Below are 115,343 nucleotides of genomic sequence, written 5' to 3'. Positions count from 1 at the left end.
GACGTTGATAAGATAGACGCCGAACTTGCCCGACATCATCAGGTTGCCCGCCAGAATAAAGAACGGGATCGCCAGCATCGGAAAGCTTTGCGTCGGGGTATAGAGCCGCTGCGCGATCACCGCCAAGGGTTTGCCATCAAACCACAGCGCGGCAGCGACGCCACCAATCATGGCATGGGCCACGGGTACGGACAGGGCCAGCAGGGCAAAGAAAATCCAGATCATCGGAGCGGCCATGGTGTATCCTCAGCTTAGGCTTGAATGTTCAGGGTCGCTCTTTTCCGGAGCGATATACGCGACGCGCACCACACCGAGGGCGGCAATCACCGCCATGCTGGCGAAGGCGTAGACAAGGCTTGAATAGCCCCAAATCTGTTTGATCCCGAGCGTCGACAAGGTCTGGAATTTGGACGCTTTCAGGATCGGCTGGCTGGAGACCAGAACGTTGACCGAGATCACCACGATGATGACATTGACGGTGATCAACAGGGCGCGCTGCCATGTGGGGTTCAACACATCGGGCAGCAAAAGTATCGCAATGTTGCGGGCCCGCGCGGAGGCAATGACGATGCCGCCTGCCACCAGCCATGGCAATGTCATTGCGTGAATTTCATAGGCCCAGGCAATGCCCGCCCCCGTCGCATAGCGCAGGATGACATTGACCAGAAGCGTGACGAAGGTCAGCGAAAGCATCGCGAAGGCGATGATCTTCCCGCTCCACTCCAACGCCGAAATCACCCCCGTTGCGGCTGTCAGGAAGGGGCGCGAACGCCCCTTCTTGCTTTCCACATCGGGCTGCATCCGAGCCCCCGACGACATCAGAGACCCGCCGCAGTCCGGAGCGCGGCAACGAGCTGGGGGTATTTTTCGGCGTATTTATCATAAACCGATGCCGTTGCTGCCTGATACGCGGCCTTGTCTGCCTCGGCAAAGATAGCGCCTTCGGCTTCCATCACAGGGCGCAGATCCTCATCGCTGGACAGGACCAGATCACGCTGGATCTTGCCGGCTTCGGCCGTGGCTTCAAGCGCACAGTTCTGCGTGGCTTCGTCCAGACCGGACCACCAGCCCAGACCTGCCACCACGGGGGTGGATTCGTACTTGTGACCGGTCAAGGTGACGTAGGGTGTGATCTCGTGCAGCTTGGCGGAATAGATGTTCACCAGCGGGTTTTCCTGCCCGTCAAAGACACCCGACTGAAGCGCTGTCGGCAGTTCGGACCATGCCAGCGGTGCAGGCGATGCGCCAAGCGCTTCGAAAATATCAACGGTCATCTGGTCTGGTGGGGTGCGGATTTTCATCCCCGACAGGTCAGCCGGTGCTGCGACGTTTTTCGAGGTATGCGTGACGTTGCGAATGCCGTTGTCCCAGAAGCCAAGGATCTTGAGGCCGGCATTTTGGGCGCGCGCGTCAATCATGTCACCGACTTCGCCATCCAGAATGCCCCAAGCGGTCGGCAGATCCTTGAACAGGAAGGGCAGACCCAGCAGGCCGATTTCCGGCACGATCTGGCTCATTGCGCCCTGGCTGTTGGCGGAGATCTGGATGACGCCTGCCGTGGCAGAGGTCAGCATTTCCACGTCGTTGCCCATGGTCGCGGATGGCGCATGGTTCACTGTGTGCGCGCCGCCCGAACAGGTGGCGAAGAGTTCGGCCCATTTTTCGGCGGCGACATAGCGCGGGTTGCCGGGGTTGGCACCGTGCGCGAAAATCACTTCATCCGCATGCGCAGAACCGGCAAAGGCAGTAGTTGCGGCCAGAATGGCCAAGACGTTGATCTTCATAGTGGTTTCCTCCCTTTTTGAAGATAGTCGGTAAGCCCCCTTTGTGCGTAGGGGTCTTGGGTAATTCAGTGAATGAGCGAGCCCCCGTTCACGTCCACTTCGGTGCCGGTGCAATAGGCCGACAGGTCCGAGGCAAGGAACAAGGCGCAGCCAGCAACGTCAGAAGCTTCGCCCGCGCGCCCCATCGGAATGCCGTCGAGCACTGCCTTTTGCATTTCCGGTGTCAGTTTTCCAGCGGTGATATCCGTGGCGATAAAGCCTGGGCAAATCGCATTCGACCGCACGTTGTCGGGGGCCAGTTCGCGGGCCATCGCCTTGGTCAGGCCCAGAACACCGGCCTTGGCAGCCGAATAATGCGGGCCGCCAAAGATGCCGCCGCCACGCTGCGCCGACACCGACGACAGGTTGACGATCGACCCGGCTTTCTGCGCGCGCATGGCCGGAATGACGGCCTGGCTCATGTAAAGTGTGCCGCGCAGGCTCACGTCGGTCACGGCATCGTAATTGTCCGGCCCGATCTCCATCAGCTTGAGCGGCTGGGTGATCCCTGCGTTATTCACCAGAATGTCGATGCGCCCGAACTGCTCAAGCGTCGCCTTGGCGGCTGCATCGCAGGCGGCTTTGTCAACGACATTGCCCGCCAACCCGATGTGGCCTGCGCCGGGCAGGTCCTTGGCGGCGGCACTGGCCTGATCCGCATCAAGGTCCATGATGACAATCGTGGCACCATGTTCGGCAAACAGCTTGGCTGTCGCCTTGCCCAGACCACGCGGGCTTGCCGCCCCAGTAATGATCGCGATTTTTCCGTCAAGAAGGCCCATAGCCTCTTCTCCTCCCGTTAAAATATTCGGCTCAAAGCCAGCTCTTGATCCGCTCGGCGACCTTGTCGACCGAAAGACCGTACATTTCGTGCAACGTCGGCAGTGCGCCGGCTTCCAGAAATTCATCCGGCAGCCCGATCATGCGGAACTGCGGCGCGATCCCTGCGGTCAGCAAGGTGGTGGCGACCGCTTCGCCCAGCCCACCGTTGACCGTGTGGTTTTCTGCCGTAACAACCAGCCTGCCCTGCTTTGCGGCCTCGGCGCGGATCGTCTCAATGTCCAGCGGCTTGATCGTGGGCACGTGCAACACGCCGACATCGACATTGTCATCCGCCAGTTTCACGGCGGCATCCAGCGCCCGCATCGTCATAATCCCCGTGGAAATCACCAGCACATCGCGGCCCTCGCGGATCATCTGCGCCTTGCCCAGTTCGAATTTGTAATCCGGTTTGTGCTTGCGCAGCACCGATGGCACCTTGCCGCGCAACAGGCGCGCATAGACAGGGCCATCATGGGCCACCATCGCCGGAACCATGCCCGCGACATCGGCGGCATCGCACGGGTCAATCAGCACCATGTTCGGCAGACCCCGGAAAATCGCGAGGTCTTCGGTAGCCTGATGGCTTGGCCCATAGCCCGTCGTCAGGCCCGGCAGCGCGCAGGCAATCTTGACCGGCAGGTTTTCTTCGGCAATCGCCATCGCGATGAAATCATAGGCCCGACGCGAGGCAAACACGGCGTAGGTTGTCGCGAACGGAATAAACCCTTCACGCGCCAGCCCCGACGCGGCAGAGAACAGCAACTGTTCAGCCATGCCCATCTGGTAGAACCGCTCCGGCATCTCGTTGGCAAAGATATGAAGGTCGGTGTATTTCGACAGATCGGCAGACAGGCCGACGATCCGCTTGTCCTTTTTGGCAAGTTCGACCAGCGCGTGACCGAAAGGCGCGTTGACGGTGTCATAGCCTTCGGCTGCCAGCGACGCGATCATCGCCGAGGTTGCGACCTTGGTTTGCGCCACGCGGCGCGGCTCGTATTTGCGGGCCATCGAAGCAAGGGTCATTGTGGCTTTCCTTCTTCCAGCTTGGCGAGCGCTTTTGACCATTCATCGGCTTCGACGCGAACAAAGTGGGTGATCTCGCGGGCCTCGAGGAAATCGACGCCCTTGCACATGGTCGTGTTACAAATGATGACGCGCGGTCTGGCGTCAGTCAGGTCGCGCGCTGCGTCAAAGGCGGCAACCAAGGCGTCCAGGTCATTGCCGTCCACTTCTTGGGCGAACCAGCCGAAGGCTTCCCATTTCGGCGCTTCGGCACCAACTGCCAGCGCATCACGCGTCGGGCCGTCGGCTTGCTGGTTGTTGAAGTCGACGATGCAGATCAGGTTATCCAGCTTCCACTGAACCGCAGACATCACCGCTTCCCAGGTGGAGCCTTCGCCCAACTCGCCATCGGACATCAGGTTATAGACGAAGGCCGGATTTTTCTTGCGTTTCAGCCCCATCGCCATGCCGACAGCGATGCCCAGACCGTGGCCCAGCGATCCGCCGGTGATTTCCATGCCGGGGGTATAGGACGCCATGCCAGACATCGGCATCCGGGAATCGTCCATGCCGTAGGTCTCAAGCTCTTCTTCCGGCAGGATGCCCGCCTCCATCAACACGGCATAAAGCGCGATGGCATAGTGGCCGATCGACAGCAAAAAGCGGTCGCGCCCTTCCCATTTGGGGTCTTCGGGCTGAAAATCCATGGCGTGAAAATAGGACGTGGCAAGCACATCCGCGACGCCAAGCGCCTGCCCGATGTACCCCTGCCCCTGAACCTCGCCCATCAGAAGCGCTTTGCGGCGGATGTTCCACGCACGCATCTCCAAGGACATGTTCGAGAAAGCGCCAGGTGGCGTTTCGGCTGTCATTTGCTCCTCCCGAGTTGACGACTTGGCACAACGCTATCAAGCGAGAGTGGCGGCGTATTGTATGAAAACTGAAAGACCTTGTTAGTAATTCTTAACAACTTTCCCTGCGGTCATCGGCTACTACTCGGGCGATTCCGCAGGGGCGCGACCGCGTCCGGAACGGAAAACTGAGGGAGGAACTTTATGTCACAGATGATCTTTGCCGACAGCCTGTCGCGCCTTGGAACAGAATCAGCCTTTACGGTATTGGCGCGGGCACAAGCGCTGGCAGCGCAGGGCCGCGACATCATTAACCTTGGCATCGGCCAGCCGGATTTCCAGACCCCCGACCACATCGTCGAGGCCGGAATAAAGGCGCTGCGAGATGGCCATCACGGCTATACGCCCGCAAACGGTATCCCCGCGCTGCGCGAAGCGGTCGCCGCCGATCTGCACAAACGGCACAATGTCGAGGTGAACCCCGACAACGTGGTCGTCGTGCCGGGCGGCAAGCCCACGATGTTCTTTGCCGTGCTGATGTTCGGCCAGCCCGGCGTCGAGATCATGTACCCCAACCCCGGTTTCCCGATTTACGAAAGCGTGATCCGCTATTCCGGTGCCACGCCGGTGCCGATCGCACTTGAGGAAAGCAACGGCTTTGCCTTTTCAGCCGAAGCCGTTCTGGCCCAGATCACGCCGCGCACACGGCTGATCATCATCAACAGCCCCGCAAACCCGACCGGCGGCGTGACACCGCGCGCCGAGATCGACAAATTCGTCGCCGGGCTGGCCGATCACCCCCATGTCGCCGTGCTGTCCGACGAAATCTACAGCCAGATGTTGTACGAGGGCCGCGAGCATGTTTCGCTGCTGCAATATCCCGAAATCCGCGACCGCCTGATCGTGCTGGATGGCTGGTCCAAGACCTATGCCATGACGGGCTGGCGTCTGGGTTTCGCGGTTTGGCCGGACGACGCCGTCGGCCCCGCGACCAAGCTGGCGATCAACGACCATTCCTGCGTGAATGCCGCCACCCAATACGCGGGCATCGCGGCGCTGACCGGCCCGCAGGATGCGGTTGCCGACATGATGGTGGCCTTTGACGCGCGCCGCAGGCTGATCGTCGAAGAACTCAACAGCCTGCCCGGTGTGCGCTGCTCCGACCCCGGCGGCGCGTTCTATGCGTTTCCCAACATCGAAGGCACCGGCATGACCGCCCGCGAGGCGCAGGACCGGTTCCTGGATGTGGCAGGTGTCGCGACCGTCGCAGGAACGTCCTTTGGCAGCTACGGCGAAGGCTATCTGCGGTTCTCCTACGCCAATTCGACCGAAAATATCAGCGAGGCGATCCGTCGCATCCGCGAGATTTTATAAGGGGGCCCGCGCGATGACCGATATTCAATCGATGGCCAACGCCATCCGTTTCACTGCCCTTGATTCCATCCTGAACGCAGGCGAAGGCCATCAGGGCGTGCCGTTGGGCATGGCCGAAATCGCCGCAACGCTTTATGCCCGCCACCTCAAGGTCGATCCGAAAGACCCGCTTTGGCCCGATCGCGACCGGGTGGTGCTGTCGAACGGGCACGGGTCGATGCTGCTATATTCCCTGCTGCATCTGGCAGGCTACGCGCATGTCTCCACCGACGCGCTCAAGTCTTTCCGCAAGCTGGGATCGGTCTGCGCGGGGCACCCCGAAATCGAGCAAGAGGCCGGCATCGAACTGACAACCGGGCTGCTGGGTCAGGGGATCGCCTGTTCTGTCGGGATGGCCGTGGCCGAAGCACGTCTGGCCGCGCAATTCGGGGCCGGGCTTGTGGATCATCGCACTTGGGCCTTTGTCGGCGACGGCTGCCTTCAGGAAGGCGTCGGTCACGAAGCGATATCACTGGCCGGTCACCTGCAACTGGGCAAGCTGACGTTCCTTTGGGATGACAACCACATCACCGATGACGGCACGACAGACCTGTCGATCAGCGAGGACGTACCGGCACGGTTCCGCGCCGCCAACTGGCATGTGCAAGACGTCGACGGCCACGACATCGAAGCAATCTCAGCCGCGATAGATGCCGCCAAGGCCGATCCGCGACCGTCCCTGATCGCCTGTCGCACCGTGATTGCCCGCGGCATTCCGCGCCTGCAAGGCCAGCGCGGCGGGCACAGCGCACCCTTGACCTCGGCGGATTCCGACGAGGCGCGGGCCTTGCTGAACTGGGACCATGCACCGTTTGATCTGCCCGAAAACGTCCGCCAAGATTGGGCCGCCTGTATGGAACGCGGCACGCAGGCACATGCTGCGTGGCAATCCCGGATCGACGGCCATGCATCGGCGGCGGTCTTTCACCAGTGGACCAGCGGCACCTTGCCAAACGACTGGGCTGCCACGATGCAAGGGATCACCGCAGATCAGGCGTCGGTGCGTACCCCGCGCCCGACGATCCAGTCGTCTGGTGAAATCTGCGATGCACTGGTCCAGACACTGCCTGACACCCTTGTCCTGTGCGCCGATCTTGAGGCACCGACCAATCACAAACGCAGCCGGACGGCCTTTGACGCATCCGACCGTTCAGGCAGCTATGTCCATTGCGGCGTGCGCGAACATCTGATGGGGTCCATGTGTGACGGGATCGCCGCCCACCGTGGCTTGCGGCCCGTGAATGTCACCTACCTTGCCTTTGCCGATTACGAGCGTCCCGCGATGCGCATGGCGGCGGTCATGGGGCTTCCCGCGCTATTCGTGTTCAGCCACGACAGCATCGGCGTGGGCAGCAACGGGCCGACCCACCAGCCGGTCGAAATCCTCGCCAGTTTCCGCGCCATGCCGAACATGAAAGTGTTCCGCCCCGCCGACGCCGTCGAAACAGCCGAAGCTTGGGCGCTCGCGATGGAAGCGACCGACGGCCCAAGCCTGTTCGCATTGTCGAGGCAGCCTGCGGATCAGGTGCGTGACACCTGCCCCGACAACCTGACCGCACGCGGGGCATATGTCCTGCACGAAGCGGATGGCGCGCGCGACATCACCTTGATGGCAAGCGGCACCGAAGTCGGCCTTGCCGTGGCGGCACGGCAGGCGCTTGTGGAGATGGGCATTCAAGCCGCCGTGGTGTCCATGCCCTGCTGGGAACTTTTCGATGCGCAGGATGCAGAGTATAGGGCCCGCGTCATCGGAACCGCCCCGCGCATCGGCATCGAAGCCGCCATGAAATTCGGCTGGGAACGCTGGCTGCAAGAAGGCGACCACTTCATTGGCATGAACGGGTTCGGGGCATCGGATCAGTCCGCCAAACTGTACGAGCATTTTGGCATTACGGTCGCTGCAATCGTCCAATCGGCCCGCAGCATGACGCAGAAACCAGCTTTGACCTGAAAAGCACAGTCCTTCCCGCCGTGAAAAAAAGTTGTGTATCAGAGCGGCTTGGGCTGTTTGCGCGGTCTCGACCCATGGCTTTGCCATGTACCCTTTGGGCTGGCCGAGAGGTTGGGATGAAGGGCCCGGACCCTGATTGTATAAAGACCGGGGTTTCGCCGTTCATCGAAATCACCGTCAATCGCAGGATATTCCCCTTGATCAACAGTCTACCACTTGGCGTCGCATTAAAAATAATTTAAGGGCGAGCTTCCGGTCGCAGCCTACCCGGATAACAAAACAAGGGTTATAAAATGAAGACTATCGTCATCTGCTCCGGCGGGCTCGATTCTGTTTCACTTGCGCATATGGTCGCGCAGGAACAACAACTGACCCGCCTTGTGTCATTCGATTACGGCCAGCGCCACCGCAAGGAGCTGGACTATGCAGCCCTATGTGCGCAGCGATTGGATGTCCCTCACGATATTATCGACCTGCGCGGCATTGGTGCGGCCCTGACGGGTTCTGCGCTCACCGATGATATCGACGTCCCCGACGGGCATTACGCCGAGGAAAGCATGCGCATCACCGTCGTGCCGAACCGCAATGCAATCATGCTGGCCGTGGCCTTTGGTGTGGCCGCAGCAAACGACGACCAGGCCGTTGCCACAGCGGTGCATGGCGGGGATCATTTCATCTATCCCGACTGCCGCCCCGCCTTTACCAAAGCGTTCGAAACCATGCAAAAAGCCGCATTGGATGGCTATGCCGATGTTTCGCTATATACGCCTTTCGTGGATCGCACGAAGGCCGATATCGTCATCGCAGGCGCGCGCCACAACACGCCCTTTGCCGAAACCTGGTCCTGCTACAAAGGCGGCGAAACCCATTGCGGCCGTTGCGGCACCTGCGTTGAGCGCCGCGAAGCGTTTCATCTGGCCAATATCGCCGATCCCACCACATATGCAGACCCCGATTTCTGGGTCGCGGCAATCGCGAAAAAGGACCGTGGCTGATGTACCGGATTACAAAAGAATTCCACTTTTCAGCCTCGCACCAACTGTCGCACCTGCCCGACGATCACCAATGCGCGCGGCTGCACGGCCACAACTATGTCGTCGTCGTTGAATTGGCGTCTGCGACATTGAACGCCGACGGGTTTGTGCGCGACTATGGGGAGCTGAAACCGCTCAAGACCTATATCGATGACACGTTCGACCACCGCCATCTTAATGATGTCATGAGCGAGGTCTCGACCGGGGAAAACATGGCGCGGCATTTTTATGAATGGTGCGCGGCACGGTGGCCCGAAACCAGCGCAGTCAAGGTCAGCGAGACTCCCAAGACATGGGCAGAATACCGACCATGAGCCAGTTGCGCATCGCTGAGATATTCGGCCCCACGATCCAGGGCGAAGGGGCGCTGATCGGAGAACCTACCGTTTTTGTGCGCACAGGGGGATGCGATTACCGCTGTGCATGGTGCGACAGCCTGCATGCGGTCGACACGGCCTTTCGTCACACATGGGCTGCGATGCCCACGGATGCGGTCTGGGCCGAAGTGTTGCGCCTGTCCAAAGGGCACCCGCTGACCGTGTCCTTGTCCGGCGGCAACCCCGCGATCCAGGATTTCACGCAACTCATCGCGCTTGGCCACGCGCACGGCTACCGCTTTGCCTGCGAAACCCAAGGGTCGATTGCAAAACCTTGGTTTGGCGACCTCGACACGCTGGTGCTAAGCCCGAAACCGCCATCAAGCGGCGAAACCGTTGATTGGGCCGCCTTTGATGCCTGCCTGCTTGCGGCCAAGGGGGCGGGTAACATCGTGATGAAGATCGTGATCTTCGACGATGCCGATTATGCCTGGGCACGGGCGGCGGCTGATAAATACCCTGATGTGCCGCTCTACCTTCAACCCGGCAATCTTGAGGTCGATCCAGATGTCGCGGTCGACCCGCAGCTTTTGGCAGATAAACTGCTGTGGCTGGTCGATAAAACCATCAATGACAGCTGGTTTGCACCGCGGGTCTTGCCGCAATTGCACGTCCTGCTTTGGGGAAACAAGCGCGGGGTCTGACCCGTTCAAGGAGACGATTATGGAAACGATTTACAGTGACTTGAAACAACTGGGTGGCCAGACCGATTTGCCGTCCTCCCCCCAAGACGCGGTGCTGGAGCGCGTGTCGAACCCGCAGGCCGACGTCGCCTATTGCGTGCGTTTCACCGCCCCTGAATTCACATCGCTTTGCCCGATGACAGGTCAGCCTGATTTCGCACATCTGGTGATTGATTATGTGCCGGGCGAATTTCTGGTCGAATCCAAATCGCTCAAGCTGTTCCTTGGGTCATTCCGCAATCACGGCGCATTTCATGAGGATTGTACCGTCTCGATTGCGCGGCGTCTGGTCGATTTTCTGAACCCGCAATGGCTGCGGATCGGCGGCTACTGGTATCCGCGCGGGGGTATCCCGATTGATGTTTTCTGGCAGACAGGGGCCATGCCGGAAGGTGTGTGGATTCCCGATCAGGGCGTGCCACCCTACCGCGGCAGAGGATAACGGCCAAGGACGTGAAGCCCCCTTTACGCTGCTTGCACCCTGCGCGGATGCGGCTTTTGATATCGAAAGCACCGTAAAAGACAGCGCGCGCCACACGGGGCGCGCGCTGCAATCTTAGTCTTTGATCGACCCTTCGGCATCGCCGCGCTGCATGCCCGATTTGACCTTGCGGGCAAAGAACAGCGGCAGGATGAAACCGATAATCGCCACGACCCAAAGGCCGATGGCCAGCGGGCTGTCGATCAGGGTCCACCAGTTGCCATTGTCGATGGTGATGGCGCGGCGCAGGTTGTTCTCCATTGCGTTGCCAAGCAGCGTGCCAAGAATGATCGGCACCAGCGGCACATCAAACTTGCGCAACACCCAGCCCAACAGGCCAAACCCGATCATCACCAAAAGGTCGAAGGATGATCCCGAGATCCCGTAGATCCCCACAAAGGAAACCATCGCGACGATAGGCATCAACACACGCGGCGGCACCAGCAGCAGACGGGTAAAGATACCGACCATCGGGATGTTCAGCGCCAGAAGCATGAAGTTCGCGATGAACAGCGCGGCAATCAGCCCCCAAACCACATCGGGATTGTTGGCAAACAACAAAGGCCCCGGTGTGATGTTGAGCGACAAAAGCACCGCAAGCAGCACAGCCGTTGTGCCCGATCCCGGCACACCAAGCGCCAGCATCGGCACCAGCGCACCGCCTGCGGCTGCGTTATTGCCAGCCTCAGGCGCGGCAACACCGCGCGGGTCGCCGGTGCCGAAAGTGCCATCTTTGTCGACCATCCGTTTTTCCAGAGAATACGACAGGAACGACCCCAGCGAAGCCCCCGCACCCGGCAGAACACCCGCAATAAAGCCCACGAACGAGGAGCGCAGCATGGTAGGTGTGCAGGCCTTGAGCATCGACAGTGGCGGGGTCAGACGACCGATAACGATTGTCTTGCCCTTGGCACTTGCCTCGCCGTGGCGGTTTTCCAGAAAGATAAACACCTCTGACAGGGCAAAAAGACCGACAATAGCCACCAGAAAATCAAGCCCGTCATAAAGATGGACCTCGCCAAAGGTAAAGCGCGGCACGCCGGTTTGTGTGTCCACGCCGATCATGGCAAACCCCAGCCCCAAAGCCGCGGCAAAGGCTGATTTCGCTTGGTTGGTCGAAGATACACCACCCAGAGTCATAAAGGCCAAGGCGAAGAGCGCGAAATATTCCGCAGGACCGAAAAGCAAAGCGATTTTGACCAGCTGCGGGGCCAGCAGGATCAGCCCCCATGTTGCAAAAAATGCGCCAACGAAGGACGAGATACCCGAAAGTGACAGTGCTTCGCCCGCCATGCCTTTTTTCGCCATCGGATAACCGTCAAGGCAGGTCATCATCGCTGGTTCATCACCCGGAATGTTAAGCAGGATCGACGAAATCCGCCCGCCATACATCGCGCCGTAATAGACGGATGTGAGCAAGATCAACGAAGGTGTCGCCGCCAGACCCAATGTGAAGGCCAGCGGAATGAGGATTGCCACGCCGTTTGAAGGGCCAAGACCGGGCAGCGCGCCCATGATTGTCCCTAGAAAACAGCCCAGCAGGGCAAGGCCGATGTTCTGCCAGGTCAGCGCGATGGCAAAGCCATCCGCGAGGCTTGATAACGTTTCCATAATGTTGACCCCCTAAAAGCCAAGCGGGCCGCGGGCAAGCGACAGCCCCAGCACCAGATGAAACACCACATAGATCCCGACGGAAGTCCCGACGCCTGTCAGGCAGGCCCCCAGAATGGTCGAGCCAAGACGCCATGACAGGTAAGCGGCGGCAAATGCGGTGGCGATGACAAAGCCTGCGACAGGCAACAACTGTGCATAAAGGATCATCACCACCGCAGCGGCGAGAATCTCTATCAGTTGTCCCAGCGGGGGCCAGATGGGTTCGGGGTCGGGGCGCAGCGCAATCACGGCGCTTGAAAGCCCTAGAATAGCGGCAATGATATAGGGGAAGGCCTTGGGGCCAACAGCGTCTGACAGAAAGCTCTCTTGGATCAGGCTGGCCGCGATGGCAAAACCGATGGCAAGAAGCACGCCGAACACGCCGAAAATTCGATCACTCATGGCGATCTCCTTTTTTGGGGGCGAAAATTGGGGGAAAGGACGGGGCGCAGATAGACCGCGCCCCGCAGGGTAACTTTGATTACTGGATAATACCGATCTCGCGAGAGATGCTTTCGATCTGCGCTACGGAATTTGCAACAAACTCCTGGAAGGCAGCGCCTTGCAGATCAAGCGGGGCCATGCCGTTGGTGGCCATCACTTCTTTCCACGCGTCGCTGGCGTAAAGTGCGCCGATCTTTTCGACCCAGCCTTCATAGGCTTCGTCCGACATGCCGCCCGGTGCATAGAACCCGCGCCAGTTTGCGCCAATCGCATCAACGCCTTGTTCACGCGCTGTCGGGAAATCGGCAAATTCGCCGTCCAGACGCTCGGGCGCGAGCACGGCGATCACGCGGATGTCGCCGCTTTCCACGAAACCTTTTGCTTCGGAAACATCACCGGTAAACGCCTGTACGGAGCCCGCCAAAAGCTGGGTCACAGCCTCGCCGCCGCCATCAAAGGCGATGTATTTCACCGAACGCACATCTTCGATGCCATAGGCATTGGCCGCGATCAGAACCTTGAGGTGATCCCAGCCACCAACCGCAGAACCGCCCGCAATCGAGATCGACGTGGGGTCGTTCTTCATCGCGTCAAGCAGACCTGTGAGGTCGGCGATCTCGCTGTTTGCGGCGACCGCGATCACGCCGTAATCGGCACCGATAGAGGCCAGCCAGCGCACTTCGTTCATGTTGTTGCCGGGATAGGCACCCTGCGCCAGACGGGTCGATGTCGCCGCCGAAGCGGCCACGATCAGGTCATTGTCATCATTGCGCTTGTTAACGACTTCGGCAAAAGCCACGCCGCCACCGCCACCAGCAAGGTTCACGACCTGCATGGTTTTTTCGATCAAACCCTGGTCCTGCATGGATTTACCAACCTGACGGCAGGTGAAATCCCAACCGCCGCCGGGGTTGGCCGGCGCGATGCATTCGGGGTTTTCGGGGCTGAAGCCTTCGGCAGTTGCCGTCAGGGCGGATGCGCTGAACAGCAGGGCAACCAGAGTAAGGCGGGTTGATTTGAACATTTGTGTTTCCTCCACAGTATTTGTTGCGCGCACGCGGGCGCGGTCACATGTCGCGCCGCCAATCCATCTGCGATTTACAGAATCCTCCCGGCGGGCTAAGCAAAGGAGGTACCCAACAAACCTGTCACGAACCTGTCACTTGGCGGCAATCGACAATTCAGATGCTTGATCGGAGGCAAACCAGCTGTGCGAATTCTGATCGTCGAAGATGCCACAGATATGGCAGAAGCCATTGTCACACGCCTGGCGCGTTCGGGTATGGCCTGTGATCTGGCCGGAAACATCGCCGAGGCCGACGCGCATCTGGCTGTCCAGCGCTATGATGCGTTGGTGCTGGATATCAATCTGCCGGACGGGCTGGGCACGGATCTGCTGTGCACCCTGCGCAACCGTGGCGACCGGACGCCGGTGCTGATGCTTACCGCACGCTTTTCAGTCGATGACCGGGTCAGCGCCCTTGATCTGGGGGCCGACGACTATCTTGTGAAACCCTTTGACCACCGCGAGCTTGAGGCGCGGTTGCGCGCCCTTTTGCGCCGCGAGACCGATCAGAAAAGCGATGTGCAAAAGGTCGCAGATCTGTCATTTTACCCCGCCACGCTCAGCGCCGAGCATTCCGGCAACCGCCTTGAACTGACGCGCCGCGAGGCCGCCCTTTTGGGGGTTCTCCTGCGGCACGTGCGGCAAACCATCAGCAAGGAACGCCTTTACGAGGGTATCTATTCTTTTGATGAGGTCGATGTCGGGCTGAACGCGATCGAGCTTTATATCGGGCGGTTGCGCCGCAAGATTGCAGGCTCGGGTGCCGTGATCGAGACGCAGCGCGGCATGGGGTACCGGATTATTGAAAGTGACTGAAAGCGGGGCACGTGTGGCGGTGCCGTTTCGCACATCGCTGATGTCGCGGGTCATGCTGGGGGTCTTGGCCCTGCTGGCGGCGGGCGGGGTGATCGTGGCCATCGCCGCGCTGGCCTATGGCAAACAGGCGGCACGGCAATCCTATGACCGTTTGCTGGTCGGTGCCGCCCAGGACATCGCGGAATCCACCAAAATCGTGAACGGCGCACCCGTGGTGGATTTACCGGTATCAGCGTTTTCGCTGCTGTCGCTGGCCTTGGACGACCGGATTTCCTATGCGGTGCGCGAAGCGGACGGAACATTGCTGACCGGCTATGACACGGCACCGATAGCCAGCAAAAGCGGTGATCAGGTTCTGTTCGATGCCATGCTGCACAGTGATGCCGCGCGGTTTGCCACTGTCGCGCGCCGCTTCGCCGAGCGCGACTACTCCGGCACTGTGTATTTCACCGTGGGTCACACGCTTAGGGCGCGCAACGCAATGGCGATAGAATTGACAAGAACCGCGCTTATGGGCGTGGGGATCGCGGGGGTGATCCTGATGATCTGTGCGTTTTTCGTGATCCGTTCAACCATGCGCCCGTTGGAGCATATGGCCTCCGAACTGCTTAAGCGCGACCCGTACGACCTCACGCCCATGCCGATCAAGGGCCCCGCCGAGGTGACGGTCGCGATTGCAGCGATGAACCAGTTCATGCGCCGCCTTGACCGCCAGGTTGGCGCGATGCGCAACCTGATCTCGGATGCCGCCCACCAGCTGCGCACCCCCGTCGCGGCAATTCGCGCCCATGCGGAATTGGTGGCAGACCACGGTGCCTTGGCAGAGCAGCAACAGGGGCTGGAACGGCTGCTGAAACGCACGCGGTCCCTGGGCAGTCTGCTTGATCAGATGCTGTCGCGGGCAATGGTGATCCACCGCACCGATAACTCCCCACCCGAACCTGTCGATTTGCGCGATATTGCCCTGCATGTGGTCGAGCTGGAGGATCACATGGTCCTGTCGCCCCATGCGATTGTCGAACTGTGTATCGACGGGGATGAAGTGATGGTCTTTGCCGATGAAATCTCGCTGCGCGAAGCCGTAAAGAACATGCTGACCAATGCGCTGAAACACGGCACATCCCCGATCCGCGTCGGGGTGACGGGCAAGGGCAAAACTGCTGAAATCTGGGTTGCCGATGCGGGGCCTGGCCCATCGCCTGAAATGTTGGCGCAGATCGGTGCGCGGTTTGAACGTTTCGCGGCCTCAAAGGGCACCAGCGCGGGCTTGGGCCTTTCAATCGTGAGCTCGGTCGCCGAAGCCTTTCACGGCAGCATGCATATCGGGCAACATGAGGGCGGGTTCAGGGTGACGATGGCCTTTCCAGCGATGGGAGGCAAGGATGCGCAATAGTTTGCTTTGGGCCGCCTTGCAGGTCGTGCTGCTTTTGCCGACCGCCCTTGCCTCGCAAGAGGAAATAGAGCGCATAACCGCGCCGGGCTCGCAGGTGGACATCACGCTTGTTCTGCGTTCCACCACCGATCTGGACGTCTTGCGCCCCATCATCGAAGCGTTTGTCCTGCAAAACCCCGATATTGCGGTGACTTACGAGCAATGGGGGTCGAACGCGCTGTTCGAGAACAGTCTGGCGGCCTGCGCAGGCAAAGTGCCCTCGGCCAGTGCGGTGTTTTCGTCGGGCGTGCATCAGATGATTGATCTGGTGAACCGGGCCTGCGCCAGCGCGTACCGTTCTGAACAAACCACCGCCCTGCCCGCCGCGCGGCGTTGGCGGGACGAGCTTTGGGGGATCACCAAAGAGCCCGCGGTCATGATCTATAACACCGATCTGGTTCCCGCCAAGGACGTGCCAAAATCGCGGTTTGCACTGCTGGACCTGATGCGCCGTCCGACGTCGATGTACCGCGGGAAAATCGCCACCTATAACATCGAGGCTTCGGGCCTTGGCTATCTTTTCGCCTTTATGGACAGCCTCGAAGCATCGACCTTCGGCGCACTTCTGGAGGGGTTTGCACGTACTGACGCAGTTGCGACCTGCTGCTCGTGGGAAATTATCAATCGGGTTTCCAGGGGCGATTACCTGATCGCCTATAACGTTTTGGGGTCCTACGTAGACAGTGCGACCTTTGACAATATCGGCGTCATCCACCCGCAGGATTACACGTTGTTTCTATCTCGGGCCTACATGATCCCGAAGGACGGGCCGGAAAAGCAAGCCGCGGCGCGGTTGCTCGATTTCATGCTGTCGACGCGCGGGCAAAACCTTTTGAAGGCGCGCAACCTGTTTTATGCGGAAACCGACGGTGCCACGCTGCCCGAAAGCGCCGAGCGCGGCATTTCGATCGAGCCGACCTTGTTGGTCGCGGGCGACAAACATCGCCGCAAACAATTCATCGACCTGTGGCGTTCGGCCTTTGCCAAGCGTGACAAAGCGCGCTGAGCAAGAGTTAAGCCTGCGGTTTTGAAGCCGTGCTTTGGGTCTCGCCGTTTGGCCAGAAAGACGACAGTGGATGTGGCGATTTTCGGGATCAGGTTTGACCGTCCAGAGTAACGCAATGCACCATGCCACCCAAGGCCAGCCTGCGCCCGACAGGGGGGATGGCGTGCACTTTCAGAATGCGCAAAAAGGGTCCGTTCGAGGCGGAGTCAGAAACGACGCCCCGCGCGCGGCTTGCCCCTGCGCCCGATGCTGTTGATTTAAGTCAAGTTATCATTTCCCCGGAAAAGATAAGCTCCCCATATGGGAGTGTTTTCATGAAATGGCCGATCATACGCAAAGACGATGCAACGCGCGCCGCCGCGAACCTGACCCAAACGGTGCGCGCAGAGTTCGGCTGGGACGACGCGCGCAAGCTGTTGGACGGGCTGCCGGGCGGCGGGTTGAACATTGCGCACGAGGCGGTTGACCGCCATGTCGCTGCCGGCCATGGCGATCAGATCGCGATCCGCTGGCTCGGCAAGGACGGCGACCGGCGCGACATCACCTATGCAGCGCTGGCCGCAGATGCGGCACGTTTCGCAAACGTGCTGGCCGAGCATGGGTTGCAGCCCGGTGCCCGTGTCTTTGCCCTGATGGGGCGGGTGCCCGAGCTTTATGCGGCGGCCCTTGGCACGTTGAAGGCGGGCATGACATTCACCCCGCTGTTTGCTGCATTCGGCCCCGAACCGATCAGGTCGCGGATGGAGATCGGCGAGGGCAATGTTCTGGTCACCACGGATGCGCTCTATCGCAAGAAAGTCGCCCCTTGGCGCGACGAGCTTGCTTCGTTGAAACTGGTGCTGACTCTGGGCGATGGCGCTGTGGCCGACACCTGTGTGGCCTTGCGCCCCGCGATGGCGCGTGCCGCCGACAGTTTTGACACCGTTAGAACCACGGCGGAGGATATGGCGCTGATCCACTTCACCTCTGGCACAACGGGCAAGCCCAAAGGCGCGGTTCATGTGCATGGCGCGGTTGTGGCCCATGCAGCGACGGGGCGCTTTGCGCTCGACCTCAAACCGGGTGATATCTACTGGTGCACCGCCGATCCCGGCTGGGTCACGGGCACGTCCTATGGCATCATCGCGCCCTTGGTGAACCGGGTGACGATGATCGTCAACGAGGCCGAATTCGATCTGGAACGCTGGTACGCCATCTTGCAGGACGAAGGCGTGCAGGTCTGGTACACCGCGCCCACCGCGATCCGCATGTTGATGCGGGCGGGCAAGGACGCCGCAAAGAACTATGATTTCAGCAAGTTAAGATTTATCGCCAGCGTTGGTGAACCGTTGAACCCCGAAGGGGTGGTCTGGGGCCAAGACGTGTTCGGCACGCCGTTCCATGACAATTGGTGGCAGACCGAAACCGGTGGCATCATGATCGCCAATACCGCCGACATGGACATCTATCCCGGCTCGATGGGCAAACCCCTGCCCGGCATCGAGGCCGGGATTGTCAGTGTTCAAGATGGTACCGTGCGAGAATGCAAACCGGGCGAAATTGGCGAATTGGCGCTGCGCCCCGGCTGGCCGTCGATGATGCGCGCCTATCTCAACGAACAGGCGCGCTTTGACAAATGCTTTGTCGGGGGGTGGTATCTGTCGGGTGACCTCGCCCTGCAGGACAAGGACGGGTATTTCTGGTTTGTCGGCCGCGCCGATGACCTGATCAAATCGTCGGGCCATCTGATCGGCCCGTTCGAGGTCGAAAGCGCGCTGATCGAGCATGAAGCAATCGCCGAGGCCGCCATCATCGGCATCCCCGACGACACCGCCGGCGAGGTCGTGAAAGCCTATGTCGCGCTGAACCCCGGTTTCGAGCCGTCCGAGACGCTTGAGCGGGAAATCCGGGGCTTTGCGCGCAAACGGCTTGGCGCTGCCGTGGCACCCCGCGAAATCGTCTTTCGCAAAGAGCTTCCCAAGACCCGATCGGGCAAGATCATGCGCCGTCTTCTCAAGGCGCGCGAACTTGGCCTGCCGGAAGGCGACATTTCCACATTGGAGGCGGATGAAAAATGAAAAGCGCGACAAAACCACATCTTAGTCGGGACCATGTCCAAGACCTGCTGCGCGGCATGATCCGTATCCGCCGCTTTGAGGAAAAATGCGCCGAGCTGTACACCCATGAGAAAATTCGCGGCTTTCTGCATCTTTATGATGGCGAGGAAGCGGTGGCGATGGGGGTGATCCCGGTGCTGGGGGCCAGTGACCGTATCGTTGCCACCTATCGCGAGCACGGGCATGCCTTGGCACGCGGCATCGCAATGGGGCCGATCCTGGCCGAGATGTACGGCAAGGCGAACGGCTGTTCGGGCGGGCGTGGCGGGTCGATGCATCTGTTCGACGCGGCTGCCAACTTCTATGGCGGGAATGCAATCGTCGGCGGCGGCATGCCGCTGGCTGCCGGTCTTGGTCTGGCGGACCGGATGATGGGCGAAAAGAACGTCACCGCCTGTTTCTTTGGCGAAGGTGCTGTGGCCGAGGGCGAGTTTCACGAGGCGATGAACCTGTCGGAGCTTTGGGATTTGCCGGTGCTTTGGGTCTGCGAGAACAACGGCTATGCGATGGGATCGGCCTTGGCGCGCACGCAAGCGCAGACCGACATTCACGCCAAGGCCGCTGCCTATGGCATTGAGAGCGAAGCGGTCGATGGCATGGATGTCGTCGCCGTCGAGGCTGCGGCCCGCCGCGCGGTGGCAAGTATACGCGAAACCGGTCGCCCGTTTCTGCTGGAGGCGCGCACCTACCGCTTTCGCCCGCATTCCATGTTCGACGCGCAGCTGTATCGCGACAAGGCCGAGGTAGCGGAGTGGCGGGAAAAGGGGCCGATCGTCCGGTTCCAGAACTGGTTGCTTGAAAACAACCTGATCCACGAGGCGGATATCGCGGAAATGACCGCCGAGATTGACGCCGAGATTGCCGAGGCGGTGGCATTCGCTGAGGCCGGCGCGTGGGAGCCGGTCGAGACCCTGACCAAACATGTCATGGCCGAGACCCAGCCGACACCGCCCGCCACACCGGCCCCTGCGGGCGACATGGTCGAGACGACCTACCGCGAGGCTATCAAACAGGCGATACGTCAGGCGATGACTGACGATGATCGCGTGTTCCTGATGGGCGAGGATGTTGGTGCCTATGGTGGCTGTTACGCCGTCTCGAAAGGGTTGATGGCTGAATTCGGCGCGGACCGCATTCGCGACACGCCGCTGTCTGAATCGGGTTTTACCGGCGCGGGGATCGGTGCGGCGGCGGCGGGCATGCGACCGATCGTTGAACTGATGACCGTGAATTTCTCGATGCTGGCGCTGGATCAGATCCTGAACACCGCCGCCACGATCCGGCACATGTCGGGGGGCCAGTTCGGCTGCCCCATCGTGATCCGCATGGCGACCGGCGCGGGCAAACAACTGGCCGCACAGCACTCCCATTCGCTGGAAGGCTGGTATGCGCATATTCCGGGGCTGAAGGTGCTGGCACCCGCAACGCTGGAAGATGCACGCGGCATGCTGCTGACAGCCCTCGCTGATCCAGACCCCGTTCTGATCTTTGAAAACGTCATGCTGTACAACAGGACGGGCCATATTCCTGTGACGGCCGGTGCTGTCGATATTGACAAGGCCGCGATCCGCAGGCCCGGCAAGGATGTATCGTTGATTACCTATGGCGGGTCGCTTTTCAAGACGCTTGAGGCCGCAGAGCAACTGGCCAAAGAAGGCATCGACGCAGAGGTGATAGACCTGCGCAGCTTGCGCCCGCTTGACGAGGAAACCATCCTTGCCTCGGTCGCGCGCACCCGCCGCGCAGTGGTGGTGGATGAAGGGTGGCGCACAGGCTCGCTTGCCGCCGAGGTATCGGCCCGGATCACCGAAGGGGCCTTTTGGCGGCTTGATGCCCCGGTGGGGCGGGTGTGTTCGGCCGAAGTGCCAATTCCCTATGCCGCACATCTGGAACAAGCCGCGATACCGCAGGTTGCCGGTATCGTTGCCGCCGCGCGTGCGGCGATGGGCAAAGAGTGACCCGATGAGCATTTTTACCATGCCCTCGCTTGGTGCCGACATGGAAGCGGGCACCTTGGTCGAATGGATGATCAAAGCTGGCGATACCGTCCATCGGGGCGATGTGGTCGCGGTGGTCGAAACCCAGAAAGGCGCAATCGAAATCGAGTGTTTCGAGGAGGGGATTGTAGAAACGCTTGATGCAGAAATCGGTGCTACGCTGGATGTCGGTGCCCCCTTGGCAACGTTGCGCACGCCTGCAAAAGGCAGTGCAAGCGCGGCACGGCCCGCCGCTGACCCCAAGAAACACGCAAAGCGGGAAGCTGAAACTCCAGCCCCGCCAACCGAAGCGCCGCCGCCGACCTCTGCTCCGATGGGTGCGACGCCCTCCGAGGTGACCACTGGCGAAATCCCGGCCGCTTCTCCCGCCGCGCGGGTCCGTGCTGCCGAGCGCGGGATCGACCTTGGGGCGCTTGTCGGCACCGGACCCAATCGTGCCATTGTATTGGCCGATGTAGAGGCCGCAGAACCTGCTGCGGTCAAGGCAGCCCCCGTTAGCAGCAGCGCCAAGCCGGGGCTCGATATGGCCGCGATGCGCACGGCCATTGCCAACGCCATGGCACGATCAAAACGCGAAATCCCGCATTATTACCTGACCCAGACCATCGACCTGCAAGCCGCCAGTGACTGGCTTACCGCCACCAATGCAACGCGCCCGCCCGATGCCCGTCTTTTGATGGGGGCGCTTTTCGTCAAGGCCGTGTCTATTGCCGCCGCGCAAGTGCCGCAGATGAACGGCCATTACGACGCCGACGGCTTTCACCCCGCCAAAGCCGTTCACGCTGGCGTGGCGGTGGCGCTGCGCCAGGGCGGGCTTGTGGCACCTGCCTTGCATGATGCCGAAACCCTGCCGCTTGATGATCTGATGACCCGGATGCGGGATCTGGTCGCGCGGGTGCGCAGCGGGCGGCTTCGGTCTTCGGAAATGACCGATGGCACCATCACCATCTCGGCTATGGGCGATACCGGTGCCGATGCGATGGCCGCTGTCATCTATCCGCCGCAAGTCGCCATTGTCGGCTTTGGCGCACCGGTGGCCCGGCCATGGATTGTGGGCGACGCCATCGTGCCGCGCATGACTGTTACCGTGACGCTGTCTGCCGACCACCGTGTCAGCGACGGACGTCGCGGTGCCAAATTTCTGGCCGCCATCAACACGGCACTGCAAACCCCGGAGACCCTATGACCGACGCTGACATTCGCAAAGCAATCCTTGAGGAACTGACCCAGATCGCGCCGGACATCGCCCCAAGCGACGTTGGCGACGGGGATCACCTGCAAGACGATCTGGAACTCGACTCGATGGATTTTCTAAATTTGGTTTCGGCGCTTCATAAACGGCTTGGCGTTGATATTCCTGAAACCGACTATCCGAAAATCGCCACTCTGGCGCTTGCGGTCGCCTATCTGAAAACGCGGATCGGCTGACGCCTTTTCATGCGGGAAACGATCCAACCCGAACGCCGGGAATTGATGAAACACCTCGCTTTGCAGCATTTTGTTGGATGAAGCATCGGTCAGCGGACAAACGGGCCTGATGCGGCGATACCGCAGTTCGAGAATTATCAAGCATGCTTTCGCAACCCGCTAAACTTGGATGCCTACGTCGGCACTCACCTTCTTCGACGAAGATTAACCGACCTAATGTCCTCCTAGAGTGAAGAATACCGGGAAACGATCACCTTCTTCGGTGAGCAGAAAGACCAAACCATCTTTCCGCAAGAAAGTGTCGCAGCGGTGCCGTTCACTTTGGGAGAAGTCGATACAGACCCTACCATCTTCCCTGATATGAAATGCGCCGAAACGAGTGATCGATTTTGTCTCGTCAGTAAAGCTGTAGGACCCATTTTCGCTGTAGTTTGACCGTCCGAGGCCCGGAAACGTTAGCGGTCCTGCTGATGTGAGTTCCTTTACATCGTTATAGCCCAATACTTGCCCGTGCTTTTCCGGGAAAATGTCTTGGGCTGCACTGTTTGTCGCCAATAGCCCCAGATTCATCGTCAACAGAAAGCCGAACAACAAGGACATAAATCTTCTTAACTTAAGCAATGTGTAACTCCTTCGGTTGGATGGTAAATGCAAACTGCGGGTCGTGTGGAACGCCCATCCCTTGCTTCACAAATAGCTAGTTTTTCAGGTCAGCCATTCAAACGTCTTTATGTCTAGGCCAAACGGATGCTGGTCGGTCACGGGTCCTGAACGGAGAGTGCTGGTCTAGGCGCGCAGATGCAGAGAGCCTGCACCCTGCCGTTCATGATGACCGAGAAATGTTCCAACCGAATATGCGTCAAGACTGCATTGGCAACACCTTTACATCCTTTCAAGCTCGGACTTCAGCAGGCTTTCGATTTTCTCGATCGGATGATTTGTCAGGGTCTTTGGTATTTCGGCGATCACCTTCTTCACGGCATTTGGGTTGATTTCCACCCGTAGATCACCAAGCGCCTTCGGCGGTGCCACGATCACGATCTCGTCAAAAGCGCCATCATGCGCGGCACGGTCAAGAATTTCTGCGATCTCTTTTACATAGTTGTCTTCGGACAACTGGTGCCAGTCGGTATCCTGCAATGCAGCGCGGCGCATTCCGGGAACAGAGTTTGCGCGACCAGCGCGGTCACTGCCTTGAGCAATGCTGGGCGGATTTTCCGTCTCCTGATGCCAGACCACGCGCAAATCATAGTTTTTCGTATCACCGTCGTTGCGTAGAAAAAGGGCTTTTTGGCCATCCGCAACCAATACCCAACTCCCCGTTTTCAAAAGAACCATCTTCAACTCCAATTAATGACCTCTTTTTTAACCGTAAGAGACCTGGCTGCCCTGGGGCTTGAGCTAAATCAACACGGACGAAATAATCAGTTGCCTGCATCCAAATGTTGATTGAAGACGAGCTTCTCTTGGATCTTAAAATGTCTGGATTGTTACCTGAAAAACTGGTTTCGATAACGCGTCACGAACGAGTGCCTATTTTCTCCACCTCGGAGTATCTATGCGTTGTGTTCAACAATGGGTGGTCACTCACGACACAAGCGAGGCATCGAAGCTCACCATCCAAGCCTCAGCAGTCCCTTCGCGCGACAGCGGTTCATATATATCACGCCCAAGGCCAAAGAGAGGCCATTCGAAATGGTTTGATATGGCTCAATAAGATGGGCTACCCTCATGGCATGGTTTGCCGACGGGTTTCGAGCACCTGCTGAAGATCAACGCCTTTGGGGACATCAAGCATGTGTTTTTCTGCGACCGCCAGCTTCACAACAGCGGCTTTATTACTACCAGTGGCCGCATATACCATCAGCACGGCCTTGAAGACGGACCGGCGGTATCTGGGGTTCGCAATTTTCCCTCTCTTTTTTGGTATCCAACAAATTTTGGAAGGCAGTCTTTGGATCGAGATCGGGCAATCGGATTCTGCGCACTCACATATATATGCCTTGGGGTTCTTGTTTTTTGCCTACCTCGTCTGGCCGTTCTTGGTCCCTTTTGCAGCCTTTCTTATTGAACCGCGCAGAAATCGAAAAACGGCTTTTTTGGCGCTGAGTGCCTTGGGGCTGCTTCTGGGGATATCTCTTTTCGTGCCTTTGCTGTTCAACCCAGAGTGGGTGCCGCTTAGGGTCGTAAAGTACTCTATTGACTACAACTCGAGACTGATCTGGGAAGGCATCGCGCCGTACAGCGTCATGCGGATCACCTACGCCAGTATCGTTTGCCTGCCTCTGCTCGCTTCGTCTGAAAAACAAATCCGGTTTTTTGGGGTGATTATTGCCCTTTCCGTCATCGTTGGCTTCGCCTTCGCTGACTATGCATTCACTTCGATCTGGTGTTTCATGGCTGCAATCTCATCGATCTGGATTCTGTTCATGATGAGAACTCTCAGCAGGCGCTAGCAGGGTGTGAGACAATTCTGATCATGGTCTTACTTGATCGCTGCCACCTTGCCCCTTGATCTGTAACGCAAGTCTAATGGCACGGAAGCATATGCCGCGATTGTCTGGTCCGGAGCCCTGTGTGAGTTCTTTTCGCCTGCGCAGCAAATACCCGGTTTCCGCCCTTGATGTCGATCGACACGAACGGCCCGAAGCGGACCTTGGTGGCTCCAGCAGCAAACGGCAGTTCAGAGCCCAATCTGCATAGGCTTCACGGCTCGGGATCGGTCATCCTCGCCACAAGGGCGGCGATAAGATCCTTCTCCGAATGTTTCAACGGGTCTTTGATTCCGTCCGCGAGCCCAAACATCAGAGCAAGTCCCAAGACCGCAGCATGGATTGATGCTGCATGCTGGCGAGCGCGTAGCGGATCTCCTTCAAGGCGGTCCGCCAGCGCGCCATACATTCGGTTCGTCGTGGCATGCACCCGATCAAGTGCTTCCGTTTCCAGCGGGCCCTGCATACCGGCCTTCAAGGTCTGCGGTGCCAGATACATCATTCGGAACCGATCCAAATCGCCCAAATGGAACGCCGCCACGGCCTCGACAAAGGCCGAGATGGCAGCGTTTGGCGTGGTTTTTCCGGCAACGGCGGCCGCCGCGACGTCCGCCTCCGCTGCCAACCAAGGGCCAAGCATTGCAGCAAGAAGCTCTTGTTTGGACGGATACCAATAAAGCACGGCCTGTTTTGACACCCCCAGAGCGCGCGCGATCGCGTCAAAAGTGACTGCCCCGAACCCATCCGAGGCCAAAAGGGCCTGAGCGGCTTTGAGGATCTTCTCGTCCGATTTCATCCAGAATACCTGAAAATGTTGACTGCTTACCAATGGTAGGATATAGACTTACCATTGGTAAGTAAATGGACATTAACTAAAAGGGCATACGGTGTGGACCGGACGGCTCGAGGGGAAATTCAACGATGCAGACAATCAACTTTGAGAACCCGATCTTTGTAACCTACGCCATTGCGTCGGCCTTGTTGGTCCTAAAGGTGATGGGGCAAGGATGGATGACCGTCTACCGGATGCTTCGGAGCAACTCAGGCCTTGCCAGCCCGGAAGACCTAAAAGCCGGCCCGATCAATAGAAACCCGGACCCCTCCCAGCTTGAGGTCAATGACTATGTTGATCGCTCACGCCGTATGCATCGGAATGACCTCGAAAACATCCCGGCATTCTGGATCGCCGGATTGCTCTTCGTGCTGGCCAATCCCCCGCTCATCCTTGCGCAATTTCTGATTTACGGGTTCGTCGCGGCCCGCGCGGCACATTTCGTCGCTTATTCGACACGGCAGACCCACGAAGTCCGGGCTACCTTCTATACCATCGGTTCTCTGGTCGTCATCTACATGGCCCTGCACGCACTTTTCGTCCTACTAATGTAGGGAAAAGACAAAAAATGGCAGGGGACGTTCCACGATACCAAGGTATTCTCCCGCTCTCCCCCGGTGCTACGCCCCACAACGCTGCCCCCCAAACGGCACGCAGCGAACAGCCGCTCCCCGCCCTAGTGTACAATCTGAAACTGGTGCTTGCTTGCTTGCCGTCAGGCTTCAGATTGAGGATACTTTAGGAACCCTCAGGCATATGATGGCGGAGTTCCGCAGCGCTATTGAAAAATGCCGGGATCGTTCCGTGTTTACTGCACGGCGTTGAGTACGGCAACGTTGTCCCGCTCTACGAGATCGACGCTGCCTTGCGTGCATGGTCCTCAACGGTCGAGAGACGTGGGAGAAAAAAATCAAACCCTGCACATTACAAAAGGCGGAGCATCGAGCTCCGCCTTTTCCGTTTAATCACATCAGATCTCAATGTGCTTTGAAGCCAGCTTCAGGCTCACATCAAGTTTTGCGCACGCTTTTATGTTTCTTTTGTGAACGCTTCACCTTTTTCCGGCTTCCACTTCAATCTAACAGATTACCCGCATTTACTGTGACCGCAGCTGCCACAGGTCATGCACCCCTCAACCATGCGCAGATCGTATTGTCCGCAGCTGCTGCATGCTTTGCCGCGGGGCGCGTTGAGGCCCACGATTTGGGCGCTCGGGTCTGATTTCAGCCCCTGCCCTTCGCCTGCGATAAAGCCGGTCGAGATCAGGTGTTGTTCGATCACCCCACCAATCGCGGCAAGCATTGACGGGATGTATTTGCCGCCCATCCATGCACCGCCTCTTGGGTCGAACACCGCCTTCAGTTCTTCAACAACAAAGGACACATCCCCGCCACGCCGGAACACTGCCGAGATCATGCGCGTCAATGCGACGGTCCAGGCAAAATGCTCCATGTTTTTCGAGTTAATAAAGACCTCGAACGGGCGGCGATGACCGCCGATAACAACATCGTTGATCGTGATGTAAAGCGCATGCTCGCTGTCGGGCCATTTGATTTTATAGGTCGACCCTTCCAGCTCCTCCGGGCGGTCCAGCGGCTCGGACATGTAAACGACCTCGCCTCCATCCTGCGGCATCGCCTGGGCTGCGGTTTCGCCGGGGGCGCTGTTGGTGCTCTCGGATACCGACAGAACGGATCCGGTCACATCATTGGGGCGATAGGTGGTGCAGCCTTTGCAGCCCTGATCCCATGCGGCCATATACACGTCTTTGAACGCGTCAAAACTGATGTCTTCGGGGCAGTTGATCGTCTTGGAAATGCTGCTGTCCACCCATTTCTGGGCGGCGGCCTGCATCTTGACGTGGTCCAGAGGGGCCAATGTCTGCGCATTCACAAAATAGTCGGGCAATTCTGCATCGCCCTTCAAATCACGCCACATCTGAACAGCGTAATCAACGACTTCCTCTTCGGTACGGCTACCGTCTTTTTGCAACACCTTGCGGGTGTAGGCATAGGCAAACACCGGTTCGATACCGGAACTGACGTTGCCCGCATACAAACTGATGGTTCCCGTAGGCGCGATCGACGTCAGCAACGCGTTGCGAATGCCGTTTTCCTTGATGGCATCGCGCACGTCATCGTCCATCTGCTGCATGGTGCCAGAGGCCAGATAGGCCTCAGCATCGAACAACGGAAACGCACCCTTTTCCTTGGCCAGATCAACCGACGCCAGATATGCGGCCCGCGCAATCGCCTTCAACCAGGCCTCGGTCTGGGCGGCTGCCTCGTCCGATCCATAGCGCAAGCCAACCATCAACAACGCATCGGCCAAACCGGTGACACCCAGACCGATCCGCCGCTTGGCTTTGGCTTCGGCCCGCTGCGCGTCCAGCGGAAATTGCGATACGTCCACGACGTTATCCATCATCCGCACAGCGGTTGCGACCAGCTTGTCCAGGGCATCAACATCCAGATGGGCCGCTTCGCCAAACGGGTCCGCAACCATCCGCGCCATGTTGATCGACCCCAAAAGGCAGGCCCCATAAGGCGGCAAAGGCTGCTCGCCGCACGGGTTGGTTGCCGCGATGGTCTCGCAATAGCTCAGGTTGTTCGCCGCGTTGATCCGGTCAATGAAGATCACACCGGGCTCAGCGAATTCATACGTGGCCTTCATGATCCGGTTCCACAGATCACGCGCCTGAACAGTGCGGTAAACCTTGCCATCAAACACAAGATCCCAGGCTTTGTCAGCCTTGACCGCATCCATGAACGGGTCGGTAATCAAAACCGACATATTGAACATCCGCAAACGGGCAGGGTCTGATTTGGCCGCGATAAAGGCCTCAACATCGGGGTGATCGCAGCGCATCGTGGCCATCATCGCACCACGGCGCGACCCGGCTGACATGATCGTGCGGCACATCGCATCCCACACATCCATAAACGACAGCGGCCCCGAGGCATCGGCAGATACCCCAAGCACATCCGCACCCTTGGGCCTGATTGTCGAGAAATCATACCCGATCCCGCCACCTTGCTGCATGGTCAGCGCGGCCTCTTTCAGCATGTCGAAAATGCCGCCCATGCTGTCAGGTACAGTGCCCATGACGAAACAGTTGAACAACGTCACGCGACGCGCAGTACCCGCCCCCGCTGTAATGCGACCCGCCGGCAGAAACTTGAAATCTTCCAACGCTTCGAAAAACGTGTTCTCCCAAACATCCGGCTGCTTTTCTACCTGCGCCAGATCCCGCGCGATGCGCCGCCATGTATCCTCGACCGTGACGTCCTTGGGCGTGCCACCGGCATCCTTGAACCTGTATTTCATATCCCAGATCTGTTCGGCGATAGGGGTGGCGAATCGTGACATACTCGGTTCCTCGGAGCTTTTTGGGAAGGATTCTACCTTACCTCAAACAAGCGCCAAAGCACAACAGTTTGAAGGCCGTCTTAGATGCGCTACCTTATGTCGTGGTGAGCCGGAGGGATTCTGTGGATAAGTACGTAAACATCTTGAAATTGTCGGTGGGCACCGAAAATATCGACGACCTCGAAGCATGGCAGCAGACAAAGCGCGCGCAAACGCCAGAAGGCCAGCCCCGCCATGTCACCCGCATGTGGCCGAAACGCGAAGCCGAATTGACGAATGGCGGCTCGGTTTTCTGGGTCATCAAAGGTGTCATTCAATGCCGGCAGAAAATTATCCGGCTGGACGAACATGTCGGAGAAGACGGAATCCGCCGATGTGCGGTGGTGATGGACCCAACGATCGTGCGCGTCCAATCCAGCCTCAAACGCCCCTTCCAGGGCTGGCGCTACCTAAGCCCGGCCGACGCACCCGCCGATTTGCCAAAAGGTCGCGAAGAGGAAGAACCGCTGCCGGTCGAATTAAACCGCGCCCTGGCCGAAATCGGCGTGCTCTAAACCTCATCGCCACCCCATGCAGCGCTGTCGGAATTTGAGTTTATTTGGCAAAATGAAAATAGGCGTAGGTCTTCATATTTCATTTTGCCCCCTAAACTCCCGCCGGAGGCAAAATAAATAATATAATCGCGCGTAAGCGCGGCCTTTGGTCTAGGCTAGTTTTTCTAGCAAAGCCGCAAGAGTACGGCGCTCTTTATCATCCATATCCGCCGTGCGGCTGCGCCAAAGTGTCGCTTGCGATTTCAGGATCAAACCGTCCGACAGGATTTTCAGATGGTTGGCCCGCAAGGTTTCGCCGCTTGAGGTAATATCTGCGATCGCCTCGGCCGTTTCGTTTTTCACGGTGCCTTCCGTGGCCCCCTGGCTGTCGACCAGCGCATAGTCCGCGACCCCGGCCCCGCGCAGGAATTCACGCACCAGGCGGTGGTATTTCGTGGCAATGCGCAGACGGAACCCATGTGTGGCGCGAAACGCGGCGGCAGCGGCATCCAGATCATCCAACGTATCCACATCGGACCAGGCCGCGGGAACCGCGACAATCAAATCGGCGTGACCAAAGGCAAGCTCTTCCACGGGCACGACCAGTTGATCCCACAGGGCCAGTTTCTCCTCGATCAGGTCGGTGCCTGTAACCCCAAGGTGGATGCGCCCTGCCGCCAGTTCGCGCGGGATTTCCCCTGCCGACAGCAACATCAGCGATACGCCCTCGATACCGCCAACCGCCGCTGCATATTCACGATCCGAACCGGTGCGCTGCAAGGTTATGCCGCGCGCCGCAAACCATTCGAATGTCTTTTCCATCAACCGGCCTTTGGACGGCACGCCAAGCTTGATCGTCATTGCTTTGCCTCCAGTTCCAGCATCAGCCCCGGGCGCATCACCCCGCCAACAGCCGGTATTTCATCGCCCTGCCCCAGTCGTTTGGTCAGCGCATCATAGCGCCCGCCGCTGGCAACTGCTGGCAGATCGGGCCGCATATCGGCACGGAACCCGAAGACGAACCCGTCATAATATTCCATTGAAGAACGGCCAAAGCTGCCCTCAAAGGCCAGCACATCCGTATCAATGCCACGCGCGGCCAATGCCTCCGCCCGCGCGACCACCAAATTCACTGCTTCTGCGATCGCTGGCAGGTCGACCGCAATATCATGCAGTCGGCTGAGGGCATTTGGCATCATTTCGCGTACATCCAGCAGGGCCGCGATCAGCGACACCTGTTCACCCGACAAAGCCGGCGTCAGGGCATCTTCGCGCAGGGCTTCGATCCGCGCCTCGATTTCTTGTGTGCTGCGCAACCCGATCATCGGGGCTTCGTTCTTTACTGTTCCATCCAGCAAAGCCGCACGCGTCGCCGGCACGGGCGTCTTGCCAGAATACCTGTCCAGCAGGCTGCGGAACCGCCGCGGCCGCCAGATGTGTCGCATCAACGCGTCCTTGCGACGCTGCGTCGTCTCCAGGCCTTTGACGGCGGCCATCAGAATACCGATATCGCCGGTCACTGCTGTCACCGGCAGCCCGCGCAACGCTTCTGAGATCAGCGCGAACACCTCGGCATCGGCTGCTGCCGGATCGGCCCGATCGAATACTTCGTAGCCCACCTGGATAAATTCATTGGCCCGCGCAGGGTCATGTTCCTGACGGCGAAACACTTCGCCCGCATAGGTATAGCGCGCGGAATCTGCCCCATGCGCCATGTGCATCTGCACCACAGGCACGGTATAGTCGGGCCGCAGCATCTGTTCGCCGCGCAGGGCGTCCGATGTCACATAGGCACGCGCCCGGATGTCTTCGCCGTACAGGTCCAGCAGCGTTTCAGCAGGTTGCAGGATCGGGGGTTCCACCACCAAAGCCCCCTGCGCCTCGAACATGGCACGCAACATTGCCGCCTTGGCAAGCGTCTCGGATCGGGTCGGCATCAGCGGTTCAGCTCCAGTATTTCGCGCACTTTGGCGACCAGATCGGCGCGTGGCACCTCATATTGGCTGGGGCGGTCTTTCCATTCCTCAAGGGTCGCGTTTTCGGCGATTTTCGCCCCGAGGATCAGATCCTTGATCTGGATCATCCCGCTGTCGAACTCGTCACCGCCCGCAATCACCGCCACAGGGCTGCCCCGACGATCTGCGTATTTCAGCTGGTTGCCAAAGTTCTTGGGGTTGCCCAGATACACCTCGGCGCGGATACCCGCCTGACGCAGTTCTGCGACCATCGCCTGATAGTCGGCCATGCGCGCCTTATCCATCACTGTCACGACAACGGGGCCGACAGTATCGCTGGTCAACCGCCCCTTTGCATGCAGCGCGGCCAAGAGACGATCCACGCCAATCGACACGCCGGTTGCGGGGACTTCCTGACCGGTAAAGCGCTTGACCAGATCGTCATAACGCCCGCCCCCCGCAACAGAGCCAAAGTTACGCACGCGCCCCTTGTCGTCCTTGATCTCAAAGGTCAGTTCGGCCTCGAACACAGGTCCGGTGTAATAGCCAAGCCCGCGCACGACAGACGGGTCAATCTCGACCCGGTCGGGGCCATAGCCACCCGCCGCCATCAGATCGGCAATGGTCTCCAGCTCTTCGACACCTTGCAGGCCAACGGCTGATCCTGCAACCAGCTCACGCAACCGCGCCACAGTTTCCGCACCGGTCGCGCGCTTGGCCTGCATGAACCCCATGACCACATCGGCCTGAGCATCCGTCAGACCGGCACCGTCAGTAAAATCACCACTGTCGTCTTTGCGCCCCGCGCCGAGCAATGCGCGCACGCCGTCCAGCCCCAGCCGGTCCAGCTTGTCGATCGCGCGCAAAACGATCCCGCGCTCGGATGCAAACTTGTCGGGGTCTGACGGATCAAGCACGCCTGCCACTTCCATCACCCCGTTCAGCACCTTGCGGTTGTTCACGCGCACGATGTAATCGCCACGCTCGATCCCGACTTCCTCAAGGCAATCCGCCAGCATCGCGCAAATCTCGGCATCGGCCGCAACCGAAGGCGCGCCAACCGTATCCGCGTCACATTGGTAGAACTGCCGGAACCGCCCCGGACCGGGCTTTTCGTTGCGCCACACAGGCCCCATCGCATAACGGCGGTAAGGCGTCGGCAAATCATTGCGATGCTGCGCATAGACCCGCGCCAGCGGCGCAGTCAGGTCATACCGCAACGCCAGCCAGTCACCGGGCTTGTCCGCATCTGCATCTTCCTGCCACGCAAAGACCCCTTCATTGGGGCGGTCCACATCGGGCAAAAACTTGCCCAAGGCCTCGACCGTCTCAACGCCCGAACTCTCCAAAGCATCAAACCCGTAACGATGATAGACCCCGGCGATCTTGCGCAGCATCTCGGCGCGCTGCGTTACTTCGGCACCGAAATAGTCACGAAAGCCTTTTGGCGTTTCGGCCTTGGGGCGGGGGGTCTTCTTTGGCTTGGCCATGGGATCACATCCTGCGGGCTGAACTTTGCGCCTCGCATCTACCCCACCCCCCCGACAAGAGCAAGTAAACCACGCGTCTTTCCCCTTCGCGTAGCCGCCCCTTCTCTGGCTTTCAAATATCCTCGGGGGTCAGGGGGCAGACAGCCCCCTGCCGGTTGCCAAGGGGGGCACCCTCCCCTATCTGCAGATCAACCGAATGGTAAGGATCACATCATGGACAAGATCGAAGAACAAATGGCCCATCTTATCCGCAGCGTCGATGATCTGTCAGATGTCGTTGCCCGTCAGGAATCCGAGATCGCCACGCTGACCCGCCGCGTCCACATGTTGATGCAGCGCGAAGGCGAACGCGAAGCGGCTGGCAACGAAGGTATCGTGATCGGAAATGAACGTCCGCCGCATTACTAATGCTGATCAGTTACTGAGCGGGCTTCAGCGGGGAACTAGAACGGCCCCCCGCAGGGCTAGATTTCCTCGACTTCCAGAACCCCGCTCAGGGACCGGATCGCGCCTTTGATCTTGGGTGTGACCGGATATTCGGCGCATAAATCCACCTCGACCTCACCGGGCAGTGTCGGATCCATCAGACACAGCTGGATCGGCCCCTTGCCAGAAGATTTCCCCGCGGCCCGCGCACCGGCCAGAACCTCTGCGACGGCTTGAATGGCAATCGCCTCGTCCACAAAAATGCGCAGACCCATATTGCCGGCATCAGCCACAACCGCGTCAATCGGCGCGACAGACCGGCCCAGCAGTTTCAACTGGTCGCTTTCCATTGTCGCCTCGACCGTGATGACAACCTTTGATCCGGTCTCCAGATGATCGCGCGCCAGCTCCAGCGTGTCCGAGAACAGCGTGACCTCATAGGCACCGGTCGGATCGGACAGTTGCGCAAAGGCAAAGCGGTTGCCGCGCGCCGATTTGCGTTCCTGCCGCCCCGCCACAATCCCGGCCAGACGCGCGTTCATCGCGCCCTTGATCGACACTTTTTCCGTTAACTCGTCCAACGTCAGGAAGGGCACGCCGCCGTTGCCTGCCTTGCGTTTCATCGGCCCCATGTAATCGTCCAGCGGGTGACCGGACAGATAGAACCCCACGGCCTTGAATTCTTCGGTCAGGCGTTCTGCCGCCTCCCAGTCATCGCAGGGCAGGATGCGCGGTTCGGGCAGATCATCGCCCGCCTCGCCAAAAAGCGACACCTGATTGCTGGCCTTTTGCTCGTGGATGGCGGCGGAATAGCTCACCAACCCGTCCAGCGCGTTCCAGACCCGACGGCGGTTGCTGTCCAACTGGTCAAACGCACCCGACCGGGCCAGCATTTCCAGCGGCCGCTTGCCGACCCGTTTCAGATCAACCCGCCGCGCCAGATCAAACAGCGTGGCAAAGGGGCGGTCCACCCCTTCAACCATGCGGCCCGTCGTGATCAGTTTCATCGCCTCGACGCCCACGTTTTTCAACGCGCCCAGCGCATAGACCAGCGCGCCGTCAACGACCTTGAACGTCGCATCAGAGCGGTTCACGCAGGGCGGCACCCATGGCAGTTCCAGCCGCTTGCGCACTTCCTCGAAATACACCGCCAGCTTGTCGGTCAGGTGGACATCGCAGTTCATCACACCGGCCATGAACTCGACCGGATGGTTCGCCTTGAGCCAGGCGGTCTGATAGCTGACCACGGCATAGGCGGCGGCGTGGGATTTGTTGAAACCGTAGTTGGCGAATTTTTCCAAAAGGTCGAAGACTTCCGACGCTTTTTTCTTGTCCACCCCATTGGCCATGGCACCCTTTTCGAACTTGGGGCGTTCCTTGGCCATTTCTTCGGCAATCTTTTTACCCATCGCACGGCGCAACAGGTCAGCGCCACCAAGGCTATAGCCCGCCATGACCTGCGCGATCTGCATAACCTGTTCTTGGTAAACGATGATGCCTTGGGTTTCCTCAAGGATATGGTCAATCGACGGATGTACGGATTCGCGTTCCTTGATCCCGTTCTTGACCTCGCAATAGGTCGGGATGTTCTCCATCGGGCCGGGGCGGTACAGCGCCACAAGAGCCACGATATCCTCGATACAGGTCGGTTTCATCCGTTTCAGGGCATCCATCATGCCGCTGGATTCCACCTGAAACACCGCCACGGTCTTGGCGCTGGCGTATAGCTTGTAGGAAGCTTCGTCATCCAGCGGGACGGTGGCAATATCGTCGATCAACCCTTCCGGCGGCTCGAACAATTCGGTCCCGTCAGCGGCAATATGCAGATGGCGGCCCGATGCCTTGATCTGGTCCACCGCATTCTGGATGACGGTCAGGGTTTTCAGGCCGAGAAAGTCGAACTTGACCAGACCGGCCTGTTCCACCCATTTCATGTTGAACTGCGTTGCGGGCATGTCGGACCGCGGATCCTGGTACAGCGGCACAAGCTGGTCCAGCGGCCTGTCACCAATCACAACACCCGCCGCGTGGGTTGATGCGTTGCGGAGCAACCCCTCGACCTGCTGACCGTAATCCAGCAACCGGGCGACAACCTCTTCGTTGCGGGCCTCTTCGCGCAGGCGCGGCTCGTCTGCCAATGCCTTTTCGATGCTGACGGGTTTGACCCCTTCGACCGGGATCATCTTGGACAAACGGTCCACCTGACCATAGGGCATTTGCAAAACGCGCCCGATGTCCCGCACCGCCGCCTTGGACAACAGCGCACCAAAGGTGATGATCTGCCCCACCTTGTCGCGCCCGTATTTGCGCTGCACATATTGGATCACCTCTTCGCGGCGATCCATGCAAAAGTCGATGTCAAAGTCGGGCATCGATACGCGTTCGGGGTTCAGGAAGCGTTCAAACAGCAATTGATACCGAAGCGGATCAAGGTCGGTGATGGTCAGCGCATAGGCCACCAGCGACCCCGCACCCGACCCACGGCCCGGCCCGACAGGAATGTCCTGATCCTTGGCCCATTTGATAAAATCCGCAACGATCAGAAAATAGCCGGGAAACCCCATGCCCTCAATGATGCCCAGCTCGAAATCCAGCCGTTTTTCATATTCCTCGACGCTGGTCGCATGGGGGATTACCTTCAAACGGTCTTTCAGACCTTCGTGCGCCTGACGCTTCAGTTCTTCAATCTCGTTATCGGCAAATTTCGGCAGGATCGGATCACGGCGATAGGCCATAAAGGCACAGCGTTTTGCGATCTCGACGGTGTTCTCGATCGCCTCCGGCAAATCGGCAAACAGCGTCACCATTTCCGATTGCGACTTGAAATAATGCTGTGCCGTCAGGCGGCGGCGGTCCTGCTGCTGGTCGACATAGGCCCCGTCCGCAATACAGATCAGCGCGTCATGGGCCTCGTACATCGTGGTTTTCGGGAAATAGACGTCATTGGTTGCCACCAAGGGGATGCCCATCGCATAGGCCATCTCGACAAAGCCGCGCTCGGTCTTCCGCTCGGCTTCGGGCTGGCCATTCTCGCCCGGATGGCGCTGCAATTCGACATATAACCGGTCGCCGAACATGCCATGCAACCGCTTCATCAACGCCTCGGCGGCGGGCCCCTGCCCGGTTTGCAACAACTGCCCCACAGGGCCGCCTGCCCCACCGGTCAGACAAATGATGCCCGCGCTGAATGTCTCAAGCTGGTCCAGCGTCACCTCGGGCAGCGCACCGCCCTTGTCGATATACAGGCACGAGTTCAACTTCATCAGATGCTCATACCCGACTTCGGACTGCGCCAGAAGCACCACAGGGGCAGGCGCGCGCGGCTTTTCCCCCGGTTGTGCCGCGACATAGGCCAGATCGACCTGACACCCGATGATCGGCTGGACACCCGCCCCCGACATGGCGACAGAAAACTCGAGCGCCGCAAACATATTGTTAGTGTCGGTCAATGCCATCGCAGGCATGCCCGCCGATTTACACAGATCGGGCAGCTTTTTCAGCCGCAACGCGCCTTCCAGCAACGAATATTCGGAATGGGTGCGCAGGTGAATGAATCGGGGTGTATTTGCCATCCTCCAAGTCTAAGCGACCAAACCCCCAGCCGCCATACCCGCTGACGCGTCATGCCAATAATTTCGGCACGCGCCGGTCATTCCCCCGCATGAAACAGGAAACCCCTTGCCAAGACCACACGCCCGCGCTTAGCCTCGCTCAGCATTTGCCCGCGCCGCGTTCTACGTCGCATCGAACCCCGCGCATATCATGGGCCCCGGTACCGCGGCGGAACGAACCTATGGACATCACTTTTCTCCTCAACGGGGAAGTCGTGTCGCTGACTGGCATCTCTCCCACCACAACCCTGCTTGACTGGCTGCGCGAAACCAAACACCTGACCGGCACCAAAGAAGGCTGCAACGAAGGCGATTGCGGTGCGTGCAGCGTCATGATCAGCGACGATACAGGTCACCGCGCCCTGAACGGCTGCATCCTGTTTCTACCCCAGATCAACGGTAAATCAGTAACAACCGTCGAAGGCCTCAGCGCGCCCGATGGCACACTGCACCCTGTCCAGCAAAACCTGATCGACCACCACGGCAGCCAATGCGGCTTTTGCACCCCCGGCTTTGCGGTCACCATGGCCACCGCCCACCTGAACGGGGCCACCGACCACGACACCCAACTGGCCGGAAACCTGTGCCGCTGCACCGGCTACGCCCCGATCATCCGCGCCGCACAAGCTGCGGAAAACGAACCCGTCCCCCACCACCTCAAAAACCTGCGCATTCCAAATGGACCAAAATCCTCGGGGGGGCCGGCGCAGCCGGACGGGGGCAGACAGCCCCCTCAACATATCCAGCCCACCACCACCGATGATCTGGCACGCTGGTACGCCGCCAACCCCGATGCCACCCTGATCGCCGGGGCCACGGATGTCGGCCTTTGGGTGACCAAGCAGTTCCGCAGCCTCGGCCCAACCGCCTTTCTGAACAGGATCGACGACCTGCGCGGCATTACGGATGCAGGCGATCACTGGCGCATCGGTGCAATGACCACGATCACTGAGCTCGAGGCCCATTTCGCGCCCCATCATCCCAGCCTCGCCACGATGCTACGCCGTTACGGATCAACCCAGGTGCGCAATGCCGCGACCATCGGCGGCAATATCGCGAACGGCTCGCCCATCGGGGACGGGTCGCCAGGGCTGATCGCCATGGGGGCTACATTGCATCTGCGCCACGGCGACAGACGCCGCAGCCTCCCGCTCGAGGATTTCTTTATCGCCTACGGCAAACAAGACCGCGCGCCCGGCGAATTTGTCGAGGCGGTCACCGTCCCCAAGCAACCCGACACCCTGCGCTGCTACAAGCTCAGCAAGCGGTTTGACCAAGACATCTCGGCGGTCTGTGGCTGCATCAACCTCACCCGCGAGGGTCGCACCATCACCGATGCGCGCATCGCTTTTGGCGGCATGGCAGGCACACCCAAACGCGCCGCAAAGACCGAGGCCGCATTGCTAAACCAGCCCTTTACCGAAGCCAGTTTCGCAACCGCCATGACGCTGATTGCAAAAGATTTCCAACCGCTCTCCGACATGCGCGCCTCTGCCAGCTATCGCCTGCAAACCGCGCAAAACATGCTGATGCGGTATTTCCTCGAAGCTCAGGGCATCAGCACTGACATACAGGCGGTGACAGCATGAGCGTCGCAACCCCCCTGCCCCATGATGCAGCAAAGCTCCATGTCACCGGGGCCGCGCGGTATGTCGATGACATTCCGGTGCCCGCAAATGCGCTCCATATCGCCTTTGGTCTCAGCAAGGTTGCCGCTGGCAAACTGGTCTCGATGGACCTCAGCACGGTGCGTGATGCCGCGGGGGTGGCGGCGGTCCTGACCGCGGGCGATCTGCCTTTTAGCAATGATGTGTCGCCTTCCAACCATGACGAACCTTTGCTGGCGACGGATGCGGTGCATTACGCGGGTCAGCCCTTGTTCATGGTGATTGCCACCAGCCATCTGGCCGCACGCCATGCGGCGCGATTGGGGCAAATCGACATTGAAAAAACCGACCCGATCCTGACGATCGAACAGGCGCTTGCCGCCAACAGCCGGTTCGAGGACGGCCCGCGCATCTATCAAAAAGGCGATGCCGCCACGGCGCTGGACCAAGCGGCCCAAACCCTGACCGGCACGATCAACATCGGCGGACAGGAACATTTCTACCTCGAAGGTCAGGCCGCCCTTGCCCTGCCCCAGGACAATGGCGACATGGTTGTCCATTCCTCGACCCAGCACCCGACCGAAATCCAGCACAAGGTCGCCGAAGCCCTTGGCGTGCCGATGCATGCCGTCCGGGTAGAGACGCGGCGCATGGGCGGTGGATTTGGCGGCAAGGAAAGCCAAGGCAACGCGCTGGCGATTGCTTGCGCCGTTGCAGCGTCGAAAACCGGACGGCCCTGCAAGATGCGCTATGACCGCGATGACGATATGATCATCACTGGCAAGCGCCATGATTTCCGGATCGACTATACCGTCGGCTTTGATGCCAGCGGCAAAATAACCGCGTTGGATTTCACCCATTTCACCCGCTGCGGCTGGGGGATGGACTTATCCCTACCCGTGGCAGACCGTGCAATGCTGCACGCCGATAACGCCTATCATCTGGATAACATCCGCATCACCTCGCACCGGTTGCGCACCAACACCCAAAGTGCCACGGCCTTTCGCGGTTTCGGCGGCCCCCAAGGGATCGTCGGCATCGAACGGGTGATGGATCACATTGCCCATCACCTTGGCGCTGATCCGCTGGCGGTGCGCCGCGCGAATTACTATGCCGATGCGCCCAGCGATCAGGTGCAGACCACGCCTTATCACCAGCCTGTCACCGACGGGATCATCAACGCCCTGACCGACCGGTTGGTGGCCACATCAGACTATGCGGCCCGCCGTATTGCCATTGACGCATGGAACGCCAGCCAGCCGGTTCTGAAACGCGGTATCGCACTGACGCCGGTCAAGTTCGGCATTTCATTCACCCTGACCCATCTCAATCAGGCCGGAGCGTTGGTGCATGTCTATAATGATGGCTCGATCCATCTGAACCATGGCGGTACCGAAATGGGTCAGGGGTTGTTCCAAAAGATCGCCCAAGTCGCCGCCAGCCGCTTTGGCGTGGAGGTCAGCGCGGTCAAGATCACTGCAACCGATACCGGCAAAGTGCCCAACACCTCGGCCACGGCCGCGTCTTCGGGGACCGATCTGAACGGCATGGCGGTTCAGGCCGCTTGCGACACGATCCGTGACCGCATCGCGGTGCATCTGGCCGAATTGCACCAAACCACCCCCGATGCCGTCGAATTCGTGGATGGCATGGTCCGGGTTGGCGATGGTGAAATCACCTTTGCCCAAGCTGCCGCCTCTGCCTATGAACACCGCGTTTCATTGTCCTCGACCGGATTTTACAAAACGCCGGACATCAAATGGGACCGCATCACCGGACAAGGCAGCCCGTTCTTTTACTTTGCCTATGGGGCCGCCGTGACCGAGGTGGTGATTGACACTTTGACCGGTGAAAACCGCATCCTGCGGGCGGATATTCTGCATGACGCAGGTGCCTCGCTGAACCCTGCACTGGATATTGGCCAGATCGAAGGTGGCTATGTGCAAGGGGCCGGATGGCTGACCACCGAGGAACTGGTGTGGGATGATCAAGGCACGCTGAAAACACATGCGCCATCGACCTATAAAATTCCCGCGATCTCGGACCGGCCGGATATCTTCAACGTGGCCCTGTGGGATCAACCCAACCCTGCACAAACGGTGTACCGGTCCAAAGCCGTGGGCGAACCGCCCCTGATGCTGGGGATTTCTGCGTTCATGGCACTGTCGGACGCGACCCGCGCCTGCGGTCCGAACTACGCTGATTTGCAAACGCCCGCGACCGCTGAGGCAGTGCTGGCTGCCACCCTCAAGGCCCGCGCATGAGCGACGCAATATATATTGAGATCACCGCCACGCGCGGCTCGACCCCGCGGGATGCGGGCACCGCGATGAAGGTAACGGCACAAGACATCGCCGGCACCATCGGTGGCGGTGCCCTTGAACATCAGGCCATTCAGACCGCGCGCGAAATGCTTGCCAAGGGGCGCGCGGCCCATACGCTGAAAATACCGCTTGGCCCGAACCTCGGGCAATGTTGCGGCGGCGCGGTCACCTTGTCTTTCACCGACCAGCAACGCGAAACCGATCCGCAACCGGTTGCGATGGCTTCCCCCACCACCCACGGCGCGCCGCAACAGCTGTGGCTTTGGGGCGCGGGCCATGTCGGGCGCGCTGTGGTTGCTGCGGCACCTGCCGGTGCCTTTGACCTGACATGGGTCGACAGCGACATCACCCGTTTCCCCGCCTCTGTCGCGGATACCATCACCATTGTGCCCGCGCGTGACATGCCGCGTCTGGCCCTGCGCGCCCCCCAAGACGCGCATCACCTGATTTTCACCTATTCCCATGACATTGATCTGGCGCTGTGTGACGCGTTGCTGACCCGCAAGGCTGCCAGCGTCGGATTGATCGGGTCAGACACGAAATGGGCCCGCTTTTCCAGACGTTTGGCGGCGATGGGCCATGATCCATCGCAAATCACTTGCCCCATCGGTGACAAAACCCTTGGAAAACGCCCCTCCGACATTGCACAAGGGGTCGTTGCCGCGCTGTTGGGCGGCACCCGATTAGACGCTCAACCAAAGGCCGGATCATGACTGCACCCCTTCTTGCCCTTTCAGGACTGACCAAAGCCTATCCCGGCGTAGTGGCGAATGACGATGTGTCGCTGACAATCGCCCCGGGCGAGGTCCACGCGCTGTTGGGGGAAAACGGGGCGGGCAAATCAACGCTGGTCAAGATGATCTATGGTCTGGTCAAACCTGACAGCGGCACAATGCAGATGCACGGCGCGGCGTTTCACCCCAGCGAACCACGTGCTGCGCGGGCGGCCGGGGTTGGCATGGTCTTCCAGCATTTTTCGCTCTTCGATGCGCTGAGCGTTGCGGAAAACATCGCCTTGGGCATGGAAAACGCCCCCAAGCTGCGCGCGCTGAGCAAGCAAATCCGCGACGTGTCCGAGGCGTATGGCCTGCCGCTGTCGCCCGACCGGATTGTTGGCGACCTTTCGGCCGGGGAACGTCAGCGGGTCGAGATTATTCGCTGCCTTTTGCAAGACCCGAAACTGTTGATCATGGACGAACCGACTTCGGTTCTGACCCCGCAAGAAGTCGAAATCCTGTTCAAGACCCTGCGCAAGCTCAGCGCCGAAGGGACGGCGATCTTGTACATCTCGCACAAGCTCGAAGAGATCCGGAGCCTGTGTGACAGTGCCACCATTCTGCGTTTGGGCAAGGTGGTCGGCCATTGCACGCCCTCGGAAACATCCGCGCGCGATATGGCGGAAATGATGGTGGGCAGCATCCTGAAAACGCCATTGCGCGCAGGCAAGACCCCCGGCGCGGTGCTTTTGGACATTCAGGGGTTGAACGCGAAATCCCCCTCGGCTTTTGGTATGCCTTTGCGGGATATCAGCGTTCAGGTCCGCGCCGGCGAAGTGCTCGGCATCGGCGGCGTTGCAGGCAACGGTCAGGACGAATTGCTGGCGGCGCTGTCCGGCGAACAGCCTTCCGGTGCGGGTATGATCCGGTTCAAGGACCACGATATCAGCCAGCTGGGCCCTATCGCGCGGCGGGCTCTGGGTATTCTCGCGGCCCCCGAAGAACGGCTGGGTCATGCCGCCGCCCCCGATATGACATTGACCGAAAACGCGATGTTGACCGGTGCCGTGCGCGAAAACCTCGAACGGGGCGGGATGCTGGACTGGCCCGCCGCAAGACGGTTTGCCGAGCGTATCATCAAGGAATTTGACGTGCGCACCCCCGGCCCCGGCAACGCCGCGCGCGCGCTGTCTGGCGGGAACCTGCAAAAATTCGTCATCGGCCGCGAGGTGTTACAGCGCCCTGAAGTATTGGTTGTGAACCAGCCCACATGGGGGGTTGATGCCTCGGCCGCGGCGGCGATCCGGCAGGCGTTGCTGGATCTGGCCGAAAACGGGGCCGCCGTTATTGTGATCAGTCAGGATCTGGACGAGTTGATGGAAATCTCGGACCGGTTTTCCGCCCTGAACGAAGGCCGTCTGTCAGAGCCGCGCCCCGCGCAGGGCCTGACGGTGGACGAGATCGGGTTGATGATGGGCGGTGCCCACGGAATGGAGGTCGCGCATGTTTGACATGACAGAAGTGGGGGTTTCACACCCCCACACCCCCGTGAAGTTTATTTGGCAAAATGAAATGCGGGGCACAGCATGGTAAGGCTTGAGAAACGGCCGCAGGCAAGTCAGGCGTTTTCTTGGGCAGCGCCCGTTTTGGCGGTTTTGGCGACCATGGTTTTTGGCGGGCTTTTGTTCGCCGCATTGGGCAAGGACCCGCTGGCGTCGATCGCCACGATTTTCTGGGAGCCGCTGTTTGGTGATTTTGCGTTTTATTATCGCCCGCAATTGTTGATCAAAGGGGCCCCTTTGGTGTTGATCGCCATCGGCTTGTCCCTGGGGTTCAAGGCGGGAATCTGGAATATTGGCGCGGAAGGCCAGTATATCATGGGGGCGATTTTCGGCGCGGGGGTGGGGTTGGCGTTCTATCCGACCGAAAGCGTCTTGATCTTTCCCCTGATGGTGTTGGCGGGTGCGTTGGGCGGCTGGATCTGGGCGATGATCCCGGCGGTTTTGAAGGTCAAATTCGGCACCAACGAGATTTTGGTGTCTTTGATGCTGGTCTATGTGGCGGAACAGTTTCTGGCCTCGATGGCCCTTGGCCTTTTGAAAAACCCCGAAGGGTTCGGGTTTCCCGGCAGCCGGAATTTGCAGCAATACCCATCCGCCCATAATGCGGAGCTGATCACGGGATCGGGCATGCATTGGGGGGTTGTCGCGGCGTTGATTGCGGTGATCTTTGCTTATGTGTTGCTGGCGCGGCACCGGCTGGGCTTTGCCATCCGGGTGACCGGCGAAGCACCAAGGGCCGCAAAGTTTTCAGGCGTAAACCCGGTGCGGCTGGTTTTGTTCTGCATGGGGATGTCCGGGCTGCTTGCGGGCCTTGCAGGTATGTTCGAGGTCGCGGGCCCCGCAGGTCAGATCACCATTGATTTCAACGTGGGCTACGGGTTCACCGCCATCATCGTGGCCTTTCTGGGCCGGTTGCATCCAATTGGCATTTTGCTGGCGGGCGGGTTGATGGCCTTGACCTATATCGGGGGCGACATCGCGCAAAGCCAGCTGGGTCTGCCCGCTGCTGCCATTCAGGTGTTTCAGGGCATGTTGCTGTTCTTCCTGCTCGCCTTTGATCTTTTCACAAATTACCGGCTGCGCTTTGGCCGGGCGGAGGTCGCATAATGGATCTGTCAGCCATCAATCCCGTTCTGTTCGTTGCCGGTTTTCTGGTCGCGGCGACGCCGCTGATTTTTGCCGCATTGGGGGAACTGGTCGTTGAAAAATCAGGTGTCCTTAATCTGGGCGTCGAGGGCATGATGATCATGGGGGCCATTTGCGGCTTTGCCACCGCAGTGGAAACCGGGTCACCCATGCTGGGGTTTGCGGCGGCGGCTGCAGGCGGCGCGCTGCTGAGCCTGTTGTTCGCCTTCCTGACGCAGATCACGCTGGCCAATCAGGTCGCGTCGGGGCTTGCGCTGACGTTGTTCGGCTTGGGGTTTTCAGCGCTGCTGGGGCAAAGCTATGTCGGGATCAAACCGCCCCGTCTGGCCGAAGTGAACTTTGGCCCGCTGCACGATATTCCGGTTCTGGGGCCGGTTCTGTTTTCCCATGACATCATGTTGTATCTGGGCATTGCCATGGTCATCGCGGTTTGGGTGATGTTGAAATTCACCCGCGCGGGTCTGATCCTGCGTGCGGTCGGCGAAAGCCATGATGCGGCCCATGCGCTTGGCTATAAGGTGGTGCGGATACGCACGCTGGCCATCATGTTCGGCGGGGCCTGTGCTGGCTTGGGCGGGGCCTATATCAGCCTGATCCGTGTGCCCCAATGGACCGAAGGAATGACCGCCGGCGTGGGCTGGATCGCGCTTGCGCTGGTCGTCTTTGCCAGCTGGAAGCCGTGGCGTCTGCTGCTGGGTGCCTATTTATTTGGCGGAATCACACAGTTGCAGCTAAATCTACAAGGTGCAGGCGTTGCCATTCCTGTAGAGTATCTGGCAATGTCGCCCTACATCATCACCATCCTTGTGCTGGTGGTTCTTTCTGCCGATAAAAGCAGTGCCCCGGCATCGCTTGGCCGCACTTTCCATGCCTCGTCCTAACGGGGTCACACTTCAAAATGCCCGATAAAAGGGCAGAATAACTAGGGGACTATGTAATGAAACTATCAACACTCCTCGCCAGCGCTGCGCTGGCGATCGGTCTTGCGGGCGGCGCTTTTGCCGACGACAAGACCAAAGTCGGCTTTGTCTTCGTGGGCCCCGTGGGCGACGGCGGCTGGACATACGAGCACAACCAAGGCCGTTTGGCCGTTGAAAAGGAATTCGGCGACAAGGTCGAAACCGTGTTCGTTGAAAACGTGGCAGAGGGCCCCGATTCCGAACGCGTGATGACACAGATGGCGCTGGACGGTGCCGACCTGATCTTCACCACTTCCTTTGGTTATATGGACCCGACGATCAACGTTGCGGCCAAGTTCCCGAATGTGAAATTCGAACACGCCACCGGCTACAAGCGTGCCGACAACGTATCGACATATTCCGCGCGCTTCTACGAAGGTCGTGCGATTCAGGGCCACATCGCGGGCAAGATGACCAAGTCGAACATCATCGGCTATATCGGTTCCTTCCCGATCCCCGAAGTTATTCGTGGCATCAACTCTGCCTATATCCACGCCAAAAAGGTTAACCCTGACGTCGAGTTCAAGATCGTCTGGGCCTACACATGGTTCGACCCCGCAAAAGAAGCGGACGCAGCCAAGGTGTTGATCGAACAGGGTGCTGATGTTGTATTGCAGCACACAGACTCCACCGCGCCACAGGCCGCAGCCCAGGAAGCGGGTAACGTGATCACCTTTGGTCAGGCATCCGACATGGCGCAATACGCACCCATGCCGCGCGTGTCGTCGATCATCGACAACTGGGCCCCCTACTATATCGCGCGTACCAAAGCCGTGATGGACGGCACATGGACGTCGACAGACACATGGGACGGTATCGGCGCTGGCATGGTTGGCATCGGCGAAATCACAGATGCGGTACCTGCAGATGTGAAAGCCGAAGCACTGGCGTTGAAAGCGTCCATCGCAGACGGGTCTTACCACCCGTTCACCGGCCCGCTGAAAAAGCAGGACGGATCTGACTTTCTGGCCGATGGCGAAACAGCGGATGACGGCACATTGGCTGGCATGAACTTTTACGTTGAAGGCATCACAGGCGATATCCCGAACTAATCGGATATCCTGCGCGATGACGAAAGGCCCTGCTTGCGCGGGGCCTTTTTTTTTGGCGTTGTGTGATTGCCGCATTTACATATGCATTTAATTGAATGTATTATCGCTCAGAGGATTTCTGAAAGGAACTCAGATGGGCTATACCGAAAAATTCCAAAACCTGGCGGACCACGCACGCGCGCAGGTTCAAGAAGTCGCACCCCAAGATGTCGCCGCATTGATGGAGCGCGGTGCCGTCGCCTTGGACATCCGCGACCCTGATGAACATGCAAAGGACCATATTCCGGGCTCTCTCAACATCAGTCGCGGCAAACTGGAAATGAATGTCGAAGGGGTTCTGCCTGATCTGGACACGACGATATTGTGCTATTGCAACGCCTATAACCGGGGGGCTTTGTCGGCCGCGACGCTCAAGCAAATGGGCTATGCAAATGCGACGTTCATCGGCGGCGGGCTGAATGCCTGGCGCAAGCTTCAGGATCACGTGTGATGCAAAAGCGAACGTTTTTAGCCGCTGGCGTTGCTGCAATCGCAGCAGCGGTCGGCCTGATCACCTTGGGCGGGCGTGCGACTGCGCAGAATGTAACCCTTGAGGCGCTGTCCGGATCGGCCCTGGCGTCCGACCCCGAAACCGTAGTGGTCGACATTCGACGCCCCGAGGAATGGAAAGAGACCGGCGTCATCGAAGGGGCGCTTTTGATAACATACGCCGCACCCGAGAGCTTCCTGCAAGCCGTCGCGCCACATCTGGCTCAAGGTCAGCGTCTGGCGTTGATTTGTCGCTCTGGCAACCGGACCTCGCGCGCGGCCCAACAGATTGCCGGTTTGGTCGACTATCCGGTCGTCGATGTTCAAGGCGGGATGCTGCGGGTTCTGAAAGAAGGCTATACCCCTGTCGGGCCGACCCGCGAAATGGGCTGTCAAACCTGCTAGGCCGGTGTGGGTCGCTGGCCGGATGGGGCGCTTAGTCAATCAACCGGTCTGCGGCCATACCCGCCAGCCACATCGACACCAATGCCACCCAGGCGGTCAGCGCAAAGGTTGATCCGCCCGTCACACCGGCACCGATGGTACAGCCGCCCGCTGTCATCGCGCCAAACCCCATCATCGCGGCCCCTGTCAGATAGCGCTGCATCGACCGCGCACTGTCCCAGCCTTGCCAGATCAACCGCCCGGCCACCAGTGCCGACAAAAACGCCCCGATGGCCACGCCGGGAATAAGGCCGACATCGAATTCCAGCACGGACTCCGCCGACAGAAGATACATCAACGTATCGGCGGATGGCCCCGAAAACGTGAGGCTGCCAACGGGCACCGGATCAAAGCTGATTTGTGACAGCGTGTAGGTCAGGTACCATCCCGCCGCGACCGAAAACCCGACGCCGCAGCCGAACAAAAGGGTGACCAATGACACCCGGTTGCGAAACGCTATGACAAGCGCCAACGCCGCAAAAGCGATGCCGATCGCGATGCCGGTGCCATTGGGAAGGTGCAATTCCCACAGGATATTGGGGTTCGGCCCATGGGTGATCCACGTGCCGGATATGACCTCGCGCAGGGGGGATAACGCGCCATCCAGGCTCATCTGGGCAAAGACGGCAAAGACGAGGCCGGACAGGATCGCACGCAGGTTGCCCGTGGCCCCCAGAACCAGCAGTCGCCCCGGACAGCCGCGCGCAAGGATCATCCCGACGCCAAAGATCATGCCACCGATGATCGCCCCCGACAGCGTCCCCGGCGAGGCAAGCCAACGGCTGGTCCCCAGATCAATGATACCGGTGACGTGCATCACCTGCGTCCACAGCAGCCCGGTTGAAAACGTCAAAAGCCACACCGCCATGCGCGGGCCAAGTGTCGCGCGCGCGACTTCGACTGCGGCGGCGCGCAGGCAGAACCGGCTTTGCTCGGCCGAGAGCCCAAAGATGATGCCGGCGACCAATCCGGCCAAGGCCGCGATTGTCGGTTCGCCCGCAGTTTCCAAGATTGATGCCACATCCATAAACATATCCCGTTTTACGCATGTATCGACGATTGGCGCGTGACAAACATTGATCTGTGTCATGGTCCGCCGCCAAAGGCGCAGAATCCGCAGGGATCTGCGCGCAAGAGCGTATCATTTGACTACCCATTGCGGATCAAAACGCTATCGTCGGGGGCATGATCAAAATTCATCACCTCAACAGGTCCCGCTCTCACCGTATTTTGTGGCTGCTCGAAGAGATCGAGCAACCCTATACAATCGTCCCCTACAAGCGTGATGCAAAGACCAACCTTGCGCCGCTCGAACTGAAACTGGTGCACCCTTTGGGGAAATCCCCGATGTTGGAGATCGACGATGTGTTGGTTGCCGAAAGCGCCGCAATCACCGAAACGCTTTGCGCGCGCTTCGCCCCCCGGATGATCCCCGACCAAGGCACCCCCGCCTATTTGCAGCATCTCGAGATGATGCATTTCGCCGAAGGCTCTGCGATGACACCGATCTTGCTGAACCTTTATGTCAGCCGGTTGGGTGACGCCGGTGCCCCGCTGCACCCGCGGATCAAGGACGAATTGCACAGCCATTTCAGCTATATGAACAGCCTTGTGCGCCCCTCGGGTCATTTTGTTCAGGACAGCCTGTCGGCGGCGGATATCATGCTCAGCTTTCCAGCCGAGATCGCCATGCGCGGCGGCGACGGGGCAGCGCGCTATCCGGCACTGGCCGGATTTGTAGATATGATCCACAACCGCCCGGCCTATCAGCGCGCTACCGAAAAGGGTGCGATGAACGACTAAGATCAACGTTGCGAAGGCGGGCGTGCCGTGGCACGGTTTGAGGATGAAACATACCTTGACCAGCCCCAACGGCACCCCCGCCAGCCGCCTTGCTTTTGGCACCATGCAATTTGGCGGGCGCGCAGATGCCGATGCATCGCGCGCCATGTTCGATGCCTGTATTGATGCAGGGATCACCCATTTCGACACGGCCCATGTCTATACGGGCGGGGCATCCGAAACACTGCTGGGCAGTTTTCTCGGCGCACACCGCGATGACCTGATCATCGCGACCAAGGCTGCCTATGACGGGGGATCGGGCCGCGCCAATCTGCTGAAATCCTGCGAAACGTCGCGCAGCCGGATGAAGCTCGACACGCTTGATGTGCTGTACCTGCACCGGTTTGACCCCGATACAGACATGCACGAGACATTCGAAACCTTTGCCGAAATGAAGGCTGCGGGCCATATCCGTCACATCGGACTGTCAAACTTTGCCGCGTGGCAGGTCGTCAAGGCCGCCGGGATCGCAGCCAAGTTCGATCTGGATATCGCCGTGATCCAGCCGATGTATAATCTGGTCAAACGGCAGGCCGAGGTTGAAATCCTGCCGATGGCCGATGATCTGGGCATTCTTGTCGCGCCCTATTCCCCTCTTGGGGGTGGTTTGCTGACCGGTAAATACGCCAAGGGCGAGGCTGGCCGTTTGACCCAGGATGACCGCTATGCCGCGCGCTATGCGCCCGATGTGATGCATCAGGCCGCCGCAGGGTTGGCCGATCTCGCCGCTGACATGGGGGTTCACCCTGCGACGCTGGCTGTTGCCTGGGTTGCGGCCCATCCCACGGGGCCATCGCCGATCATCTCGGCCCGGTCGGCGGAACAACTGGCACCATCCCTGGCAGCGATGACCTTTGACATGCCTGCCGATCTTTACGCCAAGATCACAGCCCTTTCACCGACCCCGCCCCCAGCGACAGACCGGATTGAAGAACAGTCATGACAGATATCATCGTAATCGGCGGCGGCATTGCTGGCATTTCTGCGGCGGCACGGTTGTCGGCAGATGCACAGGTCACCCTGATCGAGGCGGAAAAGGCGCTTGGCTATCACGCCTCGGGTCGATCTGCCGCGTTGATTGAACAGAATTACGGTGCCCCGTCGGTGCAGGCACTGAACCGTGCCAGTGTCGGCTCTCTGAATGACGCGAATGGCGGGTATCTGACGCAGCGCGGTTTGATGATTGTCGCGGGCACACACGAGGAAGCGGCCCTTGATGCCAATTTGGAAACAATGGGCCTCAGCCGGATTTCCAAGGCCGAAGCACTGGCCATGGTGCCGGTGCTGGACCCCGAAAAGGTCGCCTTTGCGGGCTATCATGCCGATGCCCATGACATCGACACGGACCGTTTGATGCAGGATTTCGCCAAGACCCTGCGCAGCAACGGCGGCACCATCAGAACGGGTCATCCTGTGACCGCCATCAGCCATGGCCCATCGGGCTGGGAGGTTGAAACCGGCGGTGAAAAACTGCACGCGCAAAAGATCGTCAATGCAGCCGGTGCATGGGCCGACCAGATTGCGGTGATGGCAGGTGTCCCGCCGCTTGGGATTGTGCCGCACCGGCGGTCGATGGCGCGGATTGCGGCCCCCGGCGGGCATGATCCCGCGCGCTGGCCGATGTTCTTTGGCGTCAATGAAACATGGTACGCGAAACCTGACGCGGGCGCGCTGATCATTTCACCGGCTGACGAAGACCCGGTCGAACCCCATGACGCATGGGCCGATGATATGGTGCTGGCCGAAGGGTTGGAGCGCTATCAGAACATGGTCGCCATCCCGCTGACCAAGCCGATTTCAACATGGGCCGGTTTGCGCAGCTTTGCCCCCGACCGGACCCTCGTGTTGGGGCCTGATCCCGATCATGCCGATTTCATCTGGTGCGCAGGCCAGGGCGGGTACGGGTTCCAAACCAGCCCTGCGGCCTCGCAACTGGTGGCCGATTTGACCTTCGGACGCACCTCGCCGCTGTCTCGTGAAACTGTCGCTGCATTGCGGCCAGACAGGCTGCGCCCATGACCGTAAAACACCCCCCGGCGCAGGCCTCGCCCTGCCCCGCCAACCGCTTTGGCACCCCGGCCAGAAAGCCCTGACAATGTCGCCGCTCCGCATCCTTGCCGTGCTAACCGCCCTTGCTCTTGCCGCGTGTGGGACACCGCAAGTGTCGGTCCCCCTTGGCACTGTTACATCGGCGAATTTCAGTGATCGTAAACCCCATGAGTGGACAGGCCGCACCCCGCAAAGCTATGCCGTGCATGGCATTGACGTCGCCCGTTTCCAAAGCCCGCTGAACTGGGGCGAGGCGCGCAGAAACGGCGTCAACTTTGCCTTTATCAAAGCGACCGAAGGCGGCGATTTGCTGGACCCGATGTTTGCCAATCACTGGCAGGGCGCAGGTCGCGCAGGCGTGGCGCGCGGGGCCTATCATTTCTATTATTTCTGCACCACGCCGCAGGTTCAGGCCCGCTGGTTCATCCAAAACGTCCCCAAGACCCCCGGCATGTTGCCCCCCGTGCTGGACATGGAATGGAACCCGTTTTCGCCAACCTGCACCCTGCGCCCGCCCGCTGAAACCGTGCGCCGCCACACACAAACCTTCCTGCGCATCCTAAAGGCGCATTACGGCCAGCAACCCGTCATTTACACCACGCCCGATTTTTACGAGAAAAACCAGATGGGCCGCCTGCGCGGTGTCGAATTCTGGCTGCGCTCGACCGCCGCCCATCCGTCCGAGAAATACCCGAGCGAGCGTTGGACGTTCTGGCAATACACCAGCACAGGCCGCGTCCCCGGTGCCTTGGGTGATCTGGATATCAACGTCTATTCAGGCAGCGCTGCAAGTTGGGACAGCTGGCTGGCCCGACGGCAGGTGCGTTAACCGCGGTAAAACGCGAAAGGCCAGCCGCGTATCAAACACGGCTGGCCTTTGATTTTGCAACAGACACCAGCAAAGCGGTGCCCGAAATAGACGCTCAGCCGTCCATCCGGATCGTTGCGTTTTTCGGATCATAGGGGCTGTCTTCAACCACCTCAGCATCCCAAAGCTGGTCAAACATCTTGACCTTCAGCTTGGTCCCGACGGACGCTTGTTCCGGTTTGACATAGCCCATGCCGATGGATTTCCCGAAAGCCACCGAATACCCGCCCGAGGTCAGACGCCCAACACGTGTGTCGCCATGATACAGTACCTCGCGGCCCCACGGATCAGCATCATCCGGCCCGTCGATCAACACGGTCACGCATTGCGCGCGAATGCCATGTTCCTGCATCGCATCCTTGCCATAGAAGTCTTTGGACAAGTCGACAAAGCGCGGCAGATCCGCTTCAAGCGGGGTCGCATCACGGCCCAATTCGGTGCCAAACGCGCGATAGGATTTCTCCTGACGCAGCCAGTTTTGCGCCCGTGCGCCAACCAGCTTCATCCCGTGCTTTTCGCCCGCGTTTTCCAGCAGATCAAACAGGTGGTTCTGCATCTCGATCGGGTGGTGCAGTTCCCAGCCCAGTTCACCAGTATAGGCGACGCGGATGGCGCGCACCGGCACCATGCCCAATTCGATATTGCGCATGGTCAGCCACGGGAACCGCTTGTTGGACAGCACGGTTTCGGGGTCGGCGTCCTTGACGATCTCTTTCAACACATCGCGCGATTTCGGCCCCGCGATGGCGAAAACGCCCCATTGCGTGGTCACGTCATGGCATTCGATATAGCCGAATTCAGGTGCCTTATCCTCGATCGCCTTGCGCAGGTAGTCGCTGTCATAGGCTGTCCAGGCACCGGCCGAAACAAGGTAATATTCATGCTCGGCCAAACGCACGATGGTATATTCCGTGCGGGTCGTGCCGTGGCCGGTCAGCGCATAGGTCAGGTTGATCCGGCCCACCGAGGGCAGCTTGTTACAGGTGAACCAGTTGAGGAATTCCGTGGCACCCGGCCCTTTGACCAGATGCTTGGTGAAGGCCGTTGCATCAATCAGGCCCACGCCCTCGCGGATCGCCTTGGCTTCCTCAACCGCATATTGCCACCAGCCCCCGCGCCGGAAAGACCGCGCGTCGTGATCGTTGAACCCCATGGGCGCGTAATAGTTGGGGCGTTCCCAGCCGTTCACATGACCAAACTGCGCCCCCCGTGCGGCCTGACGGTCATAGGCAGGCGATGTGCGCAGCGGGCGGCACGCAGGGCGCTCTTCGTCAGGGTGGTGCAGGATATAAACATGCTCATACGCTTCCTCGTTCTTGCGCGCGGCATATTCCGTGGTCATCCAGTCGCCATAGCGTTTGGGGTCCAGCGACGCCATGTCGATGTCGGCCTCGCCGTTCACCATCAATTGCGCCAGATAATAGCCGGTACCGCCCGCCGCCGTGATCCCGAACGAGAACCCTTCGGCCAGCCACATATTGCGCAGGCCCGGTGCTGGCCCCACCAGCGGGTTGCCGTCAGGCGTATAGCAAATCGGCCCGTTGAAATCATCTTTCAGCCCGCAGCTTTCAGCCGACGGGATACGGTGGTTCATCGCCATATACTGGTCTTCGATCCGGTCCAGATCCAGCTGGAACAGATCGGCACGGAAACTGTCCGGCACGCCATATTCAAACCGCGCCGGCGCGTGTTTCTCATAGACACCCAAGATCCAGCCACCGCGTTCCTCGCGGACATAAGACTGCGCATCAGCGTCGCGAATAACCGGATGTTCGACATTGCCCTCGCCCTTGCGGAATTTCACCAACTCGGGGTCCTGATCCATGACAATAAACTGATGCTCGACCGGAATGGCCGGCATCTTGATGCCCAGCATCTTGGCGGTGCGCTGCGCGTGGTTGCCCGATGCGGTCACCACATGCTCTGCGGTAATCACGACCTGCTCGTCCGACGGCACAAGGTTGCCGCCGCGCTCGACCATCTTGGTCACCGTCACTTCCCACGCCTCACCGTTCCAGTGAAACGCATCCGCCTGCCATTTACGTTCAATCACAACGCCGCGCTGGCGCGCACCCTTGGCCATCGCCATGGTCACATCGGCAGGGTTAATATAGCCATCCGTCTGGTGATAGATCGCCCCTTTTAAATCCTCGGTGCGGATCAACGGCCATTTCGCCTTGATCTGATCAGGGGTCAGCCACTCATAGGGCACCCCACAGGTCTCGGCTGTGGCGGCATAAAGCATATATTCATCCATACGCTCGTCGGTCTGCGCCATGCGCAAATTGCCCACAACCGCAAAGCCCGCATTCAGCCCGGTCTCTTCTTCAAGCGTTTTGTAAAACTTGATCGAATAATCATGAATATGCGTCGTGGCATAGGACATGTTGAAATAGGGCAACAGGCCCGCCGCATGCCACGTCGACCCGCTGGTCAGCTCGTCGCGCTCCAGCAACATGACATCGTCCCAGCCTGCGCGGGCCAGATGATACGCGATCGAAGTTCCGACGGCACCGCCGCCGACAACCAATGCTTTGACGTGTGTTTTCATGAATCCAATGCTCCGCCGGACTAAGGGTTGCGCCGATATTTAACAGCCCCAGCATAAAACGCACAGCCCAGCCGACCCATGACAGCTCAAATGCGACGCGGCCCGAAAAACCAACCCCGCAAACCCTTTCCAAATGGGATTAAATCCCCGCCGGAGGCATCAAACGCCCCTGCGGGACGCAGGGGCAAACATCATGTCGCGCGTGAGCGCGTCCTTTGGATCACGCGGGAAGAATCTTGCCGGGGTTCATGATATTGTCGGGGTCCAACGCGCGTTTGATCATTCCCATGACCGCCGCCGCATCGCCAAGCTCTTTCACCAGATAGGGCCGTTTGCCCTGCCCGATCCCGTGCTCACCGGTACAAGTGCCATCCATGGAAATGGCCAAACCGTTCAACCAGCTCACATATTCCTCCGCCCGCGCGACCTCGTCCGCGTTGTCCATGTCCAGCAACAAGGACGCATGGAAATTGCCATCCCCCGCATGGCCGACAATCGGCGCGATCAATCCCAATTCGGCGGCCTTGTCATTCGCCGCCCCCACCGCATCGGCCAACCGAGAGATCGGAACACAAACATCGGTCGCCACGGCCTTGCAGCCGGGACGCAGCGCCAGCATCGCCCAATAGGCGTCGTGACGCGCTTGCCACAGCTTGTTGCGTTCCTCCATCGTGGTGGTCGCCTGATAATCCGATCCACCGTTTTCCTCGGCCAGCATGCTGAAAGTTTCGGCCTGCTCGACCACACCCGCATCCGATCCGTGGAATTCCAGCAGCAGCATCGGCGTTTCGGGCAGCGACAGTTTGGAATAGCTATTGACCGCTTTGACAACCATCGCATCCAGCAGCTCGATCCGCGCGACGGGCAGCCCGTATTGGATGACGTTCATCACCGTCTCGCAGGCGGCCTCGACCGAGGGGAACGAACAGCGCGCCGAACTGATGGCCTCGGGGATGCCCTGCAATTTCAAGGTGATTTCCGTGATGATCCCAAGCGTGCCTTCGGACCCGACCATCAGCCGTGTCAGATCATAGCCGGCTGACGATTTGCGCGCGCGTTGTGCTGTGCGGATAACCGACCCATCGGCCATAACGGCTTCGACCGCGATCACGTTATCCTTCATCGTGCCATAGCGCACGGCATTGGTGCCCGATGCCCGCGTCGCCGTCATCCCGCCAAGGGATGCGTTGGCACCCGGATCAATCGGGAAAAACAGCCCCTGATCGCGCAGGTGGGTGTTAAGCGCCTCGCGGGTCACGCCCGGCTGCACACGGCAATCCAGATCACCTGCATTCACTTCCAGCACGCGGTCCATCTGCGACAGGTCAATCGAAATCCCACCGGCGGGCGCGTTCACATGCCCCTCAAGTGACGTTCCGGTGCCAAAGGCAATGACCGGCACCTTATGCGCGGCACATACTTTGACAGCGTCGACCACATCCTGAGTAGAGCGGGCAAAGACCACCGCATCGGGGGACTGGTTCTTGATCCAGGTCGTTGTATGGCCATGCTGTTCGCGGATCGCTTGTCCGGTTTGGAATTGCTCTGCGAATTGCTGCTTCAAGATCCCCAAAACGGTGGCGATTCCGGTTTCGTTTCTAGGCAGGTCTGTCGGCTGTACCATATCTGTTCGTCCCTTGGTTATTGACCAAGGGCGATGCCTTCGCGGCGCGGATCTGCACCGCCGCTTAGACCGTCACCGATGGCGATCATGTGCAGGCCCGATGTCAGCGCCCGCGTGGATGTCTTGTAGCCAAGGTTTTCCAAAGCGTCGACCGAAACCGCCATTTCCGTGTCCTCTTCCAGATCATAGGTGCCAAAGCGGTTCACGGCATGGGGCAAGCTTGCGGCTTGCTGCACGTCCAGACCCCAATCGAGATGCGCAATAATCGCGCCTGCGACATACCCGATGATGCGGCTGCCACCGGGGCTGCCAACGGCCAGCACGGGCTTGCCGTCTTTCATCACGATTGTCGGTGCCATGGACGAACGGGGCCGCTTGCCCGGCTCTACCCTGTTGGCGATCGGGATACCGTTTTTATGGCTGCTGAACGAAAAATCAGTCAGCTCGTTGTTCAGCAGAAACCCCCGCACCATCAGGCGGCTGCCGAACCCGTTTTCAATCGTCGTGGTCATGCTGGCCACATTCCCCATGCCATCCACAATCGAGATATGCGAGGTCGAGGGCAGTTCAATCGCCATGTCATCGGCCCGGTTCAAGGCGTGATCGAATGCGGGTTTGCCGGGGGCGACTTCGGGCAGCGCGTCATCACCAGACAGCAGTTTGCCGCGCTCTGCCAGATAGGCCGGGTCCAGCATACCTTGCACCGGCACAGGGACATAATCACTGTCAGCGACATAGCGGCCCCGATCGGCAAAGGCCAAGCGCGAGGCATCGCCGATCAGCCGCAAGACGTTGGGATCGTTGGGGCCCGCGCTTAGGTCATAGCCTTCAAGCAGCCCCAGAATTTGCCCGACAGCCAATGCGCCTGATGACGGCGGGCCCATCCCGCAGACCTCGTGCGCACGGTAGGGGGCGCAAACGGCCGGGCGTTCCTTGACCTGATAGATCGACAGATCGACTTGGGACAACACGCCGGGGTTGCCTGTCGCGCCCTGAACCGTAGCCACAATATCCGCCGCGATATCACCGGTGTAAAAGGCCCCTGCACCGCCTGCCGCCATAGCTGTCAAAGTCTGCGCATAATCGGGGTTTTTCAGCGTATCACCGGCCTGAATGGCGGCACCGTTGGGCAGGAAATACGCCGCCGCTGTCGGGGATGATCCTAGCCGTTCCGCATCAGCCGCAACAAGACTCGCAAGGCGCGGCGACACTGTAAAACCCGTTTCCGCCATCGCTGCGGCGGGTGCCAGCAGGTCTCCCCAGTCGAGCGCACCCCAACGTTGATGCACGGTCTCTAGCAAGGCGGGCGTGCCGGGGGTGCCGACAGATCGCCCGCCAACAACGGCATCAAAGAATTTGAGCGGCTCGCCTGCGTCGTTCTGGAATAATTGCGGCGTCACGGCCAAAGGCGCTGCTTCGCGCCCGTCCAATGTGGTGATTTCCCCGCTGCCCGCGTCATACCAGACCAGAAACGCACCGCCCCCAAGGCCCGAGCTTTGCGGCTCGACCAGACCCAGCATCGCCTGAACTGCCACCAGCGCATCCGCCGCTGTGCCGCCTTTTGCCAATACATCCGCACCGGCCTGAACGGCATGAGGGTTGGCGGCAGCAACCATCCAGTTTTCCGCCACCACCGGCTTGCCCGCATCCTTGGCGGCAAAGGCAGCGGCCACCCCGGGCGACATCGCATTGAACGCGCCGCTGCTGGCAGCCTCGGGGGCGACGCTATCGGCAGCCTGCTGCGCAAGCGCCCCACTGGCCATAAGAAATGCAAGGGCAGTAAGGGTCATACGCATGGGAAGGCTCCCTCCGTGAGAGAAGATTTACAGCATCGACGGGACAACCTGATCCGGCGGGCGGTGGCCGTCTTCGAATGTCTTGATGTTGATGATGACTTTTTCGCCCATCTCGATCCGGCCTTCCAATGTGGCCGATCCCATATGCGGCAGCAAAACCACGTTATCCATCTCGCGCAGGCGCGGGTTGATGTCGGTCCCGTGCTCGTAAACATCCAGACCGGCACCTTGCAATTCGCCGGCCCGCAGCATCCGCGTCAACGCATTTTCGTCGATCACTTCGCCGCGCGAGGTGTTCACGATCACCGCCTCCGGCTTCATCAATTTCAGACGGCGGGCGTTCATCAGGTGAAAGGTGCTCGGCGTATGCGGGCAGTTGATGCTGAGCACGTCCATACGCGCGACCATCTGGTCCAGGCTTTCCCAATAGGTGGCCCCCAGGGCTTCTTCGACCTCGGGGCGCAAGCGGCGGCGGTTGTGATAATGCACCTGCATCCCAAAGGCAGCCGCACGGCGCGCCACAGCCTGACCGATACGGCCCATGCCAAGAATACCCAAACGGCGGCCGCTGACCCGCCCCCCCAGCAACGCCGTCGGGGCCCAGCCCTTCCAGTCGCCAGATTGCATCTGCGCCATACCTTCGGACATGCGGCGGGTCACGGCCAGAATAAGCGCCATGGTCATGTCGGCCGTATCATCTGTCAGAACGCCGGGCGTGTTGGACACCAGAATCCCGCGCTGGCGGGCTGTCATCACATCAATATGGTCAACCCCTGCGCCATAATTTGCGATCAATTTCAATTGATCACCCGCCTGCCCCAACAGGGCCGCGTCGATTTCATCCGTGACCGTGGGCACCAGAATATCGGCTGTTTTCATGGCCTCGCCCAGTTCGGCGCGTGTCATTGGCGTATCATCTTCACGCAATGTCACCTTGAAAAGTTCCGACAATCGCTTCTCCACGACCTCCGGCAACCGTCGCGTGACTACAACACTTAGCGGTTGCTTTGACATTTTGAGCCTCCCAAATCTGGCTTTGCGCTTTGCTTGATGGCATGGTGTCCCAAGCGGCGACGAGGCACAAGAACTTCGCGGCGTAAAAGAGCAATAAATCAACCACAAAACATCAAGCAGGCTGTCATGACACCGAAGTTCCGCATCGCCCTGATGGGTGCGCTTGTATCGATTCCATTAGCTTTCAGCACGGTTCTTGCAGCAGCAGAGCTTGGCCAGGTGACGAACCTGCCTGTTCCCCGTTTCGTGTCGATGAAGGCCGCCGAGGGCAACGTGCGCCGCGGCCCGTCCCTGACACACAGGATCGACTGGGTCTTCAAACACCGCGATATGCCGTTGCTGATTACGGCTGAACACGGTCACTGGCGCCGCGTCGAAGACCGTGACGGCATGGGCGGCTGGGTACATTATTCGCTGCTGTCGGGGACACGCACCGTGCTGATCGAGCAAGACAAGATGAAATTGCTGGTGCGCCCCGATCCGAATGCACCCGTTGCCGCCGAATTCGAGGTCGGTGCCATTGCGCGGCTTGGTGAATGCAGTCTTGAATGGTGTTTTTTACGCGCCGACGGATACAAAGGCTGGGCACCCAAGGCGCGGTTATGGGGCGTTGGCGCCCAAGAGATCCGCGACTAGTGTAGGGTCGCGGACATACCGTCCGCTGAAATTTGACAGCACAAGGACAGTATTATGCGCGCGATTACCTATTCCACCTTGGGCGAAGCCCGCGATGTCCTAAAACTGGTCGAGCTTGAGACCCCCACCCCGGCCCAAGGCGAAGTTCTGGTGCGGCTTGCCTTTTCGGGCGTGAACCCCTCTGACGTCAAATCGCGGCGCGGCAGACCCGGGATGACAAAGCCCCCCTTTGATCAGGTTATTCCACACAGCGATGGTGCCGGCGTGATCGAAGCGGTTGGCGAAGGCGTCGATCGCGCGCGGATCGGCCAGCGCGTCTGGATCTGGAACGGCCAGTGGCAACGTCCCTTTGGCACAGCAGCAACCCATATCGCGCTGCCGTCGGCCCAGGCGGTCGATCTGGCCGATGATGTATCGCTTGAGGCCGCCGCGAGCTTTGGCATCCCTGCGCTGACAGCCGGCCACGCGATTTTCAACGGTGAAGATGTGAAAGGCCAGACCATCCTGATTCAGGGCGGGGCTGGCACCGTCGGCTATCTGGCCGTGCAACTGGCCAAATGGGCGGGCGCAAGGGTGATTGCAACTGCGGGCAAAGACGGCGCACGCCGCGCCCGCAAAGCCGGGGCTGATGTGGTGCTGGACTATGCCTCGCCCGACCTGTTGGAACAGGTGCTGGCCGCGAACAACGGCAAGCCGGTCGATACGGTGATCGAGGTGGAGTTCGGCGTGAACATCGGGCTGGATGCAGAAGTGATCAAACCAAACGGTCGCATTGCGGCCTATGGTTCGGCCAAGGAAATGACCCCGACCCTGCCGTTTTTGCCCCTGCTTTTCAAAGCGGTCACGATAGATATTATTCTGGTCTATCTTCTGACAGACTCACAACGCCGCATCGCCATCGACAAGGTCCATCAGGCTTTGGCCGAAGGAGCCTTGGAGTGCCCCGTCGAACAGATATTCCCTCTGTCCGACACAATACGCGCCCACGAGGCTGTTGAAGCCGGAGCCCGGACAGGCGCGATATTGGTCGATTGTTCAGCGTAACAGCGCGGCGCACACCGGAATTTTCAAAAATTCCAGTGTGCGCCGAGCAGTGCCGGACAGGACCGACTTAGGGAGATAAATGATGCGATATCTAGCTTTGGTGCTTTGCCTGATGATCCCCTTGGGGGCCGCGGCCCAGGATACCAGCGGTCAACCAACCGGCACGATTGCCGTCGAAGACAGCGCCAGCGATGACCGCGCCATAGCAAAGCGCATCCGTGACATTCTGGCCGAACTGGACGGGTATGCGAACGTAACTGCGACGGTTTCGGCTGGCATCGTCACTTTGACCGGCACCACGGTCGATGCGCAAAAGGCCAAGCAACTGACTGACCTAGTCGGTCGCATTGAAGGTGTCGTTGCGATCGAAAACGAGGTGACGGAAACTACCGATGTGACCGAACGCCTCGATCCCGTCCTTGACCGCTTCAAAGCCCGCGCCGCGCAGATTGTTGCGTTTTTGCCCTTGGCAGCCATCGCATTGGCGGTCTTCGCCAGCATCGTCTTGCTGGGCTTCTTTATCGCAAGTCGGCGGCAGCCATGGGACAGAATCGCCCCCAATGCGTTTATCGCCGATATCTACAGGCAGGTCATCCGGCTGTCGTTTATGGTCGCCGCTCTGGTCATTGCCCTTGATATCATCGGTGCCACGGCCCTGCTGTCTGGCATTTTGGGTGCCGCCGGGATCGTTGGTCTGGCGATCGGTTTTGCCGTGCGCGACACGGTCGAAAACTTCATCGCGTCGATCATGCTTTCGGTGCGTCAACCGTTTCGCCCCAATGACACCGTCGAGATTGACGGCGACACCGGCAATGTGATCCGCCTGACCAGCCGCGCCACCATCTTGCTCAGCTTTGATGGCAATCACATTCGGATTCCCAATTCGACCGTGTTCAAAAGCCGAATCGTAAATTACACCCGCAACGCCGAGCGCCGCTTTACCTTCGAACTGGGGATGGCCCCCGACACAGACTTCGCTGCCGCCCGCACCCTTGGTCTGGAAACGCTGGTTTCATTGCCCTTCGTCCTCGACACGCCAGAGCCAAGCGTTTGGATCGAAACGATTGGTGACAGCACAATTTCACTGCAGTTTGCCGCTTGGGTGAACCAAACCGATACCAGCATCAATCTCGCCAGAGGCGAGGCAATTCGCCTGGTGATCGCAGCCTTTGACCGCGCCGGATTTGCCATGCCGGAACCCACTTACCGATTGATCGACCATGTATCAGGGGCACCGTCAAAGCCCAAAGCCCCACAGACAAGCCCGCCATCAACCACACCCCAAGACGTCGATGCAAATGCCGAGAAAGCGTTAGAGCAGATCGTTGACCAGGAGCGCGCGGGGACAGAAAGCGACCTGCTGACCGAAGAAGCCGCAAAGGAATAAATTTCACCCAAGACTCTGCATTTTTTCTGCATTCAGGTCTTGCACCATCGCGAAACCCAGACTAAATAACGCCCAGTGATGGGATGTGGCCTAGCGGTAGGGCACCTGTTTTTGGTACAGTAGATCGTAGGTTCGAATCCTACCATCCCAGCCACTACTCTTCTGAATGAATAAACGAACAACCCGGAGCGCCACCGCTGCCGGGAATGCCCCTGTTTTATGCCCCAGCTAAGTGGACTTCCCTGAAGGGGAGTTGGCTATAATTATGGTGGGGTATTAAGGGGAAGGGTAATAGGTATAAGTAATGAATAGATACCTAGGAGAGACCACCCCTTAGAGCTCCCCCCAACCCCCCTTAAGAGGAACCTATGGCCACCATTGCTGACCCTTGGAACTCCCGCCCCATAGACGTTCACCGCTGGTCCGACCATCCCGAGATTGTTGGCTTGGTGGAACAGGTTTGGGGGGCGTACTTTCCAGGCGAGAGCAAGACCGGACCAAAGCCCAAGACCACCTTCCGCCACCAGCTACGTGTGCTGCTGCTCGACCTCTATGTCGCGTGGCTAGAAGATCCCGAACTCTGCATTGGGGTTTCGATGTCGTCGAACTACTGGGACACAAGCTCGAGATATAACGCCATACACTGAGCTACCCCCCGAACATCGGACACTGACGTAAGCTGCGATTTGTAGTTTGCTGATCTTCAACACGAAGGAGATCAGGAATGTCGAAACGGAAGCAACATCACCCAGAATTCAAAGCCAAGGTGGCGCTGGAAGCGCTGAAAGGCGAAGAGACTGTCAGCGAGCTGGCCAGTCGGTTTGGGGTTCACCCGACGATGATCCATCAATGGAAACGGGCTTTGCTGGAAGGCGCATCTGGTGTGTTCGAGCGCGGTAGCCGGAAGGCACCGGAAGTCGATGAAGAGCAGGTCAAAGACCTGCATGCCAAGATTGGGGAGTTGGCCGTCGCCAACGATTTTTTGGCCAGAAAGCTCAAACCCTGGACCGGCAAGTGAGGTGCAAGATGATTGAGCCGAACATTCCGGGTCTATCCGTTGGCAAGCAATGTTCCCTGCTGTCGATCTCGCGGTCGTCATTTTACTATGAACCCAAGGGTGAGAGCGAGATGAACCTCGATCTGATGCGCGTCATCGATAAGCAGTTCTTGGAAACCCCGTTTTACGGTGTGCGCCAAATGACGTGGCACCTGCGCAATGAACAGCATCTGGTGAACGAAAAGCGCATCCGACGCCTTATGCGGTTGATGGGTCTCATGCCGATCTACCAGAAACCCAACACGAGCAAGGCGGCGAAGGGTCACAAGATTTACCCCTACCTGCTACGGGGGCTACGCGTGGATCGGCCAAATCAAGTTTGGTGCGCCGACATCACATATCTACCGATGCGGCGCGGCTTCCTTTATCTGGTGGCCATCATGGATTGGCACACGCGCAAGGTTCTGGCGTGGCGCATCTCGAACACGTTGGAGGCTGGCTTTTGCGTTGATGCGCTGAATGAGGCGATCCACAAGTTCGGCCCGCCAGACATAATGAACACGGACCAGGGCAGCCAGTTCACGTCTTTCGCTTGGACGAACAGGTTGCGGAGCGCAAACGTGCGCATCTCAATGGACGGCAAGGGCCGCTTCCTCGACAATATCTTTGTCGAACGGCTGTGGCGGTCACTGAAGTATGAATGCGTCTACCTGCATGCCTGGGAAACCGGATCAGAGGCCAGAGATGGCGTCAGAAAATGGATCGAGTTCTACAACCACAAGCGCCCGCATTCTGCCCTTGGCGGCAAACCACCTGCTGTGGTCTATTGGCAGAGAATTGAAACAACCAACCCCGATCAGCAGGTACAAAAAGTAGCTTAATTTACGCCAGATCCTGTCCAACTAATGGGGAGTAGCTCACGTTGGTCACGCTTTGATTGTCGATGTCTTCCTGTGTGACAGTATAGGTCGCGGTACACACAGCGAAATCAGGGTTCGGGTCATTTCTGCTGACATCCAGAATGACGGTATCAAGACATTCGACCGAACTGATTTTGTCATCGTTGACCGCCAGCTGGCGGATCGGGACAGAGCCGATGTTCGTGACAGTATAGGTGAAATCAATTTTCTGCCCAACGACGGTATAGGTGGTCGGGTTCGCCTCTTTCTCGAGCGTATAACCAGGGGCAACGGTGGCGATGCTGGTATTTGTCAGCGTCGGTCCGAGCGTGAAGTCCCAATAGTTGTCATTGGGATCACGGTCATAGACCTGCGTTGTGGTCTGGTTCGTTGTCAGGATGTTGGACAACAGCGCGGAGTTTGTTGTGCTAAACCACCCGGTGTTGAAGGTGTTGTTTCCAAAACCCTGGACCTGACCAAAGCTGGTCGTGCCATCCGTGTTGGTAATATCGGTTGTGACATCGGACCAGTTGCCAACTGTGAAACCGTTCAGCCGAAGCGTAATGTCATCTTCGTCAAATCCATTGACTTGCGTATCACCATCATAGGCGGAAAAGCGGATATAGACATTCGCAAGTGCACCGCCGAAATACGTCGCACAATCCGAAAAGCCGCAATCAAGCTGGATCGGGTCATTGATTGTGAACGGGTTGCCACGAAACTCCTTCGGTTTACCATTGGATTGAAAGCCGATGAAGGCACCTGTCGGGTCAGAGAATTGATAGTAGACGTTGCCATTCACACCAACCAGCACAAAGGCGACACCGCCTGCTTGGGGGTACTCAGCCGGAAGGTTCAGCGATGTTCCCGGAACAGACATGGTAAAAGGTGTCGCATCCGAACGCGACGCAATACCAAAAGAAAGCATTGCCCCCAGAAGTACAGTCAGTATTCTGGCCATAATCAGATTTCGCAACATTACCCGCCCGTCTCTTCAAAAAAAACCGGCGGAATAAGTTTGAAATTTGAATAGTAAAATCACACAATCCCCGCCATTTCATCGCTTACATGAACAATCGCCCTATTCCCAGGCAAGGGGAAACACGGAAATTGGTTTAACCAAAGGACCTTTAGTTTTTTTGTTGCACTATTGTCCGTCGTCAGACGGTTTTGGGACCAAAGGCAGCCTAAACCAAGAGAGAATCTGGCTCATCTTGTGGTTGCATTATGCAGCGCGCTGGCGATGTCGCACGCGGCGCGCTTCAAGGGTCTTTCGTTTGATTCTTTCTCTTTGCTGTAAAATGGCCCTGTGACGCCCCAAGTAGACGTCAGACAGACGAGGCATCAGTTAAGAACGTCCGGCCCCACCTGCCCCGCGCCGAAGTCGTAATTCCGATCGACACTTCAGTTTCGACTGCAACCGGTCCTTCTCGGGCACCGCATCGAGGATCTATTATTGTTTTTAGCTAAAACACACGTTCAATTCGGACTTAATCTAACAGAAACAATACCGAACATAAATTTTAATGACGTCAAGACGCTGATATGATGGCGGAAACCCCTACCACCCCGGCCAGTTATCTCAGAATTATCAAATGAACATGTCTGGCACGGTAAATCAGGCTATTCGAAGCCAACCCGCCTGACACCCTACAGAACCTTTCGTGCCGATTGATCAAAATCAACCCTTCCGCTTTGGAATGGGGCGAAAGTGAGGGTGCCCGATCAGAAAGCACAGCAATCGCTGTGATTAATTCGGGCGCGCTGGCCAGACACATCCCTGTTTTGGACTGACGCTTTGGTCTCGCAACCCGACAAAAGGAAAATGACATGAGAAAATATTTGGCTTTGATAGCCCTTATTGTACCGATTTCTGCCTGCCAAACCCAGCAAGACGCAACCATTGCAGGTGCGGCTACCGGGGCGTTGATCGGGGCGGCCGTATCCGGCGACGATGACAAGGTGCTTGGCGCAGTCATCGGTGGCGCGGCTGGGGCTTATGCGGGCAGTTACATTGGCCGTACACAAAGCGGTTCCTGCGTTTATCAACGCACGGACGGCACGCGCTATGTCGCTGCCTGCCCCTAAATAGATCAGGCCGATCAAGACCATCTCGGCCCCGTTCACGCGGCTGACGTGGTTGTGCAGGGATCGGAATTTCAGGGCATTGGCAGGGGTTAAAGTAGGTGAAACCGGCTTTCGCTCAGCGCGCCCGTTTCATCCACGCCTGCTTGCATGATGTTCTTGTGCTGCGATGCTGCATCAAAGCGCATCCCGCTCGTTATCAAAGCACCCCGCGCCACCCGTTTGGGCAGCGCGGGGTTATTATTTGGCGTTAGGCCGCGACGTCAAAGCGATCCGCGTTCATGACCTTGACCCAAGCCGCCACAAAATCCTTTACGAATTTTTCGGCGTTGTCGTCTTGTGCATAGACTTCAGCATAAGACCGCAGGATCGAGTTGGAGCCAAAGACCAGGTCCGCGCGTGTTGCGGTCCATTTTACGTTGGCCGTGCCCCGTTCCCGGATCTCGTAGATGCCACCGTCAACCGGATGCCACGAATACTGCATGTCGGTCAGGTTCACAAAGAAGTCGGTCGTCAACGCGCCGACCCGATCCGTAAAGACGCCATGCTTGGTGCCGCCATGGTTCGTGCCCATTGCGCGCATGCCGCCAACCAGAACGGTCATTTCATGGGCCGTCAGACCCATCAATTGCGTCCGGTCAAGCATCATTTCCTCTGGGCTGACAATATAGTCCTTTTTGGACCAGTTGCGGTACCCGTCGGCCAGGGGCTCAAGCGGCTCAAAGCTTGCTGCGTCGGTCATCTCGGCAGTGGCGTCGCCGCGGCCTTTCAGGAACGGTACTGACACATCAAACCCGGCTGCTTTGGCGGCTTGCTCAACACCAACATTGCCGGCCAGAACGATCACATCGGCAAGGCTTGCGCCTGTGTCATTTGCGATGCCTTCCAAGACGGACAATACCCGTGCCAGCTTTTGCGGCTCGTTGCCTTCCCAGTCTTTCTGGGGGGCCAGACGGATGCGCGCGCCATTGGCACCGCCCCGCATGTCGGAACCACGGAAAGTGCGCGCACTGTCCCAAGCTGTGGAAACCATGTCGCTCAGGGACAAACCGCTGGTGCTGATACGTGCCTTGACGGCATCGACATCGTAACCGGTGTTGCCCGCTGGTACAGGATCTTGCCACAGCAGATCCTCTGCCGGCACATCGGGGCCGATATAGCGGGCTTTGGGGCCCATATCGCGGTGCGTCAGCTTGAACCATGCCCGGGCAAAAGTATCCGAGAAATACGCAGGGTCAGCCATAAACCGTTCGCAGATTTCGCGATAGATAGGGTCCATTTTCATGGCCATATCCGCATCTGTCATGATCGGGTTGTGGCGGATCGAGGGATCGGAGGAATCGACAGGTTTGTCTTCTTCCTTGATGTTGATCGGTTCCCACTGGTTGGCACCTGCCGGGCTTTTCCTGAGCTCCCAGTCATAGCCGAACAACAGTTTGAAATAGCCCATGTCGAACTTCGTTGGCTCTGTGGTCCACGCGCCTTCGATGCCGCTGCTGATCGCCATGTTCGCAGCTTTGGTCCCTGCGGGATTGGTCCAGCCAAAGCCTTGCTCTTCAACACCTGCCGCTTCCGGCTCTGGACCCAGAGTGTTCGCATCGCCATTGCCGTGGCATTTGCCAACGGTGTGACCACCGGCGGTCAAAGCGGCAGTTTCTTCGTCGTTCATCGCCATACGCGCAAATGTTTCACGCACATGCAACGCAGACCGCAGCGGATCGGATTGGCCGTTCACACCTTCGGGGTTCACATAGATCAGGCCCATCTGGACAGCAGCAAGCGGGTTTTCCATGGTGGCCGGATTTTCAAGGTCGCCGTAACGGTTGGTGCTATCTGCCAGCCATTCCTTTTCCGACCCCCAATAGGTGTCGATTTCAGGGGCCCAGATGTCTTCGCGGCCAAAGGCAAAACCAAATGTCTTCAGACCCATTGATTCATAGGCAATGTTGCCCGCAAGGATCATCAGATCGGCCCAGCTCAGCTTGTTGCCGTATTTCTTTTTGATCGGCCACAGCAAGCGGCGCGCTTTATCCAGACTGACGTTGTCGGGCCACGAGTTCAAAGGCGCGAAACGCTGGCTGCCTGTGCCGCCGCCGCCACGGCCATCGGCCAAACGGTATGTGCCTGCCGAATGCCACGCCATACGGATCATAAAGCCGCCATAGTGGCCCCAGTCGGCTGGCCACCATTCCTGGCTGTCTGTCATCAACGCGTGCAGGTCTTGCTTGAGCGCGTCGACATCGATTTTCTTGACCTCTTCGCGATAGTCAAAGTCAGCGCCCATCGGGTTGGTCTTTGTGTCGTGCTGGTGCAAAATATCCAGCTTCAGCGCGTTGGGCCACCACTCCATCACGGATGATTTATTGGCAGTGTTTCCGCCATGCATAACCGGGCATTTGCCCATTGAACCGTTATCGTTGCCGTCCATTTTGATCTCCCATCGTAGTTTCACGTATCATTATACTGCCGACTATATCCGAGTCCTACCTGCCATTTCGATATTGGCAGCAAGCAGCCTGTGACAATGCCTATGGCATCGCCCATTGGCTTGGGTCCTACACCATCAGCAGCATTAAGAAAAATTGCATTTTCTAATCGGCATGATAATCAAAGGTTATGGACTTTACACTGAAACACCTTCGATATTTCGAAGCTTTGGCCCGCCATCGCCATTTTGGCCGCGCGGCCGACGATTGCGGCGTTTCGCAGCCTGCCTTGTCGGTGCAGATCAAGGCATTGGAAGATCTGGTCGGGACGCGGCTGGTTGAACGATCCGCAAAACAGCTGCAACTGACGGGCTTTGGCGAAACCTTTGTGGCGCGCGCCCGCGAGATTTTGCAGTCGGTGGATGAACTGGGCGATCTGGCCCGCGCCTCGCATAATCCGTTGATCGGGCGCTTGCGGTTTGGCATCATTCCCACGGTCGCACCCTATTTTCTGCCCCGGTTTATCAAATGCCTGTCCCAGGATTATGCAGGGCTGGATCTGCGCCCGCGCGAAGCGGTCACACAAAAGCTGATCGAGGGGCTGTTGGGCGGGCAGCTTGATACCGCCATCGTCGCCTTGCCGATTTCCGAACCGACCTTGCACGAAGAAATACTGCTGGACGAGGAATTCGTGTTGGTGCGCCAGATCGAAGATCAGGACAAACCCGTGCCAAATTCGAAATTGCTGCGCGAAATGCGTCTGTTATTGCTGGAGGAAGGGCATTGTTTTCGCGATCAGGCCCTGTCGTATTGCAGCATGTCATCCGCCATGCCCCGCGACCTGATGGAGGGCAGTTCCCTGTCTACATTGGTGCAGATGGTCAGTGCGGGGATCGGGGTTACGTTGATTCCCGATATGGCCGTTCCGATTGAAACCCGATCGGCTGCGGTATCGGTCGCGCGGTTGCCGGCACCGCGGCCCTCGCGGACAATCGGCATGGTCTGGCGAAAAACCAACCCGCTGGCCGGACAGCTGAAACAAATTGCGCAAACCGTCCGCAATACCTGCCTGACTGCGTGATGCTAGTGGGGCTTTGGCGGCGTGTTCAGCGCTGCCTCGGCCGCATCAATCGCGGCCTCTATGTCTTCGGGATCGCGGCTTGGCGTGGCATAGCTGCCATTGAACCACTTGGCCAAATCAATGTCGGCACAGCGTCGAGAACAGAACGGGCGGTAGGCAGGCGATGTTTCGTCAGAACAGATCGGGCAGCTCACTTTAGGACCTCGGCTATGGGCAGGCGGGCGCGTTTGCGTTGCAGTTCATAATGGCCCAAAGGGGTCCATCCGATCAAGGTGGTTTCAACGTCATCCGCACGGAACGCCTGACGCAAGGCGGTCTCGAAGGGGCGGCGGTCTTTCTTGGGCATGGGTGCCAGATCAAGGGTGATCTGCCCCCCCAAACCGCGTAGACGCAATGCACGGGGCAAGGCGCGCGCGCAGGACATATTGGCCTTGATACCCGCAGCAAGGGATACATCAGCGCCGGTGTTTACATCCACTGCCACCAAGGCGCGGGTCGGCTCGACATACATCGACGCCCCGCCCTCAAGCTGAACCCGGGCCTGTTGCAGCTCTTCGACAATATCCAGCACGCCGTGGGTTTCAAAGCTGCCGGGGTCGGTCACGACATCAGCGGGTGCCACCCAATCGCGCCATGCCATGATATGCGGGCCATCGCCTTCGGAAAGCAGTTCCATCTCTGTCGCTTCATCGCCCAACACCTTGTCGGCAAGCGTCAGCATGGCATCAATGTCATCGGCGATATCATCGCCATCAGCACCCGCACAAGACGACCGCAAGATCAGACCGTGGGTCGCCCCTTGGGCGGCTTCATGGGCGACCTCAAGCAGACGGTCGCGTTCTTCCTCGTCGCGGATGGAGCGTGAAATATTGGTGCCGGGCGCGCCGGGCGTGACGATCGCATAGCGGCTTTTGAACAATATCTTTTGCGTAACAGGGATCGCCTTGCCGGGTTCGGCATAGCCCGACACCTGAACCAGGATCGGTTGACCGGGGGCAAGCCCCTTGATCTGGCGCAGAAACGCGGACCCGTCGGGGGTTTTCAGAAACATGCCGCCCTGCCCTTTGACAGGCCGGTCAGCGATGGCGCGATAGATCGTACCGGGGCGCGGGCCGTCGCTGTCGATCAGCAGATCGTCCAGCTTGCCATCCACCATCAAAGCAGCCGCCTCGACCTCGCCCAAGTGGTCCAGAATGATCGTACGACCCTTCATGATGTCTCTCCGTCAAAAATATAGCCTGCTGCGCGCAGCAGGTTTGCGGTTTCGGCAAGGGGCAGCCCCACGATGCCGGTAAATGATCCGCTGATCCACGGGATCAACGCGCCTGCTGGCCCCTGAATACCATAACCGCCCGCCTTACCGTGCCAGTCGCCGGTGGCAAGATAGGCGGCCAGTTCGGCATCCGACAGCCGCTTCATGCGCACGGTGCTGACAACATCGCGTTCCCACAGCCTGTCACCGCGTTTTACCGCAACGGCCGTGATCACCTTGTGACGACGCCCCGACATCAGTCGCAAGAAACCCGCCGCCTCTTCGGCGCTTTCGGGTTTGCCCAAAATGCGCCGGCCAACAGCAACTGTGGTATCAGCGCAAAGCACGATATCATCAGGGCCAACCTGCACGGCGGCGACCTTTTCACGGGCCATGCGCGCGCAATAGGGGCGCGGCAATTCGGCTTTTTGCGGGGTTTCGTCAATATCGGGCGCACGAATTTCATCGGCCACAACGCCGATTTGCGCCAGCAATTCCTTGCGGCGCGGACTGCCTGATCCGAGGATAAAGGTCATATGCAAACCCAAAGCGCAGACCGAAGATCGTGAAACCTTCGGTAAAGCGCGTTATTTAAAGCGATAATTGATCCGGCCCTTGGTCAGATCGTAGGGGGTCATTTCCACCTGTACTTTGTCGCCTGCCAGAACACGAATGCGGTTTTTACGCATTTTGCCTGCCGTATGTGCGATAATCTCATGGCCGTTTTCAAGCTCGACCCGGAATGTCGCATTCGGCAGGAGTTCCTTGACGATACCGGGGAATTCGAGCGTGTCTTCCTTAGCCATGGTCTCTCCTTGAACACTTTGCCCTGCAAATGCAGAGCGCAGGCTTAAATGGGCGCAATTTTCCCCTTTTTCAAGACCTATTCACAGCAAAGACGTGTTTATCGCAACGCTATCGCGGCCTGCCTGATCTGCCCAATGGGTTCGGTTCAATACCACGCCCTGCGAACGCACATTGGCGATCTGCGCGATATCGACATCGGCATAGGTCCAGCCCGGCACGTTTATCTCCGCCGCAGCCAGCACACCCGTTGACGGGAAACCAATATCGGGCGGGCAAAAGATGCCCCCCGCCCCATAGGAATCGCCCAAAGCGTCCGACCAGTCGGCAGGCCCCACACAAGACGACATTGCCGTGATGCACTGATTCTCAAGCGCGCGGGCCATCGACCCGATGCGCACACGCCAGTATCCGGCCAGGGCTTCGGTCACGCTGGGCACGGCGATGACATCGCAATCAGCCAATGCGCGACCCAAAAGCGGGAATTCGCTGTCATAGCAGATCAGAATGCCGATCTTGCCAATCGCGGTTTCAAAGACCTGCAAGGCATTGCCGCCGATCACACCCCAAACCTCGCGCTCGAAACGGGTCATGATCTGCTTGTCTTGCACACCGATCTTGCCGTCGGGCGTGATCAGCCTTGCGCGGTTGACGGGACGCGTGGCTGTGGCCGCTGGCCCTGACGCCGCGACGATGTGCACGCCGTACTCTGCCGCCAGTCTTTGATGCACTGCATCTGCATCCGCCAACCGGTCCGACACCGCGAAAAGCGACGCCTCCAGATCTGCGGCAACGTCCAGACCGGCCAATGTCGCCAGCTCCATCGCGCCGTATTCGGGAAAGACCAGCAAATCGGCCCCATTGGCAGCGGCCGTTGCGACCCAACTGGCCAGTTTATCCTCGTAATGGGCCCAACTGGTCAGGATATCCTGGGTATAGGCGGCTGTGGCAATCTTCATCACTTGCGTCTCTGTCTGGTTTCGCGCCAATCGTGCGCTTGTTATGCGCCCGCTTCAATGGTCAAATAAGCAGGCACGCCCTATTCTTATTTGCTGAATCAATCAGCTGAAAGGGGCCACCTGTGCGAAGCCGATCCAACCGTGATATTGAGAAACTGGAAACTGCCAAAAGGCGTCTGTGATGTTCAAAAAAGGTGTGACCCTGCGCGGGATCGAAGTGTTCGAGGCATTGGCGCGCTCCGGTTCAGTGGCGCAAGCAGCAGCGGCAACCGGGCTGAGCCAACCTGCGGTCAGCCAGCAAATGTCCAACCTTGAGGCCGCCATCGGCACCGACCTGATTGATCACAGCCGTCGACCGATGCGCCTGACCCCGCAGGGTGAAAACTTCTTGCGACACGCAACTGCGGCACTGGCCCAGTTGCGATTGGCGCAGACCGAACTGACGGTGATGGACCTTGCCAATCTGTCCGATCTGAGCCTCGGGGTGATTGATGATTTCGACAACGATCTTACCCCCCGTCTGGCGACGATACTGGCCGACAGCATGGCGGGGTGCCGGTTTCGGATGATCACCGATGGCAGCAAGGACTTGATACAAGCCGTTCAGGACAAGGCGCTGCACATAGCAATCGCAGCCACCGGCGGTGATGCCAAAAGCGGGCTGACCGAAATCCCGCTGGCCCGTGACCCGTTTATCATTGTCACACCCGTTGATACCGACCAAACGCCTGCTGTTTTGCTCTCCGGTCGGTCCGCCCTGCCATTCCTGCGGTACGAGGCCGACCAGATGATTGCCGGCCAGATCAACAATCACCTGACCCGAAACAACATCAATCTGGCCTCGCAATTCGAGATCGGCAGCCATCTGGCATTGATGGCGATGGTGGCGCGGGGCATTGGCTGGGCGATCACGACGCCCTTTGGCTATGGCCGCGCAGAGCGTTTTCACGCGGAGCTTACCGCGCACCCGTTGCCCGCGCCGGGGGTATCGCGGCAGATATCGCTGTTTGCGGGGGCTGATTGGACAGGCCCTGTGCCCCAAAACATCGCCACCACCATGCGCCAGCTGCTGCGAACCCATATGATCGCGCCAACGCTGGTGCAGATGCCGTGGCTATCGGGCAGTTTTCACACCCTTGAAGGGTAAGACATCACACAGACTTGGGAAGGCCGTAAACATGAGCAAGATTGTCATTCTGACCGGCGCAGGAATTTCGGCAGAAAGCGGGATCGAAACCTTTCGCGCCGCAGACGGGTTGTGGGCGCAGCACCGCGTCGAAGACGTGGCCACCCCCGAAGGGTTCGCCCGCGACCCCAAGCTGGTCGTCGATTTCTATAATGCCCGCCGCAAACAGGCCGCAGAGGTCGCACCAAATGCGGCGCACAAGGCGTTGGCCAAGTTGCAAAGGCACTTTGGCGGCCAAGTGGTGATCGTGACCCAAAACGTGGATGACCTGCATGAACAGGGGGGCGCGTTGGACGTGATGCATATGCATGGTGCCCTGAATTCGGCGCTATGTGCGGCCTGTGATCATCGCTGGCCCGCCCCTATGGTCATGGCCCCCGGTGATGCCTGCCCGAAATGCAGCGCACCTGCGGCCCGGCCCGACATCGTCTGGTTCGGCGAAATGCCCTATGACATGGATGTGATCTTTGACCATCTGGCCGAGGCGGATATTTTCGCAGCCATCGGCACGTCGGGCAATGTCTATCCGGCGGCGGGGTTTGTCGCAGACGCGCGGCGCAACGGGGCGCATACGATCGAGATGAATCTGGAACGGTCGGCGGTGGGGAATCAGTTCGCAGAACACCGCACCGGCCCCGCCACACGCATTGTCACCGATTGGGTCGAGGAATTGCTGGGCAACAGCAGCGTGCCGCAGCGGCCAGAGCTTAGGTAGCGCCTTTGCCCTGACCGCCGATGATAGCTGCCTTATTCGGAGGCCTTGGTATCGTCCGAGCGTTTCATGCTGTCATGGCCCATTTTGCTATGATCCATGGTGCCGTGGTTCATCGCGCCCTCATCGGGCTGGCGTTCCTGATCCACGATGATGTCGATTTCGACCGCGCCGGCCTTTTCGAACTCAAGCGTCACCCTGATTACGTCGCCTTGGGTCAATGGCTGCTTGAGCCCCATGAACATCAGGTGATCGCCGCCACGTTCAAAGACATGAGCCTCGTCATTGGCGACCGGAACGCCGCCTTCGATCTCGCCCATGCGCATCACGCCATTGGCGTCTTCGGCGTGCTGGTGGAGTTCGACCTTTTCAGCCACATCCGACGATGCACCAATCAGGCGGTCATCGGCACCTGAATGGTTCATCAGCACCATAAACGCCGCGCCGGATGTCGATGACGCGGTGGAACTGCGGGCATAGGCGTCATGAACCACCATGCCTTGGGCCGCCAAAGGGCCAGCAGACAGCAGAAGGATCGCGCAGACCGCGCGGGTAAAAGAAGCAAGTTTCATTGGGTATTCCTGTGTTTTGATATGTCTAGAAAGGATTGGTTTTCAGACAGTCACAGGGGGCGCGCGCGTATCGGGGCGCAGCTTGGGCCGCGCGATTTCCTGCACCTTGGGGTGGCCCACAAAGCGGCGAAACACGATCAGGCGCGCAGGCGCATCAAGCAGGGCGACAGGACCCGCGACCGAAATGTTTAACGCAGAATCAGGGCAAATATGCGGGGCCGATGTCGGCTGCCCCTTGGCATCCAGATAGACCGCGACCGGCCCTGCCCCTGTACACAGAACCATCTGCCCCGTTGCCGCAGACGCGCCGCGCGCGACGGCCATGCTTTGGCTGGTCAGCCCCAATACCAAGGCAAGCAAGACAGCAATGAAGGAACGGTTCAACATATCGGCAATAATAACAAAGCTGCAAAAGAGTTTCGACAGGTTAAAACGACGCAACCCCGGCGGTTAAGCCAGGGTTGCGTGAATAAACTTTAGAAGGTCTTAGGAAAGAGCGTCAGCAGTCGCGCTGGACTTTGCAATCGCCTTTTTCACTTTCAAAGCGTTGCCGGACAGTTCTGTGTCCTTTGCTTTGGCCATGAACGCGTCCAGACCACCGCGGTGGTCGACTGTGCGCAAAGCAGCCGCAGAAATGCGGAACTTGAAGCTGCGACCCAGTGCTTCGGACTGCAAAGTCACATCGTTCAGGTTCGGCAAGAACCGGCGACGTGTGCGGTTTTTGGCGTGGCTTACGTTGTTGCCCGACATCGGGCCTTTTCCGGTCAATTCGCAAACGCGCGACATGGGTTCATCCTTTTGCTACAGAGGTGTAATCGGCGATCCGACCCAACACCCGAATGGGCTGCACAAGGGCAACCCTGAAATTGGTTGTCAGGCTTTAGGCGGAATCACAAGCGGGGTCAACCCAAGCCTAACCAGTTCCTTGCGCTTTTCCTTTTGCACTTACCAGAAAGATTTGGCATCTGTGATGAATGAGTATCCAGTCACGCGCCCTTCTTGTTCATTTGTTCACTGCAACCGGCGCGATATTTGCCATGTTGGCGATGCTGGCGGCTGTCGACCAGAAATGGGATTTGATGTTCCTATGGCTGGTTGTTGCCTTTTTTGTTGATGGTATCGACGGCCCATTGGCCCGCAAATACGACGTCAAAACAAATGCGCCGCAGTTTGACGGGGTCCTTTTGGACCTGATTATCGACTATCTTACCTATGTTTTCATCCCTGCCTTTGCCCTGTTCAAATCGGGCCTGATGGACGGCTGGAGCGGCTGGGTCATGATCATCATCATCACCTTCGCAAGTGCGATGTATTTCTGTGACACCCGGATGAAGACGAAAGACAATTCGTTCTGGGGCTTTCCGGGGTGCTGGAACATGCTGGTGCTGGTGCTGTTTGCATTGTCGCCGCCATGGTGGGTGTCGTTGATTTTGGTCACCTTCCTTGCAGTCACCATGTTTGCGCCGCTCAAATTCGTGCATCCCGTGCGCACCGAACGCTGGCGGCCGGTTACCTTGCCAATGGCGCTGGCGTGGACATTTTTCGCAGGATGGGCCGCCTGGGTCGATTTTCACCCAGAAAGCTGGGCACATTGGGGTCTGGTCCTGACCAGCCTTTACCTGACCTTTGCCGGTGTCGCGCAACAGTTTCTGTACGAACGGGATATATAGGGTAGGTTTCTAACCCACGCTTTGCGCCGCTCAACACAATTGCCCTATATCAACAATCCTGCCGCCCCTTCATGGCGCAGCAATGCGATTTTCGTCTCGATCCCCCCTGCCCCTGAATAGCCGGTCAGGCCCTTGGCCCCCATCACGCGGTGGCACGGGATGATGACGGGAATCGGATTTTGCCCGCAGGCCTGCCCCACCGCCTGCGCGGGGGCATTCAGATCCTTGGCGATCTCGCCATAGGTGCGGGTTTCACCAAAGGGAATCGCGCATATCGCATCGCACACCGCCCTTAGAAAACCGCTGCCCCCGACCCGCAGGGGAAGCGTGAATTCGGTCAACGCGCCTGTGTCAAAGCTGGCAAGCTGACGGGTAGCGGCATCCAGAAGATCACTGCGGTGTTGATCCCGAGCAGCCCCCCAAGACAGGCGCGTGATTGCGCCTGCCTCTTCGGTCACCGTCAGCATCCCGAATTGCGTCTGGATGGACTGTTGCAGAGCCACCTAGACGCAACCGGGGTGCAACCCCGCCTTAGGACACTGCATCGTCACACCGCTTGCACACGGCCGGGTGCGCATGGGTGCCAACGTCTGGCAGCACTTTCCAGCACCGCGCGCATTTCTCGCCCTCGGCCTTGGCAAAGACCACGGCAACCCCCGCCACATCATCGGATGTCCATGCGCCCTCGGGGGCATCCCCGGTCGTCAGGGTGATCTGGCTGGTGATGCACAAATCAGCAAAGGTTTCCGGGTCAGTGATGATCTCGGCATATTCGGGCGCAAGATAGACGGTTGGCGATGCTTCCAGCGATGAACCGATCACCTTGGCTGTACGCTGCTCTTCCAACGCCCCCGTTACGACGCGGCGCACGGCACGCAGCTTTTCCGCACGGGCGGCCAACACATCGTCGCGCCATGCGGCAGGCGTTTCGGGGAAGTCCTGCAAATGCACCGACGTATTTTCATCTGCATGACGCTCCAGCCAGACTTCCTCCATCGTGAAGACAAGGATCGGGGCCAGCCAGATGGTCAGACGGTTGTACAGGTGATCCAGCACGGTCAAAGCGGCCAGTTTGCGGGTCGTGTCACCGTCGCAATACAACGCATCCTTGCGGATATCGAAATAGAAGGACGACAGATCAAGCGTCGCAAATTCGAACACCGCGCGGAAGACACCCTGGAAGTCGAACTTGGCATAGCCTTCGCGCACAACGCCATCCAGAACGGCCAGCTTGTGCAGGATCAGACGCTCCAGCTCGGGCATGTCCTCGATTGCGACAGCTTTGGACTTGTCGAAATCCGTGAGCGACCCCAGCATATAGCGCATCGTGTTGCGCAACCGGCGATAGCTGTCCGCGACACCTTTGAGGATCTCATCCCCGATCCGCTGGTCCGCCGTATAATCGGTCTGCGCCACCCAAAGCCGCAGGATATCCGCGCCATATTGCTGCACGATCTTTTCCGGCACGATGGTGTTGCCGATGGATTTGGACATTTTCATGCCCTTGGCATCCAGCGTGAAACCATGCGTTACCACATTGCGATAAGGCGCGTGGCCCGTGGTGCCAACCGATTGCAGCAGCGACGAATGGAACCAGCCCCGGTGCTGGTCGGTGCCTTCCATATAGACATCAGCGATGCCGTCTTTGGTGCCGTCGGGGCGGTCGCGCAGAACGAATGCATGGGTCGAACCCGAATCAAACCAAACGTCCAGAATGTCGAACACCTGATTATAATCGTTAGGGTTCACGATCCCGCCCAGGAACCGCTCTTTCGCGCCATCCTCGTACCAGACATCTGCACCGTCTGCCTCGAAGGCCTCGACGACGCGCTTGTTAACGTCGGGGTTGCGCAGCAGGAAATCAGCATCAGTCGGCAGCGCACCTTTCTTGGTAAAGCAGGTCAGCGGCACACCCCACGCACGTTGACGCGACAACACCCAGTCAGGCCGTGCCTCCATCATCGAATACAGTCGGTTGCGGCCCTTTTTCGGCACCCAGTTGACGTTATCAATCTCGGTCAGGGCACGTTCGCGGATGGTCTTGCCAAAGGTATCCAACCCGTCACCAACGGGCTTGTCGATGGCGGCAAACCACTGCGGCGTGTTGCGATAGATCACCGGTGCCTTGGACCGCCAGCTGTGCGGATAGCTGTGCTTGATCTTGCCACGTGCCAGCAAACCGCCCACCTCGACCAGCTTGTTGATCACGGCGGTGTTCGCGTCACCTTCCTTACCATTGGGCTTCAGGATCGCCTTGCCGCCAAAGAACGGCAGGTCCGTGCGGAACGACCCGTCTTCGACCACGTTATAGGTGATCACCTGCTCCAACATGCCCAGATCGCGGTAAAGCTCATATTCCTCAAGACCGTGGCTTGGCGCGCAATGCACAAAACCCGTGCCTTCGGTATCGGTCACGAAATCTGCAGCGCGGAAGTCGCGCAGATCATCCCACTCGCCATTGCCGCCCTCAGCCCCGGCCAGCGGATGCTGCAACTTGATCTTGGCCAGATCATCCTGCGTCACATCAGACAGGCGGCGCACCTGTGTCTCGTCCAGACGCGCACGCCCGAAAACCTCCATCGCCATAGCGTCGGACAGGATATAGCGATCCCCGACCGTGACCCAGGATTCCTCAGGGCAACCCGTCACTTCGTACAGGCCATAGGAAATGCCTTCGCCATAAACGACGGCCTTGTTGCTCGGCATGGTCCAGGGCGTCGTGGTCCAGATCACGACCTGCGCCCCGTCCAGCCCGGCATCGCCCGTGCCCACAACCTTGAACTTCACCCAGATGGTAAAGCTTTCCTTGTCGTGATACTCGACCTCGGCCTCGGCCAAGGCGGTCTTCTCAACTGGCGACCACATCACCGGCTTTGAGCCCTGATACAGCGTGCCGTTCATCAGGAACTTCATGAATTCCTCGGCGATCACACGCTCGGCGTGGAAATCCATCGTCAGATACGGATCGGCCCAATTGCCGGTGATGCCCAGACGCTTGAATTCCTCGCGCTGGATGTCCACCCAACCGGCGGCAAACTTGCGGCACTCGGCGCGGAAATCATTGATCGGCACGTCGTCCTTGTTCTTGCCCTTCTGGCGGTACTGTTCCTCGATCTTCCATTCGATCGGCAGACCGTGACAATCCCAACCGGGGATATAGCGCGCGTCAAAACCCATCATCTGGTGGCTGCGCACGATCATGTCCTTGATCGTCTTGTTCAGCGCGTGACCGATGTGCAGATGCCCGTTGGCATAGGGCGGGCCATCATGCAGCGTAAACGGCGTGCGGCCCTCTTTTTCACGCAACCGGTCATAGACGCCGATCTTCTCCCACCGCGCCAGCCACTCGGGCTCGCGCTTGGGCAGGCCCGCGCGCATCGGGAAATCGGTCTTGGGCAGGTTCAGCGTGGATTTATAATCAACTGTTTCAGGCGTGTCGGCGCACATGGGGGGCGTCCTTTGGCAAACGGAATTGGGGAATAGATGTTCAGGTGCGGTGCGAGTATCTCAAACACCTCTGCCCGGCGTCTCGTGCATTCAGAGCGCCGGGAAAATAATTCGAATAATGATCGCGGATATCCGGCTCATGACGCGCCTTATAAGCCCCCCACCCAGAAGCGACAAGCCCCTACGCCCCTCGTTCTCTGGCTCTTAAATATCCCGGGGTTTGGGGCAGCGCCCCAATCCGTTGGTCCGATCACTCCTGCGCCTGCGATCCTTTGCCAAACAACCCCGACAAGGCCCGCTTGATGATGCTGCGCACCTTCGGTCTGCGCCCTTGCGAAAACGGCATCGGGCGACAGACTTCCATCGCGGCAACACCGACCCGCGCCGTCAGCGCACCGTTCACCAGCCCTTCGCCAAAACGCCGCGACAGCTTGGCCAGCATCGTGCCGCCCAAAATCGGCTCCAGCATGTCGTCGCCCACCGCCACGGCCCCCGTCGCCACCAAATGCGACAACACCGCCCGCGTCAGCCGCCACGACCCGAAAAACCCCGATCGCCCGCCATAAATCTCGGCGACACGGCGGATCATGCGCAGGTTGCTGGTCAGGGCGGCGGCCACATCGGCCAGCGCCAGTGGCACCAGCGCTGTCACCGTTGCCACCTGCCGCGCGGCGGCTTCGACCTCGCGGCTGGCGGCGATGTCCAGCGGGCCGAGCAATTCGGCCTCGGCCAGCGCCAGCAAACTATGTGCGTCCAGTTGATCTTCGCGCAGCTCGGCAAGCCGGTCGCGGCCCCAGCGGGTATCTTCGCGCCCTTTGTACAACGCGACCAGCCGGTCGGTCACCGACCGCGCCGCTTTCAGATCATCTTGCGCCAAGGCCTGGCCAACGTCGTGGTGCAGGCCGTCCAGCCGCGCGAGCCTGCTGAACGCCGCAAGTTCTCGCAGGCACAGCAGGGCGACCACCACCAGCAACGCCCCCATCAGAACGCTCATTGCCAGCCCGATCACCGGATAGCTGGCCATCAATCCGGTGATGAAATTCCACGCGGTGATCGACACCAGCGCCCCGATAAAGGCCGTCAGCAGCCACCAGAACAGCCTGACCAGTTTCGACGGTTTACGCGCCGCCAGACGTGCCGCGATTTGCATCGCCTGACCTTGGGGGGCGACCATTCCGACATCCGGAACGGGCGGCGCCTCGGATACAGACGGGCGCGGTGCCGCGTCTTCTTCCAGATCAAACAATACCGGACCCTTAGCCATTACATCGCCCCCCGCTGCCATTCATATTTGATGTCCGGCAATTTCTCATCGCTGTTGCTGCCATCGCTACGCTGCACTTCTGCAAAGCCTTGGCGCAGATAAAACCGCTGGGCACCTGAATTGGCCTGAAACGTCCAAAGCGCCAGACGGTCCACCGCGTCTTGCGCATGGCGAAGCAACGCTGCCCCCACACCCTGCCCGCGATTTGCCGCAGCAACATAAAGCGCATCCAGATCTTCGCCGTTCAATGCGTAAAACCCGACAATTGCGCCTTCCTGCTCGGCCACATGGACCCGCCCCAAATCAATCATACGCGCGGCATGGGCGATGTCTTGGGCGCGGCTGTGTATCCGCGGCATCCACGCCGTTGTATCCACGAATTCCGACAGGATCGCGCCAACAGTGCCGGCGTCCATATCCCGCGCCCTGCGTAGTTTTATCACAACCGGTCCCCGATCAGGAATTCAGCCGCCTTGTCCAACCGGATGTGCGGTGGCCCGTCACCGGGGCGCAGGTTCAGCTTGGCCGGGGCAAAGCGCATGATTTTGTAATCCTGATCCAGCCATTTTTCCGCCCCCGCCCGTGCGGGGCTCAGCAGATGCGCGGGGTCTTTGGGCAGCTCGCCGGGATAGAAAGCCGCCTCTTTACCGGTCTCAAGCAAGCTGCCGCGCACAACATCCAAGGTTTCGCCGCCATGCTCCATCGACGCCTCGGTCGTGGCGCGCAGCGATGCCAGCGACATCGCGGATGTGCCTGCCCCTGCGAACCGCGCACGGTCGCGGGCCTCGCGGGTCAATGCCTCCATGATCGCGGTCAGGCTGGCGTGTTGGGAATGGTGCAGATGGTCGGCCTTGGTCGCGGCGAACAATATCTTTTCGACCCGTTTGCCGCGCAGGAGCTGCGTCAGAAACCCGTTGCGACCGGGCTTGAAACTGCTGAGGATTTCGCTCATTGCGGCGCGCAGGTCCTCGACCGCACGGGGGCCCTGATTGATCGCGCCAAGCGCATCGACCAGCACAACCTGACGGTCGATCTTGGCAAAGTGGTCGCGGAAAAACGGCTGCACGACCTTGCGTTTATACGCCTCAAAGCGCCGCGCCATTTCACGCAGCAACGACCCGCGCGGGCCGTCGCCACCGGGCAAGGGCGCAAAGGTCAGCACAGGTGATCCCGCCAGATCACCGGGCAAAAGGAACCGCCCCGGCGTGCAATCGGAATAGCCATTGGCACGCGCCGTTTGCAGATAGTCAGCAAAGCTGGCGGCAAGGGTTTGGGCCGTGGGCTCGTTCAGGCTGGCCATGGGATCAGTGTCAGCGACCAATGCGCGATAGCCTGCCGCCTCTTCGCGGTTTCCGATCCGCTTGAGAACCTGCGCGGACCATTCTGCGTAATCGACATCCATCAACGCCAGATCCAGCAGCCATTCACCGGGGTAATCGACAATATCCAGATGGATCGTGCGCGGCCCCTGAAACCCCGCCAGCAGCCCGTTGGGACGCACACGCAACGAAAGGCGCAGTTCGGAGATCGCGCGGGTGCTGTCGGGCCAATGGGGTGTCGGGCCTGTCAACGCGGCCAGGTGGTTTTCATAATCAAAGCGCGGCACGGTATCATCAGGCTGGGGTTGCAGGAATGCGGCCTCTATCCGGCCCTCGGACGCGGCCAGCAGCCCCGGCATCCGGCCCCGGTCCAGCAGGTTCGCCACCAGTGAGGTGATGAACACCGTCTTGCCCGACCGCGCCAATCCGGTGACGCCCAGACGGATGACCGGCTCAAAGAACACCTCGGACACGCCGTCCTGTACATTTTCGACCTGCCGCCAAATACCATCGGCAATTTTTGAAAGTACCAAAGCCCGCGCCCGCCTTATCTTGCTGTTGAAACCGAACATAAGCATGGGGTGCAGGGATTGCCAGAAGCCACCGCCCGCGCTAAGCCCGCGCCATGTATCGCTATGCCCTGAAAATCGAATACCACGGCGGCCCGTTTCACGGCTGGCAACGTCAGAATGATGTGCCCTCGGTTCAGGGCGTGATCGAGGCTGCGCTGGCCAAAATCGAACCGCGCGACCACAATATCGCAGCCGCCGGGCGCACGGACGCAGGCGTTCACGCGATGGCGCAGGTCGCCCATTGCGAGATGGCGCGCGAGTGGACGCCCTTCCGGCTGTCCGAAGCGTTGAACTATCACATGAAGCCGCATCCGGTGGCGATCGTGGATTGCGTACAGGTCGACGAGACGTTTCACGCCCGTTTTTCCGCACAGGAACGGCGCTATCTTTTCCGCATCCTCGTGCGGCGGGCCCCTGTGACCCATCAGGCGGGGTTGGTCTGGAACGTCAAGAAACCACTGGATCTGGATGCCATGCGCGAAGGTGCCAGCCATTTGCTGGGCAAGCATGATTTCACGACATTCCGGTCAACGATCTGCCAGTCAATGACCCCAATCAAAACCGTTGACCGGCTGGACATGACATGGGTCGATACCCTTGGCGGGCCAGAGCTGCATTTCGATGTGCGTGCGCGGTCGTTTCTGCACAATCAGGTGCGCAGTTTCGTCGGCACACTGGAACGGGTCGGCGCAGGGTCGTTTCGCCCCGATGATGTGAAAACGATGCTTGAGGCGCGCGACCGTCAGGCCTGCGGCCCCGTGTCGCCGCCGCATGGGTTGTACCTGTCCCATGTCGGCTATCCGGTTGATCCCTTCGCGGGCTAGCTTTTTGCGGTTGCCCCCGACCCAAAAGCGGTTTTGTCAGGGTTGGTTTTGCGGCTGACCCTGCTTATGTAGTTTGTCAAAGACATGGTTTTATGGCCACAAGCACCGACCGGCTTGACCAGCCCGTGGGGGCCTTTCGGCTATGGAATTGATTTCTTTTGTAAAATCGTTTACTGATTACGCATAAAATCAAAAAACAGACCTATTTGGCAGGTGATCCAAGATGATGCACGTATTTAAACGCGCGTGGAGCGACATGTTCCTTCCTATGTGGCAACGGCCGAAACGGCTGCAGGTTGCCGCCCTATGCTATCGCGAAACCCCCAAGGGAAAACAGGTGTTGCTGATCACGAGCCGCGACACCGGACGGTGGATCGTGCCGAAAGGCTGGCCCGTAGACGGGCTGGACGGTGCCGAGGCCGCCTTGCAAGAAGCATGGGAAGAAGCCGGCGTTTCAAAAGCCGACATCGAGAGCGCACCGATGGGGTATTACGACTATAACAAGCGTCTGGACCACGGGCTGACCACGCCTGTGAATGCGCAGGTGTATCTGACGCGTGTGCGCAACCTCGAGGACGAGTACCCAGAGGTGAATGAACGCAAACGTAAATGGTTCGCACCCGCCGAAGCTGCCGAGTTGGTGGACGAACCCGACCTCCAAGAAATTCTGCGGTCGCTATAAACTGCACCCCGATAGCGGTCCGGTTTTTCCGGTCTGACTTGTATAGCTGCCGCGTTTCTGGCAGGACGCGCCAATTATCACGATTGGAGCAGCTATGAGTGACGCCCCCAAAGGCCAGCAGTGGAAGACCCTAGACACCGATTTGCACCGCATTTCCCGTGTTGAACAGGCCGCGACCTATGCCGCACGCCCGATGGTCGGTTTCGGGATAGCGCTGGCATTCATTGTGCTTGCTGCGCTCTCTGCTGGGATTTTCCTTGGCTATTCCTCCTCCAACTATGTGGTGATCGCCGCTGCGGCCTTTGGTGCCTATATGGCGGTCAACATCGGGGCCAATGACGTTGCCAACAATATGGGCCCTGCTGTGGGGGCCAAAGCGCTGAGCATGGGCGGCGCGATCCTGATCGCGGCGATCTGCGAAAGCGCGGGTGCCTTGCTGGCCGGGGGCGATGTTGTATCGACCATCTCAAAGGGGATCATTGACCCCAATTCGGTTGCGGATTCGCAGGTGTTTATCTGGGCCATGATGGCCGCGCTGATTTCTTCTGCGCTATGGGTCAACCTGGCCACATGGGTCGGCGCGCCCGTGTCCACGACCCATTCGGTCGTCGGTGGCGTTTTGGGGGCGGGCATCGCGGCCGCCGGCCTTACGGCCGTCAACTGGTCATCCATGAGCATGATTGCCGCAAGCTGGGTTATCTCTCCCGTCTTGGGCGGTGTTGTCGCCGCCGGTTTTCTGGCGCTGATCAAAGCTAAAATCCTGTACCAGGAAGACAAGATCGCCGCCTCGCGCCGGTGGGTCCCCATTCTGATCGGCGTCATGGCTGGCGTTTTCGCCACCTATCTGGCGCTGAAGGGTCTGAAAAAGATCGTTCACATCGATATGGGCATGGCCCTGTTCATCGGGCTGGTTCTGGGGCTTATCTCCTACGCTGTGTCGCGCCCGGCCATTTTCCGCGCCTCCGAAGGGCTGGAAAACCGCAACAAATCGGTCAAGGTTCTGTTTGGTCTGCCGCTGGTGTTTTCGGCAGGTTTGCTGAGTTTTGCCCACGGGGCCAACGACGTGGCCAATGCGGTTGGCCCCTTGGCCGCGATTGTGCACGCCTCTGAATTTGGCGGCTTCGAGGCCAAAGTATCAATTCCCACCTGGGTCATGGTGATCGGTGCCTTTGGTATCTCGTTCGGGTTGTTCCTGTTCGGGCCAAAACTGATCCGCATGGTCGGCAGCCAGATTACCAAGCTGAACCCGATGCGCGCCTATTGTGTGGCCTTGTCAGCGGCGATCACGGTGATTGTGGCGTCGTGGCTGGGGCTGCCGGTCAGTTCCACCCATATCGCCGTTGGTGGCGTGTTCGGTGTGGGCTTTTACCGCGAATGGCACATGGAACGCCGGTTGCGCAAACCTGATGCTACCGTTGGTAACGTCAAACGGATCGCCGTCGAGGAACGCCGCCGCCGCAAGCTGGTCCGGCGGTCGCATTTCATGACCATCATCGCTGCCTGGGTGATTACCGTTCCCGCAGCGGCAACCATGTCAGCGCTGATCTTTGTCTTGCTGACCTCGATCGTTACCTAAATTGATCATCCCCCAAGCCGCTTGCCCCTTCAAATATCAGTCGGGGATAGACAGGGCAGCCCCTGCCCTGCGGCTTGGGCTTGGTTAACGTGGTGCAGAACGCGGGCGCACAACGGTGTGGGCACCGACTTTTCCGCACCCATCGTGATGATCAGCCCTTGCAGGGCGTCAATCTCTGTCGGTTTTCCTGCCTCAAGATCATAGGACATCGAGGTGCGCGCCGTCGGGTCGATGGTCAACATCTTGGCGGCGATCCGTTGGAAGATCGGCGTAGGTAGGCGCAGCACCCAAGGGATCAACTCTGATGGCAAAGGCGTCGTGGATTGTGGCCGGATGCCATGCGCCTTTAGCACCTTCAATGCCTCGGTCATCTGTGCTGCCATCAGGCCGCGCCAAGGGCGGCTGAGCAGTTGCGCCTGAAGCGTCACTCCCGACAAGGCATTCAACGCATTGTTCAAGTTGATCAGCAGCTTGCCCCATTGGACGGCTGCAATATCACCGCTGTCCACAAACACCAGATCCGGTTGCGACAAGAGGTCGGCAAGGGGTTTCTGGCCCGCTTCGATCACGATGTCACCGCTGGTGGACCGGTGATAGGCCGCGGGGCCAACGGGTACCACGTTGAAAGGCACCATGCCCGCGCGCACATCGTGACCCGGCAAAATATCCCGCAGGGTTTGTGCCGCCTCCATCCCGTTTTGCAGGCTGATCACAACCGTATTCCGGGGGGTGTTTTTACGGATTTCCCGCGCTATCGCGGCTGTGTCTGATGTCTTGACCGTCACGAGTACAATCGCCGCCTGTTTCAGGCAGGCTGGATTATCTGTCAGCGTCAGGTCTTGTGCTGGAATACGGCGATCCATCCCGCCGAAATCGGTCAGCTGCAGGCCATGTTCGTTGATCTGGTCAATGACGCGGGCGCGGGCGAGCAGCGTCACATCATGCCCGCGCGCCGCCAAAAGCCCGCCCACAAAGCAGCCTATCGCCCCTGCACCTGCAACGACGACGGGCTGCTTGCCGGTCACTTGCCCAGACACCAGCGCATGATCGACTTTTGCGCGTGCAGCCGGTTTTCGGCCTCGTCGAAAATCACCGACCGCGGGCCATCCATGACCGAGCTTGTGACCTCGTCATCGCGGTGCGCAGGCAGACAGTGCATGAACAATGCGTCGGGCTTTGCCTTGTTCATCAGCGCATCATTGACCTGATAGCCGCGCAGCTGGTTGTGGCGGCGTTCGCGTGCGGATTGCGGATCATGCATGGAGACCCATGTATCGGTCACCACCAGATCGGCACCCTCGACGGCTTTGTTCGGGTCGCGCTCGATTGTGTAGAGACCATTCAAGGCGGCTTCGGGATCAAGGGTGGGCGGACCGGTGAAAACCAGATCGAAGTCAAAGCTCTTGGCCGCATGGGCAAAGCTGGCAAAGACGTTGTTGCCGTCACCGGACCACACGACTTTCTTGCCTTTGATCGGGCCGCTGTGTTCTTCGAAGGTCATGATATCAGCCATGATCTGGCAAGGATGGGTGCGGTTTGTCAGCCCGTTGATCACCGGAACCGAGGCGTATTCCGCCATCTCGAGAAGGGTTGCTTCCTCGAATGTGCGGATCATGATCAGATCGACATAGCGCGACAGGACGCGGGCGGTGTCGGCGATGGTTTCACCGTGGCCCAGTTGCATGTCGGCACCCGACAGCACCATGGTTTGCCCGCCCATCTGGCGCACGCCCACATCAAAACTGACGCGGGTGCGGGTTGATGGTTTTTCGAAAATCAGCGCGACCATGTGGTCTTTTAGCGGCTGGTCATCATCAGGCGCGCCGCGCGGGCGGCCGTTGCGCTGCGCCTTCATTGCGGCGGCATTGTCGATGATGCCGCGCAGATCGGCGGGATCGGTTTGATTGATGTCGAGAAAATGTTTCATAGGTAATTCTTCTGTTTGAAAGGACGGGGGGCCAGCCCCCCGAGCCCCCCGGAGTTTATTCTGCAAAATGAAGATCAGGCAGGGGTGAGGCTGCTTGCAGCTTTGTCGAGTCGTGCGACCGCTTCGGCGATTTCTTCATCGGTGATGGTGAGCGGGGGAAGCAGGCGGATCACATTGTCGCCAGCCGGGACGGTGATGACTTCGTGTTGATAACCCGCCGCGACCACATCGCTGTTGATTGCCTTGCATTTGAGGCCGAGCATCAGGCCGCTGCCGCGCACGGCTTCGAAGACATCGGGATGGCTGGCCACAAGGCCTTCGAGCTTTTGGCGGATCAGGCTGGCTTTGCGGTTCACTTCGGCCAGAAAGGCCGGGTCGCCGATGATGTCGATCACGGCATTACCGACGGCACAGCCCAGCGGGTTGCCGCCATAGGTCGACCCGTGGGTGCCCGCCGTCATGCCTGATGCCGCATCTTCGGTCGCCAGAACAGCGCCCAAGGGAAAGCCCCCGCCGATGCCTTTGGCGACCATCATGATATCAGGGGTGATGCCGGACCACTCATGGGCAAACAGCTTGCCCGTCCGGCCGACGCCGCACTGGACCTCGTCCATGATCAGAAGGATGCCATGTTCGTCACACAGATCGCGCAGACCTTTCAGGCATTGGTCGGGGACCGGGCGGATTCCGCCTTCGCCCTGTACGGGTTCAATCAGGATGGCAGCCGTGGTGTCGGTAATCGCGGCATGCAACCCGTCATGGTCGCCAAATTCCACATGCACGAAGCCGGGCAGCAACGGGCCAAACCCTTTGGTCATTTTTTCGGATCCGGCAGCGGCAATACCTGCTGACGAACGCCCGTGGAAGGAACCGGAGAAGGTTATGATATCAACCCGGTCCGGCTGACCTTTTTCATAGAAATACTTGCGGGCCATTTTCACGGCCAGTTCACAGGATTCCGTGCCCGAGTTGGTGAAGAACACCGTATCGGCAAAGCTGAGGGCGACCAGTTTGTCGGCCAGCGCCTGTTGCTGCGGGATTTGATAGAGATTCGATGTATGCCACAATTTGCCGGCCTGTTCTGTCAGCGCGGCGACCAACGCAGGGTGGGCGTGGCCCAATGCGTTCACAGCGATACCCGCCCCCAGATCCAGAAATCGGCGGCCGTCTTCCTCGATCAGCCAGCTGCCTTCGCCTTTGACAAAGCTGAGGGGGGCGCGAGAATAGGTCGGCAGAACAGATGGGATCATCAGGATCATCCTTATGGGGTTGGCCGCATCAAAGCCACAAAAGGCCATGAGAGGCGGAGAGGGTCAATGGATTTCAGGGGGTTTTTGCGGATTATTACCGCATATGATCAGACACACCCCAAGAAGGGGTGCTTAGGCCAGGTCAGCTTTGGCGTCGTCGCGACAGATGGGCTGCGTTTTTGATCATGGGGTTTGGATACTGCCACAGTGCCGTTTTGCCTAGTACAAACTTTGCCCCACCGGGCGGTTTGCGGTCAGTTTATGCCAAAGCGATCAGTTTTGATGTGTTTTTAAGGCCCCGAATAGTACGACAACCCGCCCAATCGCTGCTTCGCGCCTTGCACCCAAGCTGTCAGTGATTAGTATAGGGCCTTGAGATTTTCCAAGGCGGTCCGGAATGGGGCCGCTTTTTAGCTAAGGACGCCAAATGTCTTGGACTGATGACCGCGTAGAGATTTTGAAGAAAATGTGGGGCGAGGGCCAATCTGCCAGCCAGATAGCAAAAGAACTGGGCGGCGTCACCCGTAATGCCGTGATTGGCAAGGTTCACCGTCTTGGCCTGTCAAACCGCACAACAACCGGTGCCGCGGCCCCCGCTGCCCCTAAGGCAGAGGCAAAGCCAAAGCCCGCCGCAAAGGCTGCTGCCAAGCCGAAGGCCGAACCGAAAGAGGAAGAAGTCGAAGCCGCCCCCGCGCCCCGGCCGAACCTGCCTGCACGTGCCAAGATCATTCCGGCGGGTCAGCCCCTGCCCCCGCAACCGTCGGCGAACGAAATCAGCCCCGAGGCCCTGGCAAAGGTCAGCGAGATCGAGAAGAAGTCGAAGAAGATCGGCCTGATGGATCTGACAGAGCGCACATGCAAATGGCCGGTCGGTGACCCTGCTACGGATGATTTCTGGTTCTGCGGTCTGCCCGTGCAGCAAGGCAAGCCCTATTGCGAGGCGCATGTTGGTGTCGCGTTCCAACCGATGAGCGCGCGTCGCGATCGTCGTCGGTAAAGATCGTATCGCATCGGTTTGAGATCAGGGGGCTTCGGCCCCCTTTCTTTTTGCCGATCAGGTTTCTGCGGGGGTGGGCCCGAAATCAACCAACGGCTGTTTTGCCACGTCTGTCATTGCGCAGCTGTGCATAAAGCACGTGATTGCGCCAGCGGCCGTCGATCTGCAAATAGCTTTGCGCGACGCCTTCGTATTTGAAGCCGGTCTTTTCCAACAACCCGCGAGAGGCGGCGTTTTCCGGCAGGCAGGCCGCTTCGATCCGGCTTAGGTCCAGCCGCGTGAACGCGTGGTGCACTGTCGCCTCGATCGCCTCGCGCATATAGCCACGGCGGGCAAAGCTTTCGCCAGTCCAATAGCCAAGCGTTCCAGCCTGCGCCGGCCCTCTGCGGATGTTATCAAGGGTGATGGCCCCGATCAGCGTATTGTCTTTGCGCCGGATCAGGAACAGCGGCAACGCCGTGCCCCCCGAAACCGAGCGGGACGCCCAATAGACACGATTAGTGAAGGCCTTGCGCGAGAGATGATCGCTGGCCCAGGAGGGTTCCCACATCCTGAGGTAGTCGATGCTGTCGGCGCGCAATGCGGCCCAGGCGCGGAAATCCGAATGGATCGGAGCGCGCAAGGTGAGCCGCTCCGTCTCGATTGCGAGTTTCCGTCTGACCAGGATCATCAGGCGGCGCGACGCTCTTGCAGGGCTTCGAGGGTTGGTGCGGCGTCGACCGGGCCATATAGGGCCAAGGCTGCCGGTGCGGTGGCCGCCATTGTCTGGGCAAAATCGCGCACATCGCCTGTGGTCACGGCATCAATCTGCGCGATCGTTTCTTCCAGCGGCGGGATACGGTCCCAAATCTGGATAAGACGCGCCAGCCGTTCGGCACGGTTCGACGGGCTTTCCAGCCCCATCAACAATCCGGCTTTCATCTGCGCCCGTGCGCGGGCGACCTCGGCGGGTGACATGTCAGATGCCGCGCGCTTCATCTCGTCGATGGTGATGCCGGCCAGTTCAGGCAGCTGTTCGCCGCTGGTGCCCGCATAGATCGTCATCATGCCGGTGTCGGCATAGGCCCCCGCCTGAGCAAAGATCGTATAGCACAGCCCGCGGTTTTCGCGGATTTCCTGAAACAGGCGGCTCGACATACCGCCCCCAAGCGCGGAGGCGTAAATTTGTGCGACATAGATATCATCGGCGCGGTAGCCGGGGGATTCAAAGCCAAGCGCGAAATGGGCTTGCTCAAGCGGTTTGATCTGGCGGATTTCACCCCCCGAAAATTTTGCCGCATCCACATCGAACAACGGCTTTTGTGGCATGTCACCGAACAGCTTTTCCGCCAGCCGTACGATTTCGTCGTGATCCACCGCCCCTGCCGCTGACAGGATCATCTGTTCAGGGCCGTAATGCTGCGCGATAAAGCCCGACAGGTCTTCGCGGGTAAAGTTGGAAACGCGTTCATGGGGGCCCAGAATGGTGCGGCCCAGCGGCTGGTTTGGATACGCCTCTTCCTGCAACCAGTCAAAAATCACATCATCCGGTGTATCAAGCGCCTGACCGATCTCTTGCAGGATCACGCCGCGTTCGACCTCGATCTCGTTTTTATCCAGCACAGGGTTGCGCAGGATATCCGCGATCACATCCAGCCCAAGGGCCACGTCGTTTTCCAGCACACGCACATAATAGGCCGTCACCTCGCGCGAGGTATAGGCATTGATATAGCCGCCAACGTCTTCGATCGCTTCGGCAATTTGCAGCGATGTGCGTTTGGCTGTCCCCTTGAACGCCATATGCTCAAGGAAATGCGCGATGCCGTTCTGATTGGGTGTCTCGTGGCGCGCACCTGCGGTGACCCACACCCCGATGGAGGCAGAAGCCAGACCCGGCATGTGTTCGGTTACAATGCGAAACCCGTTGGACAGGCGATGTTGCTGCAGGCTCACTGGCTGATGCCCCCTTTGATCATGTCTTTGAGGGCTGCCAGATCGTTCGGCACACGGGTCATGCGTTCTTCGCGATCAAACAGGTCGGCCATATGGGCTGGCAATGGCGGGCGCACACCGGTTGCGGCTTCGACCGCATCGGGGAATTTTGCCGGATGCGCTGTGGCCAATGTGATCATCGGCGTCGCCGGATCACGCAGCGCTTGGGCCACACGGACACCGATGGCCGAATGCGGGCACAGCAGTTCGTTTGTATTGGCGTAAAATTCCTTGATCGTGGCCGATGTTTCCTCTTCCGAGACACGGCCGGACTTGTAGGTGTTTTTCAGATCGCGCAGGGCATTGTCGCCCACGTCAAAGCCACCTTTGGCCAGATCATCCATCAAGCCGTTGATCGCGTCACTGTCCTGCCCATAGGCGAAATACAACGCACGTTCAAAGTTGGAGCTGACCTGAATATCCATCGACGGGCTGATTGACGGATGAACCTCGCCCTTGTGATAGCCACCTGTGGTCAGGCAGCGGTGCAGGATGTCGTTCTGGTTTGTCGCCACCACGAGGTCGGCGATCGGCAGACCCATCTCGCGGGCGATGTAGCCTGCAAAGATATCGCCGAAGTTGCCGGTTGGTACGGTAAAGCTGACCTTGCGGTCCAGCGCGCCCATCGCCAGACCGGCGGTAAAGTAATAGACGACCTGCGCCAAAACGCGGCCCCAGTTGATGCTGTTCACTCCGGCCAGTTTCACGCCATCGCGGAATTCGTGGTCGTTGAACATATCCTTGAGGCGGGCCTGACAATCGTCGAAATCACCGTCCAGCGCCAAGGCGTGCACGTTGCTTTCGGATGGGGTGGTCATCTGGCGGCGCTGCACGTCGGACACGCGGCCATGCGGGTACAAGATGAACACATCGACATTGTCCAAGCCCCGAAATGCCTCGATCGCGGCGGACCCTGTATCGCCAGAGGTCGCGCCGACGATGGTCACGCGGTCGCCCTTGCGCGACAACACGGCCTGAAACATCTGGCCGATCAATTGCATCGCGAAATCTTTGAACGCAAGGGTCGGGCCGTGGAACAGCTCAAGCAGGAAATGCCCCTGATCCAGCTGCACCAATGGCGCGCGCACCGTGTGATTAAACCCTGCATAGGCATTGGCGATCAACTGCTTGAATTCGGCATCTGTGAACGTGTCGCCGATAAAGGGGCGCATGACTTTGAATGCAACGTCCTCGTAGGACATCGTTGCCATCTCGGCCAGGTCTTCGCGCGACAGGGTCGGGATGGTTTCAGGCACATACAGCCCGCCGTCACGGGCAAGCCCTGTCAGCAACGCTTCTTCGAAATTCAGAACGGGGGCAGATCCACGAGTAGAGACATAACGCATAAGAAGGTCAGCTTTCGGCTTTGGACGCGCCGCGGCGGCGCAGGAAAAAGAGGCTCATGCCGAGCCAGATGGCGGCAAGAGAAAACCAGGTGATGGCGTATTGCAGATGGTCATTCGGGATACGAGCAGTATCCACAGGCAAGGCGCTCACATTAGGGTCATCAGGTGAACTGGTCCGCGCCACCAGCAGAATCGGAAGGGTCTGCAAGGCACGGGCCATTGCATCGACATCGCGGGCGAACCAGATATTGGCGTTCATATCGGGTGCGGGCGTATAGCCGTCGGTTTCCTGGGGCCATTGCAAATTGCCGATGATGGTCGCCGGACCAATGGCGCGGTCGGTGTCTTTGGTATCGGCAAGGGCAAAACCGCGGTCGACCATGATCTGGCGGCCGTCCTGCAAATCGAACGGGGCGATAATGCGGTAACCGGCCCCTACGTCCTTTTGCGAAACCAGCACGTGAATTTCGCCATCCCCGATGACACCGTCAGCAACAACCGGCAGATACGCATCAGATTGCGGATCGACAGTGTCGGGCAAAGCGACGGGTGTTGCGATGATCCGTGCATTGATGTCAGCGATGATCGCTTGTTTCCAAGCAAGCCGTTGAACCTGCCAGACCCCGAGCGAGATCAGGATTGCAGCCCCCCCAAGGCCGATAATCAGCAGGAATAGCGTGCGGCGCATAAGGCTCTCTTGAGGTTGGTTACAACGAGGTAACTTCAAGGCAAAGGCGCGCAAGGTTCCCCTAGCGCGCCCGTTGCTTTTAGTGATTGCGTGCAGGTTTGCAAGCAGGTGGGAAGCTTAGATGCCCCACATGTAGACGGCGAAGAACAAAAACAGCCATACCACGTCAACAAAGTGCCAGTACCATGCCGCCGCTTCGAAACCGACGTGCTGTTCTGGGGTAAAGTCGCCTCTGATCGCGCGGATAAGGCATACCGTCAGAAAGATCGTACCGATCAGAACGTGGAAACCGTGAAAGCCCGTTGCCATAAAGAAGCTGGAAAAGAACAGATCGCCGCCGAATGTCCAACCGGTATGGGCAATCAATTCGTAATATTCAAAGGCTTGAAACGCTGTAAACATCACACCCAGACCAATGGCAATCGCCAGACCCGAGATCAGGTCCTTGCGGTTGTTTTCATGTACCAAAGCGTGGTGCGCCCATGTGACAGCACAACCCGACAGCAGCAGAATCAACGTGTTGATCAGCGGCAGGTGAAAGGCGTCGACAGGGATGATGTCTGGCTGAACATAGGTGGAGCCGGGGAAGGCATCCATCGGGTACAGCGCTTCTTTGAAGAAGGTCCAGAACCAAGCAACAAAGAACATCACCTCGGACATGATGAACAGGATAAAGCCATAGCGCAGGCCGATCCGGACAACCTTGGTGTGATCGCCGATCTTGCTTTCCGCGACAACTTCGGACCACCAGCCAAACATGCAGTACAAAACGCCGGCCAAGCCCGCGAAGAACAAGAATGGCGTGATATCATGCATCCACAGGATGATGCCAACCAGCATGGCACAGCCAGCCAAGGAGCTGAGCAGCGGCCATGTGGAGGGCGCTAGAATGTGGTAATCGTGGTTCTTTTCATGGGCCATGGTGGCGTCCCTCACCTTTTTCTTAATTCAGGTTTGTCTGGCTGTCCTGATCAAGGGCGGCATAGCCCTCGGGCAGATCAATTTCATAGAAGGTATAAGATAGTGTGATGGTATGTACATACTTGCCATCAACGTCTTTGACGATTTCCGGATCAACAAAGAAGCTGACCGGCATCTGAACACGCTCGCCGGGGGCAAGCACCTGCTCAGTAAAGCAGAAACATTCGATTTTCTCAAAGAACGGGCCAGCGGCATAGGGCGTCACATTATAAGACGCCTGACCGGCAATCGGCTTGTCCGTGGGGTTGTATGCTTCATAGAAAGCAAGCCCCGTCTCGCCGATGCGCAGTTCCATTTCAGTCACGACCGGCTTGAATTCCCACGCCATGCCCTGATTCAGGCTGCCATCAAAACGCACCTTGATCGTCTGATCCAGGATATCGCCGGCGTTTGCGCTGACCTGGCCAGGCGTGCCGCCAAATCCGGTGACCTGACAAAACCAGTTGTAAAAAGGCACGGAGGCCCAAGCAAGCCCGCCCATCAGCACCACGACTGACACGGTTTGCGCCACCGTTTTTGCCGGACCGGACATTGCCATTACTTGCTCTCCTGCGTCTGGATCGCGCCACCGGGGAGGTTGTTGAAATCGATGTTGGTAATCTTCACAAAGGTCAGCACCATGACCAAAAGCACGAATGCCCCCAGCATCAGACCGATACCCAGATTACGGCCACGGCGCCGTGTGTGAAGCTCGTGTTCAACTCGAATGCTCATGACCACCCTCCAAAGCCGTAGGGACGCAAGGTCGCCTCGGCCAGAATCGCACCGAAGTGCAGGAACAGATACCAAAGCGACAGCCGGAAGAACTTGCGCTCCACCAGGAAATTGTCGGCTTCGCTGTCGTCTTCGTTACGCTTCCAGATTCGCACAGCGCCGATCAGGAACAGGGCGTTCAACACCACTGCTGTCGCCAGATAGATCGGCCCACCGATCGAAGTGAAACCGGTGCCAATCGCAAGGATCACCAGCAAAACGGTATAGGCAAGGATATGACGGCGGGTGGAGGGGCGACCGTGGGTCACGGTCAACATCGGCACCTTTGCATCGTCATAATCGTTGCGCATGAACAGCGCCAGCGCCCAGAAATGCGGTGGCGTCCACATAAAGATCAGCGCGAACATCAACCATGCTTCGACAGAGAAACTGCCCGTGGCGATAATCCAGCCGATGACAGGCGGGAACGCACCGGCGGCACCGCCGATAACAATGTTCTGCGGCGTCGCACGTTTTAGCCACATGCTGTAGAAAACGGCGTAAAACAGGATTGTGAAAAGCAGCATACCGGCTGCCAGCAAATTCGCGGCCAGCCCCAGCATCATCACGGACAAACCGGACAGCGCAACGCCAATGGCCAAAGCTTCGCCCGGTTGAACGCGGCCCGAAGGGATCGGGCGGCCTGCTGTGCGGCGCATGATGGCGTCGATGTCGGCATCCCACCACATGTTCAATGCCCCCGACGCGCCCGCGCCAATCGCAACAAACAGGATCGACGCGAAAGCGACGACCGGATGTACAGAAACAGGTGCGGCCAACATGCCAACCAGCGCTGTGAAAACGACCAACTGCATGACGCGCGGCTTCAACAGCGCGAAGTAATCGCCCAGTTGTGCCTCGTAGTCGCCAGAAGTTGTTGTACTGGTGTCTGCCATGTCAAAACTCATATACAAAGGTCGGGCCACGCAACGCGCGACCCGACGTTTTACATTTCGTTACTTCGAAGCGACGGTCAAAGGCTGCGCGATACCTGCGTATTCAGCTTTCGCTTTGCCCAGCCATTCAGCATAGGCCGCTTCGGATACGACTTTTACCGTGATCGGCATGTAAGCGTGTGCGTTGCCGCAAAGCTCGGAACACTGGCCAAAGTAAACGCCTTCTTTTTCGGCCTTGAACCATGTTTCAGCCAAACGACCCGGAACCGCGTCCTGCTTTACGCCGAATGCCGGCATTGCCCAAGCGTGGATCACGTCGGAGCCGGTCACCTGAACCACAATCGTTTTACCCACTGGGATCACAACGGATGTGTCGGTTGCCAAAAGGAACTGCTGCTCGGTGTAACCGGCTGCTTCCAGCTCCGCGATGACTTCGGGTGTTTTGCGGTTTTCGCCACCCAGTGCCGGGGCACCGATCATGTAGCTGTCAAAGCCGAAACCGTCGTCAACATATTCGTAGGACCAGTACCACTGGTTGCCTGTTGCCTTGATCGTCAGGTCAGCCTGCGGGATTTCCTGCTGGCGGAAAAGAATCGGCAGCGAATAGGCACCGATCAGAACAAGGATAAGGATCGGCACGATCGTCCAGGCGATCTCGACCGGGGTGTGATGCGTAAAGGACGCTGCGGTCGGGTTGCGTTTTTTATTGTAACGGAACGCGACCCAAAGGATCAGGGCCGTCACGAACAAGGTGATCAAGGTGATGATCACCAGGATCAAGTAATCGAGATCGTGAATATCCTGTGCAACACGTGTCACAGCGGGCTGAAAGCCCATCTGAGCGTCTACAGGTTCGCCGATGATTTCGAGACCATCGATGCGAAGGTTTTCCTGCGCCCACACGGGAGCTGCAGAGAAGGCGGCCATGAGACCTGAAAGTTTAAGAAGATGTTTCATATGTCGTCCTGATCTTGTGACCATTGATATCGAATCCTACCGGCATGTGCCGTTTCGGACCACGCGCCGTTGTAATCTGTACGCTTACAATCATATTCTAACTTCAAGATAAAGACTTCTGCTTGCGTCAAACAGACGCGAAGCGATCTTTTTAACACGATTCAGGGAACATCTTGATGAGCCAACCACCTTTTAACCCGTTTGAGGGTGACCTTGACCGTGACGCGGCCCTTTCAATTCTGAAAGATGCGGTCGCGGGCGCTGATGACGGAGAGCTGTTCTTTGAACGCCGCCGCTCCGAAGGGCTGATGTTTGATGACGGCCGCCTCAAGACCGCAAGCTATGATGCTTCTGAGGGGTTTGGCCTGCGTGCAGTACGCGGTGAAGTTGCGGGTTATGCGCATTCGTCCCAGATCACCGAATCTGCATTGCGCCGCGCTGCCGAAACGGCGCGACTGGCCGTCGGTGACGGGGGCGGCACATGGGCTGACGGGCCGGTTGCAACCAACCGTCACCTTTATACCGACGAAGATCCAATCGCCGGGGCAAGTTTTTCTGTAAAAGTCGAAACGCTTCGTGAAATCGATGATTTTGCCCGCAGCCTGGATAAACGGGTCGTCCAGGTCTCCGCTTCCATCTCGGCATCCATCCAAGAAGTCGAGATTTTGCGCCCCGAAGGCATTTCGGTGCGCGATATCCGCCCCATGACCCGCGTTAACGTGTCGGTGATTGTCGAACAAAACGGACGACGCGAAAGCGGGAGTGCCGGTGGCGGTGGACGTGTCGGGCTGGACGGGTTGATTGATCGCGCGGATTGGCAGGCCAAAACCCGCGAGGCATTGCGCATAGCCTGCGTGAACCTTGATGCTGTCCCTGCGCCTGCGGGCATGATGGACGTGGTGTTGGGCCCGGGCTGGCCCGGTATTTTGCTGCACGAGGCCATCGGCCACGGCCTTGAGGGTGATTTCAATCGCAAAGGGTCGAGTGCATTTGCAGGTCTCATGGGCCAGCAGATTGCCGCCAAAGGGGTGACAGTTCTGGATGACGGCACCATCCCGGACCGCCGCGGGTCGATCACCATTGATGACGAAGGGACACCTTCGGCCAAAAACACCCTGATCGAAGATGGCGTATTGGTCGGCTATATGCAGGACCGGCAGAACGCGCGCCTGATGGGGGTTCAGTCTACCGGCAACGGGCGGCGCGAATCTTATGCGCATATTCCGATGCCGCGCATGACCAACACATATATGCTGGGCGGCAATGTTGCGCCGGGTGATATCGTGGCCGACCTCAAGGATGGCATCTATGCTGTCGGATTTGGCGGCGGGCAGGTCGATATCACCAACGGCAAGTTCGTGTTCTCTTGTACCGAAGCATATCGCGTTCAAAACGGTATCGTCGGGGCACCGGTGAAAGGTGCAACATTGATCGGCGACGGCGCAACCGCGCTCAAGCAGATCCGCGCCATCGGCAATGATCCGACGCTGGACCCCGGCATGGGGAATTGCGGCAAGGCGGGGCAATGGGTGCCAGTCGGTGTGGGGCAACCGACACTGATGATCGGTGGCCTTACCGTTGGCGGTGCAGCGACATAAAAGACGGTCCCCGCCCTATTTGACAAAAATGGGCGGGGAAGCCTTCATCCGTTGTTAACCAGGTCTGCCTATACCTGATTCTAGCAACAGACGGAGATACGGGATGACTGACAAGGACCACAATCCTTCTTCCACTCACCCCCCAATCCCACCCACCTCGGAAGACGAATGTTTTGCCCGTCTTCGTTTGTTGCGCTCGCGCCGGGTTGGCGTTTCGACGTATAAACGACTGCTGACCGAACATGGCACTGCGCAGAATGCGCTGGCCGCGCTGCCGACGGTGGCGCGCGCCGCGGGCGTCGCGAATTACGAGGTTTGCCCCGAAGGGGTGGTGCGCGCCGAACTGCGTGCTGGCAAAGACGCAAGCGCGCGTCTGATCATGCATGGCACTGCGGAATACCCACAAACCCTTGCTGAACTTGACGATGCGCCCCCCTTCCTTTGGGTGATTGGCAATACCCAGCTGTTAAACCGCCCCACAATATCAATGGTCGGGGCGCGGAATGCATCCTCGCTGGGCACGCGCATGGCCAAGGCACTGGCCCAAGGCTTGGGCGAGGCCGGTTTCGTTGTCGTATCAGGGCTGGCGCGCGGTATTGATGCGGCGGCCCATCTGGCGGCGCTTGCCACTGGCACGATTGCGGTTCAGGCGGGCGGCGTTGACGTGATGTACCCCGCCGAAAACACCCAACTGGCCCAGGATATCGCCAAGACGGGCCTGCGCGTTTCAGAACAACCCATGGGCCTGCAACCGATGGCCCGCCATTTTCCGAGCCGGAACAGGATCATCGCCGGATTAAGCCGCGCAACCATCGTGGTAGAGGCCGCTGCCAGATCAGGCAGCCTGATCACCGCGCGCGATGCCTTGGATCAGGGCCGCGACGTGCTGGCCGTGCCCGGTCACCCCTTTGATGCGCGCGCAGCCGGATGTAACATGCTGATCCGCGATGGCGCGGCTTTGGTGCGCAATGCCGCAGATGTTATCGAGGTTCTGGGAAAAGCATGTTTGTCGGTACCCGCCCAGCCCGAGCTTGATCTTGCGGCAGCAGAAAAAGCCCCCGCCCCGCGAAGAACGCTTCGGGAAACTGCGGCGCTTCATCTGCAAATCCTGTCGCGGCTGGGGCCCAGCCCCATCGCCGAGGATCAATTGATCAGGGATTTAAACACCCCCTCCTCCAAGGTTGCGCCCGTCCTGATCGATCTTGAGCTGGAAGGCCATGTGCGACGCCAGCCCGGTGGTCTTGTCTCTCGTGCCTAAGGGCGGTTTTATCCAAAGCTCCTAACGCGCATTCCGCGAAACACCTCCCCCCGATTCTCCTAAAACGAACATTGGTACCGGGCAGTAGGTTTGGAATAATCCTGCCCCCCAAAGTCAGCCCGCCTTGTGCCACTGGCCGGCAAGCGGCCTAGTTTCGCCCGACCTGCGCATTGACAAAACAACCGCTACGCCACATGTCACAGCACAAGCAGACCTATTTCAATTGATCCAAGGTACGGAAATTTATGCCAGTTGTTGTCGTCGAATCACCTGCCAAGGCCAAAACGATCAACTCTTACCTGGGCAGCAACTACACTGTTCTAGCGTCTTACGGTCACGTGCGTGACCTTCCTCCGAAAGATGGGTCGGTTGATCCGGACAATGATTTTGAAATGCTTTGGGAGGTCGCTTCGACCAGCAAAAAGCACGTCAAAGCAATTGCCGACGCGTTGAAAGACGATAACGAACTGATCCTCGCGACCGACCCCGACCGCGAAGGGGAAGCGATCAGCTGGCACCTGCAAGAGGCGCTGACTGCCCGCAAATCGATCAAGAAGGATACGCCGGTCAGCCGGGTTGTTTTCAACGCGATTACAAAATCCGCCGTGACCGAAGCGATGAAAAACCCGCGCCAGGTCGACATGCCACTGGTCGAAGCCTATTTGGCCCGGCGTGCGCTGGACTATCTTGTCGGCTTTAACCTGTCGCCGGTTTTGTGGCGCAAGCTGCCCGGTGCGAAATCGGCAGGTCGCGTGCAATCGGTGACACTGCGGTTGATCGTAGAGCGCGAAATGGAAATCGAAGCGTTCCGCAACCGCGAGTATTGGAGCGTGAAAGCATTGGTCGCCACCCCGCGCGGCCAGGAATTCGAAGCACGCCTTGTCACCCTTGCCGGCAAAAAGCTGGATCGCTTTGATCTGGCGAATGGCACGCAGGCCGAAATGGCAGTGCAGGCGATCACCAGCCGCGATCTTACGGTCACGAGCGTCGAGGCAAAGCCCGCCAGCCGGAACCCTTCGGCCCCCTTCATGACCTCGACCCTGCAACAAGAGGCCAGCCGCAAATTCGGCATGGGTGCGCGCCAGACCATGAGCACCGCCCAGCGTTTGTATGAGGCCGGTCACATTACTTATATGCGGACCGATGGTATCGACATGGCCCCCGAGGCGATGACAATGGCCCGAGATGCGATCAAAGACCGGTTTGGCGCGGAATACGTGCCATCGGCCCCGCGTATCTATAAAAACAAGGCCAAGAACGCCCAGGAAGCGCACGAATGTATCCGGCCCACGGACATGTCCAAGGATGCCGCCGCGCTGAAACTGACCGAACCGGACCAGCGCAAGCTGTATGATCTAATCTGGAAGCGCACGCTGGCCTGTCAGATGGAAAGCGCCCGTCTTGAACGGACAACTGTCGAAATCGGCAGCAAGGATGAACAGGTCGGCCTGCGCGCCACCGGTCAGGTCGTGCAATTCGACGGCTTCTTGCGGGTCTACGAGGAAGGCCGTGACGATGTGGTGGACGAGGACGACAAGCGCCTGCCCCAGATCAATCAGGGCGACAAGATGGACAAGCGGTCGGTCACGCCCGAACAGCATTTCACACAACCGCCGCCGCGCTATACCGAAGCGACATTGGTCAAGCGTATGGAAGAGTTGGGGATCGGTCGGCCATCGACCTATGCAAGCGTCGTCACCACCATCCAGGACCGCGAATATGTCCGCAAGGAAGGCAACCGTCTGTTCCCCGAGGACAAAGGCCGGCTGGTTACCGCGTTTCTTGAAAACTATTTCCGCAAATATATCGGCTATGATTTCACCGCCGATCTGGAAGACCAGCTGGACAAGGTCAGTGCTGCTGATGCGAATTACAAAGACGTTCTAAGCCGTTTCTGGAAAGATTTTTCGGCAGCGATTGCCGAGACAGCCGATCTGCGCATCACCGAGGTGTTGGAAAAGATCAACGAGGTTCTGGAACCGCATCTTTTCCCGGCGACCGAAGATGGCAAAGACCCGCGTCTGTGCCCCAATTGCGAGGTCGGTCGTTTGTCGATGCGCACCGCACGCTCGGGCGGCGCATTCATTGGCTGCTCCAACTACCCTGAATGTCGCTATACGCGCCCCTTTGGCCCGCCAGACCCCGAAGCGGAAAAATCTGCGATCCCGCCGGATGGCAAGCTGTTGGGCGAAGACAACGGTGACGAAATTCGCGTGTTCAAAGGCCGCTTTGGCCCCTACGTCCAGCGCGGGCCCGTCACCGAAGAAAACAAAAAGCCGCCGCGTCAGTCTGTGCCAAAAGACTGGCCCGCAGAGGAGCTGGAGCTGGACCGCGCCTTGATGCTGCTTTCATTGCCGCGCGAGATTGGCCCCCACCCCGAAGACGGGATTATGGTTTGGGCCAACATCGGACGCTACGGCCCCTATATCAAACACGCGGCCAGCACATCGGATCGCGGCGGCACAAATGCCAACCTCGAAGGGTTGGACGAAGTGTTTACCGTTGGCATGAACCGTGCTGTGCAATTGCTGGCCGAAAAAGTCGCCAGCCGTGGTGGCCGTGGCAAGGCGGCGAAACCGATCCGCGAGATGGGCGAACACCCTGATCTGGGCGGCGACGTGCATATCATGGAAGGCAAATACGGGCCCTATGTGAAATGGGAAAAGGTCAACGCGACCCTGCCCAAGGAAATCGAGCCTGCCGATCTGACCATGGAACGCGCTGTCGAGTTGATCGAGGAAAAGCTGGCCAAGTCACCGGCCAAGCGCAAAGCGGCGACCAAAAAGGCACCGGTCAAGAAAGCGGCAGCCACAAAGCCCGCTGCAAAGAAGCCTGCTGCTAAAAAACCCGCTGCAAAGAAGAAAGCGCCGGCTAAAAAGGCCGCGGCCAAGGAAACAGAATAACCATTTCGTGAACGTATGGTAATTCATGAATATGTGAATTGCCGCGAGGCCATCCAAGTGTCACCTGTGCAGCGAATGCCACAGCATAAGGAGCACAAGGATGGCCGAGCAGAAGATTTCACGTCGCATGTTGATGACGGTGGCGGGTGCCACGTTATTCATGCCCTCTATCCTGCGCGCCCAAACGGCAGAGCCTGAACGGCAGGGCGAAGCGGTACGTCACAACACATCCAGCTTTACCCAACAGCGCTGGCAGGATCACTTTGACGATCTGGGCAAAGCGGCAATTGTTGCCGACACAACATCACGCGCCCTGCATTTCTGGAGCGGTGATGGCGAGACCTACAACATCTACCCCACCTCGGTACCGCGCAGCGACGAGCTGACCAAACGGGGGTACACCAAGATCATGCGCAAACGTGTCGGCCCCGACTGGACCCCGACCTCCAGCATGATCGAACGCGATCCCGACCTGAAATACATGCCCCCCGGCCCCGATAACCCGTTGGGCACGCACGCCATGTATCTGGGCTGGCCCGCCTATCTGATCCACGGCACCCACGACACCCGCAAGATCGGACGGCAAAGCTCGGACGGGTGTATCGGTCTGTATAACCACATGATCGAGGCACTGTTCCAGATCGCGCCGGTTGGGACGCAAGTGCGGATCATCTGACGAGAATCTGTGGCTGCATTGCGGTCTCGCGCCCTCCAATGGGAACACTGCGCGAGATTGGATTGATCAAGGGGCGCGGCCTGGCAGGTAAATTGGCCACGCCACAGCGGGGGTATTTACCGGCTTGATCACAAGCGGGATTCAGGGGCTGACCTTTGGCAACAAGGCACCCCCTGCCATCCGGATCGACGGCGCGGAAATACGCATCTGAAATGCCAGCATTCGATTTACAGCTATTTTCAGGCGCATCTTTACGGGTGCGCCTGAGGCCTATTTGACACCCGCCTAACGTGGCGTCATAGAAGTTGGCATGCATGTAGACGAGCGGGGTAACCCCGCGATCGAAAGGACCCGGAATGAAGAAAATATATGGAAGTGCTGCTGAAGCGCTGGATGGTGTGCTGCACGATGGCATGTTGATTGCGGCCGGTGGTTTCGGCTTGTGCGGCATCCCTGAACTGCTGCTTTCAGCGATCCGCGATGCGGGCACCAAGGACCTGACCTTTGCATCAAACAACGCTGGTGTTGATGATTTCGGGATCGGCATCTTGTTGCAGACAAAGCAGGTCAAGAAAATGATCAGCTCTTATGTCGGTGAAAACAAAGAATTCATGCGCCAGTATCTTGGTGGCGAGCTTGAGCTTGAATTCAACCCCCAAGGCACTTTGGCAGAGCGCATGCGTGCCGGTGGTGCGGGCATCCCCGGTTTCTATACCAAAACCGGCGTGGGTACCGTGATTGCCGATGGCAAAGAGCACAAGGATTTCAACGGTGAAACCTATATCATGGAAGAAGGCATCTTTGCCGATCTGTCCATCGTGAAGGCGTGGAAGGCTGATGCGACCGGCAACCTTGTGTTCCGCAAGACAGCCCGCAATTTTAACCCGCCCGCCGCGATGTGTGGCAAAATCTGCATCGCCGAAGTCGAAGAGATCGTCCCGACAGGCAGCCTTGACCCCGATACAATCCACCTGCCCGGCATCTATGTGCATCGCATTGTTCAGGGCGAACATGAAAAGCGGATCGAACAACGCACGGTAAGGAGCGCATAATATGTGGGATCGCAATCAAATGGCGGCGCGCGCCGCGTTGGAACTGCAAGACGGCTGGTATGTGAACTTGGGCATCGGGATTCCGACGCTGGTGTCGAACTACATCCCTGAAGGCGTCGAAGTGACCCTGCAATCCGAAAACGGGATGCTGGGCATGGGCCCTTTCCCGATTGAGGGGACCGAGGATGCCGACCTGATCAACGCAGGCAAGCAGACCATTACCGAACTGCCCCAGACCGCGTATTTCGACAGTGCGACATCCTTCGGGATGATCCGCGGTGGCAAGATCGCAATGGCGATCCTTGGCGCGATGGAAGTTGCCGAAAACGGCGATCTGGCGAACTGGATGATTCCGGGCAAGCTGGTCAAAGGTATGGGCGGCGCGATGGATCTGGTGGCCGGTGTTGGCCGCGTGGTTGTCGTGATGGATCACACCAACAAGCACGGCGAAAGCAAAGTGCTGAAAGAATGCACCCTGCCCCTGACCGGCAAAGCAGTGGTTGACCGCATCATCACCAACCTTGGTGTGCTGGATGTGGTCGAAGGCGGGCTGAAGATCGTGGAATGCGCCGATGGCGTGTCTGAGGAAGAGCTGCGCGCAGCGACCTTCGCCACCATCGTCTGACCGTTTCGCGATACGAAAGTGAAAGGGCACCTCCGTCAGGGTTGGTGCCCTTTTTCGTGCCTTGAACCATTTGCGGGGCCACCAGAGCCCAAGAATGGATGCGCCGGCATACCAGACCGGAAAAAGCAGCAGCACAGCCGCCGTTTGTACCCGATGGCCTTATGGCGAATCGCCTGCGGGGCCGTTCCCTAATTCATTGCCGCAAAAACGCAGCCGTCGGAAATCAGTTCGGGCGGCGTCTGGCACAGCCCTTTGGCCACTTGAAAGGCCGCAAGAACCTTGGGCACATAATCGCGCGTCTCGGCAAAGGGCGGCACGCCCGCATGTTGGCGCACATTCCCTTCGCCGGCATTATATCCGGCCAGCACCAGAATGGGGTCGCTGTCGAACTGCCCCATCAACCAATCAAGATACTTTACGCCGCCCTGGATGTTCTGGGTCGGCATCATACTGTCATCGACACCAAAGCGCGCGGCCGTGTCCGGCATCAGCTGCATCAGCCCTTGAGCCCCTGCCCCGCTCACGGCATCTGCCCGCCCTGCGGATTCAACGGTGATCACGGCCAGAACCAGTGCCGGCGAAACCTTGGTCCCGATGGTTGAGCGCAAGATATCAACACCGTTGGCTTTCGCGATCTCTTGCATCTGCTGCATCCGGGGAGCGGGTACTTTGTTTGTTGCGGTGGCAAGCGTGATCATCGCCACCTCGAGCCTGCCGGGCCCTGATTTGGCGACCTCGGGCGATACGCGTTCCCAGAACCAGTCAAACTGACCGGGTGCAGCCGGGGCAATGGCACCCGATGGGGTCGCCACAACCTGAGGCAAGGACGCCTGTGGTTCAATGAACACGTCAATTCTGTTGACGCTGCCCGGCTTGGGCGGTTTCACCCGTTTTGCTTCGAACTTGGGAAAGGGTTTAGGCGCATCAGCATAGAGCATTGACCCCGCCAATGCCCCCGCTACCAGCGAGACCGTCAATAATCGAAACATCTTTGCCTGCTTTTTTATGCTTATTCTGCTCGATACGCGGAATATCACATGAAAACGGTCCCAAAACCAGCCAATCGTGGCATGGATTGTGTCCAAAACGCCTTAATTCAAGTTCAAACCGGCGCGCTTTATAATGATTTTTAAAAAGTTAAGATTTTTTAAGCATTAAAATCAAGGAGCTAGTGCCATTTGGCGGCCAATCCGCGAGAAAAGTACAAATGTCACAATTGTCGCCAAATTCATGCCCCATTCAGACGGCTATATAGCGTCATACCAAGTCGAACAGGCGCTTAATTGAGAGATACAGCGCTACACACGGTCGACAGGGTTGAGATTGAAAAACCTAATGATCCTTGGAGGGACATACCATGATGAACTTTATCAAAAACTTCAACAAAGACGAATCCGGCGCCGTAACAGTTGACTGGGTTGTTTTGACAGCCGCAGTTGTTGGCCTGGCCGTTGCAGCTTACTCGTCGATCGAAACTGGCGCGTCGAACCTGACAAGCAACACCAACAGCTACATGGGCACCGTTACTCCTGGTTCCGTTTGATCCTAAGATCTTTAGCTAACTTAGCTTAGTCTTAGTTCGCTAAGATACGATTGGCCGCATTCTGCACGACAGGGTGCGGCCATTTTCAATGCAACCACCTTAACGCCGAAAGGCGCAAAGCATGTATCTAAAATTCAAAGAATTTATGTCCAAAGACGATGGTGCAATTACCGTTGACTGGGTTGTACTTTGCGCTGCCGTGGTTGGCCTCGCGATCGCTCTGGTGACTTCCACCCGTGACGGCGCTGTTGAACTGGCCGACCGGACAATTGTCTTCACCCCTGGTGAATTCTAATTGAGAATATCGCTTCCCGTCACGCGACAGGCCTTTGAGGCCCCCGAAAAGCTGCGCCGTGGATTTGGGCATTACCTTGACTTTCCATCGGCCCAGTATTGACGCCGACGTTCCATATTCAGGCCATATTCGACCTGTAGGCTGGGAACTGAACAAGCGCCAGACACACTCTGGCGGATGAATACATGAGGTAAACAAAATGCGGATGTTATTTGGACTGGTCCTGTTGGCTGGCATCGCCCTCGCTGGTGGCGCTGTCTATCTCGCCAAAGATCGCATTGGTGAATATCAGATGGCGAACGCCCAGGCGCAAGCCGCTTTGGCGCAGATCGTCCCTACTGTGAATGTCTTTGTTGCCGACAAACCTTTGAAATACGGCCAGCAACTTAAACGTGATGATGTCCGTCAGGTGGCCTGGCCGCAGAATGCCATTCCAGAAGGGGCGTTTATTGATCCCGAAATCCTGTTCCCCGAAAATAACGACGAATTGCGCGTGGTCCTGCGCGCCATCGAAAAAGACGAAGCAATCATGGCCGTCAAGGTTACCGAACCGGGCCAAGACACCGGCCTGACATCACGGCTGGAACGCGGAACACGCGCCTTTACCATCAAGGTCGACGTTTCCAGCGGTGTTTCGGGCTTTTTGCGCCCCGGCGACCGGGTTGACGTCTATTGGACAGGCCGGATCAACATCGAAGGTGCCAGCCAGCGCGGATCTGGTGATGTTACCAAGCTGATCCAGGCAGGTATCCAGCTGATCGCGATCGACCAAAGTGCGGGCGGCGAACGCAGCGAGGCGGCGATTGCGCAGACTGTCACCGTTGCGGTCAAGCCAAACCAGGTTGCCGCATTGGCTCAGGCGCAATCCACCGGCAAACTGTCCCTGTCGCTGGTGGGTGCCGAAGACGACACCATCGCGTCCAGCATTGAAGTCGACCAACGCAGCCTTCTGGGCATTCAAAATGAAACCGTGAAGGTCGAAATCGAAAAAGAAAAGGTCTGTACGATCCGTACCCGCCGCGGTGCCGAGGTCATGGAAATTCCTATCCCCTGCACGAATTGACCCCTAAAACATCACAAAAAAAGGCCGCACAGCAATGTGCGGCCTTTGGCGTAGATGTAATATGTTGCTCTTAATCCACAGGTTATCACCTGCTCGCTTCATTGATTCTTGCAAAAAAAGTCAATTGCACTCAAGGTGTTCCAAACGGCGGGCGCTAAGACCCTACCTTGAGGCGTGATCACAAAGGCAGGTCACATGAAAATCGATAGATTTCTTACAGCGGCCCTATTGGGGCTGACGTTAAGTGCAATGCCATTGATGATGGCCGCCCCGACTGCAGTGCAGGCTGATACCTTGCGCGTGGTCAAAAAGGGTACGAACCGCACGCTTGAGGTTCCGATGAACCGCGCGGTTGTTGTCGAAAGCGATATTCCCTTTGCTGAACTCAGCATTGCGAACCCCGGCATCGCAGATATTTCTTCTTTGTCCGAACGTACGATCTATGTTTTGGGCAAATCCCCTGGGCTGACGACGTTGACCTTGCTGGATGCAGCGGGCCAGTTGATCACCAACGTGGATGTCAGGGTCGCATCGGACATTACCGAGTTCAAAGAACGGTTGCGCCAGATTCTGCCCGGTGAAAAAATCGAAGTTCGCACGGCGAATGACGGTATTGTTTTGTCCGGCATCGTTTCATCGACACAGCGCCTGCAACGCGCGCTGGATTTGGCCGAACGCTATGCGCCGGAACGTGTGTCAAACCTGATGAGCGTGGGGGGCATTCAACAGGTCATGTTGAAAGTCCGCTTTGCCGAAATGCAACGGTCAGTGTCCAAGTCGCTTAGCGCCTCTTTGGCGTTGAACGGCTTGCTGGGCAGCGACCTTGCTTTGAACGGCGGTACGAACACCACCAACACATCCGGAGCGATTACAAATTCGCTTTCCGGATCGACCCCGGGGACCAACACCAACGCGGGTGCAATGCTGTTCGGCTTTAACGCCGGTTCCACTCAAGTCGGTCTGTTGCTTGAGGCGCTTGAACAAAAAGGCGCGGTTCGTTTCCTTGCTGAACCCAACCTTGTTGCCTTGTCCGGTCAGGAAGCAAAATTCCTGGCGGGTGGCGAATATCCTGTCCCTGTGTCCCAAACCGGCGATCGTATTTCGGTGGAATACAAACCCTTCGGCGTCGAGATGAGCTTTATCCCGCGTGTCGTGGACAAGGATTTGATCAATCTTGAACTGAACGCTGCCGTGTCTGCCATTGACCCGTCTAACGCGGTATCTTTGGGCAACGGCTTTAACATCTCCGCCTTCACCCGCCGCGAAACTTCAACCACGGTCGAGATGCGCGATGGCGAAAGCTTTGCGATTGCGGGTCTGTTGCAAGACGACTTTACCGACACGTCCAGCCAGTTGCCCTGGATCGGCGACGTGCCTGTTCTGGGTGCCTTGTTTCGCAGTGCTAATTACCAACGCAAACAGACAGAGCTTGTGATCATCATCACAGCCCATCTGGTGACCCCGACCCGTGGCGAAGCATTGGCATTGCCGACCGACCGGATCACCCCCCCTTCCGAGAAAGACCTGTTTCTGAGTGGTCGTGTAACTGCCGGCACGCGCGCGCCCACAAAAGGTGCTGCAGGCGAAGTTGCCAAGCAGGATTTCAGTGGCTCTTATGGCTATGTACTGGATTGATCAGATGAACACGCGGATCACAGCAAAAATCAGTTCTGCCGGCCTGATCGCAACCCTTGCGATGCTGGCAGCCTGCGGGCAAAGTTCAGATCCCGTCTATACCCAGTTTTACCGCGAAGCCGGTTCAATCACCGATGTCGGCACTTTCGGGGATGCGACCCTGAACAACCGTCTGGTTATGACGGGCGAGAAACAATATACCTTTGATTTGGCCAACCGCTTTGCGAGCGAAGTGCAGTCGACGGTAACATTCGCATTCAACTCGGCCCAGTTGGACGGAAACGCACAAGCCGTTCTGCGCCAGCAAGCCAGCTGGATTCGTCAATTCCCCGAAGTGCGTTTCCGCGTCTATGGCCACACCGATGCCGTAGGGTCGAACCGCTATAACAAATCCCTGGGTTTGCGCCGTGCGCAGGCTGTGGTCAGCTATCTGGCGACACAGGGAATCGGGCGTAGCCGTTTGGAAGCCGTTGTTTCCTTTGGTGAAACGCAGCCTTTGGTCGTTTCCCAAGGCCGCGAACGGGCAAACCGGCGGACCGTCACCGAAGTGAACGGTTTTGTGGAGCGCCATCCGACCGTTCTTGACGGAAAATACGCACAAATCATCTATCGTGATTATGTCGCCAGCGCCGTTCCACCGACTCAGCTGACAGGTAACGCGACCGCAATTGCGAGCGAATAACCCTATTTATTAACGACTTGCCCCGTTTTAAAAGTAAACGGGGCGGAAAATCCGTCGTTAATACCCAACGATCCGCAGTGATCGTTTCAAAAAATCCTACAATCGAAACTTTTTAGCCCCAATCCTGCCCCAGTTGACTGGGATATTCTTTGCAAGAGGACAACTGCGACTGGTCGTTTGACCCGCCGCACGCGACCGCAGAGATGCCTGTCTCGGCCATCGGCCCCGACAGCGTTCTGCCAAGCATCGAGTATTGAAGGAAGTTAAGGCTATGAGCAGCACAATGCCACAAATCGAAGCGCCACAAATTGTCGCTTGCACGGTAAGCCGTGATGTCCAGAATTTCGACCTTTTGATTGAAGATATGGAGGATGCCTTGGGCGAAAGCTGGGGTGATCTCAGCTTTGCCGAGGCGCTTTCGTTCTTTGGCCAACCCGAATCCCAATCGCTTGAACTGATCGCTTTGGCGGTCGATGCCACGGACGAGGAAAACCTTGTTCTGATGGGTGAAATCATCACCCAGGCCAAGGCGCAGGGACTCAAGGTGATCCTGATCGCAGAGGACATGAGCCCGGCTGCGCTTCACTCCTTGCTGCGCCAGGGCGCTGATGAATTTGTGCCCTACCCCCTTCCCGAGGGTGAGCTGTCAGCGGCCATCGACCGGTTGCGTGCCGACCCCGAGGAAACGCTAACACCCGCGCCACATGCCCCGCAGCTCAAATCCGGCACCAACAAAGATGGCGCGCTGATCGTTGTGCACGGGTTGGCAGGTGGCACAGGTGCGACAACAATGGCGGTGAACCTTGCTTGGGAACTGGCCAATGCCGACAAGAAACACCCGCCCAAGGTCTGTATTCTGGATCTGGATTTGCAGTTCGGGTCGATTGCGACCTTCCTTGATCTGCCGCGGCGCGAAGTCGTTTATGACATGCTGTCAGAGACAGAAACCATGGACGAAGAAAGTTTCGGGCAGGCGCTGCTGACCTATGAAGACCGGCTTCATGTCTTGACCGCCCCGCCGGAAATCCTGCCGCTTGATATTATCACCTCAGAGGATGTGAAACGGGTCCTGGATGTGGCGCGCAATCAGTTCGACTATGTGATTGTCGATATGCCGTCGACGCTGGTTCAATGGACCGAAACAGTGCTCAGCAACGCGCATGTCTACTTTGCCATGCTCGAACTGGACATGCGCTGCGCCCAGAATGCGTTGCGCTTCAAACGTGCTTTGCAATCCGAAGAGCTGCCTGTTGAAAAACTGCGCTATGTTTTGAACCGTGCGCCAAAGTTCACCGATCTGAACGCAAAAAGCCGCGTAAAACGTATGGCTGAAAGCCTGGGTCTCTCGATTGATGTGCACCTGCCCGACGGGGGTAAACAGGTGACCCAGGCAAATGACCACGGCACACCCTTGTCCGTTTCTGCACCCAAAAGCCCGTTGCGCCGCGAATTCGCAAAGCTGGCCGCCTCTATTCACGACCTGAAAAATGACGAAGCCAAAGCCGCATAAGACCTCCCAAGCGCAAGCTTAACCAGAAAGTTGCCACATGTTTTCCAAGTATAAAAAGTCTAACGCGGCGGTCCCTTCAAAACAGGCGGCCCCCGCAACGGTGACACCGATCAAACCGGCTGAGCCATCTGCAAGCAGACCCGTATCAATGCGCCGCGCCTCGCAGCCGGCGGCGGTTGCACCACTGGACAAGGAACTCAAGCGCAAGCAGCGGATGAGCGAGATCAAACTTGAACTCCACCGGTCGCTTCTGGACAACCTGAACCTGGCGGCGCTTGAACACGCGACCGAACAGGACCTGCGGCAGGAAATCAACGACATCTCGGCAGAAATCCTGTCCGAGAAATCCATCGTCTTGAACCGCGAAGACCGCATCCAGCTCAACTCCGAGCTTTATGACGAAGTCACCGGTCTGGGCCCGCTTGAGACATTGCTAAAAGACGACACGGTCAACGATATTCTGGTCAACGGCCCGCAACAGATCTTTGTGGAACGTGCGGGTAAACTGCAACTGACGGACATCACGTTCAAAGATGAAAAGCACCTGTTGCGGATCATCGACAAGATCGTTTCGGCCGTGGGTCGCCGCGTTGACGAAAGCAACCCCTACGTCGATGCGCGGCTGAAGGACGGGTCGCGTTTCAACGCAATGGTGCCGCCGATTGCGGTGGATGGCAGCCTCGTTTCCATTCGTAAATTCAAAAAGGACAAGCTGGGCATTGATGATCTGGTGTCCTTTGGCGCGTTTTCCGAAGAAATGGCCGCCTATTTGCAGGCCGCCGTTGCGACACGGCTGAACATCATCGTGTCGGGCGGTACCGGTTCGGGTAAAACGACCACGCTGAACGCATTGTCATCGTTTATCGACAACGATGAACGCATCCTGACCATCGAAGACACTGCCGAACTTCAACTGCAACAGACCCATGTGGGCCGGATGGAAAGCCGCCCGCCCAACGTGGAAGGCAAAGGCGAGGTTTCCCCGCGCGACTGTCTGAAAAACGCCCTGCGGATGCGCCCTGACCGGATTATCGTCGGCGAAACCCGTGGCGAGGAAGTTATCGACATGTTGCAGGCCATGAACACCGGCCACGACGGTTCCATGACCACGATCCACGCCAACTCTGCGCGCGATGGTGTCAGCCGTTTGGAAAACATGATCGCCATGGCCGGGATCGAAATGCCGCTCAAGGCGGTGCGGTCCCAGATTTCAAGCGCTGTGAACCTGATCGTGCAGGCCTCGCGTTTGCAAGACGGCTCGCGGCGCATGACGTCGATCACCGAAATCACCGGCATGGAGGGCGATGTGATTTCGATGCAGGAATTGTTCCGCTACCAGCGCGTCGGCCTGACGCCCGAAAACAAGATCATCGGCCATTTCACCGCCACCGGTGTGCGCAGCCATTATTCCGAACGGTTCAAGATGTGGGGCTATGATCTGCCAGCCTCCATCTATGATCCCATCGCAGCCCAGTAAGGATACCCGTCATGAGTATTGAACCGATTATCTATGGTCTTATCTTTATCGGCGTTCTTGTGCTGGTCGAGGGTCTGTATCTTGTCGCTTTTGGTAAATCCATCAGCCTCAACAGCCGCGTGAACCGCCGGCTCGAGATGCTGGAAAAAGGCACCCGCCGCGAGGAAGTGCTGGATAAGCTGCGCAAGGAAATGCAGCAGCATATGGATAGGAAATCCGTCCCCATCTATTCCTTGCTGGCTGAAAAAGCGCAAAAAGCGGCCATCGCCTTTACGCCCCAGCAGTTGATGATGATCATGGCCGGCCTGTCTGTTGTCGCGTTTTTGGGCCTGACCATCGGCACCAGCACCGAACCGCCGGTGCGCGCGGTGATTTCGATCGGGATCGGCATTGGTGCCGTCTATTTCTGGATCTCGGCCAAGGCGAAAAAACGCATGAGCATGATCGAAGAACAACTGCCCGATGCCGTTGAACTGATGGTGCGGTCGCTGCGTGTGGGTCACCCGTTCACCAGTGCCATTTCCATTGTGGCCAAAGAAATCCAGGATCCGCTGGCGTCGGAATTTGGCGTTATCGCAGACGAGGCCGCGTATGGTCGCGATGTGGGTGAGGCGCTCAAGGACATGGCCGAACGTCTGGACATGCAGGATTTGCGCTTTCTTGCCGTGGCCGTGACCATTCAGCAGCAATCAGGGGGTAAC

The 115,343-nt window shown here is 58.7% G+C and carries 108 protein-coding genes and 1 tRNA gene (2 of these 109 running past the window's edge); 59 read left to right on the top strand and 50 right to left on the bottom strand.

The window, feature by feature from the left end; all coding sequences use genetic code 11:
- The 6 genes from HGT1_RS01910 to HGT1_RS01885 form a co-directional block, all read right to left on the bottom strand.
- Positions 1–237, bottom strand: partial view of a TRAP transporter large permease gene (locus tag HGT1_RS01910; RefSeq protein ID WP_176248277.1) — the beginning only. Its footprint begins 1,020 nt before the window's first position; only the first 237 of its 1,257 coding nucleotides appear in the window; it begins with the start codon at positions 235–237; its stop codon lies off the left edge, out of view.
- Between the two features lie 9 nt (positions 238–246).
- Complete coding sequence (locus tag HGT1_RS01905) at positions 247–801, bottom strand: TRAP transporter small permease (protein WP_255200058.1); 555 nt, start codon at positions 799–801, stop codon at positions 247–249.
- 17 nt (positions 802–818) lie between these two features.
- Entirely contained in the window at positions 819–1,784 is a 966-nt protein-coding gene (locus HGT1_RS01900; RefSeq protein ID WP_176248275.1) for a TRAP transporter substrate-binding protein, read from the bottom strand.
- A gap of 65 nt (positions 1,785–1,849) precedes the next feature.
- A complete protein-coding gene (locus HGT1_RS01895) occupies positions 1,850–2,605 on the bottom strand; it encodes an SDR family NAD(P)-dependent oxidoreductase (protein ID WP_176248274.1) in 756 nt (251 codons plus the stop codon).
- A gap of 31 nt (positions 2,606–2,636) precedes the next feature.
- A complete protein-coding gene (locus HGT1_RS01890; protein WP_176248273.1) occupies positions 2,637–3,668 on the bottom strand; it encodes a transketolase family protein in 1,032 nt (343 codons plus the stop codon).
- A complete protein-coding gene (locus HGT1_RS01885) occupies positions 3,665–4,519 on the bottom strand; it encodes a transketolase (RefSeq protein ID WP_176248272.1) in 855 nt (284 codons plus the stop codon). Before HGT1_RS01885 ends, HGT1_RS01890 begins: the two co-directional genes overlap by 4 nt.
- 183 nt (positions 4,520–4,702) lie before the next feature.
- Here HGT1_RS01885 and HGT1_RS01880 point away from each other — a divergent pair, with 183 nt between their 5' ends.
- The 6 genes from HGT1_RS01880 to queF all read left to right on the top strand — a co-directional run bounded on the left by HGT1_RS01880 (position 4,703) and on the right by queF (position 10,398).
- Positions 4,703–5,872: a pyridoxal phosphate-dependent aminotransferase gene (locus tag HGT1_RS01880; protein ID WP_176248271.1), complete on the top strand. Its 1,170-nt coding sequence runs from the start codon at positions 4,703–4,705 to the stop codon at positions 5,870–5,872.
- A 13-nt stretch (positions 5,873–5,885) separates the two neighbouring features.
- The gene (gene tkt / locus HGT1_RS01875; protein WP_176248270.1) at positions 5,886–7,862 is read left to right on the top strand and encodes a transketolase; all 1,977 of its coding nucleotides are present in this window, start codon (positions 5,886–5,888) and stop codon (positions 7,860–7,862) included.
- A 293-nt stretch (positions 7,863–8,155) separates the two neighbouring features.
- Positions 8,156–8,857: a 7-cyano-7-deazaguanine synthase QueC gene (gene queC, locus HGT1_RS01870; protein WP_176248269.1), complete on the top strand. Its 702-nt coding sequence runs from the start codon at positions 8,156–8,158 to the stop codon at positions 8,855–8,857.
- Positions 8,857–9,210: a 6-carboxytetrahydropterin synthase QueD gene (gene queD / locus HGT1_RS01865; RefSeq protein ID WP_176248268.1), complete on the top strand. Its 354-nt coding sequence runs from the start codon at positions 8,857–8,859 to the stop codon at positions 9,208–9,210. Before queC ends, queD begins: the two co-directional genes overlap by 1 nt.
- On the top strand, positions 9,207–9,917 hold the full coding sequence (gene queE, locus HGT1_RS01860) for a 7-carboxy-7-deazaguanine synthase QueE (RefSeq protein WP_176248267.1): 711 nt from the start codon (positions 9,207–9,209) through the stop codon (positions 9,915–9,917). Before queD ends, queE begins: the two co-directional genes overlap by 4 nt.
- 16 nt (positions 9,918–9,933) lie before the next feature.
- Positions 9,934–10,398 carry a preQ(1) synthase gene (gene queF / locus HGT1_RS01855; protein WP_176248338.1) on the top strand — a complete coding sequence of 155 codons (465 nt, stop codon included), beginning with the start codon at positions 9,934–9,936 and terminating at the stop codon, positions 10,396–10,398.
- Positions 10,399–10,512: 114 nt separating this feature from the next.
- Here the strand turns inward: queF and HGT1_RS01850 are convergent, their stop codons facing one another.
- The 3 genes from HGT1_RS01850 to HGT1_RS01840 form a co-directional block, all read right to left on the bottom strand.
- Positions 10,513–12,048 (bottom strand): tripartite tricarboxylate transporter permease, encoded by a 1,536-nt coding sequence (locus HGT1_RS01850; protein ID WP_176248266.1) that lies wholly within the window; start codon positions 12,046–12,048, stop codon positions 10,513–10,515.
- Positions 12,049–12,060: 12 nt separating this feature from the next.
- Positions 12,061–12,492, bottom strand: a complete 432-nt coding sequence (locus tag HGT1_RS01845; RefSeq protein WP_176248265.1) for a tripartite tricarboxylate transporter TctB family protein — start codon at positions 12,490–12,492, stop codon at positions 12,061–12,063.
- 79 nt (positions 12,493–12,571) lie between these two features.
- Positions 12,572–13,558 carry a tripartite tricarboxylate transporter substrate binding protein gene (locus HGT1_RS01840; RefSeq protein WP_176248264.1) on the bottom strand — a complete coding sequence of 329 codons (987 nt, stop codon included), beginning with the start codon at positions 13,556–13,558 and terminating at the stop codon, positions 12,572–12,574.
- A 186-nt stretch (positions 13,559–13,744) separates the two neighbouring features.
- On the opposite strand from HGT1_RS01840, the gene HGT1_RS01835 reads away from it, so the two are divergent.
- The 7 genes from HGT1_RS01835 to HGT1_RS01805 all read left to right on the top strand — a co-directional run bounded on the left by HGT1_RS01835 (position 13,745) and on the right by HGT1_RS01805 (position 22,375).
- Positions 13,745–14,416 (top strand): response regulator transcription factor, encoded by a 672-nt coding sequence (locus HGT1_RS01835; RefSeq protein ID WP_176248263.1) that lies wholly within the window; start codon positions 13,745–13,747, stop codon positions 14,414–14,416.
- On the top strand, positions 14,409–15,809 hold the full coding sequence (locus HGT1_RS01830) for a sensor histidine kinase (RefSeq protein WP_308791270.1): 1,401 nt from the start codon (positions 14,409–14,411) through the stop codon (positions 15,807–15,809). Before HGT1_RS01835 ends, HGT1_RS01830 begins: the two co-directional genes overlap by 8 nt.
- On the top strand, positions 15,799–16,854 hold the full coding sequence (locus tag HGT1_RS01825; protein ID WP_176248262.1) for an ABC transporter substrate-binding protein: 1,056 nt from the start codon (positions 15,799–15,801) through the stop codon (positions 16,852–16,854). The genes HGT1_RS01830 and HGT1_RS01825 overlap by 11 nt, the downstream gene beginning before the upstream one ends.
- 314 nt (positions 16,855–17,168) lie before the next feature.
- Positions 17,169–18,911 carry an acetate--CoA ligase gene (gene acsA, locus HGT1_RS01820; protein ID WP_176248261.1) on the top strand — a complete coding sequence of 581 codons (1,743 nt, stop codon included), beginning with the start codon at positions 17,169–17,171 and terminating at the stop codon, positions 18,909–18,911.
- Positions 18,908–20,908, top strand: a complete 2,001-nt coding sequence (gene pdhA / locus HGT1_RS01815) for a pyruvate dehydrogenase (acetyl-transferring) E1 component subunit alpha (protein WP_176248260.1) — start codon at positions 18,908–18,910, stop codon at positions 20,906–20,908. The genes acsA and pdhA overlap by 4 nt, the downstream gene beginning before the upstream one ends.
- A 4-nt stretch (positions 20,909–20,912) precedes the next feature.
- The gene (locus HGT1_RS01810; RefSeq protein WP_176248259.1) at positions 20,913–22,133 is read left to right on the top strand and encodes a dihydrolipoamide acetyltransferase family protein; all 1,221 of its coding nucleotides are present in this window, start codon (positions 20,913–20,915) and stop codon (positions 22,131–22,133) included.
- Positions 22,130–22,375 (top strand): acyl carrier protein, encoded by a 246-nt coding sequence (locus HGT1_RS01805; protein WP_176248258.1) that lies wholly within the window; start codon positions 22,130–22,132, stop codon positions 22,373–22,375. Before HGT1_RS01810 ends, HGT1_RS01805 begins: the two co-directional genes overlap by 4 nt.
- Positions 22,376–22,588: 213 nt before the next feature.
- Here HGT1_RS01805 and HGT1_RS01800 read toward each other — a convergent pair whose 3' ends face one another.
- Both HGT1_RS01800 and HGT1_RS01795 read right to left on the bottom strand, forming a co-directional pair.
- The gene (locus tag HGT1_RS01800) at positions 22,589–22,996 is read right to left on the bottom strand and encodes a hypothetical protein (protein ID WP_176248257.1); all 408 of its coding nucleotides are present in this window, start codon (positions 22,994–22,996) and stop codon (positions 22,589–22,591) included.
- A 261-nt stretch (positions 22,997–23,257) separates the two neighbouring features.
- Positions 23,258–23,713 carry a host attachment protein gene (locus HGT1_RS01795; RefSeq protein WP_176248256.1) on the bottom strand — a complete coding sequence of 152 codons (456 nt, stop codon included), beginning with the start codon at positions 23,711–23,713 and terminating at the stop codon, positions 23,258–23,260.
- Between the two features lie 458 nt (positions 23,714–24,171).
- On the opposite strand from HGT1_RS01795, the gene HGT1_RS01790 reads away from it, so the two are divergent.
- Positions 24,172–24,831: a DUF6629 family protein gene (locus HGT1_RS01790; protein WP_176248255.1), complete on the top strand. Its 660-nt coding sequence runs from the start codon at positions 24,172–24,174 to the stop codon at positions 24,829–24,831.
- A 250-nt stretch (positions 24,832–25,081) separates the two neighbouring features.
- On the opposite strand, the gene HGT1_RS01785 is transcribed toward HGT1_RS01790, so the two are convergent.
- On the bottom strand, positions 25,082–25,663 hold the full coding sequence (locus HGT1_RS01785) for a TetR/AcrR family transcriptional regulator (protein ID WP_176248254.1): 582 nt from the start codon (positions 25,661–25,663) through the stop codon (positions 25,082–25,084).
- A 125-nt stretch (positions 25,664–25,788) separates the two neighbouring features.
- Between HGT1_RS01785 and HGT1_RS01780 the strand changes: the two genes are divergently transcribed.
- Complete coding sequence (locus HGT1_RS01780) at positions 25,789–26,253, top strand: MAPEG family protein (protein WP_176248253.1); 465 nt, start codon at positions 25,789–25,791, stop codon at positions 26,251–26,253.
- A gap of 532 nt (positions 26,254–26,785) precedes the next feature.
- Here HGT1_RS01780 and HGT1_RS01775 read toward each other — a convergent pair.
- Positions 26,786–29,068 (bottom strand): adenosylcobalamin-dependent ribonucleoside-diphosphate reductase, encoded by a 2,283-nt coding sequence (locus tag HGT1_RS01775; protein WP_176248252.1) that lies wholly within the window; start codon positions 29,066–29,068, stop codon positions 26,786–26,788.
- Positions 29,069–29,190: 122 nt separating this feature from the next.
- On the opposite strand from HGT1_RS01775, the gene HGT1_RS01770 reads away from it, so the two are divergent.
- A complete protein-coding gene (locus HGT1_RS01770) occupies positions 29,191–29,622 on the top strand; it encodes a DUF1489 family protein (RefSeq protein WP_176248336.1) in 432 nt (143 codons plus the stop codon).
- A 150-nt stretch (positions 29,623–29,772) separates the two neighbouring features.
- Here the strand turns inward: HGT1_RS01770 and hisG are convergent, their stop codons facing one another.
- Genes hisG through hisS form a run of 3 tightly spaced genes read right to left on the bottom strand, consistent with a single transcriptional unit; the run spans position 29,773 to position 33,046 of the window.
- On the bottom strand, positions 29,773–30,462 hold the full coding sequence (gene hisG, locus HGT1_RS01765) for an ATP phosphoribosyltransferase (protein ID WP_176248251.1): 690 nt from the start codon (positions 30,460–30,462) through the stop codon (positions 29,773–29,775).
- Positions 30,459–31,538, bottom strand: a complete 1,080-nt coding sequence (locus HGT1_RS01760; protein ID WP_176248250.1) for an ATP phosphoribosyltransferase regulatory subunit — start codon at positions 31,536–31,538, stop codon at positions 30,459–30,461. The genes hisG and HGT1_RS01760 overlap by 4 nt, the downstream gene beginning before the upstream one ends.
- Positions 31,538–33,046, bottom strand: coding sequence for a histidine--tRNA ligase (gene hisS, locus HGT1_RS01755; RefSeq protein ID WP_176248249.1), 1,509 nt, complete (start codon positions 33,044–33,046; stop codon positions 31,538–31,540). Before hisS ends, HGT1_RS01760 begins: the two co-directional genes overlap by 1 nt.
- Positions 33,047–33,259: 213 nt before the next feature.
- On the opposite strand from hisS, the gene HGT1_RS01750 reads away from it, so the two are divergent.
- Positions 33,260–33,454: a SlyX family protein gene (locus HGT1_RS01750; protein WP_176248248.1), complete on the top strand. Its 195-nt coding sequence runs from the start codon at positions 33,260–33,262 to the stop codon at positions 33,452–33,454.
- Positions 33,455–33,510: 56 nt separating this feature from the next.
- Here HGT1_RS01750 and dnaE read toward each other — a convergent pair whose 3' ends face one another.
- Entirely contained in the window at positions 33,511–37,044 is a 3,534-nt protein-coding gene (dnaE, locus tag HGT1_RS01745) for a DNA polymerase III subunit alpha (RefSeq protein ID WP_176248247.1), read from the bottom strand.
- A 221-nt stretch (positions 37,045–37,265) separates the two neighbouring features.
- Between dnaE and xdhA the strand changes: the two genes are divergently transcribed.
- From xdhA to HGT1_RS01700, 9 genes are all read left to right on the top strand, one after another.
- Complete coding sequence (gene xdhA, locus HGT1_RS01740) at positions 37,266–38,672, top strand: xanthine dehydrogenase small subunit (protein ID WP_176248246.1); 1,407 nt, start codon at positions 37,266–37,268, stop codon at positions 38,670–38,672.
- Positions 38,669–40,954 carry a xanthine dehydrogenase molybdopterin binding subunit gene (gene xdhB / locus HGT1_RS01735; protein WP_176248245.1) on the top strand — a complete coding sequence of 762 codons (2,286 nt, stop codon included), beginning with the start codon at positions 38,669–38,671 and terminating at the stop codon, positions 40,952–40,954. The genes xdhA and xdhB overlap by 4 nt, the downstream gene beginning before the upstream one ends.
- Positions 40,951–41,727 (top strand): xanthine dehydrogenase accessory protein XdhC, encoded by a 777-nt coding sequence (xdhC, locus tag HGT1_RS01730; protein ID WP_176248244.1) that lies wholly within the window; start codon positions 40,951–40,953, stop codon positions 41,725–41,727. Before xdhB ends, xdhC begins: the two co-directional genes overlap by 4 nt.
- The gene (locus tag HGT1_RS01725; protein WP_176248243.1) at positions 41,724–43,241 is read left to right on the top strand and encodes an ABC transporter ATP-binding protein; all 1,518 of its coding nucleotides are present in this window, start codon (positions 41,724–41,726) and stop codon (positions 43,239–43,241) included. Before xdhC ends, HGT1_RS01725 begins: the two co-directional genes overlap by 4 nt.
- Positions 43,242–43,316: 75 nt before the next feature.
- Positions 43,317–44,399 (top strand): ABC transporter permease, encoded by a 1,083-nt coding sequence (locus tag HGT1_RS01720; RefSeq protein WP_176248242.1) that lies wholly within the window; start codon positions 43,317–43,319, stop codon positions 44,397–44,399.
- Positions 44,399–45,319, top strand: coding sequence for an ABC transporter permease (locus HGT1_RS01715; RefSeq protein ID WP_176248241.1), 921 nt, complete (start codon positions 44,399–44,401; stop codon positions 45,317–45,319). The genes HGT1_RS01720 and HGT1_RS01715 overlap by 1 nt, the downstream gene beginning before the upstream one ends.
- Positions 45,320–45,375: 56 nt before the next feature.
- Positions 45,376–46,449: a BMP family ABC transporter substrate-binding protein gene (locus HGT1_RS01710; protein ID WP_176248240.1), complete on the top strand. Its 1,074-nt coding sequence runs from the start codon at positions 45,376–45,378 to the stop codon at positions 46,447–46,449.
- Between the two features lie 133 nt (positions 46,450–46,582).
- Entirely contained in the window at positions 46,583–46,939 is a 357-nt protein-coding gene (locus HGT1_RS01705; RefSeq protein ID WP_176248239.1) for a rhodanese-like domain-containing protein, read from the top strand.
- Entirely contained in the window at positions 46,939–47,382 is a 444-nt protein-coding gene (locus HGT1_RS01700) for a rhodanese-like domain-containing protein (RefSeq protein ID WP_176248238.1), read from the top strand. The genes HGT1_RS01705 and HGT1_RS01700 overlap by 1 nt, the downstream gene beginning before the upstream one ends.
- 31 nt (positions 47,383–47,413) lie before the next feature.
- Here HGT1_RS01700 and HGT1_RS01695 read toward each other — a convergent pair whose 3' ends face one another.
- On the bottom strand, positions 47,414–48,511 hold the full coding sequence (locus HGT1_RS01695; protein WP_308791269.1) for a YeeE/YedE family protein: 1,098 nt from the start codon (positions 48,509–48,511) through the stop codon (positions 47,414–47,416).
- Between the two features lie 95 nt (positions 48,512–48,606).
- Here HGT1_RS01695 and HGT1_RS01690 point away from each other — a divergent pair, with 95 nt between their 5' ends.
- The 4 genes from HGT1_RS01690 (at position 48,607) to HGT1_RS01675 (ending at position 52,141) form a co-directional block, all read left to right on the top strand.
- Positions 48,607–49,224, top strand: coding sequence for a glutathione S-transferase family protein (locus tag HGT1_RS01690; protein ID WP_176248237.1), 618 nt, complete (start codon positions 48,607–48,609; stop codon positions 49,222–49,224).
- Positions 49,225–49,267: 43 nt separating this feature from the next.
- The gene (locus HGT1_RS01685) at positions 49,268–50,206 is read left to right on the top strand and encodes an aldo/keto reductase (protein WP_176248236.1); all 939 of its coding nucleotides are present in this window, start codon (positions 49,268–49,270) and stop codon (positions 50,204–50,206) included.
- Positions 50,203–51,282: an FAD-binding oxidoreductase gene (locus HGT1_RS01680; protein ID WP_176248235.1), complete on the top strand. Its 1,080-nt coding sequence runs from the start codon at positions 50,203–50,205 to the stop codon at positions 51,280–51,282. Before HGT1_RS01685 ends, HGT1_RS01680 begins: the two co-directional genes overlap by 4 nt.
- A gap of 76 nt (positions 51,283–51,358) precedes the next feature.
- Positions 51,359–52,141, top strand: a complete 783-nt coding sequence (locus HGT1_RS01675) for a GH25 family lysozyme (protein ID WP_176248334.1) — start codon at positions 51,359–51,361, stop codon at positions 52,139–52,141.
- A 94-nt stretch (positions 52,142–52,235) separates the two neighbouring features.
- Here HGT1_RS01675 and HGT1_RS01670 read toward each other — a convergent pair whose 3' ends face one another.
- The 4 genes from HGT1_RS01670 to HGT1_RS01655 form a co-directional block, all read right to left on the bottom strand.
- Positions 52,236–54,731 (bottom strand): FAD-dependent oxidoreductase, encoded by a 2,496-nt coding sequence (locus HGT1_RS01670; RefSeq protein ID WP_176248234.1) that lies wholly within the window; start codon positions 54,729–54,731, stop codon positions 52,236–52,238.
- 220 nt (positions 54,732–54,951) lie between these two features.
- Positions 54,952–56,355, bottom strand: a complete 1,404-nt coding sequence (locus HGT1_RS01665; RefSeq protein WP_176248233.1) for an FAD-binding oxidoreductase — start codon at positions 56,353–56,355, stop codon at positions 54,952–54,954.
- Between the two features lie 17 nt (positions 56,356–56,372).
- Positions 56,373–58,151 carry a gamma-glutamyltransferase gene (gene ggt / locus HGT1_RS01660; protein WP_176248232.1) on the bottom strand — a complete coding sequence of 593 codons (1,779 nt, stop codon included), beginning with the start codon at positions 58,149–58,151 and terminating at the stop codon, positions 56,373–56,375.
- A 27-nt stretch (positions 58,152–58,178) separates the two neighbouring features.
- Positions 58,179–59,165: a D-glycerate dehydrogenase gene (locus HGT1_RS01655; RefSeq protein WP_176248231.1), complete on the bottom strand. Its 987-nt coding sequence runs from the start codon at positions 59,163–59,165 to the stop codon at positions 58,179–58,181.
- Positions 59,166–59,291: 126 nt separating this feature from the next.
- Between HGT1_RS01655 and HGT1_RS01650 the strand changes: the two genes are divergently transcribed.
- The 6 genes from HGT1_RS01650 to HGT1_RS01625 all read left to right on the top strand — a co-directional run bounded on the left by HGT1_RS01650 (position 59,292) and on the right by HGT1_RS01625 (position 64,110).
- Positions 59,292–59,801 (top strand): SH3 domain-containing protein, encoded by a 510-nt coding sequence (locus tag HGT1_RS01650; RefSeq protein WP_176248230.1) that lies wholly within the window; start codon positions 59,292–59,294, stop codon positions 59,799–59,801.
- 54 nt (positions 59,802–59,855) lie between these two features.
- On the top strand, positions 59,856–60,845 hold the full coding sequence (locus HGT1_RS01645) for an NADPH:quinone reductase (RefSeq protein WP_176248229.1): 990 nt from the start codon (positions 59,856–59,858) through the stop codon (positions 60,843–60,845).
- A gap of 79 nt (positions 60,846–60,924) precedes the next feature.
- Complete coding sequence (locus HGT1_RS01640) at positions 60,925–62,232, top strand: mechanosensitive ion channel family protein (RefSeq protein ID WP_308791268.1); 1,308 nt, start codon at positions 60,925–60,927, stop codon at positions 62,230–62,232.
- 79 nt (positions 62,233–62,311) lie between these two features.
- Positions 62,312–62,386 (top strand) — tRNA-Gln (locus HGT1_RS01635).
- Between the two features lie 214 nt (positions 62,387–62,600).
- Entirely contained in the window at positions 62,601–62,879 is a 279-nt protein-coding gene (locus HGT1_RS01630; protein ID WP_176248228.1) for a hypothetical protein, read from the top strand.
- 77 nt (positions 62,880–62,956) lie between these two features.
- Positions 62,957–64,110 (top strand): IS3 family transposase gene (locus tag HGT1_RS01625; protein WP_375708103.1). Its coding sequence is split into 2 segments (ribosomal slippage): positions 62,957–63,218 and positions 63,218–64,110, totalling 1,155 coding nucleotides; the frame shifts between segments, so codons are not numbered across the junction.
- A gap of 1 nt (position 64,111) precedes the next feature.
- Here the strand turns inward: HGT1_RS01625 and HGT1_RS01620 are convergent.
- The gene (locus tag HGT1_RS01620; RefSeq protein WP_176248227.1) at positions 64,112–65,089 is read right to left on the bottom strand and encodes a hypothetical protein; all 978 of its coding nucleotides are present in this window, start codon (positions 65,087–65,089) and stop codon (positions 64,112–64,114) included.
- Positions 65,090–65,958: 869 nt separating this feature from the next.
- Here HGT1_RS01620 and HGT1_RS01615 point away from each other — a divergent pair.
- A complete protein-coding gene (locus tag HGT1_RS01615) occupies positions 65,959–66,216 on the top strand; it encodes a glycine zipper 2TM domain-containing protein (protein ID WP_176248226.1) in 258 nt (85 codons plus the stop codon).
- 247 nt (positions 66,217–66,463) lie between these two features.
- Here HGT1_RS01615 and katG read toward each other — a convergent pair whose 3' ends face one another.
- Positions 66,464–68,641 carry a catalase/peroxidase HPI gene (katG, locus tag HGT1_RS01610; protein ID WP_176248225.1) on the bottom strand — a complete coding sequence of 726 codons (2,178 nt, stop codon included), beginning with the start codon at positions 68,639–68,641 and terminating at the stop codon, positions 66,464–66,466.
- A gap of 188 nt (positions 68,642–68,829) precedes the next feature.
- Between katG and HGT1_RS01605 the strand changes: the two genes are divergently transcribed.
- On the top strand, positions 68,830–69,720 hold the full coding sequence (locus HGT1_RS01605) for a LysR substrate-binding domain-containing protein (protein WP_176248224.1): 891 nt from the start codon (positions 68,830–68,832) through the stop codon (positions 69,718–69,720).
- Positions 69,721–69,722: 2 nt separating this feature from the next.
- Here HGT1_RS01605 and HGT1_RS01600 read toward each other — a convergent pair whose 3' ends face one another.
- The 5 genes from HGT1_RS01600 to HGT1_RS01580 all read right to left on the bottom strand — a co-directional run bounded on the left by HGT1_RS01600 (position 69,723) and on the right by HGT1_RS01580 (position 72,735).
- Positions 69,723–69,914 carry a DNA gyrase inhibitor YacG gene (locus HGT1_RS01600; protein ID WP_176248223.1) on the bottom strand — a complete coding sequence of 64 codons (192 nt, stop codon included), beginning with the start codon at positions 69,912–69,914 and terminating at the stop codon, positions 69,723–69,725.
- A complete protein-coding gene (locus HGT1_RS01595; RefSeq protein WP_176248222.1) occupies positions 69,911–70,933 on the bottom strand; it encodes a ribonuclease E/G in 1,023 nt (340 codons plus the stop codon). Before HGT1_RS01595 ends, HGT1_RS01600 begins: the two co-directional genes overlap by 4 nt.
- On the bottom strand, positions 70,930–71,508 hold the full coding sequence (locus HGT1_RS01590) for a nucleoside triphosphate pyrophosphatase (RefSeq protein ID WP_176248221.1): 579 nt from the start codon (positions 71,506–71,508) through the stop codon (positions 70,930–70,932). Before HGT1_RS01590 ends, HGT1_RS01595 begins: the two co-directional genes overlap by 4 nt.
- Positions 71,509–71,559: 51 nt before the next feature.
- Entirely contained in the window at positions 71,560–71,778 is a 219-nt protein-coding gene (gene infA, locus HGT1_RS01585) for a translation initiation factor IF-1 (RefSeq protein ID WP_008228280.1), read from the bottom strand.
- Positions 71,779–71,859: 81 nt separating this feature from the next.
- Positions 71,860–72,735: a carbon-nitrogen hydrolase family protein gene (locus HGT1_RS01580; protein WP_176248220.1), complete on the bottom strand. Its 876-nt coding sequence runs from the start codon at positions 72,733–72,735 to the stop codon at positions 71,860–71,862.
- A 181-nt stretch (positions 72,736–72,916) separates the two neighbouring features.
- On the opposite strand from HGT1_RS01580, the gene HGT1_RS01575 reads away from it, so the two are divergent.
- Complete coding sequence (locus HGT1_RS01575; protein WP_176248219.1) at positions 72,917–73,882, top strand: LysR family transcriptional regulator; 966 nt, start codon at positions 72,917–72,919, stop codon at positions 73,880–73,882.
- 31 nt (positions 73,883–73,913) lie between these two features.
- On the top strand, positions 73,914–74,636 hold the full coding sequence (locus tag HGT1_RS01570) for an NAD-dependent deacylase (RefSeq protein ID WP_176248218.1): 723 nt from the start codon (positions 73,914–73,916) through the stop codon (positions 74,634–74,636).
- A 32-nt stretch (positions 74,637–74,668) separates the two neighbouring features.
- On the opposite strand, the gene HGT1_RS01565 is transcribed toward HGT1_RS01570, so the two are convergent.
- Genes HGT1_RS01565 through rpmB form a run of 3 tightly spaced genes read right to left on the bottom strand, consistent with a single transcriptional unit; the run spans position 74,669 to position 75,991 of the window.
- Positions 74,669–75,205, bottom strand: coding sequence for a copper chaperone PCu(A)C (locus HGT1_RS01565; RefSeq protein WP_176248217.1), 537 nt, complete (start codon positions 75,203–75,205; stop codon positions 74,669–74,671).
- 42 nt (positions 75,206–75,247) lie between these two features.
- Positions 75,248–75,646 (bottom strand): hypothetical protein, encoded by a 399-nt coding sequence (locus HGT1_RS01560; RefSeq protein ID WP_255200056.1) that lies wholly within the window; start codon positions 75,644–75,646, stop codon positions 75,248–75,250.
- Positions 75,647–75,691: 45 nt separating this feature from the next.
- On the bottom strand, positions 75,692–75,991 hold the full coding sequence (gene rpmB / locus HGT1_RS01555; protein ID WP_176248216.1) for a 50S ribosomal protein L28: 300 nt from the start codon (positions 75,989–75,991) through the stop codon (positions 75,692–75,694).
- Between the two features lie 188 nt (positions 75,992–76,179).
- Between rpmB and HGT1_RS01550 the strand changes: the two genes are divergently transcribed.
- Positions 76,180–76,875 (top strand): phosphatidylcholine/phosphatidylserine synthase, encoded by a 696-nt coding sequence (locus HGT1_RS01550; RefSeq protein ID WP_176248215.1) that lies wholly within the window; start codon positions 76,180–76,182, stop codon positions 76,873–76,875.
- Positions 76,876–76,919: 44 nt separating this feature from the next.
- Here HGT1_RS01550 and HGT1_RS01545 read toward each other — a convergent pair whose 3' ends face one another.
- From HGT1_RS01545 to HGT1_RS01525, 5 genes are all read right to left on the bottom strand, one after another.
- On the bottom strand, positions 76,920–77,342 hold the full coding sequence (locus HGT1_RS01545; RefSeq protein WP_176248331.1) for a methylated-DNA--[protein]-cysteine S-methyltransferase: 423 nt from the start codon (positions 77,340–77,342) through the stop codon (positions 76,920–76,922).
- A gap of 64 nt (positions 77,343–77,406) precedes the next feature.
- Positions 77,407–80,322 carry an isoleucine--tRNA ligase gene (ileS, locus tag HGT1_RS01540; RefSeq protein ID WP_176248214.1) on the bottom strand — a complete coding sequence of 972 codons (2,916 nt, stop codon included), beginning with the start codon at positions 80,320–80,322 and terminating at the stop codon, positions 77,407–77,409.
- A gap of 250 nt (positions 80,323–80,572) precedes the next feature.
- Positions 80,573–81,586: a YcjF family protein gene (locus HGT1_RS01535; protein ID WP_176248213.1), complete on the bottom strand. Its 1,014-nt coding sequence runs from the start codon at positions 81,584–81,586 to the stop codon at positions 80,573–80,575.
- Complete coding sequence (locus HGT1_RS01530; protein WP_176248212.1) at positions 81,586–82,002, bottom strand: GNAT family N-acetyltransferase; 417 nt, start codon at positions 82,000–82,002, stop codon at positions 81,586–81,588. The genes HGT1_RS01535 and HGT1_RS01530 overlap by 1 nt, the downstream gene beginning before the upstream one ends.
- Positions 82,003–82,025: 23 nt before the next feature.
- On the bottom strand, positions 82,026–83,438 hold the full coding sequence (locus tag HGT1_RS01525) for a YcjX family protein (RefSeq protein ID WP_176248211.1): 1,413 nt from the start codon (positions 83,436–83,438) through the stop codon (positions 82,026–82,028).
- A 92-nt stretch (positions 83,439–83,530) separates the two neighbouring features.
- Between HGT1_RS01525 and truA the strand changes: the two genes are divergently transcribed.
- The 3 genes from truA to HGT1_RS01510 all read left to right on the top strand — a co-directional run bounded on the left by truA (position 83,531) and on the right by HGT1_RS01510 (position 86,559).
- The gene (truA, locus tag HGT1_RS01520; RefSeq protein ID WP_176248210.1) at positions 83,531–84,301 is read left to right on the top strand and encodes a tRNA pseudouridine(38-40) synthase TruA; all 771 of its coding nucleotides are present in this window, start codon (positions 83,531–83,533) and stop codon (positions 84,299–84,301) included.
- Between the two features lie 223 nt (positions 84,302–84,524).
- Entirely contained in the window at positions 84,525–84,983 is a 459-nt protein-coding gene (locus tag HGT1_RS01515; protein WP_176248209.1) for an NUDIX hydrolase, read from the top strand.
- A gap of 94 nt (positions 84,984–85,077) precedes the next feature.
- The gene (locus HGT1_RS01510; RefSeq protein WP_176248208.1) at positions 85,078–86,559 is read left to right on the top strand and encodes an inorganic phosphate transporter; all 1,482 of its coding nucleotides are present in this window, start codon (positions 85,078–85,080) and stop codon (positions 86,557–86,559) included.
- Between the two features lie 29 nt (positions 86,560–86,588).
- On the opposite strand, the gene HGT1_RS01505 is transcribed toward HGT1_RS01510, so the two are convergent.
- The 3 genes from HGT1_RS01505 to HGT1_RS01495 all read right to left on the bottom strand — a co-directional run bounded on the left by HGT1_RS01505 (position 86,589) and on the right by HGT1_RS01495 (position 89,736).
- Entirely contained in the window at positions 86,589–87,596 is a 1,008-nt protein-coding gene (locus HGT1_RS01505) for a 2-dehydropantoate 2-reductase (RefSeq protein WP_255200055.1), read from the bottom strand.
- Entirely contained in the window at positions 87,581–88,486 is a 906-nt protein-coding gene (gene argF / locus HGT1_RS01500) for an ornithine carbamoyltransferase (RefSeq protein WP_176248207.1), read from the bottom strand. Before argF ends, HGT1_RS01505 begins: the two co-directional genes overlap by 16 nt.
- A 74-nt stretch (positions 88,487–88,560) precedes the next feature.
- The gene (locus HGT1_RS01495) at positions 88,561–89,736 is read right to left on the bottom strand and encodes an aspartate aminotransferase family protein (RefSeq protein ID WP_176248206.1); all 1,176 of its coding nucleotides are present in this window, start codon (positions 89,734–89,736) and stop codon (positions 88,561–88,563) included.
- 427 nt (positions 89,737–90,163) lie between these two features.
- On the opposite strand from HGT1_RS01495, the gene HGT1_RS01490 reads away from it, so the two are divergent.
- On the top strand, positions 90,164–90,733 hold the full coding sequence (locus HGT1_RS01490) for a GcrA family cell cycle regulator (RefSeq protein ID WP_176248205.1): 570 nt from the start codon (positions 90,164–90,166) through the stop codon (positions 90,731–90,733).
- 85 nt (positions 90,734–90,818) lie between these two features.
- On the opposite strand, the gene HGT1_RS01485 is transcribed toward HGT1_RS01490, so the two are convergent.
- The 9 genes from HGT1_RS01485 to coxB all read right to left on the bottom strand — a co-directional run bounded on the left by HGT1_RS01485 (position 90,819) and on the right by coxB (position 98,325).
- Complete coding sequence (locus HGT1_RS01485) at positions 90,819–91,403, bottom strand: GNAT family N-acetyltransferase (protein ID WP_176248204.1); 585 nt, start codon at positions 91,401–91,403, stop codon at positions 90,819–90,821.
- Positions 91,403–92,665, bottom strand: a complete 1,263-nt coding sequence (locus tag HGT1_RS01480) for a pitrilysin family protein (RefSeq protein ID WP_176248203.1) — start codon at positions 92,663–92,665, stop codon at positions 91,403–91,405. Before HGT1_RS01480 ends, HGT1_RS01485 begins: the two co-directional genes overlap by 1 nt.
- Complete coding sequence (gene thrC, locus HGT1_RS01475; RefSeq protein WP_176248202.1) at positions 92,662–94,050, bottom strand: threonine synthase; 1,389 nt, start codon at positions 94,048–94,050, stop codon at positions 92,662–92,664. The genes HGT1_RS01480 and thrC overlap by 4 nt, the downstream gene beginning before the upstream one ends.
- A 7-nt stretch (positions 94,051–94,057) precedes the next feature.
- Positions 94,058–94,738 carry an SURF1 family protein gene (locus tag HGT1_RS01470; RefSeq protein WP_176248201.1) on the bottom strand — a complete coding sequence of 227 codons (681 nt, stop codon included), beginning with the start codon at positions 94,736–94,738 and terminating at the stop codon, positions 94,058–94,060.
- A gap of 117 nt (positions 94,739–94,855) precedes the next feature.
- Positions 94,856–95,659 carry a cytochrome c oxidase subunit 3 gene (locus HGT1_RS01465; RefSeq protein ID WP_176248200.1) on the bottom strand — a complete coding sequence of 268 codons (804 nt, stop codon included), beginning with the start codon at positions 95,657–95,659 and terminating at the stop codon, positions 94,856–94,858.
- 22 nt (positions 95,660–95,681) lie between these two features.
- Entirely contained in the window at positions 95,682–96,257 is a 576-nt protein-coding gene (locus HGT1_RS01460) for a cytochrome c oxidase assembly protein (protein WP_176248199.1), read from the bottom strand.
- Complete coding sequence (locus HGT1_RS01455) at positions 96,257–96,433, bottom strand: cytochrome C oxidase assembly protein (protein ID WP_176248198.1); 177 nt, start codon at positions 96,431–96,433, stop codon at positions 96,257–96,259. The genes HGT1_RS01460 and HGT1_RS01455 overlap by 1 nt, the downstream gene beginning before the upstream one ends.
- The gene (gene cyoE / locus HGT1_RS01450; protein ID WP_176248197.1) at positions 96,430–97,368 is read right to left on the bottom strand and encodes a heme o synthase; all 939 of its coding nucleotides are present in this window, start codon (positions 97,366–97,368) and stop codon (positions 96,430–96,432) included. The genes HGT1_RS01455 and cyoE overlap by 4 nt, the downstream gene beginning before the upstream one ends.
- Before the next feature lie 60 nt (positions 97,369–97,428).
- The gene (coxB, locus tag HGT1_RS01445) at positions 97,429–98,325 is read right to left on the bottom strand and encodes a cytochrome c oxidase subunit II (protein ID WP_176248196.1); all 897 of its coding nucleotides are present in this window, start codon (positions 98,323–98,325) and stop codon (positions 97,429–97,431) included.
- A 176-nt stretch (positions 98,326–98,501) separates the two neighbouring features.
- Here coxB and tldD point away from each other — a divergent pair, with 176 nt between their 5' ends.
- The 6 genes from tldD to HGT1_RS01415 all read left to right on the top strand — a co-directional run bounded on the left by tldD (position 98,502) and on the right by HGT1_RS01415 (position 106,437).
- The gene (gene tldD / locus HGT1_RS01440; RefSeq protein ID WP_176248195.1) at positions 98,502–99,923 is read left to right on the top strand and encodes a metalloprotease TldD; all 1,422 of its coding nucleotides are present in this window, start codon (positions 98,502–98,504) and stop codon (positions 99,921–99,923) included.
- Between the two features lie 103 nt (positions 99,924–100,026).
- A complete protein-coding gene (gene dprA, locus HGT1_RS01435) occupies positions 100,027–101,181 on the top strand; it encodes a DNA-processing protein DprA (protein WP_176248194.1) in 1,155 nt (384 codons plus the stop codon).
- 245 nt (positions 101,182–101,426) lie between these two features.
- Complete coding sequence (gene topA / locus HGT1_RS01430; RefSeq protein ID WP_176248193.1) at positions 101,427–104,084, top strand: type I DNA topoisomerase; 2,658 nt, start codon at positions 101,427–101,429, stop codon at positions 104,082–104,084.
- Positions 104,085–104,184: 100 nt separating this feature from the next.
- On the top strand, positions 104,185–104,760 hold the full coding sequence (locus HGT1_RS01425; protein ID WP_176248192.1) for a L,D-transpeptidase: 576 nt from the start codon (positions 104,185–104,187) through the stop codon (positions 104,758–104,760).
- A gap of 356 nt (positions 104,761–105,116) precedes the next feature.
- Complete coding sequence (locus tag HGT1_RS01420) at positions 105,117–105,812, top strand: CoA transferase subunit A (RefSeq protein ID WP_176248191.1); 696 nt, start codon at positions 105,117–105,119, stop codon at positions 105,810–105,812.
- Between the two features lies 1 nt (position 105,813).
- Complete coding sequence (locus tag HGT1_RS01415) at positions 105,814–106,437, top strand: 3-oxoacid CoA-transferase subunit B (protein ID WP_176248190.1); 624 nt, start codon at positions 105,814–105,816, stop codon at positions 106,435–106,437.
- A 188-nt stretch (positions 106,438–106,625) separates the two neighbouring features.
- Here HGT1_RS01415 and HGT1_RS01410 read toward each other — a convergent pair whose 3' ends face one another.
- Positions 106,626–107,426, bottom strand: coding sequence for a lytic transglycosylase domain-containing protein (locus tag HGT1_RS01410; RefSeq protein WP_176248189.1), 801 nt, complete (start codon positions 107,424–107,426; stop codon positions 106,626–106,628).
- A 368-nt stretch (positions 107,427–107,794) separates the two neighbouring features.
- Between HGT1_RS01410 and HGT1_RS01405 the strand changes: the two genes are divergently transcribed.
- The 8 genes from HGT1_RS01405 to HGT1_RS01370 all read left to right on the top strand — a co-directional run.
- Positions 107,795–107,980 (top strand): hypothetical protein, encoded by a 186-nt coding sequence (locus tag HGT1_RS01405; protein WP_176248188.1) that lies wholly within the window; start codon positions 107,795–107,797, stop codon positions 107,978–107,980.
- A gap of 121 nt (positions 107,981–108,101) precedes the next feature.
- Positions 108,102–108,275: a hypothetical protein gene (locus HGT1_RS01400; protein ID WP_176248187.1), complete on the top strand. Its 174-nt coding sequence runs from the start codon at positions 108,102–108,104 to the stop codon at positions 108,273–108,275.
- A 199-nt stretch (positions 108,276–108,474) separates the two neighbouring features.
- The gene (cpaB, locus tag HGT1_RS01395) at positions 108,475–109,338 is read left to right on the top strand and encodes a Flp pilus assembly protein CpaB (RefSeq protein ID WP_176248186.1); all 864 of its coding nucleotides are present in this window, start codon (positions 108,475–108,477) and stop codon (positions 109,336–109,338) included.
- A 195-nt stretch (positions 109,339–109,533) separates the two neighbouring features.
- Complete coding sequence (locus tag HGT1_RS01390; RefSeq protein ID WP_176248185.1) at positions 109,534–110,973, top strand: type II and III secretion system protein family protein; 1,440 nt, start codon at positions 109,534–109,536, stop codon at positions 110,971–110,973.
- The gene (locus HGT1_RS01385) at positions 110,960–111,655 is read left to right on the top strand and encodes an OmpA family protein (RefSeq protein ID WP_176248329.1); all 696 of its coding nucleotides are present in this window, start codon (positions 110,960–110,962) and stop codon (positions 111,653–111,655) included. The genes HGT1_RS01390 and HGT1_RS01385 overlap by 14 nt, the downstream gene beginning before the upstream one ends.
- A 271-nt stretch (positions 111,656–111,926) precedes the next feature.
- Positions 111,927–113,165 carry an AAA family ATPase gene (locus HGT1_RS01380; protein WP_176248184.1) on the top strand — a complete coding sequence of 413 codons (1,239 nt, stop codon included), beginning with the start codon at positions 111,927–111,929 and terminating at the stop codon, positions 113,163–113,165.
- Between the two features lie 37 nt (positions 113,166–113,202).
- Positions 113,203–114,642, top strand: a complete 1,440-nt coding sequence (locus tag HGT1_RS01375; RefSeq protein ID WP_176248183.1) for a CpaF family protein — start codon at positions 113,203–113,205, stop codon at positions 114,640–114,642.
- An 11-nt stretch (positions 114,643–114,653) separates the two neighbouring features.
- Positions 114,654–115,343: the 5' portion of a type II secretion system F family protein gene (locus HGT1_RS01370; protein ID WP_176248182.1), read on the top strand. 273 nt of this gene lie beyond the right edge of the window; the window shows 690 of its 963 coding nt (coding positions 1–690); its start codon is at positions 114,654–114,656; the stop codon falls past the right edge of the window.

This window comes from Sulfitobacter sp. HGT1 (assembly GCF_013282155.1).
GTDB lineage: Bacteria > Pseudomonadota > Alphaproteobacteria > Rhodobacterales > Rhodobacteraceae > Sulfitobacter.
Note: the sequence above shows the minus strand (reverse complement) of the source record. Positions and strands in the feature narration are given on the sequence as shown.

Coding starts and splice junctions, on each gene's coding strand:
- HGT1_RS01905 (WP_255200058.1), bottom strand. CDS start 801: ATGCAGCCCGATGTGGAAAGCAAGAAGGGGCGTTCGCGCCCCTTCCTG.
- HGT1_RS01900 (WP_176248275.1), bottom strand. CDS start 1,784: ATGAAGATCAACGTCTTGGCCATTCTGGCCGCAACTACTGCCTTTGCC.
- HGT1_RS01895 (WP_176248274.1), bottom strand. CDS start 2,605: ATGGGCCTTCTTGACGGAAAAATCGCGATCATTACTGGGGCGGCAAGC.
- HGT1_RS01890 (WP_176248273.1), bottom strand. CDS start 3,668: ATGACCCTTGCTTCGATGGCCCGCAAATACGAGCCGCGCCGCGTGGCG.
- HGT1_RS01885 (WP_176248272.1), bottom strand. CDS start 4,519: ATGACAGCCGAAACGCCACCTGGCGCTTTCTCGAACATGTCCTTGGAG.
- HGT1_RS01880 (WP_176248271.1), top strand. CDS start 4,703: ATGTCACAGATGATCTTTGCCGACAGCCTGTCGCGCCTTGGAACAGAA.
- tkt (WP_176248270.1), top strand. CDS start 5,886: ATGACCGATATTCAATCGATGGCCAACGCCATCCGTTTCACTGCCCTT.
- queC (WP_176248269.1), top strand. CDS start 8,156: ATGAAGACTATCGTCATCTGCTCCGGCGGGCTCGATTCTGTTTCACTT.
- queD (WP_176248268.1), top strand. CDS start 8,857: ATGTACCGGATTACAAAAGAATTCCACTTTTCAGCCTCGCACCAACTG.
- queE (WP_176248267.1), top strand. CDS start 9,207: ATGAGCCAGTTGCGCATCGCTGAGATATTCGGCCCCACGATCCAGGGC.
- HGT1_RS01850 (WP_176248266.1), bottom strand. CDS start 12,048: ATGGAAACGTTATCAAGCCTCGCGGATGGCTTTGCCATCGCGCTGACC.
- HGT1_RS01845 (WP_176248265.1), bottom strand. CDS start 12,492: ATGAGTGATCGAATTTTCGGCGTGTTCGGCGTGCTTCTTGCCATCGGT.
- HGT1_RS01840 (WP_176248264.1), bottom strand. CDS start 13,558: ATGTTCAAATCAACCCGCCTTACTCTGGTTGCCCTGCTGTTCAGCGCA.
- HGT1_RS01825 (WP_176248262.1), top strand. CDS start 15,799: ATGCGCAATAGTTTGCTTTGGGCCGCCTTGCAGGTCGTGCTGCTTTTG.
- acsA (WP_176248261.1), top strand. CDS start 17,169: ATGAAATGGCCGATCATACGCAAAGACGATGCAACGCGCGCCGCCGCG.
- pdhA (WP_176248260.1), top strand. CDS start 18,908: ATGAAAAGCGCGACAAAACCACATCTTAGTCGGGACCATGTCCAAGAC.
- HGT1_RS01810 (WP_176248259.1), top strand. CDS start 20,913: ATGAGCATTTTTACCATGCCCTCGCTTGGTGCCGACATGGAAGCGGGC.
- HGT1_RS01805 (WP_176248258.1), top strand. CDS start 22,130: ATGACCGACGCTGACATTCGCAAAGCAATCCTTGAGGAACTGACCCAG.
- HGT1_RS01795 (WP_176248256.1), bottom strand. CDS start 23,713: ATGGTTCTTTTGAAAACGGGGAGTTGGGTATTGGTTGCGGATGGCCAA.
- HGT1_RS01790 (WP_176248255.1), top strand. CDS start 24,172: ATGTGTTTTTCTGCGACCGCCAGCTTCACAACAGCGGCTTTATTACTA.
- HGT1_RS01785 (WP_176248254.1), bottom strand. CDS start 25,663: ATGAAATCGGACGAGAAGATCCTCAAAGCCGCTCAGGCCCTTTTGGCC.
- HGT1_RS01780 (WP_176248253.1), top strand. CDS start 25,789: ATGCAGACAATCAACTTTGAGAACCCGATCTTTGTAACCTACGCCATT.
- HGT1_RS01775 (WP_176248252.1), bottom strand. CDS start 29,068: ATGTCACGATTCGCCACCCCTATCGCCGAACAGATCTGGGATATGAAA.
- hisG (WP_176248251.1), bottom strand. CDS start 30,462: ATGACGATCAAGCTTGGCGTGCCGTCCAAAGGCCGGTTGATGGAAAAG.
- HGT1_RS01760 (WP_176248250.1), bottom strand. CDS start 31,538: ATGCCGACCCGATCCGAGACGCTTGCCAAGGCGGCAATGTTGCGTGCC.
- hisS (WP_176248249.1), bottom strand. CDS start 33,046: ATGGCCAAGCCAAAGAAGACCCCCCGCCCCAAGGCCGAAACGCCAAAA.
- HGT1_RS01750 (WP_176248248.1), top strand. CDS start 33,260: ATGGACAAGATCGAAGAACAAATGGCCCATCTTATCCGCAGCGTCGAT.
- dnaE (WP_176248247.1), bottom strand. CDS start 37,044: ATGGCAAATACACCCCGATTCATTCACCTGCGCACCCATTCCGAATAT.
- xdhA (WP_176248246.1), top strand. CDS start 37,266: ATGGACATCACTTTTCTCCTCAACGGGGAAGTCGTGTCGCTGACTGGC.
- xdhB (WP_176248245.1), top strand. CDS start 38,669: ATGAGCGTCGCAACCCCCCTGCCCCATGATGCAGCAAAGCTCCATGTC.
- xdhC (WP_176248244.1), top strand. CDS start 40,951: ATGAGCGACGCAATATATATTGAGATCACCGCCACGCGCGGCTCGACC.
- HGT1_RS01725 (WP_176248243.1), top strand. CDS start 41,724: ATGACTGCACCCCTTCTTGCCCTTTCAGGACTGACCAAAGCCTATCCC.
- HGT1_RS01720 (WP_176248242.1), top strand. CDS start 43,317: ATGGTAAGGCTTGAGAAACGGCCGCAGGCAAGTCAGGCGTTTTCTTGG.
- HGT1_RS01715 (WP_176248241.1), top strand. CDS start 44,399: ATGGATCTGTCAGCCATCAATCCCGTTCTGTTCGTTGCCGGTTTTCTG.
- HGT1_RS01710 (WP_176248240.1), top strand. CDS start 45,376: ATGAAACTATCAACACTCCTCGCCAGCGCTGCGCTGGCGATCGGTCTT.
- HGT1_RS01705 (WP_176248239.1), top strand. CDS start 46,583: ATGGGCTATACCGAAAAATTCCAAAACCTGGCGGACCACGCACGCGCG.
- HGT1_RS01700 (WP_176248238.1), top strand. CDS start 46,939: ATGCAAAAGCGAACGTTTTTAGCCGCTGGCGTTGCTGCAATCGCAGCA.
- HGT1_RS01695 (WP_308791269.1), bottom strand. CDS start 48,511: ATGACACAGATCAATGTTTGTCACGCGCCAATCGTCGATACATGCGTA.
- HGT1_RS01690 (WP_176248237.1), top strand. CDS start 48,607: ATGATCAAAATTCATCACCTCAACAGGTCCCGCTCTCACCGTATTTTG.
- HGT1_RS01685 (WP_176248236.1), top strand. CDS start 49,268: ATGAAACATACCTTGACCAGCCCCAACGGCACCCCCGCCAGCCGCCTT.
- HGT1_RS01680 (WP_176248235.1), top strand. CDS start 50,203: ATGACAGATATCATCGTAATCGGCGGCGGCATTGCTGGCATTTCTGCG.
- HGT1_RS01675 (WP_176248334.1), top strand. CDS start 51,359: ATGTCGCCGCTCCGCATCCTTGCCGTGCTAACCGCCCTTGCTCTTGCC.
- HGT1_RS01670 (WP_176248234.1), bottom strand. CDS start 54,731: ATGAAAACACACGTCAAAGCATTGGTTGTCGGCGGCGGTGCCGTCGGA.
- HGT1_RS01665 (WP_176248233.1), bottom strand. CDS start 56,355: ATGGTACAGCCGACAGACCTGCCTAGAAACGAAACCGGAATCGCCACC.
- ggt (WP_176248232.1), bottom strand. CDS start 58,151: ATGCGTATGACCCTTACTGCCCTTGCATTTCTTATGGCCAGTGGGGCG.
- HGT1_RS01655 (WP_176248231.1), bottom strand. CDS start 59,165: ATGTCAAAGCAACCGCTAAGTGTTGTAGTCACGCGACGGTTGCCGGAG.
- HGT1_RS01650 (WP_176248230.1), top strand. CDS start 59,292: ATGACACCGAAGTTCCGCATCGCCCTGATGGGTGCGCTTGTATCGATT.
- HGT1_RS01645 (WP_176248229.1), top strand. CDS start 59,856: ATGCGCGCGATTACCTATTCCACCTTGGGCGAAGCCCGCGATGTCCTA.
- HGT1_RS01640 (WP_308791268.1), top strand. CDS start 60,925: ATGATGCGATATCTAGCTTTGGTGCTTTGCCTGATGATCCCCTTGGGG.
- HGT1_RS01630 (WP_176248228.1), top strand. CDS start 62,601: ATGGCCACCATTGCTGACCCTTGGAACTCCCGCCCCATAGACGTTCAC.
- HGT1_RS01620 (WP_176248227.1), bottom strand. CDS start 65,089: ATGGCCAGAATACTGACTGTACTTCTGGGGGCAATGCTTTCTTTTGGT.
- HGT1_RS01615 (WP_176248226.1), top strand. CDS start 65,959: ATGAGAAAATATTTGGCTTTGATAGCCCTTATTGTACCGATTTCTGCC.
- katG (WP_176248225.1), bottom strand. CDS start 68,641: ATGGACGGCAACGATAACGGTTCAATGGGCAAATGCCCGGTTATGCAT.
- HGT1_RS01605 (WP_176248224.1), top strand. CDS start 68,830: ATGGACTTTACACTGAAACACCTTCGATATTTCGAAGCTTTGGCCCGC.
- HGT1_RS01595 (WP_176248222.1), bottom strand. CDS start 70,933: ATGAAGGGTCGTACGATCATTCTGGACCACTTGGGCGAGGTCGAGGCG.
- HGT1_RS01590 (WP_176248221.1), bottom strand. CDS start 71,508: ATGACCTTTATCCTCGGATCAGGCAGTCCGCGCCGCAAGGAATTGCTG.
- infA (WP_008228280.1), bottom strand. CDS start 71,778: ATGGCTAAGGAAGACACGCTCGAATTCCCCGGTATCGTCAAGGAACTC.
- HGT1_RS01580 (WP_176248220.1), bottom strand. CDS start 72,735: ATGAAGATTGCCACAGCCGCCTATACCCAGGATATCCTGACCAGTTGG.
- HGT1_RS01575 (WP_176248219.1), top strand. CDS start 72,917: ATGTTCAAAAAAGGTGTGACCCTGCGCGGGATCGAAGTGTTCGAGGCA.
- HGT1_RS01570 (WP_176248218.1), top strand. CDS start 73,914: ATGAGCAAGATTGTCATTCTGACCGGCGCAGGAATTTCGGCAGAAAGC.
- HGT1_RS01565 (WP_176248217.1), bottom strand. CDS start 75,205: ATGAAACTTGCTTCTTTTACCCGCGCGGTCTGCGCGATCCTTCTGCTG.
- rpmB (WP_176248216.1), bottom strand. CDS start 75,991: ATGTCGCGCGTTTGCGAATTGACCGGAAAAGGCCCGATGTCGGGCAAC.
- HGT1_RS01550 (WP_176248215.1), top strand. CDS start 76,180: ATGAGTATCCAGTCACGCGCCCTTCTTGTTCATTTGTTCACTGCAACC.
- HGT1_RS01545 (WP_176248331.1), bottom strand. CDS start 77,342: ATGCTGACGGTGACCGAAGAGGCAGGCGCAATCACGCGCCTGTCTTGG.
- ileS (WP_176248214.1), bottom strand. CDS start 80,322: ATGTGCGCCGACACGCCTGAAACAGTTGATTATAAATCCACGCTGAAC.
- HGT1_RS01535 (WP_176248213.1), bottom strand. CDS start 81,586: ATGGCTAAGGGTCCGGTATTGTTTGATCTGGAAGAAGACGCGGCACCG.
- HGT1_RS01530 (WP_176248212.1), bottom strand. CDS start 82,002: ATGGACGCCGGCACTGTTGGCGCGATCCTGTCGGAATTCGTGGATACA.
- truA (WP_176248210.1), top strand. CDS start 83,531: ATGTATCGCTATGCCCTGAAAATCGAATACCACGGCGGCCCGTTTCAC.
- HGT1_RS01515 (WP_176248209.1), top strand. CDS start 84,525: ATGATGCACGTATTTAAACGCGCGTGGAGCGACATGTTCCTTCCTATG.
- HGT1_RS01510 (WP_176248208.1), top strand. CDS start 85,078: ATGAGTGACGCCCCCAAAGGCCAGCAGTGGAAGACCCTAGACACCGAT.
- argF (WP_176248207.1), bottom strand. CDS start 88,486: ATGAAACATTTTCTCGACATCAATCAAACCGATCCCGCCGATCTGCGC.
- HGT1_RS01495 (WP_176248206.1), bottom strand. CDS start 89,736: ATGATCCCATCTGTTCTGCCGACCTATTCTCGCGCCCCCCTCAGCTTT.
- HGT1_RS01490 (WP_176248205.1), top strand. CDS start 90,164: ATGTCTTGGACTGATGACCGCGTAGAGATTTTGAAGAAAATGTGGGGC.
- HGT1_RS01485 (WP_176248204.1), bottom strand. CDS start 91,403: ATGATCCTGGTCAGACGGAAACTCGCAATCGAGACGGAGCGGCTCACC.
- thrC (WP_176248202.1), bottom strand. CDS start 94,050: ATGCGTTATGTCTCTACTCGTGGATCTGCCCCCGTTCTGAATTTCGAA.
- HGT1_RS01470 (WP_176248201.1), bottom strand. CDS start 94,738: ATGCGCCGCACGCTATTCCTGCTGATTATCGGCCTTGGGGGGGCTGCA.
- HGT1_RS01465 (WP_176248200.1), bottom strand. CDS start 95,659: ATGGCCCATGAAAAGAACCACGATTACCACATTCTAGCGCCCTCCACA.
- HGT1_RS01460 (WP_176248199.1), bottom strand. CDS start 96,257: ATGGCAATGTCCGGTCCGGCAAAAACGGTGGCGCAAACCGTGTCAGTC.
- HGT1_RS01455 (WP_176248198.1), bottom strand. CDS start 96,433: ATGAGCATTCGAGTTGAACACGAGCTTCACACACGGCGCCGTGGCCGT.
- cyoE (WP_176248197.1), bottom strand. CDS start 97,368: ATGGCAGACACCAGTACAACAACTTCTGGCGACTACGAGGCACAACTG.
- coxB (WP_176248196.1), bottom strand. CDS start 98,325: ATGAAACATCTTCTTAAACTTTCAGGTCTCATGGCCGCCTTCTCTGCA.
- tldD (WP_176248195.1), top strand. CDS start 98,502: ATGAGCCAACCACCTTTTAACCCGTTTGAGGGTGACCTTGACCGTGAC.
- dprA (WP_176248194.1), top strand. CDS start 100,027: ATGACTGACAAGGACCACAATCCTTCTTCCACTCACCCCCCAATCCCA.
- topA (WP_176248193.1), top strand. CDS start 101,427: ATGCCAGTTGTTGTCGTCGAATCACCTGCCAAGGCCAAAACGATCAAC.
- HGT1_RS01425 (WP_176248192.1), top strand. CDS start 104,185: ATGGCCGAGCAGAAGATTTCACGTCGCATGTTGATGACGGTGGCGGGT.
- HGT1_RS01420 (WP_176248191.1), top strand. CDS start 105,117: ATGAAGAAAATATATGGAAGTGCTGCTGAAGCGCTGGATGGTGTGCTG.
- HGT1_RS01415 (WP_176248190.1), top strand. CDS start 105,814: ATGTGGGATCGCAATCAAATGGCGGCGCGCGCCGCGTTGGAACTGCAA.
- HGT1_RS01410 (WP_176248189.1), bottom strand. CDS start 107,426: ATGTTTCGATTATTGACGGTCTCGCTGGTAGCGGGGGCATTGGCGGGG.
- HGT1_RS01405 (WP_176248188.1), top strand. CDS start 107,795: ATGATGAACTTTATCAAAAACTTCAACAAAGACGAATCCGGCGCCGTA.
- HGT1_RS01400 (WP_176248187.1), top strand. CDS start 108,102: ATGTATCTAAAATTCAAAGAATTTATGTCCAAAGACGATGGTGCAATT.
- cpaB (WP_176248186.1), top strand. CDS start 108,475: ATGCGGATGTTATTTGGACTGGTCCTGTTGGCTGGCATCGCCCTCGCT.
- HGT1_RS01390 (WP_176248185.1), top strand. CDS start 109,534: ATGAAAATCGATAGATTTCTTACAGCGGCCCTATTGGGGCTGACGTTA.
- HGT1_RS01385 (WP_176248329.1), top strand. CDS start 110,960: ATGTACTGGATTGATCAGATGAACACGCGGATCACAGCAAAAATCAGT.
- HGT1_RS01380 (WP_176248184.1), top strand. CDS start 111,927: ATGAGCAGCACAATGCCACAAATCGAAGCGCCACAAATTGTCGCTTGC.
- HGT1_RS01375 (WP_176248183.1), top strand. CDS start 113,203: ATGTTTTCCAAGTATAAAAAGTCTAACGCGGCGGTCCCTTCAAAACAG.